Origin of the sequence: Veillonella sp. CHU594 (assembly GCF_003992265.1) — a bacterium.
GTDB lineage: Bacteria > Bacillota > Negativicutes > Veillonellales > Veillonellaceae > F0422.
Map to the genome: position 1 here is coordinate 57672 of NZ_RQVB01000005.1, position 90061 is coordinate 147732.

85 protein-coding genes and 1 riboswitch (1 of these 86 running past the window's edge) are annotated in these 90061 nt (G+C 38.6%); of the genes, 2 read left to right on the forward strand and 83 right to left on the reverse strand.

Translation table 11 applies throughout. The features are described 5' to 3' along the window. The 46 genes from radA to EO111_RS04565 all read right to left on the reverse strand — a co-directional run. On the reverse strand, positions 1–1366 hold the 5' portion of the coding sequence (gene radA / locus EO111_RS04340) for a DNA repair protein RadA (RefSeq protein ID WP_127010836.1). 11 nt of this gene lie to the left of the window's left edge; 1366 of the gene's 1377 nt are visible here — the first part of the coding sequence; the start codon lies at positions 1364–1366; the stop codon falls past the left edge of the window. 71 nt (positions 1367–1437) lie between these two features. Then, positions 1438–2064 (reverse strand): uracil phosphoribosyltransferase, encoded by a 627-nt coding sequence (gene upp / locus EO111_RS04345; protein ID WP_126941025.1) that lies wholly within the window; start codon positions 2062–2064, stop codon positions 1438–1440. 23 nt (positions 2065–2087) lie between these two features. Continuing rightward, entirely contained in the window at positions 2088–3323 is a 1236-nt protein-coding gene (gene glyA / locus EO111_RS04350) for a serine hydroxymethyltransferase (protein WP_127010837.1), read from the reverse strand. Positions 3324–3419: 96 nt separating this feature from the next. After that, the gene (locus EO111_RS04355) at positions 3420–5078 is read right to left on the reverse strand and encodes a ShlB/FhaC/HecB family hemolysin secretion/activation protein (protein WP_127010838.1); all 1659 of its coding nucleotides are present in this window, start codon (positions 5076–5078) and stop codon (positions 3420–3422) included. A gap of 17 nt (positions 5079–5095) precedes the next feature. Then, on the reverse strand, positions 5096–6646 hold the full coding sequence (locus EO111_RS04360; RefSeq protein ID WP_164725688.1) for an immunity protein YezG family protein: 1551 nt from the start codon (positions 6644–6646) through the stop codon (positions 5096–5098). 4 nt (positions 6647–6650) lie between these two features. Further along, positions 6651–7085, reverse strand: a complete 435-nt coding sequence (locus tag EO111_RS04365; protein WP_164723734.1) for a DNA/RNA non-specific endonuclease — start codon at positions 7083–7085, stop codon at positions 6651–6653. Positions 7086–7245: 160 nt separating this feature from the next. Then, positions 7246–7821, reverse strand: coding sequence for a hypothetical protein (locus EO111_RS04370; protein ID WP_164727606.1), 576 nt, complete (start codon positions 7819–7821; stop codon positions 7246–7248). A 6-nt stretch (positions 7822–7827) separates the two neighbouring features. Next, the gene (locus EO111_RS04375) at positions 7828–14928 is read right to left on the reverse strand and encodes a filamentous hemagglutinin N-terminal domain-containing protein (RefSeq protein ID WP_127010840.1); all 7101 of its coding nucleotides are present in this window, start codon (positions 14926–14928) and stop codon (positions 7828–7830) included. A gap of 126 nt (positions 14929–15054) precedes the next feature. Beyond that, positions 15055–16281: a type II secretion system protein GspD gene (locus tag EO111_RS04380; protein WP_126940739.1), complete on the reverse strand. Its 1227-nt coding sequence runs from the start codon at positions 16279–16281 to the stop codon at positions 15055–15057. 57 nt (positions 16282–16338) lie between these two features. Next, positions 16339–17079: a hypothetical protein gene (locus EO111_RS04385; RefSeq protein WP_164723957.1), complete on the reverse strand. Its 741-nt coding sequence runs from the start codon at positions 17077–17079 to the stop codon at positions 16339–16341. Positions 17080–17098: 19 nt separating this feature from the next. Continuing rightward, on the reverse strand, positions 17099–18079 hold the full coding sequence (galE, locus tag EO111_RS04390) for a UDP-glucose 4-epimerase GalE (RefSeq protein ID WP_127010842.1): 981 nt from the start codon (positions 18077–18079) through the stop codon (positions 17099–17101). 11 nt (positions 18080–18090) lie between these two features. Then, positions 18091–19542: a glucose-6-phosphate isomerase gene (locus EO111_RS04395; RefSeq protein WP_127010843.1), complete on the reverse strand. Its 1452-nt coding sequence runs from the start codon at positions 19540–19542 to the stop codon at positions 18091–18093. Between the two features lie 98 nt (positions 19543–19640). Next, positions 19641–20351 (reverse strand): viroplasmin family protein, encoded by a 711-nt coding sequence (locus EO111_RS04400; protein WP_127010844.1) that lies wholly within the window; start codon positions 20349–20351, stop codon positions 19641–19643. Between the two features lie 2 nt (positions 20352–20353). Continuing rightward, positions 20354–20842, reverse strand: a complete 489-nt coding sequence (gene ybaK, locus EO111_RS04405) for a Cys-tRNA(Pro) deacylase (RefSeq protein ID WP_127010845.1) — start codon at positions 20840–20842, stop codon at positions 20354–20356. A gap of 8 nt (positions 20843–20850) precedes the next feature. Then, the gene (locus tag EO111_RS04410) at positions 20851–21849 is read right to left on the reverse strand and encodes a nucleoid-associated protein (RefSeq protein ID WP_127010846.1); all 999 of its coding nucleotides are present in this window, start codon (positions 21847–21849) and stop codon (positions 20851–20853) included. A 50-nt stretch (positions 21850–21899) separates the two neighbouring features. Beyond that, a complete protein-coding gene (locus tag EO111_RS04415; RefSeq protein WP_127010847.1) occupies positions 21900–22817 on the reverse strand; it encodes an NAD-dependent epimerase/dehydratase family protein in 918 nt (305 codons plus the stop codon). Between the two features lie 91 nt (positions 22818–22908). After that, a complete protein-coding gene (locus EO111_RS04420; RefSeq protein WP_126940747.1) occupies positions 22909–23457 on the reverse strand; it encodes an NAD(P)H-dependent oxidoreductase in 549 nt (182 codons plus the stop codon). 43 nt (positions 23458–23500) lie between these two features. Further along, positions 23501–24430, reverse strand: a complete 930-nt coding sequence (locus EO111_RS04425; protein ID WP_127010848.1) for a ComEC/Rec2 family competence protein — start codon at positions 24428–24430, stop codon at positions 23501–23503. A 39-nt stretch (positions 24431–24469) separates the two neighbouring features. After that, a complete protein-coding gene (locus EO111_RS04430) occupies positions 24470–26062 on the reverse strand; it encodes an NAD(P)H-hydrate dehydratase (protein ID WP_127010849.1) in 1593 nt (530 codons plus the stop codon). A gap of 11 nt (positions 26063–26073) precedes the next feature. Then, the gene (gene acpS, locus EO111_RS04435; RefSeq protein ID WP_038145166.1) at positions 26074–26436 is read right to left on the reverse strand and encodes a holo-ACP synthase; all 363 of its coding nucleotides are present in this window, start codon (positions 26434–26436) and stop codon (positions 26074–26076) included. A 4-nt stretch (positions 26437–26440) separates the two neighbouring features. Further along, a complete protein-coding gene (rpe, locus tag EO111_RS04440) occupies positions 26441–27088 on the reverse strand; it encodes a ribulose-phosphate 3-epimerase (protein ID WP_127010850.1) in 648 nt (215 codons plus the stop codon). A gap of 1 nt (position 27089) precedes the next feature. Further along, entirely contained in the window at positions 27090–27950 is an 861-nt protein-coding gene (gene rsgA / locus EO111_RS04445; protein ID WP_126940751.1) for a ribosome small subunit-dependent GTPase A, read from the reverse strand. Positions 27951–27958: 8 nt separating this feature from the next. Continuing rightward, positions 27959–29863 (reverse strand): Stk1 family PASTA domain-containing Ser/Thr kinase, encoded by a 1905-nt coding sequence (gene pknB / locus EO111_RS04450; protein WP_127010851.1) that lies wholly within the window; start codon positions 29861–29863, stop codon positions 27959–27961. 11 nt (positions 29864–29874) lie between these two features. Further along, positions 29875–30573 carry a Stp1/IreP family PP2C-type Ser/Thr phosphatase gene (locus tag EO111_RS04455; RefSeq protein ID WP_062402425.1) on the reverse strand — a complete coding sequence of 233 codons (699 nt, stop codon included), beginning with the start codon at positions 30571–30573 and terminating at the stop codon, positions 29875–29877. After that, a complete protein-coding gene (rlmN, locus tag EO111_RS04460) occupies positions 30570–31619 on the reverse strand; it encodes a 23S rRNA (adenine(2503)-C(2))-methyltransferase RlmN (protein WP_127010852.1) in 1050 nt (349 codons plus the stop codon). Before rlmN ends, EO111_RS04455 begins: the two co-directional genes overlap by 4 nt. Beyond that, on the reverse strand, positions 31616–32974 hold the full coding sequence (gene rsmB / locus EO111_RS04465) for a 16S rRNA (cytosine(967)-C(5))-methyltransferase RsmB (RefSeq protein WP_127010853.1): 1359 nt from the start codon (positions 32972–32974) through the stop codon (positions 31616–31618). Before rsmB ends, rlmN begins: the two co-directional genes overlap by 4 nt. Further along, complete coding sequence (locus EO111_RS04470) at positions 32946–33716, reverse strand: DUF116 domain-containing protein (RefSeq protein ID WP_127010877.1); 771 nt, start codon at positions 33714–33716, stop codon at positions 32946–32948. The genes rsmB and EO111_RS04470 overlap by 29 nt, the downstream gene beginning before the upstream one ends. After that, on the reverse strand, positions 33709–34686 hold the full coding sequence (fmt, locus tag EO111_RS04475; RefSeq protein ID WP_127010854.1) for a methionyl-tRNA formyltransferase: 978 nt from the start codon (positions 34684–34686) through the stop codon (positions 33709–33711). The genes EO111_RS04470 and fmt overlap by 8 nt, the downstream gene beginning before the upstream one ends. After that, positions 34686–35162 (reverse strand): peptide deformylase, encoded by a 477-nt coding sequence (gene def, locus EO111_RS04480; RefSeq protein ID WP_009353453.1) that lies wholly within the window; start codon positions 35160–35162, stop codon positions 34686–34688. Before def ends, fmt begins: the two co-directional genes overlap by 1 nt. 8 nt (positions 35163–35170) lie before the next feature. Next, positions 35171–37351: a primosomal protein N' gene (priA, locus tag EO111_RS04485; protein WP_127010878.1), complete on the reverse strand. Its 2181-nt coding sequence runs from the start codon at positions 37349–37351 to the stop codon at positions 35171–35173. Between the two features lie 294 nt (positions 37352–37645). Then, positions 37646–38836, reverse strand: coding sequence for a methionine adenosyltransferase (metK, locus tag EO111_RS04490; RefSeq protein WP_126940757.1), 1191 nt, complete (start codon positions 38834–38836; stop codon positions 37646–37648). Positions 38837–38885: 49 nt separating this feature from the next. Next, a riboswitch (SAM riboswitch) is annotated at positions 38886–38987 on the reverse strand. A 57-nt stretch (positions 38988–39044) separates the two neighbouring features. Next, positions 39045–40226: a bifunctional phosphopantothenoylcysteine decarboxylase/phosphopantothenate--cysteine ligase CoaBC gene (gene coaBC, locus EO111_RS04495; protein WP_127010855.1), complete on the reverse strand. Its 1182-nt coding sequence runs from the start codon at positions 40224–40226 to the stop codon at positions 39045–39047. Positions 40227–40444: 218 nt separating this feature from the next. Beyond that, positions 40445–40891 (reverse strand): GNAT family N-acetyltransferase, encoded by a 447-nt coding sequence (locus EO111_RS04500; protein WP_009353257.1) that lies wholly within the window; start codon positions 40889–40891, stop codon positions 40445–40447. 167 nt (positions 40892–41058) lie between these two features. Then, positions 41059–41499, reverse strand: coding sequence for a hypothetical protein (locus tag EO111_RS04505; protein WP_009353256.1), 441 nt, complete (start codon positions 41497–41499; stop codon positions 41059–41061). 9 nt (positions 41500–41508) lie between these two features. Then, on the reverse strand, positions 41509–42000 hold the full coding sequence (gene coaD / locus EO111_RS04510) for a pantetheine-phosphate adenylyltransferase (protein ID WP_062402407.1): 492 nt from the start codon (positions 41998–42000) through the stop codon (positions 41509–41511). 15 nt (positions 42001–42015) lie between these two features. Then, the gene (gene rsmD, locus EO111_RS04515) at positions 42016–42561 is read right to left on the reverse strand and encodes a 16S rRNA (guanine(966)-N(2))-methyltransferase RsmD (protein ID WP_126940759.1); all 546 of its coding nucleotides are present in this window, start codon (positions 42559–42561) and stop codon (positions 42016–42018) included. Positions 42562–42646: 85 nt separating this feature from the next. Further along, on the reverse strand, positions 42647–43648 hold the full coding sequence (locus tag EO111_RS04520; RefSeq protein ID WP_062402402.1) for an NAD(P)H-dependent glycerol-3-phosphate dehydrogenase: 1002 nt from the start codon (positions 43646–43648) through the stop codon (positions 42647–42649). A 2-nt stretch (positions 43649–43650) separates the two neighbouring features. Then, positions 43651–44250: a glycerol-3-phosphate 1-O-acyltransferase PlsY gene (plsY, locus tag EO111_RS04525; RefSeq protein WP_370106658.1), complete on the reverse strand. Its 600-nt coding sequence runs from the start codon at positions 44248–44250 to the stop codon at positions 43651–43653. Next, a complete protein-coding gene (gene der, locus EO111_RS04530) occupies positions 44247–45581 on the reverse strand; it encodes a ribosome biogenesis GTPase Der (RefSeq protein WP_127010856.1) in 1335 nt (444 codons plus the stop codon). The genes plsY and der overlap by 4 nt, the downstream gene beginning before the upstream one ends. A gap of 137 nt (positions 45582–45718) precedes the next feature. Further along, entirely contained in the window at positions 45719–47626 is a 1908-nt protein-coding gene (locus EO111_RS04535) for a bifunctional 4-hydroxy-3-methylbut-2-enyl diphosphate reductase/30S ribosomal protein S1 (RefSeq protein WP_009353850.1), read from the reverse strand. Positions 47627–47635: 9 nt separating this feature from the next. Next, positions 47636–48241 carry a 1-acyl-sn-glycerol-3-phosphate acyltransferase gene (locus tag EO111_RS04540; protein WP_126940761.1) on the reverse strand — a complete coding sequence of 202 codons (606 nt, stop codon included), beginning with the start codon at positions 48239–48241 and terminating at the stop codon, positions 47636–47638. After that, complete coding sequence (gene cmk, locus EO111_RS04545; RefSeq protein WP_009353847.1) at positions 48234–48920, reverse strand: (d)CMP kinase; 687 nt, start codon at positions 48918–48920, stop codon at positions 48234–48236. The genes EO111_RS04540 and cmk overlap by 8 nt, the downstream gene beginning before the upstream one ends. 1 nt (position 48921) lies before the next feature. After that, the gene (locus EO111_RS04550; RefSeq protein WP_126940762.1) at positions 48922–50166 is read right to left on the reverse strand and encodes an NAD(P)/FAD-dependent oxidoreductase; all 1245 of its coding nucleotides are present in this window, start codon (positions 50164–50166) and stop codon (positions 48922–48924) included. Positions 50167–50174: 8 nt separating this feature from the next. Further along, positions 50175–50897 carry a pseudouridine synthase gene (locus EO111_RS04555; RefSeq protein ID WP_062402389.1) on the reverse strand — a complete coding sequence of 241 codons (723 nt, stop codon included), beginning with the start codon at positions 50895–50897 and terminating at the stop codon, positions 50175–50177. A gap of 1 nt (position 50898) precedes the next feature. Continuing rightward, on the reverse strand, positions 50899–51435 hold the full coding sequence (scpB, locus tag EO111_RS04560) for an SMC-Scp complex subunit ScpB (RefSeq protein WP_009353824.1): 537 nt from the start codon (positions 51433–51435) through the stop codon (positions 50899–50901). Beyond that, the gene (locus EO111_RS04565) at positions 51432–52163 is read right to left on the reverse strand and encodes a ScpA family protein (protein ID WP_126940763.1); all 732 of its coding nucleotides are present in this window, start codon (positions 52161–52163) and stop codon (positions 51432–51434) included. Before EO111_RS04565 ends, scpB begins: the two co-directional genes overlap by 4 nt. Positions 52164–52339: 176 nt before the next feature. Between EO111_RS04565 and EO111_RS04570 the strand changes: the two genes are divergently transcribed. Further along, positions 52340–54166, forward strand: a complete 1827-nt coding sequence (locus tag EO111_RS04570) for a phosphoethanolamine transferase (RefSeq protein ID WP_127010857.1) — start codon at positions 52340–52342, stop codon at positions 54164–54166. Between the two features lie 225 nt (positions 54167–54391). Here EO111_RS04570 and EO111_RS04575 read toward each other — a convergent pair whose 3' ends face one another. From EO111_RS04575 to recG, 30 genes are all read right to left on the reverse strand, one after another. After that, positions 54392–55999 (reverse strand): glycosyltransferase family 39 protein, encoded by a 1608-nt coding sequence (locus EO111_RS04575; protein WP_126940767.1) that lies wholly within the window; start codon positions 55997–55999, stop codon positions 54392–54394. Positions 56000–56024: 25 nt separating this feature from the next. Then, positions 56025–56360: a hypothetical protein gene (locus EO111_RS04580; RefSeq protein WP_126940768.1), complete on the reverse strand. Its 336-nt coding sequence runs from the start codon at positions 56358–56360 to the stop codon at positions 56025–56027. A gap of 8 nt (positions 56361–56368) precedes the next feature. Continuing rightward, positions 56369–57814 carry an Asp-tRNA(Asn)/Glu-tRNA(Gln) amidotransferase subunit GatB gene (gene gatB, locus EO111_RS04585; RefSeq protein WP_126940769.1) on the reverse strand — a complete coding sequence of 482 codons (1446 nt, stop codon included), beginning with the start codon at positions 57812–57814 and terminating at the stop codon, positions 56369–56371. Next, entirely contained in the window at positions 57811–59268 is a 1458-nt protein-coding gene (gene gatA / locus EO111_RS04590) for an Asp-tRNA(Asn)/Glu-tRNA(Gln) amidotransferase subunit GatA (RefSeq protein WP_126940770.1), read from the reverse strand. Before gatA ends, gatB begins: the two co-directional genes overlap by 4 nt. Before the next feature lie 10 nt (positions 59269–59278). Then, positions 59279–59563 (reverse strand): Asp-tRNA(Asn)/Glu-tRNA(Gln) amidotransferase subunit GatC, encoded by a 285-nt coding sequence (gatC, locus tag EO111_RS04595; RefSeq protein WP_126938694.1) that lies wholly within the window; start codon positions 59561–59563, stop codon positions 59279–59281. Between the two features lie 54 nt (positions 59564–59617). After that, positions 59618–60829, reverse strand: a complete 1212-nt coding sequence (locus tag EO111_RS04600) for an ABC transporter permease (protein ID WP_126940771.1) — start codon at positions 60827–60829, stop codon at positions 59618–59620. Then, positions 60822–61559, reverse strand: a complete 738-nt coding sequence (locus EO111_RS04605; RefSeq protein ID WP_062402368.1) for an ABC transporter ATP-binding protein — start codon at positions 61557–61559, stop codon at positions 60822–60824. The genes EO111_RS04600 and EO111_RS04605 overlap by 8 nt, the downstream gene beginning before the upstream one ends. Then, the gene (locus EO111_RS04610) at positions 61559–62626 is read right to left on the reverse strand and encodes an efflux RND transporter periplasmic adaptor subunit (protein ID WP_082717795.1); all 1068 of its coding nucleotides are present in this window, start codon (positions 62624–62626) and stop codon (positions 61559–61561) included. Before EO111_RS04610 ends, EO111_RS04605 begins: the two co-directional genes overlap by 1 nt. Positions 62627–62887: 261 nt before the next feature. Further along, on the reverse strand, positions 62888–63847 hold the full coding sequence (pfkA, locus tag EO111_RS04615; RefSeq protein WP_062402363.1) for a 6-phosphofructokinase: 960 nt from the start codon (positions 63845–63847) through the stop codon (positions 62888–62890). 1 nt (position 63848) lies between these two features. After that, a complete protein-coding gene (locus EO111_RS04620; protein ID WP_009353844.1) occupies positions 63849–64412 on the reverse strand; it encodes a shikimate kinase in 564 nt (187 codons plus the stop codon). Positions 64413–64498: 86 nt separating this feature from the next. Then, positions 64499–64882 (reverse strand): hypothetical protein, encoded by a 384-nt coding sequence (locus EO111_RS04625; RefSeq protein WP_127010858.1) that lies wholly within the window; start codon positions 64880–64882, stop codon positions 64499–64501. Positions 64883–64916: 34 nt separating this feature from the next. Further along, the gene (locus EO111_RS04630) at positions 64917–65468 is read right to left on the reverse strand and encodes a hypothetical protein (RefSeq protein WP_127010859.1); all 552 of its coding nucleotides are present in this window, start codon (positions 65466–65468) and stop codon (positions 64917–64919) included. Then, positions 65458–66291: a hypothetical protein gene (locus EO111_RS04635; protein ID WP_126940774.1), complete on the reverse strand. Its 834-nt coding sequence runs from the start codon at positions 66289–66291 to the stop codon at positions 65458–65460. Before EO111_RS04635 ends, EO111_RS04630 begins: the two co-directional genes overlap by 11 nt. Positions 66292–66302: 11 nt before the next feature. After that, positions 66303–66743, reverse strand: coding sequence for a hypothetical protein (locus EO111_RS04640; RefSeq protein WP_009353848.1), 441 nt, complete (start codon positions 66741–66743; stop codon positions 66303–66305). Between the two features lie 193 nt (positions 66744–66936). Then, positions 66937–67542: a hypothetical protein gene (locus EO111_RS04645; RefSeq protein WP_127010861.1), complete on the reverse strand. Its 606-nt coding sequence runs from the start codon at positions 67540–67542 to the stop codon at positions 66937–66939. A gap of 135 nt (positions 67543–67677) precedes the next feature. Continuing rightward, a complete protein-coding gene (locus tag EO111_RS04650) occupies positions 67678–68034 on the reverse strand; it encodes a hypothetical protein (RefSeq protein WP_038144948.1) in 357 nt (118 codons plus the stop codon). Beyond that, on the reverse strand, positions 68031–68495 hold the full coding sequence (locus EO111_RS04655; protein WP_009353823.1) for a hypothetical protein: 465 nt from the start codon (positions 68493–68495) through the stop codon (positions 68031–68033). Before EO111_RS04655 ends, EO111_RS04650 begins: the two co-directional genes overlap by 4 nt. Beyond that, a complete protein-coding gene (locus EO111_RS04660; RefSeq protein ID WP_009353836.1) occupies positions 68492–69106 on the reverse strand; it encodes a prepilin peptidase in 615 nt (204 codons plus the stop codon). Before EO111_RS04660 ends, EO111_RS04655 begins: the two co-directional genes overlap by 4 nt. A gap of 22 nt (positions 69107–69128) precedes the next feature. Then, a complete protein-coding gene (locus EO111_RS04665; RefSeq protein ID WP_009353863.1) occupies positions 69129–69506 on the reverse strand; it encodes a competence type IV pilus major pilin ComGC in 378 nt (125 codons plus the stop codon). Positions 69507–69514: 8 nt separating this feature from the next. Then, complete coding sequence (locus tag EO111_RS04670) at positions 69515–69955, reverse strand: type II secretion system F family protein (protein ID WP_127010863.1); 441 nt, start codon at positions 69953–69955, stop codon at positions 69515–69517. After that, positions 69922–70686, reverse strand: a complete 765-nt coding sequence (locus EO111_RS04675) for a type II secretion system F family protein (RefSeq protein ID WP_127010864.1) — start codon at positions 70684–70686, stop codon at positions 69922–69924. The genes EO111_RS04670 and EO111_RS04675 overlap by 34 nt, the downstream gene beginning before the upstream one ends. A gap of 12 nt (positions 70687–70698) precedes the next feature. Then, a complete protein-coding gene (locus EO111_RS04680; protein ID WP_127010865.1) occupies positions 70699–71691 on the reverse strand; it encodes a type IV pilus twitching motility protein PilT in 993 nt (330 codons plus the stop codon). Beyond that, the gene (locus EO111_RS04685) at positions 71688–72701 is read right to left on the reverse strand and encodes a GspE/PulE family protein (RefSeq protein ID WP_127010866.1); all 1014 of its coding nucleotides are present in this window, start codon (positions 72699–72701) and stop codon (positions 71688–71690) included. Before EO111_RS04685 ends, EO111_RS04680 begins: the two co-directional genes overlap by 4 nt. Positions 72702–73061: 360 nt before the next feature. Continuing rightward, positions 73062–74948 (reverse strand): acyltransferase family protein, encoded by a 1887-nt coding sequence (locus EO111_RS04690; RefSeq protein WP_082717794.1) that lies wholly within the window; start codon positions 74946–74948, stop codon positions 73062–73064. Positions 74949–75116: 168 nt separating this feature from the next. Further along, a complete protein-coding gene (locus tag EO111_RS04695; protein ID WP_009353839.1) occupies positions 75117–76385 on the reverse strand; it encodes a glycosyltransferase family 2 protein in 1269 nt (422 codons plus the stop codon). A 12-nt stretch (positions 76386–76397) separates the two neighbouring features. Beyond that, positions 76398–77069: a CDP-diacylglycerol--serine O-phosphatidyltransferase gene (gene pssA, locus EO111_RS04700; protein WP_062402329.1), complete on the reverse strand. Its 672-nt coding sequence runs from the start codon at positions 77067–77069 to the stop codon at positions 76398–76400. After that, complete coding sequence (locus EO111_RS04705; RefSeq protein ID WP_062402326.1) at positions 77062–77697, reverse strand: phosphatidylserine decarboxylase family protein; 636 nt, start codon at positions 77695–77697, stop codon at positions 77062–77064. Before EO111_RS04705 ends, pssA begins: the two co-directional genes overlap by 8 nt. 52 nt (positions 77698–77749) lie before the next feature. Next, a complete protein-coding gene (locus tag EO111_RS04710) occupies positions 77750–78475 on the reverse strand; it encodes a WecB/TagA/CpsF family glycosyltransferase (protein WP_127010880.1) in 726 nt (241 codons plus the stop codon). Positions 78476–78577: 102 nt separating this feature from the next. Further along, the gene (locus EO111_RS04715) at positions 78578–78766 is read right to left on the reverse strand and encodes a 4-oxalocrotonate tautomerase (protein ID WP_009353866.1); all 189 of its coding nucleotides are present in this window, start codon (positions 78764–78766) and stop codon (positions 78578–78580) included. A gap of 108 nt (positions 78767–78874) precedes the next feature. Further along, positions 78875–80911 (reverse strand): ATP-dependent DNA helicase RecG, encoded by a 2037-nt coding sequence (recG, locus tag EO111_RS04720; protein WP_127010867.1) that lies wholly within the window; start codon positions 80909–80911, stop codon positions 78875–78877. A 547-nt stretch (positions 80912–81458) separates the two neighbouring features. Here recG and rpmB point away from each other — a divergent pair. Continuing rightward, positions 81459–81647, forward strand: coding sequence for a 50S ribosomal protein L28 (gene rpmB, locus EO111_RS04725; RefSeq protein ID WP_038144954.1), 189 nt, complete (start codon positions 81459–81461; stop codon positions 81645–81647). 169 nt (positions 81648–81816) lie between these two features. Here the strand turns inward: rpmB and EO111_RS04730 are convergent, their stop codons facing one another. From EO111_RS04730 to EO111_RS04760, 7 genes are all read right to left on the reverse strand, one after another. Then, positions 81817–83043 (reverse strand): phosphopentomutase, encoded by a 1227-nt coding sequence (locus EO111_RS04730; protein WP_062402316.1) that lies wholly within the window; start codon positions 83041–83043, stop codon positions 81817–81819. 72 nt (positions 83044–83115) lie between these two features. Next, positions 83116–83640, reverse strand: a complete 525-nt coding sequence (locus EO111_RS04735; RefSeq protein ID WP_127010868.1) for an NUDIX domain-containing protein — start codon at positions 83638–83640, stop codon at positions 83116–83118. A 9-nt stretch (positions 83641–83649) separates the two neighbouring features. After that, entirely contained in the window at positions 83650–84345 is a 696-nt protein-coding gene (locus tag EO111_RS04740) for an SWIM zinc finger domain-containing protein (RefSeq protein ID WP_127010869.1), read from the reverse strand. A gap of 207 nt (positions 84346–84552) precedes the next feature. After that, a complete protein-coding gene (locus EO111_RS04745) occupies positions 84553–85323 on the reverse strand; it encodes a DUF6339 family protein (RefSeq protein ID WP_127010870.1) in 771 nt (256 codons plus the stop codon). After that, the gene (locus EO111_RS04750; protein ID WP_127010871.1) at positions 85316–86167 is read right to left on the reverse strand and encodes a hypothetical protein; all 852 of its coding nucleotides are present in this window, start codon (positions 86165–86167) and stop codon (positions 85316–85318) included. Before EO111_RS04750 ends, EO111_RS04745 begins: the two co-directional genes overlap by 8 nt. After that, complete coding sequence (locus tag EO111_RS04755) at positions 86151–88145, reverse strand: hypothetical protein (RefSeq protein WP_127010872.1); 1995 nt, start codon at positions 88143–88145, stop codon at positions 86151–86153. Before EO111_RS04755 ends, EO111_RS04750 begins: the two co-directional genes overlap by 17 nt. A gap of 35 nt (positions 88146–88180) precedes the next feature. After that, positions 88181–90010 carry a DUF262 domain-containing protein gene (locus EO111_RS04760; protein WP_127010873.1) on the reverse strand — a complete coding sequence of 610 codons (1830 nt, stop codon included), beginning with the start codon at positions 90008–90010 and terminating at the stop codon, positions 88181–88183. Positions 90011–90061: the final 51 nt, after the last annotated feature.

The following is a 90061-nucleotide window of genomic DNA, read 5'->3' on the forward strand; positions in this document are numbered from 1 at the left end:
TTTTCATCACTTCTTGAATACTAGTCACCCCTTGTATGGAGATACCTTCTTGTATTCCTTTCAACTGTTTTACATTACCAGCAGGAATCACAAATTGTTTAAATCCTAATTTCTTAGCTTCCGCAATTCGTTGTTCTATACGTGGAATACTACGAATATTACCTGTCAAGCCTACTTCGCCTAATATCACCATATCTGGAGGTACAGGCTTATTTTTTAAGTTAGAAATTATGGCTACTGCCATGGCTAGGTCACAAGCAGGTTCATTAATTTTTAAGCCCCCAATAATAGTAACATACACATCTTTGTTACCTAAGGTAAAGCCACAGCGTTTTTCTAATACTGCTAGGAGTAAAATCAGCTTATTTAAATCATATCCAATAGCGGTTCTCCGTGGCATACCAAAGGCAGTGGATACCACTAAACTCTGCACTTCTACCAAGATAGGTCGTACTCCTTCTAAGTATGCCATTATGGCAGAACCCGTCTCTTCTTCTGATCGCTCTGCTAATAGAGTAGCTGATGGGGTGAGGAGTTCACCTAACCCTTCTTCTTCCATGGTAAATAATCCTGATTCCGATGTAGATCCAAATCGATTTTTAATTCCTCGTAAAATACGAAATTGATAGGACCGTTCTCCTTCAAAATACAATACTACGTCTACCATATGCTCTAACATACGAGGTCCTGCGATAGTACCATCTTTGGTAACATGACCAATGATAATCACTGGAATGTCTTGATCTTTTGCAAAGCGTAACAATCTAGCTGTACATTCACGAACTTGACTGACACTTCCCGGTGCAGATTCTACAGAACCTACATACATAGTTTGGATAGAGTCAATAACAAGTAACATTGGTTGACTTCGTTTAGCTTCATTCAATATGGTATCTAAATTAGTTTCTGCTTGCACTAAGAGATTGGAAGAATTGATACCTAGTCGATGAGCTCTCAGCTTTAACTGCATATCTGATTCTTCTCCAGATGCATATAGGACTTTACCTGACTCTTCTGCAATACGACCAGACACTTGTAATAGTAAGGTAGACTTACCAATACCTGGGTCCCCACCTAGCAAGATTAACGCACCAGGTACAATACCCCCGCCAAGAACACGATCAATTTCTCCATATCCAGAAGTAATTCGGGCAATAGCACCTACCTCAATCTCTGTCAAAGCCTTGGGCTTGTTATCCTCATCTTCTACCGGTCGATAAGACGCTACATGCTTTGTTTTAACTTCCGGTTGCAGTTCTTCCTCCACCGCCGTATTCCAAGCACCACAAGCAGTACAACGACCAAACCATTTTGATGATTCATTTCCACACTCTGAGCAGAAAAAAACTGTTTTCTTTTTAGCCATATATACCCTTTCTTATAAAAATAATGCGCGTCACTGAAAAGAAACGCGCACTACTCTTCGGGCAACACCGTTTATTTCGTACCGAAAATACGATCTCCCGCATCACCAAGACCAGGTAAAATATATCCATGGTCATTTAATTTTTCATCTAATGCAGCTACATAGATGCGTACGTCAGGATGCGCTTTATTCACAACTTCTACACCTTCTGGGGCTGCTACTAGACACATTAATTGAATTTCTTTAGCACCTTTTTCTTTCAATAAAGAAATCGCTGCTGCTGCACTACCACCTGTAGCCAACATTGGGTCTGTCACGATAATTCGACGATCAGCCAAATCAGATGGTAATTTGCAATAGTACTCTACTGGTTGCAATGTTTTTGGATCACGATACATACCTACATGGCCTACTTTTGCCATTGGCATTAATTCCAACAAACCATTCACCATACCTAAACCAGCACGAAGGATAGGCACAATACCCAATTTTTTTCCTGCGATTTGTTTACCAATTGCTTTCACCAATGGGGTCTCTACTTCTACATCTTCTAATGGTAAATCACGTGTGATTTCGTAGCCCATTAACAAAGCGATTTCTTCTAATAATTGGCGGAAATCTTTTGTCCCCGTATCTACAGATCGAATCAACGTTACTTTATGTTGAATCAAAGGATGTGTCATTACATTTACGTTCATCTTACTTACTTCCTTTTTATTAATTAAGCATACATTGGATATTTTTCACAAAGTGCTGCTACACGTTGTCTAGCCTCTGCCAATACAGCAGTATCTTCTGTCTGTTTTAATACTAAAGAAATGATGCTTGCAATTTCTTTCATATCTTCTGCATGTAAACCTCTAGTTGTTAACGCTGGAGTGCCTAGGCGGATACCAGATGTAACAAATGGGCTTTCTGGATCAAATGGAATTGTATTTTTATTACATGTAATACCTACTTCATCTAGTACATGCTCAGCCACTTTACCAGTTAAGCCTACAGTACGTAGGTCTACTAATAATACATGCGTATCGGTACCACCAGATACGATAGTAAAACCTTCTTCTTGTAACGCATCAGCTAATGTTTGGGCATTCACAATGATTTGTTTTGCATATTCCTTAAATTCTGGTTGTAATGCTTCACCAAAAGCAACTGCTTTGGCAGCAATGACATGCATCAAAGGACCACCTTGAATACCAGGGAAGATAGATTTATCAATCGCTTTAGCATATTCTTCTTTGCACATAATCATACCACCACGTGGTCCACGCAATGTTTTATGTGTAGTGGTAGTTACAATATCAGCATATTCCACTGGATTTGGATGCAATCCTGCTGCCACTAAGCCAGCAAAGTGTGCCATATCCACCATGAAAATTGCGCCTACTTCATGGGCAATATCTGCCATGGTTTTGAAATCAATTTGACGGGAGTAAGCACTGCCACCACCGATAATCATTTTAGGCTTATGCTCTTGAGCAATTTTACGCATTTCCTCATAATCAATGCGACCTGTTTCTGCATCTACGCCATAAGGAATAATATTAAAATACTTACCAGATACATTCACTGGAGATCCATGTGTTAAATGTCCACCATGGGATAAATTCATCCCCATAATAGTGTCGCCTGGCTCTAATAAGGCAAAGTACACGCCAAAGTTTGCTTGAGAGCCAGAATGAGGTTGTACATTCACATGTTCTGCGCCGAATAGTTGTTTCGCTCTTTCAATAGCCAACTCTTCTACCATGTCGACATATTCACATCCACCGTAATAGCGTTTATGTGGATATCCTTCTGCGTATTTATTTGTCAATACGCTACCTTGTGCTTCCATCACAGCTTGAGACACAAAGTTTTCCGATGCAATCATTTCTAATTTATTGCGTTGACGACCCAACTCTAATTCAATCATTTCTTGAACTTTAGGGTCTTGCTGTTTTACATAGCTCATGGTAACCTCCTGTGAAAGAAACATATTAATCTATCCTTTATTATAGTAATAATCACAGCCTTTTGCAAGGTAAATTAGTGAATCACCTAACCGTGCTTAGAAGGCAGTACTCATCTGTATTCCTAGGACTCGATATGGCACTGTAAAACCGTTTGGCACTTGTAACGGGGTGGATAAGAATATATTATAGTTAGCACTTCCATAGTGTCCTTTCATACCAATCGCTCCGCCCCATAACGCTGTACCCAATATATCTTCCGTAGATTTTCCGTATACTTTACCATAATCTAAACCTACATACACTGTATGATTCTGATTTAATGATACATCTAAGGTGTTCCGTACATAGAACCCTCGTTCTGCGGCTAGATTTCTATCGCCGGTAAACCCACGCACCGTATACCATCCACCAATGGTAAAGAACTCACTACTGTAAAGATTACTATTCGTATACTGTCCTTTCGCTTCCATTGTATAGGTTGCTTTCCGGTTCCAAAGAGTCATTGTACGCTGATAGTTCACTTTCCCCGTATATATATGATATTGTGTAGTGGCTTCTCCTAAATGATCAGTAGGACCAGGGCTAGCCCACCAAGGAACACCCTTTTCATATTGCACTAACCAATCTAGACTTCCATTCTTGCTATATCGTTTTTGGTGTATTCCTATAGACCAAGACGTGGTATTTCTCCGTTGCACATCAATTTCACTACCATTGATAAAAGAATGCCTTGTCTTATGCGTAAGACCTTGCACTAATTCTGTAATCTGTTGACTATTCCTGTGCAATACGTGTTTCCATCGTAATTCACTGCTAGTAAAGTTACCGCTAGAAATAAAAGGTTTAATGGCATAGCCAACCCGTTGTTGATAGTCTGAATTAGAATGGCTAAGGGTAATGCTATCATTTCCAATAGGTAGTTGGTATGATACATAACTGGATTTACTTATATTGATGCTATCTGAGTGTCTAGATCTAGTTAAGCTATAGTACAAGGTATCACTACGGTCTAATGGTCTACCTACCGTGATGGACACATTCCCTTGAAAGCGTCCTGTTCCTTCATTACCGAAATTATCAAATCCTGTGGTGACCTCTACTTTAGACCTATTTTCTATCTGAAATACCACTATAGATGTACCTAACTTACTTCCCGGTTGTAACTGTACCGTAGCCTTCTGATGGGGCACTGTATTTAGATTATCTACCGTTTGTTCTATCTTCCTTATATTTAAGATATGCCCCTTATGAAAGGCTATTGCGTTTGTATAATTACCTGCCACGCCCTTAAATTGTATTTCTTCCACGGTTCCTACCAGCAAGGATAAGCGAAGTGTGCCACTTCCTATATTTTGAGGCTCCATATAGACCTTAGAGGTAACGTAACCTCTATCTAGTAATGCTGTATTAAGTTCCTGCAACAAGGTATTAATTGTTTCTACCCCATACGATTGATGTTCTTTCTTAGCCACCATGGTTTGCAGAAAACTAAACTCTGGTGGAACCTGTGAAAGTTCAATATGATGAATTAAAAATTCTGGTGCATAATTGGATAGTAGATTCACCTTTTCAGATACTTTCTCTTCTGTAATAACTGTGAAAGCTGGGGGTGTCTTTTGCTCTACATGAGATATAGAACGCTCCATCTGCTCTAGCAGTTTACCTTGCTCGTCTATAGTATTAGCATGAACACTATGAGAAAGCGCCCCTATACACAAACAAGCAAGGCCTGTAACTATTTTATGATTTGTCAATCCTAGACTCCTTCATATTAAAATTTGGCATACTCATTTTCTGGAACAATAGATGCTATCTTCTCTTCAGACAAGTTAGGACTCTTAATTCCTAATTTTTCATAAGACCAAAGGTCAAAGAGTTCATTGTCATAGGCTTGTTCTGCTAATACATCGTAACCAAAGTTAGTAGAAATATGTCGTTCTTCATCTATCATATAGGAGAACACCGTCCACGGTTCAAGATGACAAGCAATAAATGCATTTCGCATGTAATTCGACCACAGTGCTAGTTGTTCCATTGTAGCATCATAAGTCGCCTTAGAAACCACCTTATGGTCTATCATTTCCTCAAAAGTAAGGTATTCACCATCGACAATGATATACCCTAGTTGACGACATACCGTTCCATCATTCTCTACATATAGGTATATCCGCTGATATGTACCTGGCAAGATAGAATACAAAATATCGTAACTATTTTGAAGATATTGTGGAATCAAATCGTGAATATCTTCCCCTGTAAATTCTATAGCTGGATCTACACTAACCACTTCTTCTTCCTCCTCTTCAATAAACTGAGACATATCTATGTGCATAGTCCCTGTAATACATCCTTCATGGGGTGCTACTGCATGCGTAAGCAGTGGTTCCCCATCTGGGGAGAAATATCTTTTTTCCCAAGCTTCTACTAAAGCTAGCTCATCAGTAAAATTATCTTCTGTGACATTGTCATATACATAAGAGAGTTCACCGGTGGAAACGTCGAAAATGTAGTCAATAGATGTATACATTTTGCTGCAAATACGATGCAACTCATCAATTTCATCAATACTTCCTTTTAATGAGATAATTAACTCTTGATATGTACACATCTTATCATTAGATTGTATATTTCTAATTCGTGTCCAGTTATTATCTATAGTATTAATGTAAAGACTAAGTTTCCAATTTTCATGCAGCCTATCTAAATGAAAGTATAGTTTTTTAGTTTTACTAGGCAAATACCTATTGATATACATAATTTGTTTATAGAGCAAGTTCTCTAGCAAATCAGGTATTTTAAGAGTTTTTGTTCTACGCTGTAATATTCTTTTAGGTTGTAAACTGTACTTATCAATATACTTTTCTGCTTCTATTTCCTCCTCCCTTATAAATCCCTTTGTATTTCCTACCTCTACATATGACCATAAAATATACGGTGTATGTGGATATTCATAGTTACCATACAAATCTTCGCTATATGTATATCTAGAATCTCCATTTTTTCCAATCTCAATATTCAGTATATTAAGAGTGTGCACATTATCCTTATTCTTAAACTTATATACTTTGAGAAAATTATCCACTAACATATTAAAAAATGACCTATCTCCAATACGTTCAGAGGAAAAACAAAATAGCTCTCCCTCCATGATATATGTTCCATCCTCAAAAGTAATTATGTATCTTGGTGCTAAACTTGACCTCCAGCACTGTCCAAAAAAAACTAAACTTTCCCAATTATCTTGTAACAAAATATTTAATCTATCTTTTAGTAAGTCAGTCAACTTAATTGCTACTTCATCTTTCATTTCTTTTACAAACATATATTCATCCTCCATTAGGAAGAAACTGAATAACCTCAGGATTGTCATCTACTTTATATATAACATCAAATCCCGTTGGTCGCTTATTAACTTCTTCGTATTTAACATCAATTGTAACTTCTACTTTTTTACCTTCATTTAATCTTTTATACCAAACCCTTTCTAATTCTCTATATTCTACAGTGTTCACAATTTTATCCATCGCAACTAGATTATCTAACTCTCCTGATCCTCCAAAGATTTTAGCTATTAGATGCCCACCATGGTCACCTGGTAATCGGTCATCACCACCTGCTTTTAATTGATCCCCCTTATTTCTCACGCCATCTTCTAATCGCAATTCACCTTGGGCCGCTTTTATACGCCCCAATTCATCAGTTTGGTAATAATACCCTTTACTCTCATATATAATGTTTTCTTTTAATTGTCTAGCTCCCACTCCTGGTTTATATTGCTCACCATTCCGATAAATATCTGGACTATCAGCTAAGCTTGTTGTGTTTGTATTAGGACTTGCCGTTTCAGTAGTAGATTGTTTAAAGGATACTCATAGATTTCTGCATAACATCTAGGTTTTAACTATTATTTAGAAGTATTGTTTATTTCTCATTCCTCTTCATATATTCTTTAATTAAGGAATTGTTTAGTTCTCGGAGACCTTGTGCCACTTTTTTTCCATCTTTATAAGATAAATGAGATTTTTCTATAGAAGACAAAAATACTTCAATATCTGGTATTCTTTTATACAACATATAAAAAGTATTTATATCTTCATCATCCATTGAATGAAAACTTTTAGTAAAGGTAACATCATCATACATGTACTTATTTTTTAATCCCTCCAAGCTAGAATAAGATTTTCTTTCTTCTATGTCATGAATATAGTTTTTATCATACTCTATATTCAAAACTTTAATAATATGAATATCCAACCCCAATTTTGTCTTCGTATATCCTGATAATCCATAAGTATATAAGTTATCACCTTTTACAGTGTAACTATACACCTTATTTTCAATATTGATATCGTTAAAATAATCCCTAAATTCAAAAAAATAATTTATTTCATATCGAAAAAAGGTTTTTGTAGTCATATACCGGTGAATATTGATATATAGATAGAGTGGCCCTAGTATTCCGACAATTATTAAAAACCACATACATATTTTTCGCATTCTTCATCACCCAATAAACATAAGTTCATCAATTTTATATGCCACATCATAGGTTGTTTTATAGGCAAAAATTTTTTTCCTTTTTGACTGCTGTAAAATATATGCATCTTTCAAGAACCAATATTTAGATTCATCTATATCATGATCCCAATTATCTATAATGGTAATTTTTCCATAAACCAAATCTCCATCAATTTGATATGTCGCTATATAACTTGCTGTTCCATAGGCTAAAGCTTCATCGACTCCTTTCCTATAAAAAGAAATAGTCCCTTCATATGTTACTTGTTCTAAGTTATGCATATAAGAATTCGACATAGTCTTAGAAATTATTTCTTTATTCAGTCCATCGTTATTTGCAAGATATTGATGTACTTTAGAGTTCTCATTTAAAACATATAAAGGAAATCCTGGTAAAATCTCTTCAGATTTTTCTATAATATCTTGATTATTTTCTGGTTCCATAAATAACCCTAACAGTTCTGTCGCTTGTGGGAATATATTTGCTTTTTTATTCAAATGGTACATATTCCACAAGTCATTTTCTGCTTGGTTGATAGTCTTCTCACCATAAGGATTACCTTTACGTTCCATTTCTATATATTGCCCCTTAAAGGTATCAATAAAGTTTTCATATCTTTTCTGCCGTATAGCTTTTGCATGTTCATTTAATAATAAATTCCACTTAACCCCATAATGACTGATGCTTCCACCTAGCTCTCCCGTTCCTCCAGCAAGCTTATCTATGGCATATCCCAAAGCATATGCTAGCCATTGTGCTTTTGCTGGATCGCCATTAGATGCTTCTAATATAGCTGGTGCTAGGAGTTCAGATAGTCCGCCAGCTGCAGTGCCTACACGTATATTACCATTCACCATATTAGCACTTATATTGCCTACTATGGCATGTAATGCTACCTTTTCTGATGAACCTTCCTTCCAACCTGCCATATCAGAGATATGATGAATAGCTTCATTGGCATATTTGTTAAATAATTTAGTTAGTTCTTGTCGTTCTTGTATGTCTTGTTTGTTGAAAATAGTATCCAATGCTTGAAGGCTGTGATTAATATCTCTATTAATTTGACTCACATCCATCTTAAAGTTCTCTACATCAATCATTCCAGGTGCAATAGCAGATTTTGTCACACTGTAAGCTTCTTTTCTTTCACCAGGCATCATATTTGGTAATAGGCCTACTTGATTATGCAAGCTATTAACATACTTGAGGTGGCTTGTATAGTCATTATCTTGATTCAACTGTTGTAAGTATTTTATCTTAGCTGGAATGCTAAGATTTTTATCTGTGAGTATAGCATTTTTTCTATCTCTCATGTGTTGCAAAGACTTCCTGTATTGTACGTCAGATAGATATGATACTCCCTTAGACCCATAGGTATACTTCGCCCTATTCTCCATATCCTTCATAACTAGATATTTTGTTTTCAGTGTATTCGTATCTGTACGACTAGCTAAGAGAGCTCCTTCTAATGTAGTTGTGTTGCCTACGGATATGTTGAATCCTGTACTTCCTGCATAGAGTCCAGATTGGTGGATCACAGAGGTGTATTTGCTATCTATATCAGTCCGTTGTAAAGAACTTTGTAATGATTTGAATGCTCCCTTTTTAGATAGGCTAAGACTCATGCCACCAGATGTAGTATGGTCTGTATAATCATGTGTATCCTGTACAGAGTGAATCTCTAAGTTACCACCAATATTTGCTTGGATAGCCTCCCCTTTAAGAACACCATCTTTGATGTGTACATCCTGTTTTGTAGTTAGTGCAAGGGTATTCGTTGCACGTATCTTCGTAGGGTCATGGACTATATCTGTACCAGCTATATTTCCTTTACTGCCACTGGCATTGACAGATATATCGGAGAATCGGTGTTGTAATACATCATATGAAATACCTAGAGAGCCTTGTTTCTGCTTCATACTCTGTGTCATCTTAGAGGTCGTTTCTTTGCCTTTCACATAGATACTTTTTGACGAGTCTAAGGTAATGTCCTTGCCTTGTACATCGCTTCCTTCTATGCGGAGATCCTCCTTCTTAGTGGTAACACGAATATGTCCATCGGACACAACCGTCGATGCTTTTGCTATCTTGCTGTCTACATGAGTAGAGGCTTCGCTTCGTTCTGTGCCTAAAGATAGATTGAGGTGTAAACTCTTGGCTTGGTCTTTCAGTTTAGATTTTTCTAAAGATGTCTTGGCATCATCATAGGTTTTGTAGCCTAATAGAGCTTTTAATCGCTCGTCTTTCACCATATGTGCTCGTGTCAGTGTACCCACTGCATTGGTTGTGGTATCTACTAAGCGATTCGACAAAGAAAGAGTAAGCCCCGTTTTAGAAAATCTATGTGTTTCTTCTGTATGGGATGTGGTATAACCATTACGTATTGTCACACCAGATCCTTGAACCTGAATATCCCCTTTCGATGCTACATCACTGGCTTCTACTTGTGTAGATCCTGTAGCACCTAAGGTGACAGAACCAAAGCGACTTCCAATCACGCTGCCTTTAGCTACACTGCTCTTAGCATCGTAAGTATCTGTTTGTTTTTGTGTACCAATGGTAAGGCTAAGACCGCCATTACCAAAAATACCCGATTTACGTACTTCCTCACGATGAGTGGCACCAGATTCTTCCTGTGCTGATGTGATGGTCAAATTACCTGCACTCGTAACCGTAACATCTGCATCCCCCACTATATGGCTGGCTTTGACTAGTACGTCTTGTTTACCATCTACCTTAACAATACCACTTGAAATAGTAGAGCCCACTACCGTATCTGTACGTCTATGGTCATAGGTATCCCTTGTGGTAGATGATAAGAACCCTCTATCTTTTTGATGTATCTCAGATAGTGTTTCATGACGCTCAGTACCATGTGCAATAGATACTCGATCTGCTTGTACATCTACAAGGCCCGTTTTACTATGTATGGTACTTGCTTTCATGGATACATTGTTATCCATACGCACCTTCACACCGGTATCACCTTCAATGGTAGCTCCTAGATTCTGTTCTTCTATAACCATCTTACGGTTGAAATAGTCACTACCTCTAGCACCCACAGCTACATCTGACAAAGTTCTATCTGTTACATTCGTAAGGGTTAGAGAGTTCCCTGTAAGGTCCACTGTGTGTCCTATCATGCGAGAGCCTTGTAACGTGATCTCTCCTCCTTGCACTTGTACCGTATGTCCTTGTACGGTACTTCCTAGGTACTTAGTGGACTCTAGGGTCACTCCGCTACCTATATAACGATTTTGTAAGGTCCGGGCAGAGAGTTGTATATCTTTCCCTGCGAGATTCACTGTATTACTACCCTGTATAGTAGCGCCTACAGAGCGTATGGAATCCCCTTGGATATGGATACTACCTTCACTAGTGATACTAGCATTTCCATGCGCTGTATCTTGTTGATATCCAAATGAACTGTTAGTCATTATTTGCGTTTCATTACGGATATCCTTTCCTTCTATATGAACACCATCTTTACCATGTATACGACCCGAAGTATTTTCTAACATATCTGTTCGTATAGACACTAGATTGCCATTCATAGACCCACTGAGGTTTCGGACATGATTTCCTGTAATGGACAGAGAGTCCTTAGCTTGTATGCTGCCAGTATTATATAGTTTTTGGCTTGTTATTTTCACGTCTTTACCTAAGACGATACTACCATCTTTGCGCAAATCTCCCGCTTGTAACATGCTATTAGGTATCCCTGAAAGTAAAGACTGATCATGACCTGTATATTTCGTAAGGGTATGACCACTTTGACGGAGTTCTTCTTTCGCTATTTCTTGATCTTCATATCCATTGCGTAATCGATTGTACACTCGTTCTGGGTCTGCTTGTAATCTAGCGACCATATAGTCACTAGACAAAAATTGCTTTTTATCTGTATATAATGGGTTCTCTTCTATCTTGGCAACGGCAAGGGGCTCCCTCGTCATGTAGAGTTGTTTTGATGGTTCCAACACAGGGGTCACTAATTTAGAAACATCTGTAGGTGCCACCGCAGTTTCAACCTTTTTATCTCGTATGGCATAAGCTGTTCCATCTGCCTCAAGTGTTGTATTGGTAAATGCATTAGACTGGATGCTCGTAGTTCCATGACTGCCTAATACAGCAATACGTTCACTAGATGGACTACTTTCAGCATCAAAGCTCTCGTGATGTTCATAGGGAATATCTGTATGTCCATAGACCCACTTTTTACGTTTCCACCAGCGTTTTTTCTGTTTATACTTCCAGTAATGTCTATCTCGGCCTATATCATCGTAGTGAACCGTCCCTTGATATCCTGTGTTGGTAATGGAATCTGCCGTAACCTGTAAGCCATCCTTCGCCATAATCTGGCTATATGTATTTTGCACATCTTGCCCTGTAATGTGAATTGTACCATCGCTCAGTATTCTAGATGTGGCGGTTTCCTCTTCTATGGTTCCTGTATGAATCGTTCTATGGTATTTTCTATCTGCCTCATAATAGTTAGGCTGGTCTAGATGCGGTATGCCCTCATACTTATCTTCTTCTGAAATGGTCCACCCCGTCTTAAACACATCCTTATGGTTTTGTATTTTAGGGGCTGTGATAGTGAGATCACCTTTGACAATGACATCTGATGACCTATTTTCAAAGCTCTCTTTTCCCAATACATAGGCATTACCTTTTACATAGATGTCTGAACCAAAGTAAGAACCTTTGCTGTTGATATTCCGAATGTGGCGACCTTGCGCACGCAAATTACCTAACACATGCCACAACCCATCTGTATTCGTCACATCTTCTTTCATATCTATCTCTGCATCGTTTTTTGCAAAGAGAATGCCTTTCGTATTAGCAAAGGTATTCCCTTGTATCTGTAGGGTATCTTCTGCAATGATTGCCCCTATGTTTGTGTTTTCTAAATTGCCTACGCCTAAGTGCATCACACCATGACTGACCACATGGGACGCATCGTTCTGTAAGGTATCTCCCGTGATATGCACACTAGTACCAGCTTCTAATACAGAAGAATTGCTATTTCGGATATGATGCGCTGAGATATGTACATTCTGATTCGCCTTCATAATTCCCTTATCTTGTACAAGCTCATTTCCAGCAAATTGGAGAGTATCTTTACTTTCTACAAAACCCGCATTGTGCATAGTTTTGGCAGATATATGCATAGTCTCTGCTGCTATATTTCCTGTATTCTCTAAGGTATCTGTGTCAATACGAAGGTGATGGCCCCATAGTTCACTGCGGCGGTTACGTAGATGGTCAGTGATGAAAGTACTATCTATCTGCTGTCCCCCATAGCCCTTTCCTACGATGTCTATATAATCTTTCCCTTGCAGGGTCATATGAGTGCCATTGATCACACCAAATCCGTTGACGGTCATACCATTTGGGTTCACAATGACTACATCCGCTGGATTCCCTGCCACTTCTATATATCCCTTTAAAGTAGATGGGTTCGTAGAGGTAACTTCATTGATGATTGTCTTAGCACCATTCCCAGCTAAGAACATATTTTTATCAATGTAACCAGCTAACTGAGTTTTTGTGTATTTCGTAGCATTATTGAGAATAAGGCCTCGGTCTTTCACATTAAACTGTGTATATGCATTGTGAGAAACACCGTTTCCATCAACACCAGCAATGTGTAGGATATCTATGCCATTCCTCGTCGTATCTAAGATAGGTTGGCGATTCTTGGGACTATTCGTATCTACAACAATAGGTAACTCTTCTTGTGTATCCTCTACCACCACCTTGTTAGGTATATGAGGGATAGGTTGTATGGTCGGTGTATGTAAAGGGTTCTCTAAAGCTGGTTTTGAGCTATCTACAGGTATTTCAGGATTAGGTGTTTGCGATTCTATATGCAGTTTATCTTTAGATACTACTTGTATATGGTTTCGATCTACTTCTACCTGTTTCCCACGTACAGTGATATCCCCAGACTGAGAGCGTATGCCGCCTTGATACACAATAGAGTCTATACCTTGGATTGTTATATTCTCCGCACTGGAAATCACTCCCTGTCCACGAAGATTGGTCACATTCGCCTCAATCTGTTTTCCTTGTAGGTTCCCATCGTTGGTAAGTGTACCGCTTTGTATTGTCACTGTTTCATCACTCACAAGGGTGCCACGATTATGAAAGTCTTGGCTACGAATCACTACTTTTTTGGCACTGTGAATACTTGTAGGCTCTTGCTGTGAACCACCTTGTTCAATGGTGAGATTTCCCGCTGTATCAATATGTAGGTTCCCCGCTATGGCATCGATAGAGCCACTGATATTAACACCTAATCCAGATTCTGTACCGATTAAAGAAATGGTATTTCCATACATACCACCAAGAGCCCCTACATCTAAGGCAACACCTGTAGAGGTATTTCCACCAGATTCCTTAGCTGTTACAGTTCCATCCGCATAATTCACTATATTACGTCCTGTGATAGCTCGAATAGAATCTTGTGCCACCACATCTGCATTGATACGAATCGTCTTTGCCAGTAAATCGACCTTTGAAATAGGGGTATATGAGTTAGCTCCACTATGTTCCGTAGGTGCATTGATAGCCCCTGTTACATCAATCTTTCCTTTCTCAATGGTAAAGTTTTCTAACTGACCATCTACCATGTGTGGGACACCTGTAGTAAGCGTGGCTTTTGGGGTGTTAATAAAATGAACTCCTTTGATAGAAATCCCGTTGGGATTGGCAATGACCACATCCGCAGGCTGTCCTGCTACTTCAAAAGTTCCTGCTAACTGGGATGTAGAAGTCCCTACTACTTCATTGACAATAAGGTTGGCAGACTCTCGTAAGTTAGGGTTTGCATTTACAGGACCAATCTGAGTACTAACTGTAGGTGTAGTGGCATTGTTAAAAATAGCCCCCGTATCTGTAGAAAAGGACTCATACCGATTATGGGATACACCATGGGTCGGACTTGCAATCTGTATAATGGGAACAGCCTGACTATTGTCCACCATTACTTCGTGACTTATAATGCCCTGTGCTGCATAGGTTCCTAATTGCAAAGACAACGTAATCCATAACGTTAAGAGTTCTTTTCTTTCTTTTTTCATATCAATACCCCTATTATATAACGACCATATCCCAAAAACCTGATATGTTCTATGCTTTCATCATATCATACATAAAAGGATTTTTGGAATAGTGAATGCGTATATATGGTATTTTGCCTTTCTTATTTACTGAATTACCCTAGCGGTCACTAAAATATATAATTCTACTTCATCTTTTGTTTTACGACTATGTTGAAATAGTTTCCCAATCAAAGGAATATCTCCCAAAATAGGTACTTTTTGCCATTGTCGCACGGTACGTCGATCCATCAATCCACCAATGACCAATGTTTCTCCATCAGGTATGCGCACTCTTGTTTTCGCTTGCCTTGTGGTAATGCGATAAGCTTTCATTTCAGGGACCAAAGTAGGGTTACTCACTTCAGCTTCCACAATAGTATCAATGTGATTCCCCTGTAATACATAAGGTTTGCATAATAACCGAATACCCGCCTCTTCATAGCGAATACTGGTTCTCGTGACACCATTTTGAATAGATTCTACTGTCACCGGCACGCGTTCACCAATAAGTATGCTTGCTTCCTCTCCATTAAGAGCTACAATACTAGGTCTTGCAATCAATGCCATACGACTACTTCCTTCTTTAGCAGATACTGTAGGGTGCGCTAAAAACGAATACGATGTGCCCTTAGGAATATGACCGATATGAACATTTCCTTCCACACCTGATTCAGATTTTCCATGCATGGAAAGCCCTGAACTTTGTAATCCAGGAAATGACCATTGTATCCCTAGTTCTTTAGCATAGCCTTTTTCCATTGCCAATACCGCCACATCTAACTGTACTTGTTTTGGTGTAGCATGCCAAGATCGTAGTAATTTTTCTACTTCTAAAATTTCATGAACCGTTCCATAATAAATCACTTCATTCGTGCTTGGCATCACTTGTACATGTTCTTTAGGTACTACAGACAGAATCAGATTGCTCAATTCCTCAGGCGTTCCTATCTCCGCTACGATTCGACGCACATGTCGACGTTCTTTTTCTTCATGGCGCCCCTCTACAATGAAGGTACCACCTTCTTCATAGACTAAAAAACCTAACTGTGATCCCAACTTAGTAATGGCCTCTTGTCCTGAATTTTCTTGTACTTCTAAAGTAACCTTCCCCTCTAATGTATCTAATCCTACTACTGAAAGTTTCTCCGTCCTAGCTATGGTTTGCACCAATGTTCGTAAAGGCATATCTTTAGCCATAATATGTACTGCCTCTGCAGGGAAAATTCCTAAAACTATCATTATCACCGCATAGGCTATTCCCCAGCGATAGATAGCTTGATGGATATGGATTGCTACATTCCTTTTAAAATAATTTACTGTTTTAATCCACATATGTATCTCCTTCCTTTATGTTTCTACTTCTTACTCAACATATTTTTTACCCTTCCTTTATTCTATCCATTGAACAGAACTGTTTACTTGAACTTGTACCTTTGTATCACGAATCGTATGCACCTGTACCTCATCAACTACATCTCCTTCATACACAGTATGAGTATTTCCATTAATATCTAACACAGCTACAGGTACCTCTCCTTGTATAATGCCCAACAGTTGTACTTGCATCTCTTTTACATGTCCTACCTCATGTCTCGCATGCGTGTTTCTACCAATATCGTTGCTATAGGCATGTACAGCGTATCCTTCCATACTATTTTTATTACCTTTTCCTTTCCTGTTCATATTGTCCATGTTACTTCTATCTGCACTTAGTACCGCTGTTGGAGTAACTACAGACAATTCCTTTGAAAAAGTATCTAGTAAAGGATAGGGTCGTACTACATTCCGTATTGGAAAGACAAGTTTCCCCTTATCTGTCTCTCCTTCTAGAGATTCGCTCTTTTTTTCATGTTTCTTCCCCCTATATTTTTTCTCACCTTTTTCAGATGTATGAGTGACTGTTACTGAAGAATCTTCAAATTTCTCTTTTTTATTTTTTCCTAATGCATCATTTTCACGATGTGACTGTATAGGACTTTCTAATTGTTCAACCTCCGACCAAACAGACTCTCTCCAACCTAGATAGCAAATGAGGCACAATAAAACGGTCGCCCCGAAAACGAGACGACCGTGTGTACTTATATACTTCATTATGCAATTGTAGAGGTCTTGTGTAGATGATACTTTCATCATGCCCTCCTATATACGATTAATATCCTTTAGGATGTAATTGATGCCAATTCCAAGCATCACGAATCACTTCTTGTACTGTACTGTGAACTGGTTTCCAGCCTAATTTTGCATGAATCTTTTCTGAAGATGCAATTAATGTACCTGGATCCCCAGCACGACGTTCACCGTAATCAACACGGAAATCGACACCTGTTACTTCTTTAGTAGCCGCTACAATTTCATTTACACTAAAACCATTACCTGAACCTAAGTTAAATACGTCTGATTCTCCACCATTATACAGATATTCCATAGCTAGAATATGAGCAGAAGCTAAATCATTTACATGTACATAGTCACGTACACAAGTACCATCCGCAGTATCATAATCTGTACCAAATACAGTGATGGATTCACGCTTACCTAAAGCTGCATCAATAATAAGTGGGATTAGATGTGTTTCTGGTGCATGATCTTCACCAATTTCACCAGATGGATCGGCACCTGCTGCATTAAAGTAACGCAATGCTACAAATTTAAATCCATAAATTTTGCTATAGTCACGCAGCATATCTTCAATCATCAATTTTGTACGGCCATACACATTGGTAGGATTCCATTTCGCATCTTCCGTAATAGGTACAACTTCTGGTTCGCCATACACAGCAGCTGTAGAGGAGAATACTAATCGATTCACACCATGCTTACGAGCTGTTTCTACTAACCGGTAGGAACCTACCACATTATTTTCATAATAGATGGATGGATTTACCATGGATTCGCCCACTTGAGAGTGTGCTGCAAAGTGCATGATACCATCAATTTTATGCGTATCCAGAACCTCACCTAATTTAGAATCCACGATATCCATCTCATAAAACGGTACCCCAGCAGGAATCGACTCCTTGTGTCCTCGAGATAAATTATCTACAATCACCACTTGATGACCTGCTCCTAATAAGGCACGTACTGTATGGCTACCAATATACCCTGCGCCACCTGTCACTAAAATATTCATTCTTACTTCTCCTATGCTTTTGAAAGTTTAGGTCCTAACAATTTTTTATACACTTCTACGCCTGGTTGATTGAAAGCATCCACCCCTGCCAATTGTCCTTCAAAATAAATGGCCCAGCACATAGTAAACATCAATTCTCCTAAGTGGAAAGCATTCATAGTTGGAACTTGATAGGTTCCATTAAATCGTCCATCACTAGCTAATGACTCTGCATTGGATGCCAAAGCAGCACGATTGATAAATCCTAAGTCAAGACCGGCTAAAGCTTCTAGTTTACTGTATTGGTCATACATATGTGGCACTGTTAGATTCACATGCCAATTTTCTACATCTACAAAAGATACAACTTTATCATAGCGTCCTTCTTGATGTTCCTGTGTTTGGGCATGCATGTCTGTAGTACCTACCGCCACAATTGGAGTACGACCATAATGTCCAGACTTGTCATCTTTTTCTTTACCTAGGGATTCCGCTAATAACTGTACATACCATTCAGATAAGGATTTCAGACGATCTGCATAAGGCATAAAGACTTCAATATGACGGCCATATTGTTCGGAGCCAATATATTTTAACACTGCACTCAATAAAGCAGGGTTTTTCCAAACATCTTGTTCTTGTGCTGCTATATCTGCTGCTTTAGCCCCCTCTAAATAGGCATGAATATCAAAACCTAATAAAGCACCGATTACTAATCCCACTTCTGAGAACACAGAGAAACGACCACCAATGCCATCAGGTACAGCAAAAATGGAGTCTCCCCAACCTTCTGCAACGGCTAACTTATGAAGTAATGTTTCTTTTTCATCATCTCTAGGGTCTGTTACGACTAGCACTTCATAATCAATCATAGCTACTTCTAGGGCTTCTTTCACAATCATGAAGTTTGTCATTGGTTCAATAGTAGAACCAGATTTAGAAATTAGCACCAATAGCACTTTATACTCATTAGGTACATGAGCATGGTCTTCTAAAAATTGTTGCTCTTTCCATTCTCTTTGTAATTGCTTGATTAATTCTTGGGTACGTACAGGGTCAACATTATTACCACTGAAATACATACGTGGGCGGTAATTACGTTCTTCATCACTCATGGAGTTCCAAAACTCCCCACAATGTACGTCAAATAATACTTTTCCACCTAGGAAAGAACCACCAATACCAAAGCTAACTACAGTACTAACCTTCTTTTCTTTCAAAGCATCAAGGCGAGCCATCACTGTTGGGTTGTTAATATAGCCTTCCACTACATACGGCAATTGTGGAAAAAGTACTAATTCAGGCTCTCCATCTTTGGATAGATGGCCTTTTACAACACCATGATGACGAGTTTCTTCCGCTGCTACTAAGGCATCAGAAATCGCAGTGCCTAAGTTTGTTACATCTGCTTCCGTCACCCCACCAGGTAACATCATATTTGTATAATCATAAACAAAACCAGAGTCTAATTGAATCCGTTTCATAGTTTCCTCCTATGTACAGTATGATTGTAATCGTACTTTTATTGTACATCAAATCATAGAGAGATTAAAGGAATTTTATGAGAAATTTCCTACCAGTGTTATTTTAGTAGCGTTCCTTTCTTTGCTAATGCATCTGCACGGTCGTTATAGGCGATACCAGAGTGAGCTTTTACCTTATGAAAATCGATACGAAGTTGTTTGCTAGCTTCTTTCATTCGTTTCGCATAGTTAGTTGTTAATGGATTATTTGTTTTCCATCTACCTGTAGCCCACATTTCAATGCCCATATAATCATAATAGAGAGAGCATGATGTATACCCATGGTCTAGTGCATAATCCACTACATGAAGTGCTGCTAATAATTCCCCAGACACATTCCAATAGGCCACATGATTCGGTTCTGTACTCGAAAGAGAAAATTCTACTTCTTCTGCACCAAGAAGAATAACCCCTCCAGAGCCAACCACACCTTTTCGCTTATCAAAACTGCCGTCGATAAAAGCACGAATTTCACAAGGATCTGATTCTACGATTTGACTTATGTTATCTGTCTGTGTCTTAAGGTATTCACCTACGCTCATACGTTTAGACGCACTAGCAGATGTTTTCTTTGTACCAGTTCTAGTCGGTTTAATCCCTGCACTCTTAGGTAAATCGATAGAGCCCATATAGGCTTTTGCTTCTGCTTCTGTAGGGAATGACTTATACTGCGCACCAGGAAATCCTTTTACTTGCACTTCACAGTCAGACCATGTCACGTAGATTCCTGGATTGTGCCCTACTTGAACAGCATAATACTTCTTTGCCATACTTACCCCATTGTCAGTGGCGCTATCGTGCCACCTACTACATCTACTAATGCTTGTGGATTAACCTGTACTTGCATCCCTCTAAGTCCTGCACTGACATAGACCATAGGAATGGATGTAATGCTATCATCAAAATAGGTAGGAAATGCTTTTTTCATCCCTAATGGAGAGCAACCGCCACGTAAGTATCCTGTTAATGGTAATAAGTCTTTTACCGCAATCAATTCTACCGATTTATTTCCGCTCACTCGTGCGGCTTGTTTCATATCTAGTTCCCCTTCTACAGGAATACAGAATACTACATGACCTGTTACATTGCCTTTCCCAACCAATGTTTTAAACACTTGTTCAGGCGGAATATGCAAAGATTCAGCAACATGTATACCAGCTCCGCGTTCTTCAGACCATTCGTAGGTGAACACTTCATAGTCAATATGGTGAGTATCTAGTATGCGTAATGCATTTGTTTTTTTATGTCCTTTTTTACTCATAAGACCCCCTATTTGTTGGTAATCTTTGAAATATTTTTTAATTCAATACGTAAGGTACCATTTTCGTTTGTTGAAATTTCTATGAACTCGCGATCATTCATATATTCTACTGGAAATGAAAGTTCAATACCAGTATCTGTTTTAATTTTATGTTGCTTGCCCACTTTAGTAGCATAAGTCCGACTCACTGGCAATGGTTCAAGTAAATCTTCTTCTGCTAGCTCTTTCATAGCTGCTTCTCGCTGAATGGGGTTCGTACTAAACACTTGCTCAATAATATGTCGTGCTTCTAATGTGTCAGAAACTTCTGCATTCTTAGCTAGTAATTCTTTTGTTTTAGCCATAGCTGCCACACCATCTTGCTCATGAGCTTTAGAAATTCGATCTACCACTGTGCGTACTTTTTTCACTGTATCTTTAGAAGACGGATTCGTGGTAACCTGAAAGATTCGTTCTTCCAAGAAGTGCATTTTCTCTCCATCATATTCTCCTTTCGGCTCAAAGAGACGAATGGATAAATCAGAAAGTTTAATACTTGCAAAAGCATATAGTTTTTGTGTCACTGTTGGTAATACAACTCTATGCTCTACTAATTTTGTTGCTAATGAACCATCCTCTTCTGAATATAATTGATGAGTATATCCATCATGAGCTTTACAAAGAAGAACACAAAGGTAAGCTTGCTCTCCTTGTGCTTCACAGACAATCATATCTAGTACACAAGGGTCCATTGCTTGTGCCATATAGGTAAATAAAGTCTCACCTAGTTCTTTACCAAACTCTACAAGGCTTACTTCTTGATTCTCCAATTGTTTAATCTTTCGCCCCCATGGGGTTTGGTCCGAGATATAACCAGTTCTGGCTCCAGGATCTTGTAACGCTTTCATCACATGCATTTCAAGATAGCTCTGTATCTCTGGTTCAGTCATATCCATAGGATGATCTGAATAAGCCGACATAGACGATGTAAAGTCAAACACTTCTAGTACAGCTGCATTAATTTGCATAGTTCCTCCTCAATAACAAAGAGCTTTGCCTGCGCAAAGCTCTTATGATGTTATCTATTATCTTTCACATAGTGATAGGTATTTTCCAGTCCTTTTTGTAATGTCCATTTCGGCATATACCCTAAACATTGTTTTGCTTTTGCAGTACTCAATAAAGAATGTTTAATATCACCAATGCGCGGTTCTTCATAATGACGTTCTACCGTAGTGCCAGCAATGTGCTCTAATGTGTCGATTAATTCATTCACAGAAATTCCAGTTTCTGTACTCACATTGATAACCCCTGTTACATCATTATTCAATCCCAATATATTTGCTTCTACTACGTCATCTACATAGACAAAGTCACGTGTTTGTTCTCCATCGCCAAAAATTTTGATAGATTCACCATTCGCCACATGTTCGCAGAAAATACTAACAACTCCACCTTCACCGCCATTGCCTTGACGTGGTCCATATACATTAGAATAGCGATAGCAAATATAGGGTAATCCAAAAGATTCTTGGTAAATACGCAAATAGCCTTCCGTAGTTAATTTTGTCAATCCATAACAAGAACGAGGCACTCCTGCCAATTCCTCTGTCAAAGGTAATACCTCTAAATCACCATATACTGCAGCAGAGGATGGCATAAGGAATTTTTTTACACCCACTTTAACTGAGGCTTGTAATAAATTCAATAGTCCCATTAGATTGATATCACAATCTTCTGTTGGATGTACCATGGATTCTGCTACTACTGTTTGCGCTGCCTCATGAAATACATAGTCCGGTTGAAAGTCTTCAAACACATCATATATTCTTTCATCTCGTATATCTAGTTCTAAAAATTTAGCTTGTTCATTGACAAATGTCCGCAATCCGCTGCTTAAATTGTCAATGACAAGTACACGATGTCCCTCTTGAATCAACCTGTCTACTAGATGTGATCCAATGAAACCGGCACCGCCTGTTACAATTATATTCATGTTCCTTATTCCTGTATCAATGACTGTCTTTAGTAATATAAATTATACACCGTGTCTAGTATAGTGCAATAGTATGTATCCTATGGCGCACTTAAGCGTCTATATACTGAACTAATTGATCACAGTGTTCTTTTGCTTGTCTATGAATCACTTGTAGCTGTACATCTTCACCCGTATACAGCATATTGCCAGTGAAAACACCACCTCTAAAATTCATTTTACAGAACTTACAAGTAGCTTCACAGGTTTTAAATATTTCATCAATGGTAATGCCTTTATCACCTTGCAATGTATATTCATCATTACCACAAGCGGCGGTAAGACCAACAACCATATCCTTACCGGCTACTGCATAGGTATCTGCTCCATAGGCCCAACCATAAGCAAACACTTCTTCAAACCATCTCATAATCAGCGATGTTAAAGAGTACCAAAATAGAGGAGACTGTATCACAATCGTATCCGCCCACAGCAGCTTTTCACGTTCTGCTTCTACATTGATTTTGTAATCTCCGTAGAGCACTTCCAAACGATCAAACTCAGCCTTAGGATATTTTTCTTTAAGCAACGCGAGAATCTCTTTGTTTGCCACAGAATTTTCTTCGTGGGTATGACCTGTTACAATTAAAATGTTTTTCATTTCTATACCTCCCCTAATTTAGATACTTATATAGTACACTCTATTATCGTTCTCGTTGGATATCATAGTCTGTACCATTTGTCCGAATGGTAATAGTTCCCATCGTATCTGTACGATAGATATCTATATGTTCTTCCAATAAGCGTGCCATAGCTTTCTCACCAGGATGTCCATACGAATTATGTAAACCTGCAGAAATAACAGCTGCTTCTGGTCGAACAGAACGAATAAAATCTTTTTGACTGGAACCATTACTACCATGATGTCCCACTTTTAAGACTTTACTAGACATTTTTGTGTTTTGCTCTTTAATAAGGCGTGCTTCTTCTTCTTTTTCCGCATCACCAGTCATAAGCATAGAAAATTTACCAAATGTCAGCTTACCTACAATGGAGTTATTATTTTGATGAACTTCCCCTTTTTTGTCAGTCATCACGTCCCCTTTCCAAGGGGCATAGACCTCAAAATAAGCGCCATTTCCTAAGTCTAAAAGATCACCTTTATGAAGTGTTTCACGATGAATCTGTTTTGTCTCTATCATTTTTAAATAGGTTCTATAGGTACCACTATCGATATCGATGCCATTATCATAGACATGTTTAATCGGGATTGCTTTGGCAATAGCATAGAAACCGCCAATATGGTCCGCATGAGGATGTGTCAAAATGATATTTTCTAATTCTTTCACACCATATTTTTTTAATAAGGCGACCACCTGTGGTCTATGTTCAATATCGCCTGTATCAATCATGGAAAATCTATCACCAATTTGGAGTAAAATTGCATCTCCTTGTCCGATATCCAGTACATGGACCTTCATAGTACCAGTTGGTGCTTGCGTAGATTGACTGACCTCTGTCTTTGCAACATTTGCATTCGCCTGTGAAAGTTCTTTTCCACACCCTAGTAAACTAAGCAGTGATACTACCAATACACCTAGCAAGAGCAGATATTTATATATTGTTTTTTTCATTTTTAAGTACTTTTTAACCTATATATATTACAACAGTTATTACAGTGGTTGAATCTGATTGCAGCCCTCTATCGTTCGTAGTACACGACCAATTCGTTGTGCCACCTCTGTAGGCGTAAACCCTGGACCACAATCATCTAGTGCTAGATCTCCAGCACGACTATGGGCATAGATAGCAATATTTATAGCATCTATAGGGTTTTGTTCTTGATTTAACATAGAACCAATTATGCCAGCTAATACATCACCCATGCCACCAGTTCCCATATAGGGATTACCTCTCGTTGTTAGATATATTTTACCAAATGGAGTGGCAAGAATCGTTGGTTGTCCTTTTAGGACAACATATACACCGTGTTCTTTCGCAAATTCGTTAGCATATCCAATAGGATCTTTGTTAAGCTCTTCTATACTTTTCCCCGTAAGAACAGAAAATTCACCTAAATGCGGTGTCAGTACAATAATATAATCATCTTTTCCTAATTCATAGGCGCGATACTTCAATAGCAATAGTTCACTAGCAATAGCTATAAGCCCATCTGCATCAAGTACCATATGGCTACCTGTAACAGATTGTATCCATTGAAGTAAATGTTTCTTCTCACTATTGCTTCTGCCACCACCAGGGCCAATGACTACTGTGCTATTCCCATCTAGTTGTTCTACATCGCTACTATCACGAATCATCATTTCAGGGCGACTCAAGGAACGCAACGCATCTAACTCATTTATACCAGACAGAATAGTGACTTTTCCAGCTCCACTGCGTAAAGCTCCTTCAGCACTTAATATGGGTGCCCCATAAATCCCCGGCGAACCACCCACAATATAGACATGACCATTGGTCCCTTTATGAGCAATAGGTGAACGAGGCTCTACATACAAGGAATCTGCATTGTTCCAATAGATTTCGGGCCAATTATGATCAGACTTCCGCAATGCATGATGCGGAAAAGGATATCCGATACTGCCTATACTCATATGTCCTACACATTGTCTTCCCGGATAGAAAAGTATTCCTACTTTAGGGGCTAATAATGTAATCGTTTCATCTGCTTTAAATGAAGATATATCTGCACTACCTGTCAGACCATTAACCCCACTAGGAATATCGATGGCAATACATGTTCTAGTATCACTATAAGAACGCCATTCTTTACATTGTTCAAAAATAGATCGTATTCGTTTGGGTAGTTCACCATGAAATCCTGTGCCAAACACGCCATCTACCACAATACTTACATCCTGTAATATATGTGAGGGTATTAGATTTCCATTAGACTGCATCATCTCATCAGGCACAATCGTAATCGTATCTTCTAGAGTATGTACCACCTTCCATTGTTGTTGAAACAAAGGAGACCCTTCTTTTGGATTCCCACATACAATAACATAGGGAGTCACTTCAGGAACTTCTGTTAGCAAGCGTGCTGCCACTAAGGCATCACCACCGTTGTTGCCAATGCCACAAAGAAACATAACTCCCTTTGGCCCCTTTATTTCTTGTATGTATCTATGTACTACCTCAAAAACAGATCGTCCCGCTTGTTCCATTAAATGAGATACTGGAAGTCCTAAACTTTCAATATATTGATCTACTATGTTAACTTGCTTTGGTGTTAATAGTCGCATCGGTCTATCCTCTAATATACAATGACAGTACTCGTAGCATATTCATGACAATGGCTAATAGAAACTTGCAACGTTTCGTATCCTAAGGCTTTCATTTGTTGTCCAAAATAGCCTGTACAAGTAAGAACAGGGGCTCCCCATGCATCATGAGTAATTTCAATATTCTGCCAAGAGCCATGACGAAATCCTGTTCCTAAAGCTTTTACACAAGCTTCTTTCGCCGCAAAGATGCCCGCAAAGGATGCAGCTGCCTGTTTGTTACGTCCCCACGCGTAGTTTCGTTCGTATTCTGTAAATACTCGTTGTAAAAAGCTGTCCCGTTCAATCGCTTGTTCCATGCGATGAATTTCTATAATATCTGTGCCTACTCGAATCATATTATCCTCGTAATTTGGCAATCATATCTGCACGATCTGCTGCACCAAATACAGCAGAACCAGCTACTAATAGGGTAGCCCCTGCTTCACGCACTAATGGAGCTGTTTCCAAGTTAATACCACCATCTACTTCTACAACAGCTTTTATATTACCTACAGAGTCCAATAATTCTCGAGCTTGTTTTACTTTTTTCACTGCATTATGAATAAACGATTGCCCTCCAAAGCCTGGATTTACACTCATAATTAGAATTAAATCCAAATCTTCTGCAATATCTTCCAGTAAGGATACTGGCGTAGATGGATTTAAAGAAACTCCTGCTTTCATACCAGTTGCTTTGATGGCTTGAATCAAACGATGCGCATGTGGCACAGCTTCCCAATGAAAGGTGAAATACTCCACACCTATCTTGGCATACTCTTCTACATAATCGTCTGGATTTTCTACCATTAAATGTACATCAAAGGGCAACTTTGTATGTGGACGTAATGCTTTTACCACAGGAGCACCAAATGTTAGATTTGGCACAAAATGTCCATCCATCACATCAATATGTAATAAGTCAGCACCACCTTCTTCGATAGTACGAATATCTTCTCGCAAATTAGAAAAATCTGCCGATAACATAGATGGGGCAATTTGAATCATCTTATCGTCTCCTTTGATCTTCAAGTTCTGATTTAATCGTCAAATAGGATTGGTATCGTTGCTCACTAATCTGCCTATTAGCTAAGGCATCTTTCACAGAACAAATAGGTTCATGACTATGGGAACAAGGACTAAACTTGCATCCCCTATCATGGTCACCAAACTCAGGGAATGTATGCACTAACTCTTCTACAGTCATCCCTGTATGCTCTAGAGCTGAAAATCCTGGTGTATCCATGATAAAGGAACTTTCATCCAAGCTGTATAAAGAGGCATGGCGCGTCGTATGGCGACCACGTTTAATCTTATCGCTAACAGCCCCTGTTTGAAAGGCAAAATTCGGATCTACTGCATTTAGCAAACTACTTTTACCTACGCCAGAAGGGCCGGCAAAGGCACTGATTTTACCATGTAATACATGGCGTAACTCCTCAATCCCTTCACCAGTATATGTGGACGTGCAGAGTACAGTGTAACCGATATTTTCATAGATAGATTTCAGTTTCATCGTATCTTCTGTATGCAAATCATATTTATTAATCACTAGTACTGGAGGAATATGACTATGATGAATCATCACTAATAAACGATCCAATAATAGAGGATGAATATCTGGCTCTCTAGCTGCTACCACTACAATGACTTGGTCAATATTGGCAATGGCTGGTCTACGCAAAGAATTTCTTCGTGGTTCAATCGTATCAATCCAAGAATCTTCTGTAATTGTCACTGAATCACCTACTAAAAGGGAATATCGTTCTTTTTTTAATCGACCACGCACTTTACATTCATGCACATCTCCATTTGGAGTCTGCACATAAAAGTAGCCATTCATATTTTTAATTACAACACCTTGTTCCATAGTCTCTCCTATAAGGATTGTTCTTGCACTAATGCATTGTTTAAGTACACCTGTACGCGTACATTTCCAGATCCTGATACACTTTTCACAATACGATCTCCAGGCGCATTTGTACCATCATAGACAACACGACCGCCATCGTCATCAATAACCACTAGCTTGATATGCTGGGAGGCACGTCCATTTGGTACGGTTATATCTACTACACCTTTTGTAGTACCATTTTGTTTACTATTAGTAGTATCTTTTTTGGCATCTTTTGCTTGCCCTACTAGAGAAATACTTTCATCACGTTTTACGGAAGATCCTGGTGCTGGGCTTACTTCAGTTACAATTGCAGAATCCTCATTAGAGCCTGATATTTTACTAATGCTTAATCCTAAATTTCCCAATGCTTCTTTCGCTTCTTTAATTGTCATACCCACTACATTAGGTATCTCTACCATGGTAGATTTTGTTTCATTAATCGTAATATCTACGGTTGCATTTTTAGAGGCTTTACCGCCTGGCTGTAAGCCTTGACTAATAATAACTCCATCATCTTTACTAGTGTCACTTACATAGGATATCTTACCAATTGATAGGCCTAAGGCTTTCAACTTTTCTCTTGCCTGATCAAAACTCATCCCTTGTAGATCTGGTATTGTTATATCGCCAGCACCTTTACTAACCACCAAATGAACCATCCGTTGTTCTTTTACTGTTTCACCTGGCTCAGGACTCTGTGAAATAACCTGCCCTGCAGGTACATCAGAGTTAGTTACCTCTGAACTAGAGACTCGAAGATGTCGTTCTTCCAACAATCGTGTAGCCACACTTAATTGTTTGCCCACCACGTTTGGCACATCTACTGTGGAATTACTCCAAAAGTTACCAAAACTCAAGAAGGCCCATAAAAAGGCAAGCAAAAAGGCAAAAACAGCACCACCAATGACATATTTTTGTGGTAAGTTTCCAAGTTTTGCCAATATTCCTTCTTGTGAATCAGCCTCATCTTCCATAGTGTCTGTCTCCATAGGAGGTAATACTTGTGTAGCAAAGTCATGCTGTAATGGTCGTGTCGAAGTACTACCACGATAACCTAAAGACATCCGTAAAGCTTGAATCATCTCAGAAATAGAACCAAATCTCTTACCAGGTTCTTTTTCTAATGCTGTCAAAACAACTTGCTCTAACTGTGCTGGAATCTGTGGATTCTTAATACGTGGTGCCAATACTCGATCACGTACATGTTGTAAGGCTACACTAACTGGTGTCTCTCCTCTAAAAGGAACTTCTCCCGTTAATAATTCATAAAGCACAACCCCTAATGAATAAATATCTGTACTCACATTAATACTTTTTCCACTAGCTTGTTCTGGAGAAATATAATGAGCTGATCCCATTACTGAATTTGTATACATCATCGTAGCTGCTGTATTAATTGCACGAGCAATGCCAAAGTCAGTTACTTTGATACGGCCAGAATCTGTAATTAAAATATTATGCGGTTTTATATCACAATGTACTATGCCCATCATGTGTGCATGCTCCAAGCCCTCTGCAATAGCTACTACTATTTTTACAGCCTCTTGCACAGATACTTGATTACCATGATGTTGAATATACTCTTTCAATGTACATCCAGATACATATTCCATAATAATGTAATGAAAGCCTTGATCAAAGCCTACATCATACATACTAACAACATTGGGATGATTTAATTTACCAGCAGCTTGCGCTTCTCGCTTAAACCGAGCCACAAAATCTTGATCACTACCAAAATTTTGATGCAAAATTTTAATGGCCACAGGTCTTCCTAACAATGTATCTTTTCCAAGATATACGTCGGCCATGCCGCCAACACCTATTTTTTGCTGTACTTCATAGCGATGGTCAAAGACCAATCCTACTAATGTAAGTCTATCCATAAGTCACCTCTTTATATACGTCCTAGTACGATTGTCACATTATCTCGTGCTCCCGCATCATACACAAGGTGCACTAAATCTTCTAACGCTCTATTTTCATTTTGTTCTTCAGAAAGAACTTGTTCAATCTTGGATTCTTCAATATAACCAGATAAACCATCACTACAAAGTAAGATTCGGTCATTTTGAAATAATTCTATCATCCCTGTATCGACTTCTACCGATTCATAGACGCCAATCGCACGGGTTAACATATTCCGATTAGGATGATGAAGAACTTCTTCTTCTGTAATCGTTCCAGCTTCTACTAACTGTTGTACCATAGAATGATCTTTTGTCATGCGTTGTAAACCTTTTTCGCCATATATATATAAACGGCTATCTCCTACGTGAGCCCAATATAAAATATTATTTTGCACATAAGCCACAACAGCAGTAGTTCCCATACCTTCTAATTCCTTATAAGATTGGCTTTTTCTATACACCATATGATTCGCCTCTAGTATGGCATTTCGCAATACATGAGCAGATACTTCTTTAGACTTTTCTACTACATTTACAATAGCATCTACCACCATAGTACTAGCATATTCTCCACCAGTATATCCACCCATACCATCTGCTACAATTAACAGCGGTCCTTGTGCATAAAAGCGATCTTCGTTTCGCTGGCGAACTAGCCCAGTTTTACTAATTCCTAAACTAATCATACCCTTCCTTCTTTCAAAGATTGTTGATGTTGTATTTTTAATTGTCCACAAGCTGCTTGGATTTCATCTCCCATTTCCTTACGAATCGTTACAGACACACCATAGGATTCTACAATAGACTTAAACTCTTGCATTGCTTTCATAGACGGTTTATATAAATTAATATGTTCATTTCCATTGACAGGAATTAAGTTGACATTACAATGAGGAAATTGTTTTGCAATACTACCTAGTTCATGAGCTTCTTTTTCAGATGTATTCACATCTTTAATTAAAATATATTCAAAGGTTACACGGCGTTCTGTCCGTCGATAATATTCTGCCACAGCATCTAGCACATCTTGTAAAGCATACGTCGCCCCTATAGGCATAATTTCTTTTCGTTTTTCATCAGTAGTAGCATGCAATGATAATGCTAATGTGATAGGTAGTTCCAGTTCTGCAAAACGATAAATATTGGGTACTAAACCACATGTAGATACAGTCATTCGACGATAACCTATATTAAAGCTTTCTTTTTCATGAATAAATTGCAATGCTTCCATAGTGTAATCGAAGTTTTGTAATGGTTCTCCAGATCCCATGACAACAATGGAGTTGACTTCTTCTTTGATGATGCTTTCAAACAATAATAACTGCCCAACAATTTCAGCTACCGTCAGATTCCGGAATAGGCCTTCTGTAGTGGATGCACAAAAAATACATCCCATAGCACATCCCACTTGAGATGACAAACACACAGAATTCCCATAGTGCTGCTTCATCAGTACCGTTTCTACTTGATGCCCATCAGAAAATCTGAGCAATAATTTCTTCGTATTTCCATCAGAACTAGTAGATTCTCGCACCACCGTAGGAAGTGTAATTGTACAGTGTGTAGCAAGCCATTCACGCATTGCCTGTGGAAGCTGTAACATATCTTCCATAGAGAATACGTGACGTTGATAAATATAATCCATAATCTGTTTCGCTCTAAACTTTGGAAACCCTCCATCTGTCACAACTTTACTTAATGCTGGCAATGAAAGGCCAAGTAATTCTATCATGCTCTCTCCTTACGTAAACGGGCTATAAAAAATCCATCCATATCATATACATGCGGTAATAAAGTAACCATAGGACCTTCTGCTGCAAACGGCAACAAGGGAGCCACATCTTCTAAGACAAAATTAGGGTTTTCTCGTAAAAAGTTTTCTACAACCCTTTCATTTTCCAATGTATTTATAGTACACGTAGAATATACCAAATGTCCCCCTACTTTTACATAGGAACTAGCATTATGCAATATTTGTTGCTGTAACATTGGCAATTCTTGTAATTGGGATTCCTCTTTTCTCCAACGCATATCTAATTTCTTCTGTAAGATTCCTAGTCCTGAACATGGTGCATCTACTAGTACCGCATCAAAAGACTCTTTCCATTGTTCTTCTTTAACTGTAGCATCCCCTTGCTGTGGTTGCACATTAGATATTTTCATGCGTTTTGCATTTGCCTGCAACAATTCTACTTTATGTTCATGAATATCCGTAGCTACGATAGTTCCTGTATTATCCATAAGGGTTGCCATATGTAATGTTTTACCACCCGGCGCTGCACAGGTATCTAAAATATGCATATGTTGTTTAGGTTGTACTGCATAAGCCACAGCCATAGAGGCTTCGTCCATGAATGTCATCAATCCCTCTTGTACCCATTTTGCTTCCTGCAATTGTCCTTTGTGAGATTTGATGATAATTGCATCTGGAATCATATGACTAGGCTCTACCACCCAATTTGCCTGTGAAAGCTCTTCTAATAAATCATACCGACTAATTCGTAAAGTATTCACTCGCGCTGTCAATAATGGAGTTTCATTGAACCATTCACAGAGATCAATTGTTTCTTCTAGACCTCGTTGCTCTATCCATAAACGGACTAGCCATAAAGGTTGATTATAAATATAGGAAATTCTCTCCGCTTCCGAAGTGGCTAAAGCATCTACTCCAATATCTTCGCGCTGTCGATCTACATTACGAAGCACAGCATTGACAAAACGGTCTGTACCAGGTGCCACTTTTTTGGCAAGCTTTACACTTTCATTCACCGCAGCACTAGAGGGTACCTTATCCATATAGAGCAATTGATACACTCCGAGTCTAAGAATTTCTAGTACAAAAGGAGATAATTTTTTAACCGGTTTCTTGGTAAAGTGAACGATAACGGCATCCAAGTAGTTTTTGCGTCGCACCACACCATATACCAATTCTGTAAAGAATCTACGATCTAAATCCTCTAGTCTTTCTTGCATCATATACTGAGGCAATACAATATTGGCATACTTCTTATCTCGATGTATATCTACTAAGGCTTTCATAGCTAGGCGCCGAATGTTTTTATATTCTTTCTTTTGTTTCGTTTCCATAGAGTAACCTTTCTATGACAAGTCTAATGTCTTCTGTATTGACTCGCGTATTACAACAAGGACCACAAGGTCGTTCATTTAAGACACCAATCACAGGAATAGGAAATACATCTGCCATGCCACTGACTAAGTCTCTTTCACAGGCGATAGCCACAATCGCTTGAGGACGAATTTCCTTAATTTTTAAACGTGCTAATGTACCACCTGTGACTACCACAAAATGACATCCATAGGTATCTGCAATATCTAGCAAGGTTCCTACTTGGCATCCCCCACAGCGCTTACAATTATGTACATCTGTAGTCACTTTATGTACACAGCTAGATAATTGTATGCAATGCGGTGTAAGCAATAATAATCGTTCTGGTTCCACGCGATACACTTGGGTGCTCACGAGATGATTAATTAACGCAATCAAGGATTGACTCACTTCATCCTTTGTATACCCAAAACATCTAGCTAAGACCGTGACCAAAGGAAATAAAAGATATAACCCACGATTGGATAGTCGCAATAAAATCGGATGTTGTATAGGATATATTGTGACTAATGCCATGTATATCCACATGGACCACCCAATCAATATAGGTAGTAGTAGCGCACTCTCTACGATAGGCCCGACAACAGGTCCCCATTGGGATAAGCTAAGATGCATCATCCAGACTATCCAACCCCATACCATGGAAATCAATAGCATTGCCACAGCCGTCACTGTTAAATATAGACGATAAGATTTATTCATCGCCAAAGCAAGCTCCTACTGCTAACTGATGACCACGAGCAAAATCACCTGCATTCATTCGTTTTTTATTTTCAGGCTGCACTTCTGTGACACGTAAGACCCCGTGACCAGTGAAAATACTGAAAGACTCTTTATCTACATGCACTATTGTCCCCTCTTTAGGATAGCCACAAGCCCCTTGTAAATGTTCAGGAGCATACTTGGAGGTAGGGTCTACTTTCGCATGCCAAAACTTAATCCGTTTACCCTCTAAGAATGTATAACATCCAGGACTGGGATTGAAAGCTCTTATTTTCGCAGCTAATGTATGTGCTGGTTCTGTAAAGTTAAGATGTCCCATCTCTTTCGTAATTTTTCCTGTTTCAATAGCTTCTTCATGATTTTGAGGGACTCTTGTTAACGTACCTAATTGTAAAGCATCTACAGCTGGTACAATCATCTGTGCCCCTAATTTTGCCAAAGCTGTAAAGATTGTACCAGATGTATCCTCTTCTGTAACAGGAATGCGTTCCATGAGCAGAGTATCACCTGTATCTAATCCTTCGTCCATATGCATAATAGTCATACCAGTTTCTGACTCTTCATGAAGAATCGCATATTGAATAGGTGCTGCACCTCTAAATTTCGGTAATAAAGAAGCATGTAGATTAATACACCCCAAAGGAGGCTGATGAATAAGCCAAGGAGGCAAAATTTTTCCATAAGCAATGACTACCACAATATCAGGAGCCAAGGATTGTAATAGTTCTTCCGCTTCTTCATTGCGCAAGGATTTTGGTTGATACACAGGAATATCATGCTCTAATGCCAACTCTTTCGTCGGCGGCATTTGTAATTTATTACCTCGCCCTTTCGGCTTATCTGGTTGACAAAATACACCTATTACAGTGTGTGGACTATCGATTAAAGCCTGTAACGTTGGGACTGCTATATCTGGAGTACCCATAAATACTATACGTAATGGATTCATTATTGTTGTTCCTTTTTATGGATAAAAATCTCATTGGGATTCACTAACTTTTCCACAAATAAAATACCATTTAAATGGTCGATTTCATGCTGAAAAATACGAGCTAAAAAGCCTTCTGCCTTAATTTTTATCTTTTTATTATTTCGATTGATACCATGTACTTCAATTTTGTCATATCGCTCTACATCGCCGAATAGTTCTGGTACGCTCAAACAACCTTCTAAGCCTACTTGAGAACCTTCTTTTTTCACGATTTCTGGGTTGATGACTTCAATTAAACCATTTCCATCATCTAGTACAATAATTCGTTTGGATACGTTGACTTGTGGTGCCGCCAAGCCTACACCATCTGTTTTATACATAGTTTCAGCCATATCATCTAATAATTGACGAATCTTTTTATTTACGAACTCTACCGGTTCTGCTATTTGTTTTAACACAGGATGCCCTGTTTTCATGACTTCTAAAACTGCCATAGTCCCTCCTATACTGGATCCACATCTATATAGATATGGGGCAATGTAAATATATCTGAATGATACATGTGTGATTTTAAATTCGATAAATCAATACCACGAATCATAATACAAAGTCGATACATATCTCGTATCTTTGCGGCGCCATTTTCATAGGGCCCTAGTATATCAATGCGCTGACCTTCACAAGCCTGGCGCAAAGTGTTGGCTAATTCTGTCGCTCTTGTTCGTACTACTGAAAGCTTTTCATCTAATAAGGTAATTTGTATCATTTCACCAATTGGTGGATACAACAAAGCTTTACGAGCCTCTATTTCTTCCTCATAAAAGCTAACATAATCATGGTGCGTGCTGTGCTGAATAGCATAATGTTCAGGACTATAGGTTTGTACCACTACTTTTCCTGATTTATTACCACGACCAGCACGACCAGCTGCTTGCGTTAGCAAATTAAATGTTCTTTCAGAAGCCGTATACACAGGAATATGCAATACAGAATCAGCAGTAATAATTCCCACTGCGGTAACATTTGAAAAATCATGTCCTTTTGCCACCATTTGCGTGCCCAACAAAATATCATATTGACCAGCACCAAAGGCTTCTAAAATACGCTGAGATTCTCCTTTTTTAGAAGTTGTATCTTGATCTAGACGAGCAATTCTAGCTTGTGGAAAACGTTTTGCTAATTCTTCTTCTACTTTTTGCGTGCCTGTACCAAAAAATTTAATTTTATGGCTACCACAATGCGGACAAATTTGAGGCACTTTTTCATGATGATCACAGTAATGGCAACGCAAGTCCTTCCCCGCTTGATGATACACCATAGATATATCACAGTGAGGACAATGGATAGGTTTACCACAGTCACGACACATGACAAATGTACTATGACCTCGACGATTCAGCAAAAGAATGATTTGCTCACGTTTCTGTAGTGTTTCTTGGATTAAAGTATCTAACGCCATAGAAAATACAGAGTAATTCCCATAGAACATTTCTTCTTTCATATCCACAACAGTCACCTTAGGCATAGGTTGATGAAAAATACGATGCTCTAAAGATAGTAACTCATAGATACCTTGGCTCGCTAAATAATAAGCCTGTACGGACGGTGTAGCAGACCCAAAAATAATAGGACATTCATGACTTTCACTACGCCATCTAGCCACCATGCGTGCATCATATCGAGTCATATCTTGTTGTTTGTAGGATGGGTCATGTTCCTCATCAACTACAATAAGCCCAATGTCTTCTGTTGGAGCAAACACTGCTGAACGAGCACCTATGATAATATGGCTATCTTTCCGACGTAAACGCTCCCAATTGTTATAGCGTTCCGCTTTTGTTAACTGGCTGTGAAAAACGACCACTTCTTGACCAAACTTCTCTACAAATCGTCGCACTATTTGCGTAGTTAAGGCAATTTCTGGAACTAGAATAATAGCAATCTTATCTTGTTGAATCGTCTCTTGTGCAGCTTTTAGATATACTTGTGTTTTTCCACTACCTGTCACACCATGGAGTAAAAACGCTTTACTTTTCTGGTTAGCAATACACTCCTGAATAGGTTCGTATACAGCCTGCTGCGACTCAGTTAAAGGAATGTCTATACTATCCACAACTTCCTCATACCGTGTTTTCGTCATTTCATACCGCCAATCTATGTCGATATGAGAACATTCTTTTACTTGCTTAATGACAGGCAAACTAAATCCTGCCAATCGTAAGGCACTTACTGAGATTGCTCCATGTTCTAATAAGTATTCCGCCAACAAACGTTGCTTTTGTTTCCTCACTCCAAATAGTTCTACATGAAAGGAATCCTTAGGCACAAGCCATTCAATTTTAGGTCTGTCATAAGATTTTAATTTACTTTTATCGACAGTAAATAAGCTTAATGCTTCTGCAAGGGTACATAGATAATACTCGCTAAGCTTACGAGCTGTTCTCAGCATTTCCGTTGAAAACCAAGGTGTTGGATCTAATACAGCTAATATGGGTTTTATCACAAATGATGGATTTTCTATGTCACAATAACCTATAAGGATTCCCTCTTCTTTAGAGGCTCCTAAGGGAACTGCTACGCGAGTTCCAATAGGTACATTCCCTAATGAATCAGGGATTTCATAGGTTAAAGGTTTATTCAATTGTTTCGCAGGACGATTAATAATAATTTCACCTAAACGCATCATAACCTCCTGACTAAACACTCTTCATTATACCACGTTTGTACCTTCGATTCATACTATTTCATACCCTACTTCTACACATTTGCATATGATGAAATTTCTTTTAGGAGTAAGATGATAGGACAAAATCACTTGGTAGTATAATTACATCTTCTTATAAGATGTAAACCCATGACAACCTAGACTCTTATAATTTATATACATGACAACTGGGGTAACAAAAATAGAGGACAAAGACATACGTCTTTATCCTCTATATATGTATCATTCAAAAGCGAAGGGCAAATTAATCTATTATAAGCCTGCTTCTTTACGAAGTACTTCTGCTTTATCTGTGCGTTCCCATGGAAGGTCTACATCTGTACGACCAAAGTGTCCATATGCAGCAGTTTTTTTATAATGTGGTTTCAACAAGTCTAACATTTCAATGATACCTGCTGGACGAAGATCAAAATGTTTACTTACTAATGCAGAGATTTTTTCTTCTTCGATTTTTGCAGTACCAAATGTTTCCACCATGATAGATACAGGTTTCGCTACACCAATTGCGTAAGCTACTTGTACTTCACATTTATCAGCAAGACCAGCTGCTACGATATTTTTAGCTACATAACGAGCTGCATATGCTGCGGAACGGTCAACTTTTGTAGGATCTTTACCGGAGAAAGCTCCACCGCCATGACGAGCCATACCGCCATAAGTATCTACAATAATTTTACGACCTGTCAAACCAGCATCGCCTTGTGGACCACCGATTACGAAACGACCAGTTGGATTGATAAAATATTTAGTATTTTCATCGATGAATCCTTCTGGAAGTACTGGATCGATAACATATTTTTTAATATCTGCTTGGATTTGTTCCAATGTTACTTCTGGACCATGTTGTGTAGAAATAACGATAGTTTCAATACGTTTTGGTTTACCATCAACATATTCTACAGTTACTTGTGTTTTACCATCTGGACGAAGGTAATCCAAAGTATTATCTTTACGAACTTTTGTTAATTGATGAGATAAACGGTGCGCCAAACTGATAGGCATAGGCATTAATTCTTCTGTTTCATTGGATGCAAAACCAAACATCATACCTTGGTCACCAGCACCGATTTTATCAAAGGCATCACTACCACCTTCACGAGATTCTAATGCTTCATCAACACCCATCGCAATGTCTGCAGATTGTTCGTCAATCGCTACGTTAACGCCACAAGTATCAGCATCAAAACCGAATTTTGCACGAGTATAGCCGATTTCACGAATTGTATCGCGAACAATGTGAGGAATATCTACATATGTATTGGTAGTAATTTCGCCTACTACATGAACTTGGCCTGTTGTTACTAATGTTTCACAGGCAACGTGCGCTGTTGGATCTTTTTCTAAAATAGCATCCAATACAGCATCTGAAATTTGGTCAGCAATTTTGTCTGGATGACCTTCTGTTACAGATTCAGAAGTGAAAAATACATGTTTTTCTGCCATGAATAAACCTCCAATAAAAAAATTCCTCATCCCAAGATGAGGAATTATATCCCCATCTTCCGATCAAATATCGTTGGATTTAGCACCTCTTCCATCAGGAATGGTTGCTGTAGCTTCACAGGGCCTTTCCCTCCACTACTCTTGATGAGACTTGTATCATACATATAATACTTAGTTTAAAATCACTAACATGTATTATAGCATAGATTTATAGGTCTGCCAAGGCTTGAATGATGCGTTCTGCCACATCAAGTTTCGACATATTAGGTAAACTTACAATTTGATCTCCAGGATAAATAAATGTCACTTCGTTTGTATCTACATCAAATCCTGCATTTAATTTACTCACATCATTAGCCACTAACATGTCCAAATTCTTTTTGCGCACTTTTTCTTTTCCATAGGTAATAACATCTTGTGTTTCCGCCGCAAAACCAATTAATTTTTGTTGCTGTTTACGCTCTCCTAAGCTTGCTAATATATCTGGATTTTTTACTAGCTCTAATGTCATAGTTTCTTGTTTTTTTATTTTATTGTCCGCTACTTCAGCTACACGATAGTCCGCCACAGCCGCAGCCATAATCACCGCATCTGCAGAGTCATAGTGACTATCTATAGCCTCTTTCATCTCTGTAGCAGAACAAACTATAATACGCTCTACACCAATTGGCACAGCAAGATCTGTGGGAGCAGATACCAAGATTGTCTTAGCTCCTGCCTGGGCCGCTTTTAGAGCCACTGCATAACCCATCTTCCCACTGGAACGATTCGTAATATATCGAACTGGATCAATTGCTTCTTGTGTGCCACCAGCGCTGACGATAACAGTTTTACCTTGCAGTAGTTCTGTTTTCCCTAAATGAAAGTCCACCCAGTCCATAATTTTTTGCGGATCTGGCAAACGCCCTTTTCCTTCTACCCCACATGCTAGGAGTCCACTGTCAGGTTCTAGCACATGAACACCTCTACCACGCAAGATAGTTAAATTTTCTTGCACAGTTGGATGGGTATACATGTTACTATTCATAGCTGGACATACAAATACAGGGGCCGTAGTCGCCAATAATTGGGTAGATAACATATCATCTGCAATACCATTGGACATCTTAGCAATCATATTAGCCGTTGCAGGTGCTATCACATAAGCATCTGCCCAAGTTGCATAGGCAATATGCTCTACATTCCAATTCTGTACATTTTCAAACATTTCCACAGCCACTTTGTGTTTACTAATTTCACCAAACACAAGGGGACTCACAAATTTAGTGGCATTTCTCGTCATTACCACTTTTACTTCTGCTCCCGCTTTATATAAACGGCTTACTAAATCCACTGCTTTGTAGGTTGCTATTCCTGCTGTTACACCTACTACAATATGCTTACCCTTCAAAGGTCTCACCTTCCTATAGAACTAATGCAATTAATAGACTTTCTATACTCACCCTATTATACAGTATCTGGATAAGTAATACATCAATATTTTTATCCATAAAGACTCAAAACATCTTTATCCACGAAAAAAGCTGTATACAAATTAAAAGGAGCATAATTTGTTACAGCTTTTTACATATTTATATGATGAATATAAAATCCATCAATGATTGACCTCTACAGAGGTAATGATAAATGAACTACTGTCTTTACCGGCTTCTTGGTACCATCTAATTTTTTAAATCCTAAGCTTGTATATAATTCTTTTGCATTTTCCATACTTGGCAAGCTATCTAGTAGCAATGTTTTATATCCAAATTCACGAGCATCTTCTACTACCATTTTAGCCATATTTGTACCTAAAGAACTGTGCCTAAATGCTGGACGAACATACAACCGTTTCATGGCCGCTGTTTTACTATCTACATAACGCAACGCAACACAGCCTGCTGGTTTGTTATCGATAAAGGCAATATATAAGGCTTCACCTTCACCTTTATATTTTTCTTCCAGTCCATGAAACTCTCTTAAATTAGCAGATACTCCTAATGATCGTACATACTCTACAAACAAATCTTTTACTTCATCAATATAATCGTGGCCATTACGAATTTCAAAATTCATAGTATACCTCCTCATAGTATTACATGAAACTGATATTGTTAGTATTCGACGAAATTATAAAAACTCCTTTTATTTTTTTAATTTTGTATGACTAGCAAATATAAAAATCTCTAATTTTAATAAAAAGCACCTTTTAAGAGTACCTCTCAAAAAGTGCTTAATTAATGTTATTTGTGCAATGTTTGACGATTTTCTTGCAATGCTTCTAATGTACGCTCTAAATTAGATTCTACATATTTGAATACATCACTAGCATATTGAATAGAACTATTTTTGAGTTCTTCCGAAGATTTATTAGCCTCTGCAATAATATGATTAGCATGTTCTTGTGCTTGTTTTACCAATTCACTTTCTTCTGTTAATTTTTGAATGTATTCTTTCGCTTGTTCAATTAATGCATCCGCTTGTTTTTGACCTTCCGCTACAATACGATCACGCTCTGCTACAATACGACGAGATTCTTCTAATTCAAGGGGCAAAGATTCTGTTAATGCATCTACAATACGCATAATTTCTTCTTCTTCAATTAATTTTTTATTTGTCATAATCATATTGTTACTAGTAACAATTAAATTTTCCAACTCTTCTAATAATTTTTCTGTTCTCATGATGTCCTCCTATTTATCTTGTTTTCTATGAAATTTATCTTCCAATGCTTGTTTCACAACTGTAGGTACTAAGCCATCTAACTTACCACCATACCTAGCCAATTCCCGTATACCTGTAGAGCTTACAAAGGCATATTTATTATTGGTCATAATAAAAACAGTTTCAATCTCATCATCCAAATATTTTGAAAACAAAGCACGTTGAAATTCATATTCAAAGTCACTTAAAGCTCGAAGTCCACGGATGATGATATGACTATCTCGTGATTTCACATACTCATTCAACAAACCGCTTCCAAAATCAACTTCAATGTTAGAAATATGTGATACAGATTGACGAATTAACTCTGCCCTCTCATCCAAAGTGAATAAATACTTCTTATTTGGATTTTCTAAAATTACTACTATTAACTTATCCACTAATTTACTAGCGCGCTCAAATATATCTATATGTCCATTTGTAACAGGATCAAAACTACCTGGACAAACTCCAATTCTCACAGTATAAGCCCCTTTCTATGGTTCTCGACAAAGAATGTCAACGCGAGTATACCCAAAGGATAAAGCTTTCACAACCACCCACTTAGGCAATAATTCTAGAGTTTCATTCTTATGGCGTTCTATAATTAAAAAGCCATCTTCGGTAAGTAATTGTAACTCGTCCACTAAGTCCAAAGTTTTTTGAACATACCCTTTTTCATAAGGGGGATCTGAAAATATTAACTGAAACTGCTTTCCTTGTAACCGTGTAAGTGCTGATTCCATAGTACATTTCATAATTTCTAATTGATCATCTACTTTACAGTGTCGGCTATTACTTTGGATATAATCAACAGTGCGTGTATCTACTGCGATGGCATGACTAGCACCTCGACTTAAGGACTCTATGGCTAATGCGCCAGTACCCGAAAACAAATCTAGCACCTGAGCTTCAAAAAATCCTCTTCGACTTTGTATAACATTACAAATACTCTCACGCACTCGATCTTGTGTAGGTCTTGTATCCATACCCTTCGGAGCCTGTATAGTATGCCCTTTGGCTGTTCCTGAAATAATTCTCATATAATTTACTACCTATACTTGTATATTCTACATGATTTTACTATGGGGTACAATAGATTTTTTATAAAATCTTCCTCATAATCTATTACTTATTACAAACTTCTTGTTTTACATCTCGCATCATTAACTGCATCAACACCTCAGCAGGAGAAACTTGATGATATAATACCTCATACAAAGCATTAGTAATAGGCATATCAATCCCTTTTACTTTAGCTATGTCATATATAATACGTACTGCAAAAAAACCTTCTACCACCATTTGGGATCGATTAATGATATCCTCCATAGTTTCTCCATTTGCCAACTTTTGTCCAGCTCGCCGATTCCGACTATGGGGACTCATACAAGTAGCGATTAAATCTCCCATTCCTGAAAGCCCTGCATAGGTTTCTGATTTTGCTCCCATGGCAACACCAAACTTTGTCATTTCATGAAGACCACGAGTTAATAAGGCTGCTAACAAATTATCTCCTAATTGCATGCCATGTGCAATTCCCGCTGCTAAAGCAATAATATTTTTTGTGGCTCCTCCTAGTTCTACGCCGATTACATCTGTATTCCCATACACTCGAAAACTAGGACCTCCCAAAGCACGTTGCAAACTACATATAGCATCTTCATTTTGACTTGCTACAACTGTGGCAGCCGGCAAACCACGGCCTACTTCTTCTGCATGATTAGGCCCAGATAAAATAGCCGTTGCTTTCACTAAGCCCTGTACCTCTTCTTCAATAACCTGAGATAATCGCTTTTCACTATCTTTTTCCAATCCTTTAGAGCAACCTACTATAATCATAGAAGGTCCTAGATAGGGCTTTAATTCTTGTAGAGTACGCCTCACATAAGTTGATGGAGTAACCATCAATACCACTTCTGCATCTTGTAAAGCTTTGCTATAAGAATGTTGAAACTCTAAAGTAAGTGGTAAAACTACATCTGGCAAATAAGGGTTAATACGATATTCACGCAAATAATTTGCTTTTTCTTCCGTGCGACAATACATCGTCACTTGATGCCCCGCCTCTAGCCCTTTTAGAGCTAATGCAGTGCCCCAGCTACCTGATCCAATGACTGCAATTTTCATAATTACTTATCCTTTGTAATACGTTTAACAGCTAATTCTTTTCCTTGCAAAAGACGTACAATATTTTCTCTATGACGGAATACGACAAATAATGCCGCTATAGCGCCAAAGATGATGTATGGTAAAGGTTCAGATAAACAATACATCACAATAGGCACAAGAGTAGCTGCTACGATAGATCCTAAGGACACATAGGAAGTAAACTTGACAATAATGCCCCATACAGCAAAGCAAATTATAGCCGCTATAGGAGATAATGCAATGAGTACCCCCAATCCTGTCGCAACCCCTCTACCGCCAGAAAAGCCAAGAAAAATAGACCAATTATGACCAATCATAGCACATAAGCCACCTACAATCATCCATTCTGGATTCGGCGAAAATAAGAGAACTCCTATGGCACCCTTTCCAGCATCCCCTAGGAAAACAGGCAAAGCAGCTTTCATCCCTAGTACACGATACGTATTGGTAGCACCAATATTTTTACTACCATATTGACGTACATCTGTATGAAAACATAGCTTTCCAATAATTAAACCTGTAGGAATAGAACCTATTACGTATGCAAGTAAAACTAATACAACAATTTCCACCGTTATCATTCTTCATCAGATCCCTTCTTACCACGAAGTACTAAGCGAATTGGAGTTCCCTCAAATCCAAAGGATTCTCGAAGTCGATTTTCTAAGAAACGCATATAGGAAAAATGAATCAATTCAGGTTCATTCACAAATAATATAAATGTTGGCGGTTTTACACTAGCCTGTGTCATATAATAAATTTTAGGAATACGTCCACCACGAGATGGCACTGGATTAACTGTTTGTGCATCCGATAACAATTGATTCAACACACTTGTAGAAATACGCATATGTTGTTGCTCAGATACATATTTAATTAATTCTGCTAAGCGATGAACACGTTGTTTCGTTAAAGCTGAAGCAAACAAGATCGGAGCATAACGCAAAAATCCCATTTCATCATATATATCTTCTGTGAATCGCAATGTAGTTTTATCGTCTTTTTCAATCAGATCCCATTTATTGACAACGATGACTAAACCTTTTCCAGATTCATGAGCATAGCCAACAATTTTTTTATCTTGTTCAGTCACTCCATCTGTAGCATCTAATACTAAAACAACAATATCAGAGCGATCAATAGCACGGAGAGAACGAACAATACTATATCTTTCTACAGGTGCATCAATACGAGATTTACGTCGCATACCTGCTGTATCGATTAATACAAAATCCTGTCCATCATGACTCCAATGGGTGTCGATAGAATCACGTGTTGTACCAGCCACATCACTAACAATAACACGTTCTTGACCTAATAAGGCATTTGTTAGAGATGATTTACCCACATTAGGACGCCCAATCAAGGCTACATGGATTGTATCTTCATCTTCCTCACCAGCACTTTGTGGAGGAAAATGTTTCACTACATCATCAAGTAAATCACCTAAATTCATCAAATTTTTAGCAGAAATACCAATTGGGTCACCAATACCTAAATTATAGAACTCATAAATATTAGCCTCTTGATTTACACTATCGATTTTGTTAACTACTAAAATCACAGGCTTACCACTAGCACGCAACAAGTTGGCCACTTCTTCATCAGCAATGGTAATCCCTTGCTTACCATCTACAACAAAGAGAATCACATCAGCTTCTTCAATCGCTAGTTGTGCCTGAAAACGCATCATTTTAGGAATTTCATGACTTTCTGCAGTAATAAACTCAATCCCACCAGTGTCAATCATAGTAAATTCACGTTGTAGCCATTCTGCATCAAAATAAATTCTATCACGTGTAACACCTGGAATATCTTCTACGATCGAAATTCGTTTATTAACAATGGCATTAAATAATGTAGACTTTCCTACATTCGGTCTTCCTACGACCGCAACTAATGGTTTTGACATGCTTTCACCTCATATTTCAACTTCCTCAAAGGAAGAGTAAGAACACATAGTTTATCAACTTATATTGTATCACATAAACGAAAGCAAAAAAAGAACAGTAAGTCCATTGGACCTACTGTTCTTCTATTATCTAGAAATTATTCAGCTTCTTCTTCAGTTGCTACTGGTTCCATTAACTCAGTTAATTTTAAACCTAATTTCTTTTCATCTTTGTTGAAAGAAATTACTTCTACTTCTACTTCTTGACCGCGGCTCAAGTAGTCTTCTACTTTTGCATTACGTTGTTTAGTCACTTGAGAGATGTGAAGTAAACCTTGGATATCATCGTTGATAGCAACAAATGCACCGTATTGTACTGTGCGAACTACTTTACCAGTTACTACATCACCTACATGGATAGTTTCTTCTGCAACGTCCCATGGGCTTTTGGATAATGCTTTTAAAGATAAAGAGATTTTGCTGTTTTCTTCATCAAAGGATTGTAATTTAACATCGATTTCTTGACCTACCGCTAACACGTCTTCAACGCGTTTAATTTTTTGCCAAGAAATGTCGGAAATGTGAAGTAAACCTTCGATTCCTCCGATATCAACAAATGCGCCATAAGGCATGATTTTACGAACAGTACCTTTGTAAGTACCGCCAACTTCTACATTTGCTAACGCTTCTTTTAATTTAGCTTGGCGTTCCACTTCAAGTACTTCACGACGAGAAAGAACTAAACGGTTTTTCTTTTCTTCAACTTCAAGTACTTTAGCTTCGAATTCTGTACCTACTAAGTTATCAAGGGATTTCACGAAGTGAATGTCACCTTGGGAAAGTGGAATAAAACCACGTAAAGACTTAACAGTTACGACTAAACCTGCAGGAATTGCATCCACACCTTTACAGATGATTGGTTCATCTTTTTCTTGTGCTTCAATAACATATTGCCAATCTTCATCTTTAGCCAAACGAGTGATAGAAAGATAAATTGGGCTATCTTCTTTGATGTGGTTAAGGATAACAGCTTTGATTTTATCGCCTTCCTTTAATACATCTTTAGCAGAAGCTGGTGTAGGGTATGCCATTTCTTTTCTCTCTAGTTGTGCTTCTGTTTTGTAGCCAAAGGATACATATGCACGTTCGTCATCGATTTGTACAACTTCCCCTTCAATCACATTACCTTTCTTAAATTCTTCTGCTTGCGCTTCTGATGCTGCAAATAATTCTGCAAAATTTTCCATCGTCTGAATGACCTCCTTAATTATCCAGTCTGGTGTCGATGCACCAGCCGTGACTCCTACTGTTGTGACGTCTTTCAACCACGTCATTTGTATTTCAGTAGCAGTTTCGATGTGGTATGTAGTACACCCTACATCACGACATACTTCTGCTAATCTAGTCGTGTTGCCGGAGTTCTTCCCACCTACCACGATCATAAGATCCACTTCTTTCGCCAAAGCTACAGCAGAATTTTGACGTTCCTCAGTAGCCTGACAAATTGTCTTGAAGATCTTTTGATCATTAGATTTTTGTTCTAATATTTTTATTATACTTTGAAACTTAAATTGTGAAAAGGTAGTTTGTACTACAACTCCAATTTTTTCCACGAATTGAATATTTCTAGCATCCTCTTCTGTTTCTACTATAATACCTTTATTACCTGCCCATAGATTAATACTCTTTACTTCTGGATGTTTCTTTTCACCCAAGATAATGAGCGTAAGCCCTTCATCAACAACTGACTTCGCATCTCTTTGTGCTTTTTGCACATGAGGACAGGTGGCATCTATAACTGGTAAACCTCTTGTTTCTGCCTCTTCATATACTTCTGGACCAACCCCATGGGAGCGAATGATAATAGTACCTTCTTCTACATCACTCAATTCATTAATGGCATAGACACCATTATCTTCTAACCGACCTACTACTTGAGGGTTATGAATAATTGGTCCCAATGTATAACTCAAATCTTGTGAGTCTGCTGCTTTTTCTGCCATAGTAACAGCACGCTTTACGCCGTAGCAAAACCCACAATTTTCTGCTAATCGTATTGTAAACATAGCATTCCCCTATTTATACTTACCTGCTTTATATTCATCAATCATAGTTTGGATAGCTGTTTTTACCACATCATTCACGTCTGCAATAGCCTCTACAGTTGCTTTTGCTTTTGCTACTACAATCGGTTTTCCAATAATAACAGCTACTTCTCCACGAATCATTTTATCGCTTCCTACAATGGCTATCGGTACTACTGGCACCCCTGTACGCAACGCCATCGAAGCTACGCCATCGTGAAAGCGCCCTAAAGAATCACCCTTTTGTCGTGTCCCTTCTGGAAAAATACCAAGCATTAAATTATCCTTCAATAAATTCATAGCATGACGAATAGCTAATTTATCGACTCCACCTCGTCGCACCGGAAAGGCTCCTAGCCAAGTACAAACTAATTTAGAAATTGGATTTCTAAATAGCTCTTCTTTTGCCATGAAGTTCACATGACGTGGTAATGCAAAGCCACATAAAGGAGGGTCATTATTACTCTTATGGTTTGGAGAAATGATGACCGGCCCTTCTTTAGGTACATTTTCTTTCCCATATACCTTTGTGCCATACCACCATCCATAAACGATGGTAAACGCAGATCTCCATAAGCATTCAGAAAATTTATCCATGATGCCCTCCTAGTTCCGCTTTACGAATTAAGTCAACAAGAGTTTGAACAGTTTCTTCTATACTAAGATGATCCGTTTCTACAACCACTGCATCATCTACGCATACAAGAGGAGATTCCTTTCGATTCATATCCATGGCATCTCGCTCTGCTACAGTACGACATACTTCTTCCAAAGAGATATTCTCGGAATCTTTCAACTCCAACCAACGTCGATGCCCACGAGTCTCCACAGATGCTGTTAGATAGACTTTTAATTCCGCATTAGGTAACACAACGGAACCAATATCCCTACCATCAAGAATCACACCGCCCGCTGATGCCATGTGACGTTGCATTTCTACCAACTTAGTGCGCACTGCTTTTTGTGCAGCCACTTGAGACACGTGACTTGTCACATATTGCGTACGGATATCTTGGGATACATCTGTTCCATTTACCCATACAGATAAACCCGTTTCTTCTACACGTAGTTCTAATTGAATCTTAGACAAAGCAGCTTCTACTGCATCTACATCATCAATAGATATACCCGCATTCAGTAGTGCCCAGGTAATGCCACGATACATAGCTCCTGTATCAATATATAAATACCCTAATTTCTTGGCTACTACTTTAGAAATACTACTTTTACCTGCACCAGCAGGACCATCAATGGCTACGGAAATTCGTCGATTCATATTAGACTCCTCCTTCTGCTGCATGAGTAGCAGCTACGTAGGCTGTAGAAAACGCAACTTGCAGATTATATCCCCCTGTGAATGCATCCACATCCAAGACTTCTCCTGCCATATATAAGCCATGCACCAATTTAGACTGCATCGTTTTGGGATCTACTTCTTTTACAGAAATGCCACCAGCTGTCACAATAGCCTCTGCTATAGGGCGAGGTTTATGTACGGTGAGTCGCATATGTTGAATCGTATCTACCAGTCGCAAGCGCTCCTCTTTGGTAATATCGTGAATCGCCTTGGTTCCTTCTAATTCTGCTAATTGACATATAACTGGAATTAACTTGGATGGCAATAAACCTTTCAATACGTTCACTAATTGCTTATTTTGAGACTCACTGAAATCACGTTGTACCCGCTTATCTAAAACCTCTTTAGTTAATGCTGGTTTTAGATTAATTTCAATAGTAATGGGATCTACCTTTTTCTTCAATAATTTGGTCACTGTATGAGAAGCTGATAAAATAATCGGTCCTGTGACCCCAAAATGGGCAAATAGCATTTCTCCAAATTGTTTTGTCTGCACTTTATTTTTCGCAATAATAGAGACTTCTACATTTTTAAGGCTCAGCCCCATTAAATCTTTCACCCAATGTTCTTTTGTTTCTAAAGGAATTAAAGATGGTCTCAATTCCACGATAGAATGTCCCACAGAAGAGGCTAATTCATAGCCATCTCCAGTGGAGCCAGTCAATGGATAGGACATCCCACCTGTTGCGATGATAGCTGCATCGCACTCATAGGTTCCTTTATCTGTAATCACACCTGTAATAGCGCCATCTCGTACGATTAAATCCTTAACACTTTCTTCTAAATGAAGTTGTCCACCTAATTTACGATACGTGTCTATAAAAGCATTGCGCACATCCGTTGCTTTATCAGACTCTGGAAACACACGGCCACCGCGCTCAACCTTAGTAGGGACACCCCAACTATTGAGCAAATGAATCATATCTTCATTTGTCCATTGTTGGTACGCACTATATAGAAATTTACCATTTCCAGGCGTTTGCTTAATAAAATCTTCTATAGGAGCTGCATTGGTCACATTACAACGCCCTTTTCCTGTAATCCCCATTTTAAGGCCCACCATCTTCATTTTTTCAATGATACGCACAGAGGCACCTAATTGTGCAGCTCGGACGCCAGACATAAGACCTGCAGCGCCACCACCGATGACAATAATTTTTTTCATATGTATCCTTATTTTATCGCTTGTAATTGTTTCACTTCTTCACGAGTTAATTTACGAAAAGCCCCACGTTTCAACCCTTTCAAATTCAATCCCGCATAATTGATGCGTTTCAAATTATGAATAGAGTACCCAAAGTGTTCAAACATACGGCGTACTTGACGATTACGCCCTTCATGGATGGTAATTTCTACAGTGGTAAGACCTGTTTTTCCATTAAATCCGTAGTCTGTAATTTCGCAAGGCGCCGTCATACCATCTTCTAGTTTGATACCTACTGCTAACTGTTCTAAATGTTCATCAAGCACACGATCTTTTACTTTTACTTCGTAGGTTTTCGTCACACCTTTTGATGGATGGGCTAAATTTTGCGCCATAGTTCCATCATTCGTCAATAGTAATAATCCTTCTGTATGGTAGTCTAATCGGCCTACAGGATAAATACGAACTTTTACAGAGTTAATATAATCCATAACAGTTTTGCGTCCTTCAGGATCTGTAATGGATGTAATCACCCCTTTTGGCTTGTTAAAAATATAATATTCCAATGCCTCTGGCTCCAATAGTTGTCCATCCACTTTAACGCGGTCCCGTGTAGGATTTACCTTTGCACCCAGTTCTTTTACATATTTACCATTCACAAGTACTTTGCCAGAAGTAATCAATTCTTCTGCTTTTCGTCGTGATGCCACACCACAACGGGCAATATATTTTTGCAAACGTTCTAGTTCCATATTAATCTCCTTCTATATCTATGGATAACCCCGCTGAAAGAGGCATAGACTGTTGCAATTCTTCAATAGAATTGGCACCTACAGTCCTTAAAAAGTTATCCGATGTTCCGTAAATCACAGGACGTCCGATAGTTTCCTTTCGTCCTAACTCTACAATCATGTCACGGGCCAATAATTGTTTTAATACTTTTTCACAGTTCACACCACGAAATTCTTCTACTTCACCTTTTGTGATAGGCTGTTTGAAAGCAATTACAGCCAACGTTTCCATAGCCGCTCCAGATAGTTTTTCATCTCTATGGCGAATTTTAGTAACAAATTCACTGCATTCTTGGGCGCTCACTAGTTCTATGCCCGATGCACTTTTACGAATCCTAATTCCTCGCCGTTCCTGTACTAACCTTTCTTCGTAACCTTTGATAGCTTTTTCAACTTCTGGTGCATAGACTTCAAAAATATCTGCTAATGTATCTATCGTTAAAGGGGTAGCTGCTGCAAATAATACAGCCTCTAACTGCTGAAATTCAATGCTATTCACAGCGCATCTCCTTCTTCTATACCTTCTACAATCACGTTATATATATCGTGATTGCCCACTATAATTCGCAATAGTTGACGTTTCATTAACTCTAATAACGCCAAAAATGTAACCACACTTTCTTCCTTCGTCTGTACCGAAGCAAATAAATTTACACAAGGCACTTGTTGATTCCTCGTCGCTAATAATACATCTTCAATCCCTTGTTCCAATGTATATTCTTCACGTTCCATCATAACTTTGGGAGCTTCTATCTCAGGTCGATCATATCGTTCCTGCACTTTCTGAAAGCATGCCACTAATGCATCCCACTCTACAGTACAAACAAGATCTAATCCCACTTGGCTAAGCTCTTCCGGTCTATTAAATACATAGGCCCCATCGGATACACGTTCTTCAAGAAGACCCGTCAATTCTTTGATGCGTTTAAACTCCACCAATCGATTCACCAATTCGTCTCGTGGATCTTCTGTATCACTTTCATCCTTATGATTTATCTTAGGCAATAAAAGGCGTGACTTAATCTGCAACAACGTAGCTGCCATCACTAAAAACTCACTACTATAGGCAATATCAAATTGATTCCAAGTTTTGAGTATATCCATATATTGTGAGGTGATATGCACAATGGGAATATCGTATATATCAATCTGATTCTTTTCAATCAAATGCAACAAAAGATCCAAAGGGCCTTCAAAAATATCCAGTTTAAAATCGTAGGTATTCATGAAAACTCCTTTCTACCAAAAATAAAGGTATGGCTTTCACCACACCTTGTATGAAAAAATTGCATTTCCTATTAGAAACAGTTAGAATAATACATAGACATACCAACGTATGTATCTAATAAGTATTATAAATGAAATGGGCGAAAATTGCTACACCCAGAAAGAGAGGCGACACTATGCATCGTCAAAGATGGAAACAGTTGGGACTGTATACCATCGTGTCCACTATCATCGCAGTGGCACTATTTTACATCTACGAACCAATTACTTTAGGGTTTGACATAGAAGATATCCTTACCTTATTCGTTCCTACTATTGTAGGCTTAACAGTCTTACAATCGATCATTCGTAGTTCCTTTACAAAGGGATATATCATTGGTCATGGCATCGTAGGTATCAGTTGGGCATTAACATTCCCGCTCTTATTTCACTGGTCTTATGAAAAGCCTTTTTACTTCTACGAATTCGCCAATGATTTTTTATTTGGTCTAGTCTTATTCTGTGGTCTTAGTGTCACCCACTATTGGCTACTACAATGGGGAAAGGCAAAACGTATTTGGTCTGCTCTATACAGCATCCTTGACGTAGCATTTCTCCTTATCCCAGTTGGTCAAATCGGGTACTATCTATCCACTTGGCATTGTATTACTCCTGCCACTATGATGGCATTGTACCAAACCAACCCCGAGGAAGCCTTAGGCTTTGTGAAAAACATCATCGGTGTTGGTGGTATTGGTGGTGCTGTTGTTGGCATCGCTATCATACTTGGTCTTTTATACTTTGCCAATATGAAAGCTCAAACGAACGATGAGCCTACTGTGTTCTATTCCTCTTTCTTTCAGCGGTATCAAAATGATATAAAGTGGATTCTATCCATCGCTCTCATCGTGTATGGTGGATATTATCTTTTCCCTCGTACAGATATTGTCAGCAATTGGCTAGAAGTTCGAGCCTATATGAAAGAGTTGCAATCTTATAATGATAAGCATGTGAGTGTATTTAACAATTTACACTTAAGCACTACGGAAACAGCGGCACAAAAAACTCCAGGTACTGTCATCTTAGTCATTGGAGAATCTTCTTCTAGAGATTACATGAAAATGTATACTCCTGACTTCCCTTACGATGATACACCATGGCAAGGTTCCCTGTATCAAAATCCAAACTTTAATGTTTTTAAACACGCTTACTCTTCCTATGTGCAGACTGTACCAACCTTGGAAAGAGCCCTAACAGAGCGCAATCAATATGACGACAAACCATTCTTTGATGCTACTACCATTATCGATGTGGCGAAAAAAGCTGGGTATCACACCTCTTGGCTGTCTAACCAAGGTGTGTATGGCGAATATGATACGGCTATCTCCCTCATTGCTAAGGCTAGTGATACCCCTCGATGGGCTCACGAATCCTATGCTTTCTCCGATCAATATGATGGCGCTTTGTTACCACTGTTAAAAGACGTACCAAAGAACCAAAATAATTTTATTGTCATCCATATTATGGGTAGTCATATCTACTACAACGATAGATATCCTCACGAGTTCAGCAAATGGAAACAAGGTCCAAACCCTGAAGGTATTGAAGCCTATGCAAATAGCCAACTCTACACTGATTGGCTGTTACAAGAAATTTACACCTATGCTAAGGATAACTTAAACTTACAAGCCATGGTATACTTCTCTGACCATGGAGAAAATATTAAAACATCTCACAATCCAGATATCTTCAATTTTGGAATGACACGGATACCAATGTGGGTTTACTTATCTCCTACATATCGTAATGCGTATCCAGAAACAGCAATTACCCTACGCAATCATGAGCAACAATATTTCACCAATGACTTATTGTATGATATGCTCGTAGGCATCATACATGCTCCATCTGGTAACTACGATGTAACACGAGATTTCTCCAATAAAGCCTATCGCTTTAATGTCAATAACTTAACTACAATGTTAGGTACACAACCATTGTCCTTAGATCCTGAGGCGAAATAAACTACTACAAGCACAAAACAGGCGCCAGCTATTGCGTTGGTGCCTGTTTCATATCTATTTTTTGTATATAAACATAAGCCTTTTAGAATCGCTTTCTCTGTCCTCCTTCATTTATTATCGAGTCATACAATATTCCTTGAATGTAGGTCTCATGCCGCCTGTCCTATAGTAACAGAAACTTATTGGGGATACTCCCTAGGAGCATCCCCAATACTATAATTACCATTATTTCGCTTTGTAAAAGACTCCTAGAGAATTTCTTTCTACAGGTTGAACCTGGTCATATAAATTTGTTTCTTTAAAATACGTTGCGTATTTATTTGGCACATAAATCAAAGCACGTGATAGTTTCTCTGTATCTTTTGCCAAGTCAGTAGGTTTCACCATAGGCATGATATTTTTCACATTTTCCCAAACACTTTCATGTTCTTTGTAATGTATAAAGGAAGTAGTTCGTCCCAAATAATAGGATAAAGACGTACGATAATTACCATATTGATACACCTCTAATGGCGTAGTGCCTTCCAATGTCATCACTTCATTGGCTAATACTTTTCCAGATTGGTCTTCCATAACTGGCACTAAGTTAGGAACTAATGCTAAATAAAAAATGATCGCACTCGTTGCCATACTGTACACTAAGACAGACCCTGTTCGTTTACTAGCGGCATAAATAAACGTCAACACAGTCACTGCCAAACTAATCCAAAGATACGCACTATGTGACAAAGACACACTCAATCCCACTATGACTAATCCTAGTAAAAATGGAAATCCACCCAGTGCATATAGGGTAAACACCCTCCATGTCATCTTACGTTCTTTGTATCCTTCTATACCAGCATGAATGCCCATGCCTGCCCATAATGCCAAAGGAATCAGCATAATAAATGTATAGGTAACATATTTAGTGGCCATACACGTGTAGAACAGAACGGTTCCTACAAACCAAAAAATCGACCAATACCAAATATAGGCGTGTTTCTGTTCATTGATACCACGAACTACAAAGCTAGTCCATGGCATCATGCATACTGGCAACAAGGCAAAATATAAATACCACCAATTATGTTCGGGATGCTCTGGTACCGTCGCTCTCGTCACATTATGTAGCCCTAAAAATCCTTGGATAAAAGCATCACCATGAACATAGTACATATATCCATACCACGGTGCTACAACTAGGATAAAAGCAAGAATACCTTTCCAAGAAAAGACATATTTGAACCAATCCATACGACGATTCAAGGCCACATATAGAATTAAAATAATCCCTGGTAGCACGATCCCTACAGGGCCTTTGGTAAGCACCGCTAACCCAGCAAACATATACGCATAGACCATATGGCGATGACTTTCACCAGTGATACCACGATATAAATAGTAAAAAATACCCATAGAAAAGAGAAATAAATATCCATCCGTCACGACAGCATGACCAATGTACCAAAATTCTAACGCCGTTCCTAGGGCAATGGCACTCCACATAGCAATCCGTTCTACTTGATATATACTGAAAGCCATCCGATACATCGCTAATACTGTACAAGTAGAAACGACAATGGATGGCAATCGAGCAGCTAAATCAGAGATACCAAACAAAGAGTAGGACAGTATAAGCCCCCAATATGCCATAATTGGTTTATCATACCAATACATGTCATAAATCATAGGAGACAAAAACTCTCCATGTTTCATCATGGTCACGGCAGACAAAGCGTAGTTTGATTCCACTGTATCCGTCACAGGCAGCGCCCATGCCATAAACAGATAGAACAAAAACGTTCCTATCCCTAGCCATGCAAACCGCTTCCATGAAAATGTTTGTTCCATAGTAATACAACCTCTGTATTTACATTTAAAAAAATAACTTTCCCAACAAGCGCATTACTAGCCAAGCTAAAATAATCACAAAGGCACCAGCAATGATAAATTTAGCTAGTGCAAATAACACTATAATAAGCATCACGACGCCTACTGCTATGCCTAGTTTCCACTTCCAACTAAGAGCATTCCACAAAAATATCTTCATATTAGGAATGGTTTGAAATTGGTCTTGTTCCTGTTGAGAAGATTGATGATGAGGAGCATCGTATGCTCGCCCCTCTTCATCAATAGTTGTTCCGTCAAAATCACGTAATTCTTCTTCTGAAAGAACGCGCGTTCCTTCATCATACTTTTGTTCTTGACTCATAGTCACTCCTATAGAGCTTGTAAATGTTTTTCCAACAATTCATTCACTACGCCAGGATTGGCTTTACCTTTAGAGGCACGCATCACTTGGCCCACCAAGAATCCGATAGCTTTACCTTTACCAGATTTGAAATCTTCCACAGATTTTGGATTATCTGCAATGACTTGTTTTACAATTTCTTCAATAGCTCCTGTATCGGTAATTTGAACTAAGCCTTCTTCTTCTACAATTTTGTCTGGATTTTTACCAGTTTCAAACATTTTGACAATCACTTGTTTTGCAATTTTACCAGAAATCGTGCCTTTTTCAATTAGGCTAATCATATCAGCCAATTGTTTTGGTTGTACTTTGCTATCCGCATAAGAAATACCAGCATCGTTCACAAGTTTTGCCAAATCACCGATGATCCAGTTAGATGCCGTTTTTGCATCTGCTCCAGCCTCTACGACCGCATCGAAATAGTCCGCTGTACCGCGTTGGCTCGTCAATGTACGCGCATCTTCACTAGACAATCCATAGGATTCCATGAAGCGTTGTTGTTTCGCTTCTGGCAATTCTGGTAAGGATTGACGAATTTCTTCTACATAGTTAGGGTCTACCACAATAGGTACCAAATCTGGTTCTGGGAAGAAACGGTAGTCATTTTCCTTCTCTTTCTTACGCATGGAAAGAGTGATACCTTTACTATCGTCCCAAGTACGAGTTTCTTGAACAATCGTTTCTCCATCTTCCAATGCTTCTGCTTGACGAAGTGCTTCGTATTCAATGCCTTTTTGGATACCTGTTAAAGAGTTCATATTCTTGATTTCAGTTTTTGTGCCTAATTTAGTTTCCCCTACTGGTCGAATAGAAATGTTCGCATCACAACGCAAACTACCTTCTTCCATACGTCCGTCAGATACGCCTAAATATTGTACAATAGCACGAATTTTATCCACATATTGGCGCGCTTCTTCACCAGAACGAAGATCAGGTTCTGATACGATTTCTAACAATGGTACACCTGTACGATTGTAGTCTACATTGGAGCTATCAGAGCTAGAAATAGTAGCACCACTATGCACTAATTTACCAGCATCTTCTTCCATATGGATACGGTTGATACGAATGCGACGAGTTTCACCATTCACCTCTACATCAAGATGACCGTTTACGCAAATAGGCAAGTCAAATTGAGAAGTTTGCCAGTTTTTAGGCAAATCTGGGTAATAATAGTTTTTGCGGTCAAATTTATTGAATAGTACGATTTCACAGTTTAATGCTAAACCGACTTTGATAGCATATTCCAACACTTTTTGGTTAAATACAGGCATTGTTCCTGGTAAACCTAAGCAAGTTGGACATACATGTGTATTATGGTCGCCCCCGAAGGCCGTTGTACAGGAGCAGAAAATTTTTGAATTTGTTTTCAGTTCAGTATGAACTTCAAGGCCTACGACTGTTTCATATTTCATAGTTTCAATTCTCCCATAGTTGGCAATTTTGTAAATTCAGGACATTCTTGTTCAAAACTATAGGCTGCTTGCAACAATGTACTTTCACCCATAGCAGGCGCCAATAATTGCATACCGATTGGCATACCATTAGAACCAAATCCAGCAGGAATACTGATACCTGGGATACCTGCCAAGTTAACTGGCACTGTACATACATCCTCTAAATACATAGTCAATGGATCGTTGATTTTTTCACCAAATTTAAAAGCTGTATTCGGAGCGGTTGGTGTTAATAATACATCACATTCTTGGAATGCTGCATCAAACTCATTTTTAATCAAACGACGAGCTTTTAGAGCTTTTAAATAGTATGCATCATAATAACCAGAACTCAATACATAGGTACCTAACAAGATACGGCGTTGTACTTCTTCACCAAAGCCTGCCGTACGAGTTTTAGTGGACATTTCCACTAAATTATCTGCTGGCACGCGAAGGCCGTAGCTAACTCCATCATAACGAGCTAGGTTAGAACTAGCTTCTGCTAAAGCGATGATATAGTACGCAGACAAGGCATATTTTGTAGTTGGCAAGGAAATATCTACAATAGTGGCCCCCATATTGCGATACGTTTCAATAGCTTTTTCCAGAGCTGCACGCACTTCTGGATGTAAACCTTCACCAAAATATTCTTTAGGCACACCGATGCGCAAGCCTTTTACATCTTTCACAAGAGCTTTTGTATAATCGACACGATCTCCTGGGATGGATGTAGAATCATGGAAATCATGGCCTGTAATAGCATTCAACACGATGGCTGCATCACGTACATCTCTTGTCACAGGGCCAATTTGGTCCAACGAAGATGCATAAGCAATTAATCCATAGCGAGATACATTGCCATAGGTTGGTTTCAAACCAACCACGCCACAGTAGGATGCTGGTTGACGAATGGATCCACCTGTATCGGAGCCTAATGCCCAGATTGCGCTACCACTGGCAACCGCCGCTGCACTACCACCGGAAGATCCGCCTGGAACATAATCTGGATTCCATGGGTTTGTCGTTTTGCCTAAAGCAGAATTCTCTGTGGAACTACCCATAGCAAACTCGTCCATGTTTAATTTACCCAAAATAACAGCATCTTGAGCTTGTAATTTTTCGATAACCGTTGCATTGTACGGAGGCACAAAGTTTTCCAACATATGGGATCCACATGTAGTGGCCACACCTTTTGTACAAATATTATCTTTAATCGCCCCAGGAATCCCTGCTAATGGCGAAATAGTTTCTCCCTTGGCGATTTTTGCATCTACAGCCTCTGCTTGTGCTAACGCCGCTTCATGAGAGTCAGACAAGTACGCATGTACTGTTGGCTCTACATTATCTTTATGTGCCAATACAGCTTTTGTAAGCTCTAGGGCAGAAATTTCTTTATTTACTAATTTTTGATGTAATTCAAAAAGAGTCATGTATCTTCTCCTAGTTCTGTACAACACGAGGTACTCTGAAATACCCATTCTCTTCTTCAGGTGCATTTTGTAATGCCGCTTCACGTGGCAATGATGGTTTCATCTCATCTGGACGATACACATTTTGTAATGGCACCGCATGAGCCATTGGCTCTACATCTGTTAAATCTAATTCTTCTAATTCCTCCACATAGGTAAGGATATTACTGAGGGCTTTTTCAGCAGCCTCTAAATCTTTAATTTCTAATCGGGATAATAAGGCAATATTCTTAATTTCCTCTTGACTAATTTTCATAGACACACATCCTTTCAATTTATATATTATAACATACTTTCATGATGAAAGTACCTATTCATAATGTAAGGCATCAATAGGATTTAACTTAGCTGCTTTTCTAGCCGGATATAAACCAAATACAAGACCTATCGTCATAGAGAATCCAAAGGATAATAAAATAGGTCCTGTGGTCACTACAGTTTTTAACTTAGCTACTGTAGCAATCAGCTGTGACGCACCAATCCCCACTAAAATACCGATGGCACCACCTACGAGAGAGATGACGATGGCTTCAATTAAAAACTGTGTAATAATCGTACGATACGTAGCACCTAAGGCTTTACGAACACCAATTTCTCGAGTACGTTCCGTAACAGACACAAGCATGATATTCATAATGCCAATGCCACCAACTAATAAAGAAATCGCTGCCACAGCACCTAGGAATAAGGTCATGGTAGCTGTATTTTCTTCTACCGCCTTCATAATGGACGCCATATTGTTCACATTAAAATCATCGAGATCAGGATTTTTAATGCCATGACGGACACGCAAGATATTTTCTATATCTGCTTGCACCCGTTCTAAGTCTTCGCCTTCTTTTGCTTGAATGTAGATCATACGCAAATAATCAACACCCATCACACGTTCCATCATAGTTGTATACGGTACTACAATAACATCATCTTGATCATTCCCCATAGTACCAGAACCCTTTTCATCAAGGACACCTACTACTTTAAAAGAATTTTTATGAATCCGAATATCCTTACCAATGGGATCTTCATTACCAAACAAGTTTTTTGCCACTGTGGCACCTATGACTGCCACCCGTTCACGGCGTTCAATTTGACTATCTGTAATAAAACGACCTGATTTCATAGTCCAATTGTTTACATACTGAAAGTCAGCGTTAGCACCATTCACAGTTGTGGTCCAATTCTTGCTCATGTACACAGTTAAATACGAATTAGCTGCTACTGGTGAAGCTGCTTGCACGCTATCCATCTTCGAAATAGCTTCATAGTCGCCCATTTTTAACGTTTTATTAGCACCAGATACCGGGCGTACCCCTGGTGTTCTAGGAGCCCCTGGATAAACCATTAATAGATTACTACCCAAACTGGAAATAGATTCTGTGATTTGTTGACGAACCCCATATCCAATGGATACAAGTGCAATCACCGCAGCTACACCAATGATGATACCTAGCATCGTCAATAATGATCGCATCTTATTGGCTATTAGAGATGACCAAGCCATTAAGAAACCTTCCTTATACATGGCTTTCACCTCCTACCTGCAATCCTTTCATATGGGGATTTATTCTATCTTCTACAATAAGACCATCTTTTAAAACCACATTGCGACCTGCATATTCAGCAATATCTGGCTCATGGGTGACTAAAATGATGGTACGCCCTTCTCGATATAATTCTGTGAAGATATGCATCACATCTAAACTTGCTTTTGAATCAAGGTTACCTGTAGGTTCATCCGCCATAATAATCGCTGGGTCATTTGCCAATGCCCTCGCAATAGCAACACGTTGTCGTTGTCCCCCTGATAATTCTGCTGGCATATGATCCAACCGAGTACCGAGCCCCAAATCTATCAATAACTGACTAGCCCTAGCTTTACGTTCTGCTTTAGACACTCCTGCATAGACCATCGGTAATGCTACATTATCTAGAGCCGTTAATTTAGGCAATAAATTAAAACTTTGGAACACGAACCCAATTCGTTTATTTCGTACATAGGCCAATTCATCGTCCCCCAGATGGGCTACTTCTTCTCCATCTAATCGATAGGAACCACTGGTAGGTCTGTCAAGACATCCTAAGATATTCATAAACGTAGACTTCCCAGATCCTGAAGGTCCCATGATAGAGGTAAACTCCCCTTCATAAATGGACAAATCAATACCATGTAATACTGGTACCGTTAACTTTCCATTCACATAGGTTTTCGTAATCCCCTCCAAGGTAATGACTGCTTTTTTTGGAGTTTCCATTAGAATGGCCCCCTCTGTTGTTGTTTTTTTGTCGTGCTTACATCACCACTGATAATGATTTCATCACCTTCTTCTACTCCAGAAATAATTTCAATTGTAGAATCACCAGTCATACCAGTTTTTACACTGGTTCTAAGAGGTTTACCATTTTTGATGACATACACAAATTCTCCCACTTTATCAGAACGAACAGCAGCCAATGGAACTACCAATACATTTTGTCGTTCTTCTCCATGAATCGTAGCACGTGCGGTCATACTAGGAAAGAAATGGCTTACATCACCAGCAGGAATTGCTACGCGCACTGTATAATACACTACGGATGAACTGGTCGTTCCCATACTACCTTTTGTACCTAAAGAAATACTTTTAACAGTACCCGTGAAAGTCTTACCAGGATGTGCATCGACCGTGAAATCTACTTTGGCACCTTCTTTTACATTTCCAATATCTGTTTCGTCAACTGTTAAATAAATTTCTAAATCAGACAAATCAGCGATAGTGGCAATGATCATTTGTGTAGAAATACCAGTGGCGATAGTTTGACCTGCTTTCAAAGGTTCTCCAATAATGGTCCCATCCATAGGAGCTGTAATAGTACTATCTGTTAAGTTTGCTGCTACTTGATCATAACTAGCTTTTGCTTTTTCATAGGCTGCTAAGGCATTATCATAGGTTTGCTGTGAAATGGCACCTTGTGACACTAACGTACGGTATCGATCCAAATCTGTGGCTGTTTGGTTGAGTGTGGCCCTTGCATTATCTACAGAAGCCTGTAATTGACGAGAATCAATAGTAGCGATGACCTGACCTGCTGTTACATGCTGATTGGCTTTCACCAAAACAGATTCTAATTTGCCAGGAATATTGGTAGATACATCTACATAGCGAACAGGATTAATCGTTCCCGTTGCATTAATAGTAGATGAAATACTACCTTTTCCTACTTTTCCCGTTGTATAGGTAGGTGCCTCTTTTGTTTGGCTACTACTATACCATTGCCATCCACCAATAGCTACCACTAAGATAGCCACAATGGCAATCCATAATTTTTTATTTTTCCACATAAAATATCTCCTTTTGTCCATCGATTACATATAGAATGCCACCAAAATGGTGTTTCCTTACTCTAATAGGCCCCAACTCCAACATATAGTATAGACTTTCATCTCCTTAAACTGGTTTACGCCTGCTGATAGCTTCCTTTTATAAGTAGCCCTTTACTATAGTATAAAACAAAACATACCATAGATAGAGGATAAAAAGAAAAGAAAACTAAAGTTAGTTTTCTTTATCTTATACAATACAATAGCAAAACAACTATGAAATTATTGTCCTAATACTCGTATTAATTGGTATAAAGAAGTATCTAAAGGATACTCACATATTACAGCTTCCTCATAGGCTATCGCATCAATATGATTGCAATGAACCCCTATTAGATGATGTGTATGTCCCTCTAACAAGGCACGTACTCCTGCCTCTCCTAAGCGAGCAGCCATTAATGCATCATAAGCAGACGGTGATCCACCACGTTGTAAATAACCTAACACTGTCACAGAGGGTGCATAGGATGTATGTGCTTTAATATATTGAGCCACTTCAAAAGCACTATAGGCTCCTTCCGCAACGATAATAATACTATTCTTTTTACCATTACGAGTAGTATTTTCTAATGATTCTTTTACCTCTTCTAATGTCATTGGCACCTCTGGTGTCAGTACCACCTCAGCACCGCATGCGACGCCAGCGTACACAGCAATATGACCTGCATGTCGTCCCATCACTTCTACAATAGCTACACGATCATGAGCTGTAGAGGTATCACGAATTTTGCTCACCCCATCAATGATGGTATTAAGAGCTGTATCAAAGCCGATTGTATAATCGGTACCATTCATATCTTTATCAATAGTGCCTGGAATTGTCACCGTAGGTAATCCTAGGTCAGACAACACCTTAGCACCACACATAGAACCATCTCCACCAACAACGACTAATCCGTCAATACCATGACGACGTAAATTATCATAGCCTCTTTGTTGATGTTCAGGTTCTTTAAATTCAAGACAACGGGAAGATTTTAAAATCGTCCCTCCCTTGTTCACAATATTCCCTACACTACGCCGAGTCAAAGAAATAAAGTCTTCTTCTAAAACGCCCAAAAAGCCTCGTTGTATTCCTACTACATCGAGGCCTTCATATATTGCACTTCTTGTGATAGAACGAATGACTGCATTCATTCCTGGTGCATCTCCACCACTTGTTAAAATAGCTATACGTTTCATATTATTCACCTTGGTGTACTTTTCGCCGTTTAAAATATATGCCTTTAGACTTTATGGATCCGTCAATACTCGTCACCAATTCATCCGTATGACTGTATGTAGTATCTAACACATGGTCACATTTGCGATATAAGGGTTTCCACCGTCGCATCATCCATGCTACATACCCAGATACATCATCATAATTCATGGTCGGTCGCTTACCAATCCACCGATTGACACGATTTACAATCCGATAATGTGAAGCACGTATACCTACAATAAAAGAGTATTTTTGCATATATCGTAATGTACGCATGTCAATAGGGAAGTTTCCACCTACAGAAATCACCGCTTCATGATACATGGCCACCTTTTTAATTACTTCAAATTCTGCACGACGAAATGCCTTTTCACCTATTGTCTTAAAAATATCAGCAATAGGCATATTATATCGTTTTTCTAATATTCGATCCGTGTCAACAAACTGCCAGCCTTTGGCATCCGCTAAATTTCGACCTAAGTGACTTTTTCCGCTCCCCATAGAACCAATGAGGATAATGTTTCTCTTGATAGTCGTTTTCATGTTTTATAATATCTCATTCTTCCATCTAGTAGTAAATTTTAACTTTATTTTACTATACTCGACTATACTTTGACAAACCATTAGGACTAATTTTTGGTATTTTCATAAATCTTACATTGTAAAGTAGTCACACTTTGTGAGTGAATAATTTTCTTTATCCTAAAACGCAAGGTAGGATGTACCTTTTGCATCCCTACCAACCACTGCACCATATCTATGGTAGACCCTTGTACTACCACATCTAGAGCTCCCTCTTCTTTATGTGTACTGACCATGATTAGGGGGCTATCTTCCATGGAGGACAGCACCAAATGATACAAGCCTTCTAGGTCTAACATAGTATCATCTAATTGTTTGACAAACTGATAACTTTCACTATTTAAAAATGTTGTTTCTGCCTCCTGTAAAAGTATCTCTTCATCAACCTCTGCAGAGATTCGTTTCGTTTCTCCTTGAAAGTACACCATCATACTAATACCCATAACCACTACACAACAGTACACACTAACGACTAGAAGTAGACTTCTTTTGGGGATTGGTAAGGCTTTCCATAGTGGCTGTAATACGACTACGATATAGTGCAGTTCCGGATTCTTTTTCCACCACTTCATCATAATGACGGTGACCTCCTAATCGACTCAACACTGAACTAAACTGATGCAATTCAGTTTCACTGCTTCCTCTAGCTTCCACATACCATTGGTTCATGGTCGACCACTCAACCAATTGAATATGATATGTATTCGATGCATCTAATACATATATACATTCCTTCAACGTCCCCTGTGGCAATGGTTCTTCTTTTGTTTTCTCATGAACCATAGAATCATACACACTATGAGCCTCCTTAGCATCAATATGGTGCGATATTGCCTCTTTCTGTTTCTCTACAATGTCTTGATACTGTATATATGCTTTTGTGCCTATCGCCACAGAACCCACTAATATAATGATCACTAGAGCTAATAGGGCCCACCATATATTTTTATACCGAATATACCAACACACCCACTGTATATCCGGTTCTATAAAATTAAGATTTTCTTTATTTTCCATCGGCAAGTAACCTAATCGCTAAACCAAATGCCATTTCATGATTTATATTCTGTGGATTATAATCTTCTCCTTTGTCTACTATATGAAGGGGTACCTGATCAATTGTTCCATAGGTTTCTAAAATAGACTCAAAAGCTTTAGATCTTGTTTCATCAAAACCAACTACAATAGCTCCCTTAGGATAGGGCACTTGAAATTGTTTGCTATCTTCATAGACCGTTTTACAGGCTTCCAATACTTCATTCACATCTAATGATACTAAGGTATGCGCCGTACAGAATTTATCATTCCATAAAGATACTTGCACCTTATCTTCCTCTGGGGTGATACAAAGCATAGACGATTCTCGACCACGGCTGAACGCAAGAGGTGCTGGCCAGTAATCGATAACACGAAGATCTCCTCCGCCTTGTTGAATCCCTTGCGCCACCTGTTTCACTTGTTTTCGTTCTAAGGCTACGATGAGCATACACATTAGCTCCTCCGTTGTACCTGGTCTAGAGGCAAAATCGATAGCATTAGGGAAATCTTCATTCTGAAAGATTCGTTTTCCCTCACGGTGGGCAAATAAGTACTGATCTATTTTATGCATCATCGGTGTTTCCATGTATACTGATTGAAGTGGCGATTCAAAAACACAACCAATAGATATACCAACTTCTCCATAATAGTCAAAAAACTCTTTCACATCAGTTCCCTTATTACTGTGTCGTTTTTGAACGATTACATCTTCTAGCACAATAGTACCTTCAATTTTGTAGGCTTTTATCCCAACAATTTCATCATGTCCAATGGCAATACCCATCACTCGTTTACTTTTCACTACAAACCTCCTTACTCTCTGACCCATTCTATTTGTATCGTCTCTAGTATGTCATTTTTATATATGGTCTTAATGTATACATCTTTTTTTATATTCGTTTCTGTTTCTACATCAGTACATAAGAGCCGTAAACAATAAAGTTGCTCTTCTTGTTCTTTATATAAAATAGCCTCAATCCGTTCCGTATCCGTTTCTTCTAGTACATATTTCGGTGAACCACTACCAGTTATTTCCTTTTGATGAGCTAAAAAGAATTTTTTATTTGTACCTAATACTATGCCTCGCTCTATGCCATATTGACATCGAACAAAACGATATTCATCCATCATGCTTTGATACGTAATCTGCATCGTATGTAGCCAAGCCACCCAAGTACCAATGGTCATCATCGCTATTAGTAATATCATGTATGATACAAAGCCATTTTTCTTTTGCCCTTTCCAGCGCAACATAATAGTTAACCTCGCATACATTACCTAATATAAGTGCTCTACAAGCATCTATTTCTAACTAACTGTTTTTTTGTATATATTTTACGGCTTCTGACATAATTCATAACCCTATAGATAGATTATGCATATTAACATGTATGCTTAGTATTTCTGCTCATATGCGTATTTCTATCTATTATGACAAAGTACCAACTTACTTTGCTATATGTTGTAATCTCTGAAGATAGGTGGCATACGGCAGAATGCCTGTCTGTACATGATATCGGTTCTGTCCACCTTCCATAAGTTGAATATGATCTCGCCGCCAATAGGGACGTACCTCTGAATACCAATGTAAGTCAACAAGACCATCTGATCGTTCCTGAAAAAATGTAGACCCTTGCGGAAATACATGTATTTTTCCAATCTTGGGACTAATTTCATTTTCTGTAATATCCTGCAATTGTCCATCAGATAATATGGTCACAAAGGCATCTTGATAGACGCGTATCCTCCAGTTTGATGGAGATACTAGCCATGACCCATCTTTACTAACTATCGGTCTTTTCTCACTATAGCGAAGGCGATTCATAATCTGTATACGACTAAACCTAGCATCTAACAGCAACTCATGACGATGATGCAACATATGTATCCACTTCACACTATGTGATGTGATTAAGAAAAAACCTGTTACGAAGGTCATTAATAACAGACTTCCTAATACTGCTTCCACCAGTAAAAATCCTGCTGTTCCCTGTTTACCCTTGGGTATCCAACAAAAAGTCCTCGTCTTTTTCAAGCGTAATACCATACCCATGCATTTTACCTCGCCATTGCACATCACAATTTTTTATATACTTATCTCGAAATCATAACAATTCGTTTTTTAATCTATATCAGATAACTGCACTATATTTTCAGTTTGCCTCTTTCGTCATCTTGATGATGTATCTCATTGGCTAGAAGGCAATAAATAAGTAGTGAACCGATGTATTTCTTCACCATGACGATAGGCTATTACCATTAATATACGTACTCCTTCTTGATTTATTTCTGTCTTACGCTGAAAAGTAGTTGTTCCCACAGTTGGTGGTTCACCAGACTCCGGAATCTGTCCATGTGCCCAACTAGCCTTCCCCTCTTCCATATACAAAATCATAGCTTGTAATATTCTATCTTCTTCCATCATTTTTCCATATTGTTGGATACTGCTCATCATGAGTACGAATAAAGTTGAACATAATAGACTCATTACAAACAACGAAGCTAATACATCCATATAGAGAAATCCTTCCTCTTTTAGTTTCAAAATTTTGATTCCTCCCAACGTATACGCCCTGATTGACGGGCAAAAATGAATGTACGTTTATAGCGAATTAGATCATCTACTAATGTAACAGTAAATACTTTCCCAACTCCTTTATGAGCTATAAATCGAATACTGGGGTAAGTTCCAGTAAATTCGATATGCATAGATTCTGGTAAATTACGGTACACTAAAGAGTTATTTGTATTAATATATCCATATCGCATACGCTCTAGGACAACACGATTGGCACCATTATTATTCTGTAAGTTTCCATACAAAGTAGCAAGTTGCATACGTTTCACATGGGCAAATAAGATACGACCTTCTCGATCAAATACATGATACTCTCGTTGCTCTTCATTATGTAATAATAAAACCATGCCTATAACAAGAGAAAAAATAGTCATATATAGTACAACTTCCACTAATAAGGACCCTTCTATATTCTCTTGGCTTTTCACCAAAGCCACCTCCCTACAGGGCATATGAATAGTAATATGGTTGCCATACTGAAAGAAGGGCCAAAGGGAATATAGGTATGATTCGGAGATGTAACACGCCACACACAACTGTACAAGATGCCAATGACAGAGGAAAGTCCGCATAATGCCAAACATTCCACTGATGTGAGCCAACAACTAATGGCAATCAACCATTTGATATCACCTAATCCCACACCACCACGACTAAACCACCGCAATGACCACCACAATCCGCCCATACAGAGGGCATTGACTACTATCATCAATACATCACCATTACCTATCCATTGGTAAACAAATCCACATATACAAATTAGAATAGCTCCCTCATCGGGAAGAATGTAATATAGCTTATCGATGGTTGATCCCCAAAAGAGCGTTACCTCCAGCATATAAAGAAGTGCCAGTTCATAGATATTCGTAATGTATCCAACTTGATAGGTATAGCAAAGCCCTACTGTCCCTATGACATGAGCAAAAATGGACATAAGGCACCACATACTATGTGTTTTCATATAGGTCCAAGAAACAATGAGATAGAGGCTTGCAACTCCTGTGATACCAGCAATACCTCCTAATACATACTCCATATTTCCCTCTTCCTTTAACTAATTAATTAGCAGCATCAGGTGCAGTGACAGCAATATGTTTACCTTTACCGCCTTCATTTTGTACACTGGTGACTGTATATTCTCCACCCTTAGGAGTTTTCACATGTTCTGTTAAATAGCCTTCTTTGTACAATGTCTCTACCGTAGGTACTGTATCGGTAGATTGTTCCATCATATACAACTGTGCTGCATTAGAAATCGTTGTAACATCTGATTTAATTTTCGCTTCCTTCGCCTTGTTTGAAGCATTTAAAAACTGTGGCATTGCCAAGGATGCTAAAATAGCAATGACTGCTACCACAACCATTAATTCCACTAAGGTAAATCCATCTTGTTGCTTCCGTTGTCGTAAAGACAAACGTTGTCGTACTGCTTCCATAATTCCTCCTATTGAATGGCTGAAATTGAATTAAACATCGGTAACATTACCGCTACCACAAGTAAAGCGATTATACTGCCCATAATGCTAAGCATAATAGGTTCTAATAATTGTTCTCCTCGTTTCACAGTCCGGTCCAAAATCCCCTTATAATACGCATGCCCTTGGTCTAACATACTTTCTAGGTCACCCGTTTCTTCTCCGATGTGAAGCAAATCCCATAAAAAAGAAGTTCCTAATTGCACCTTTTCTAATGAATCCGTAAATCCATGCCCTTGGGAAATACGAGTTTTCACCTCTTTTTGTAGCGCACTTGCCCAGCGGTTGCCCCACAGCGATTCTGTCATATCCAACAGTTGTAACAAAGGTATACCGCTTTTTAAAAGTAGCTTCCAAATCTGACACATGCGTACCATCACGCCATAAGCCATTCCCTTTGTGCCATACATAGCCAAACCTTACGATGCACACTGAATTTCACAGATTCTCGTTCGTACGATTTCCAGAAAACCATACCGAATACTAGCAAGGTAATCAGGAGATACACCCCTTTTTGTTGTAACCATGTACCTCCTGCAAAAAGAGCTGCTGTAAGCGGTGGCAATTCAATTTGCATGCTCTCAAAAACTGATTTAAATTGCGGTAAAATAAAACCCACTGCAACGCCTACAAATACTATCATAAGTACCACCAAAAATGATGGGTATGTAATGGCTGATACTAATTGTTGGCGTAATCGATGCTCTTCTTCGTACATACTTTGAATCATGCCTAACGATTCAACTAGGGTTCCTGATGCTTCCCCCGCCTGCAGTATAGTGGTGACAATGATAGGGCACTGATACTTGGATAAACTCTTTGATAGTGCCATACCACGTCCTACATCTTCACGAATATCTCCATAAGGAATAGTGGCCCCTTTTGTATTGACCATCATATCCAAGGCTTTTCGTAAAGAAATACCTGCGCCCAACAACATATGTAATCGATAGGCAAAGTGAATCATATGAGCTGCTTTCCATTGCTGTTTTCTTGACTTCACAACAACACATTCCAAATGAATCGGTGTTATCGATTGATAGGCTAGCTTTGCCTGCACTTCCTCTTCAGAGTCGCCCCATACTTTGCCTGACACTATTTTTTTATCCGTCGTAAATCCTTCATACGTATACCAACTCATAGATATTCTCCACTAATTTACCTGTAATACAGACTCTAACACTGGCGATGAACCATAGATTGACCTTAACTCGGCAACTGCCATTTCCAGTGTTTTCATGGGCCTTTGCGTTTCTTGTATGGATACGATTTGTGGCTCCTTTCGTTGCCGTATCAAGTTAGCCACTGCAGGGGTATTAATTAAAATATCTCGTACCGGTATAAATCTATCGTCGATAACAACCAGTCGTTGACAGATGACGGCTCGTAATATCTGTGAAAGTTGTGTCCGCACTTCCTCTTGTTGGTGTGCTGGAAACATGGAAATCATCCGATTAATGGACATAGTAGCACGTTGCGTGTGCAAGGTAGCAAATACGAGATGCCCCGTTTCCGCCGCATGTAGTGCCGCTTCCAATGTTTCCTTATCCCGTACCTCACCGATTAAAATCACATCTGGATCTTCTCGCAATGCATCTCGAATACCATCTGCCATATGATGAAAGTGTGTATGCAATTCCCGTTGATGTATTAAGGACTGTTGATGGTCCAATACATATTCTATGGGGTCTTCTAGTGTAATAATATGGCGACGCATACTTTCATTGATGTGCATTAAACAAGAGGTAAGAGTGTAAGATTTTCCTGAACCAGTAGCACCAGCGATAATAACTAAACCTTCTTTGAAAGAAGATATACGGCGCAATAAATTGCCCTCTTCCGATGTATCTAGCCCTGTTTTAGGGGGATATAAAATACGTAAGGTACCGCCCCAACCAGAACGCCAACGGAATAGATGAACCCGAATGCGTAAGCCTTCAAAGGTCATGGCTCCATCATAGGACATCATAGTATCCGATATGGTATGTACTTGGTCGGTTAGAAACGTTAGCATGTCTTCATCAGATAAGTGGTACTCTGTAGGTACTACGTCCATGCCCAAGCGCCAAAAGACCGTACCACTTTGTACATGAATATCTGTAGCTCCTCGCTTGATAGCTTCGTGTAATACTTGTGACCAAATCATAGTACTACCCCCACACGAAGTACCTCTTCTTCCGTAGTCAAACCTTCCTCGATGGCTCGCCGAGCTGACTCTTCCAAAGAACAAAGCAGATAGGAATCTAGCTGTTGCCAATGGCAATCATGGTTCGGAATGGCTAGTAACTCATACAATCCACAACGACCATGATACGCTCCATCTACTAGCCTTCGTACCAATCGTTGCGAGATAACACCGGTCAAGGTGGCACGTACAAGATAGTCTTCTACACCCATATCCACCAATCGTTCCACCACACCTAGGGCATGGTTCGTATGAATTGTGGAGAGCACACGATGCCCCGTAAGTGCAGCCTGTACCGCTAGCTGCGCCGTTTCTTGGTCACGAATTTCACCAACTACTATGGTATCTGGGTCATGCCGTAAAATAGCACGTAATCCCTTACTGAAAGTCATACCAATCTGTGGCTGTACACCAATTTGAACAGCTTTTTCTACGATACGTTCCACTGGATGCTCCAAGGTGATGATTTGCTCCTCTTCTCCATTAAGTTCTTGTAATAATGCATACAAGGTAGAACTTTTACCAGACCCTGTAGGCCCACACACAAGCAGTAATCCATGTGGGCGTGCCAATAACCTGCGCACCTCTGCACTGATATGAGCAGGCATCCCTAATTCTTCTAAGGATTTTATTTGTTCATCATGCCAAAAGAGTCGGCATACAAGACTTTCACCATACACAGACGGCAAGGAAGACATACGTATCGTTCCTGAGTGATTTCCATGAGTCCACACATACCGCCCATCTTGAGGTAATCTTTTTTCACTAATATCTAAAGACCCTAACACTTTCAAACGATTCATCAGCTGCTCACCTTCTGGCATGGGAATCCGAGCTATCTCTTGCAAACGACCATCCAAACGAAATCGTACTTGCACCTCTTTTTCTAAGGTATCAAAATGCATATCACTGGCTCCACTTTCATAGGCACGCTGAAAGAAATGATCCAGCTCAATCTCCACATGGTACATAATTTCACCTCCTTTACTTGCGTACTTAGGATTTCTCTATGCACCCTCTAAAGCCCTAGAAAACACTCCTACCAGTCAACGTTGACTAGTAGTGCTATTTTAGGGGATATTAATCAAATACTCTTGTCATTGACAATTGGTTTAGACTAAGTTAATATGTATACATATAGAAAAAGTAGCCATACTTTTGCGAGAGCCGTATCGAGAGATATGGCTCTTATTTTTTTACTTTTTGAAAATATTGAGAGTCGACTATCAATGGTAAACCAAAAGGGCTGTAACAAAATGTAAATCTACATTTCGTTACAACCCTTATATATTGGCATGCCTAGCTAATCCCTCTTATCGTAAGATAAGTGCTTAGCGCTTTTTCTGTTTTTTATTTGTTTCTGCTTGTTGGAGCAATACTTTTTTTACTTCATCATGGATAAATTTAGAGTATTCTTTCACTCCTGTATCATTCGGATGGATACCGTCATCTCCAAGCCAGTCACGATGTTTTGCTGCTAGGCTAGCCCAGTCGATGATATGCACATTCGGATGTTCTTTGGCAAGCTTAGTTAAGTATGTATTATTGGCTTCAATCCATTGGATGCCTGGCGCATAATTGTTGACCCAGAAAATCTGACGATTGGACCCTAAATACTGCACCAATGCTTTTGTTTCATCTTCATAATAGCCTGTAATGGGACCATTCGTACCAAGGCCAATAAGGACCGCATTGCCTAATTGTTGCTTAGCATCCATTTGCTTTGCAATCCCTAAACCTGCTCCTACATAGCGAGATACTTTGGCATCAATTTGTATACCTGCAAAGTCCTTTCGTAATGCATGCGCGGAACCAAGCATGACGGAATCACCAATGGCTGCCATATGCACCATATCTTGTGGATCACTGACAGTAGACAAATCGATTACCTTCGCATTTTCTGCAGCTTGGGATTCTGCATTCTTCGCCAATCGCACTTGCAATTCAGTCACGTCTTGTTGCTTCTCTTCTGATGCTGTAGCAAATGCATAGATACCTAGGACAATACAAATAGCCCCTACGATAGAAACAACTTTCACATAGTAGGAACGAACGACATCCACAATGGCACGGACACTATGTTGACGGACACACCAATTCGTCACCGCTTCAGACCAAAGTGTAAGGCCTATGATGGCCGAGACTAAAACGATATAGTAGGCTATGGGTGATGCAAAATATTCCATGAAACCCATATGTTCAAAGAGATAAATCATTGGATATTGCCATAAAAATAATCCATAACTATGTTTACCAAACCATGCAAGGAGTGGCACATCAACCAGTTTTCCAAGTGGCGTGTTAGGACGTTCTACTAACCACACCATGAAACCAAATAGACAAGTAAATGCTACCATGCCATAGGTGTAAAGAGAAGGGCTTTGCCCATCTAAATAGATGTACCCTAGCACTGTTACAATGATACCTACCAGTAGAAGTACACTGCTGATGACATTTCCTTTCATAGTGCCCAAAGGATATAGTTTTTGTTCACTCCGGTGCAATCCCAAAAAGGCGCCCAATAGCAACGCGAATAGCCGTGTGTCTGTGCCGTAATAAAAACGAGATACGTCCATGCCCTCTGTATATAGTAGAGGCATAATGACAGAGGAACCTAATGCTAACACCAACATCCATACTAGACCGATGGTATAACTCCATTGTCTTTTCAGTGCTGTATAGATCCAAAATAGAATTGGCCAAATGACAATATATTGAATTTCTACCCCTAAGAACCACATATGGGTGAATGGCGATGTGTTTACTAAACGGGTAAAATAGTCCGCATTTTGTGCAATTTGCCACCAGTTATTATACCCCAGCAAAATGGAAATCACTTCTGGACGTATGCCCGCTAATTTTTCAGGTAATAGCAAATGCCATAGCCCTAATATGACCGTCACCATCAACACTAAGGGGATAAGAATCCGCTCTGCTCTACGCTGAAAAAATTTGGAAATGCTGTAATTTCCCACCTTCCATTGTTGATTTGTGGTAAAAGCTAATAAATATCCCGATAAGACAAAGAAAAGGGAAACCCCCATGAACCCGCCACTGGCTGCATGGGGAAATAAATGAAAGATCGTGACCCCTAGAATGGCTAACCCTTTTAGCCCGTCAAGGCCTTTCACAAACTGACCTGGTTTGACTCCTATAATACGTTTTTTCTGTCTTGAACCGAGCCCTTGATGCGGTTCTTCTAACTCTGGTGGCATCATTCGTCTTCCCTTCCATTATGAATAATATATACTACATTATTTGATACGTAATATACATTATAGCATAGAGAATGGGCACTGCGTAGAGTAAATTTTAAGAATAGTAAGCACTTTCTTATTAGAAAAAAAAGCAACAGAATTTTCACATCCTGTTGCTCTTATCATAGTTTATTCTTTTGTTTTTCGACTGGTATCGCCCATACGGGTTAGTTTCACTTCCCCTAGTTCTACCCCACGAGTATGTTGTGTATGAGACCATACTTTATCGTGGCGATTCAAATATCCTAAGAAGGTAACGGGTACCCAAGAATAGATGAATAGCGGATACAATAGATAATAGATCCAAACTTTTGGTGGCACTTTAATTTGTGCTAACACAATGAGTGGAAATAAATATTGTCCAATACCAATAATCTGCCATACTTGTACTGGTAAAATTTGGTAAATAATATTCGTATACAACGGTACAATACCATTGATATAGGTCATAATAATATAAAAGGCGGACAGTAACAAGAAATAGGGCTGTGTAATCTGCACAATCCCATCTAGAATCGTCCATTTTCCTTTCTTAATACCTTGCACAAAAAGTTTCGGAATATACCGTTCTCCTGTGTCAAAATGCCCTTGAGCCCAACGTTTCCGCTGATTCCAAGACTGCATAAAGGTCAATGGTTTTTCATCATAGACGATAGCATTATGCGCCCATGTTGTTTTCACGCCATGGATTAACAGTTTCAAGGAAAATTCCATATCTTCCGTCAAGCTATTACATGACCAACCATAGTCGCGGATAATATCTGTACGAATACACATACCTGTACCACCCAAGGCTGTGGAAAGTCCCAAGTTATATTTAGCCAAGTGCCACATATGATTGACCATCCAAAAGGCAATGGCAAAGGTACCCGCTACCCATGTATCGGTTGGATTCTTCGCATTCAAGTACCCTTGAATCACTGGCTCCCCTTTTTCCAAATGACGATTCATTTCATAGAGGAAATGAGGATGCACTAGATTATCCGCATCAAAAATTACGAATGCATCATACTTGCGTTCCATGGCGAATACTTTGTCAAACATCCAGCCCATGGCATATCCTTTACCCACTTCTTCTGTGTTAAAACGTTCATACACTTCAGCACCAGCTTCACGGGCAATCTTAGCAGTGTCATCTTTACAATTATCTGCCACCACAAAGATATCATATAAGTGGCGAGGATAATCTAAGACTTGTAGATTATTCACCAATTGACCTATCACGGCACTTTCATTATGGGCACAGACAATAATAGCAAAGGAATGTTTCGGCGGACATTCTGTTTTATCACTTTTATGCCACATGCCACAGACCATCAACACAAAGTAATACAAGGTATAAAATACGATAATTACCTGTATGGGAATCATAATTAGGTCAAACCAAACGTAATTCATTCTAGTTCCTTCCTATTTACGAATGTTGTTGATGATAGTATTACTAATACCATATACAGCATATAATACAAAAATCAAAACCGGCCAGGAGCGATAGTCCATCAATAAACAAAACACACCACAACCTACAGTAATACCTACGGCAATCGGTTGTACTGGATCGCTACCTTTCCCTTTGAAATCTGGATGATGCACATTGCTGACCATCAAGTAACCTACGACGATCATAGCCAACATCAATGCCACATCAGGAATACGAACACCACTTAACACATAGGTAGCTGCCATACAACCTGCTGCAGGAATCGGTAACCCTTGGAAGTAACCGTGTACTTCTTCCGTCATAATATTAAATCGTGCCAATCTGAAAGCCCCTAACACAGAGAATACCAACAATGGCACATAGCCTAACCAACCATAGTGATCCAAGCTCATCATATACAGCATAAAAGCTGGAGATACGCCAAAGCCAACTACATCGGCTAAAGAGTCTAATTCACGGCCAAAATCTCCAGAAACACCCAAAGCACGAGCAATCCGTCCATCTAAGCCATCGGCTAATAAGGATAAAAGCACACATATGGCTGCCCCAGTAAAATTACCTGTAGCAGATAAACTAATGCCGATCACACCGAAGGCTAAATTTGCTGCTGTGCAAAGATTGGGAAATATAGACTTATTCATCTTTCACCCTCCCAATAATCGTTTCTCCACCAACTACATGTTGCCCTTTTGTGACGCAAATCTCTACGTCTAATGGAACAAATAGCTCTGTGCAAGAACCGAATTTAATCATACCATACAAGGTACCTTGCTCCAAGGTATCTCCTACATCTGTCCAAGACACGATACGTCTAGCCAACAAGCCCGCAATCTGTGTCACCACAATTTCCATCTTGTCATTTTTAATGCTAATTGTATGACGTTCATTTTCATATCCTACTGAATCTTTATAGGCAGGTAAGAAACGACCTTCTGTATATTGTCGAAACGTAATTTCACCTGCCATTGGAGCCCGATTCACATGGACATCAAAAACAGATAAAAAAATCGTTACTTTTTTACATTGTTGATGTAAATATGTGTCCTCAAACACTTCTACTACTTCCATCACTTTCCCATCCGCAGGTGATACTAACACCATTGGATCATGAGGAATACGGCGATTAGGATTTCTGAAAAAATAAGTAAAGAATAATGCCAGTACAAATGGTATAATTCCTAACCACCATGATAGAAAGTAGCCTACCAGTGCTGTCACAACAAGACAAGCACCGATTAAAGGGTATCCTTCTTTAACAATCAAACCCATATTAAACCTCTCTTAACTAGTGATAGCTCCAACAAGATACAACTATACTGTATCAACGTTTATGGCGCCATACAGTCCACATAAATTTAGGCAATGCTAACATACGAATGATACGTTTCGGTTGCAATGCCAATCGATATAACCACTCTAAGCGGTTTTCTTGCATCCATACAGGAGCTCGTTTCAACATGCCCGCTAATACATCGAAAGAACCACCCACTCCCATGGCGACTACACCATCTAAATGGGCTAATTTTTCTTGAATCCAAAACTCTTGTTTCGGCACCCCAAAGGCAACAAACACTAATTGAGCCCCACTACGTTGAATCTCATCAAGAATGTCTACTTCTTCCTCCGCTGTGAAATATCCAGAATGATATCCCACTACCGGCAATTCTCCAAGTTCTGCTGTCATATTTTCTAAGGCTTTTTTGACAACTCCCTCAGCTCCACCTAAGCAGTATATCTTTATATTATGTGCTTTAGCTGCCTTCAATAACTGTTGCAATAGGTCACAACCTGTCACTCGTTCTGGAAAACGCTGTCCCTGTTGCTCAGCTGCCCATAAAGCACCTGCTCCATCCGGTACAACGAGATCCGCTTGTTGCAGAACCTCTAACAATCTTTGATCATCCTGTGCCATCATAATCATTTCTGCATTGGCCGTTGCCACCATATGTAATTTTGGCTGTCCCACTAATGAAAGCACTCTACCTACGGCTTCCGTCATCGTTACCGCATCAATTGGGACGGATAGCACATGTATTTGATTCTGCACCATTCACCTCATCTACTCTAGTATGTAAACAAGAAGGACAGGACATATGAAAGAGACTACACCCTATCATAGACCTATCCTTCTGGTAGGTAATTTTCCTAATTATTTCTTTTCGCAGCGCATAACGCCAGCTTCCATATAGTTATCAGCTTTCATGTCCACGAAAATTACTTTTACTGCTTCTGCCGGTACTTTTACAGTTTCTACAGTTGCTTTTGTAATCGCTTCGCCAAGAGCTTTCTTTTGTTCAAAAGTACGACCTTCAACAAGTTCTACATGAATAATAGGCATGAGTCTTTCCTCCCTCACCACTAGATATCTATAGCACCATGCTACAGATAAAATCTCACCTTATTGTATCATAGATGACCCTTACTAAACAACATGTAGTAGGTAAGATTAATTATATAAAATACGCATATACTGTGGTCCAAAACGTGCTTCCATTTGGTGACGCAAAGTCGATTGTACTTCATCAAATCCGTGGGATTGTAAATACATTTTAGCATCTTCTCTAGCTTCCACAAGAATAGGTATATCTTTGATAATGTTCGCAACTTTCAAATCTGGCAGACCTGACTGAGCCAAGCCAAATAATTCCCCTGTACCACGGATGAGCAAGTCTTGTTCTGCTAGTTCAAATCCGTCTTGCGTTTGTTCCATCAGTGAAAGTCGAGTTTTGCTATCAGGGTTTTTACTATCACTAATCAGAATACAATAGGCCTGTGCCGATCCACGACCTACACGACCACGCAATTGATGCAACTGGGATAAACCAAAACGTTCTGCATTATGGATACACATAATCGTCGCATTCGGCACATTTACGCCTACTTCAATCACCGTAGTCGATACTAACAAATGAATCTCTCGACGATAGAACGCATCCATAATTTCTTCTTTTTCCTTTGGACGCATGCGACCATGCACCAAACCTACACGATAGTGTGGCTCAAAATATTCTTTATATTCATAATAAATTTGTTCTGCTGCTTGTAAATCCATTTTTTCAGACTCTTCTACTAATGGACACACTGCATAGACCTGACGGCCCGCTTGCATTTCTTTTTCAAAAAAATGCAACAATCGCTCTTTATAGGACGAATCCACAGCGTAGGTCTTCACAGGCTTACGACCTGGAGGCATTTCCTTAATCAAAGAAAGTTCTAAATCTCCATAAATAGATAAGGTCATAGTCCGTGGTATAGGGGTTGCCGTCATAATTAGCACATGAGGGTGGTCTCCTTTTCGCTGCAATTTTGCCCGTTGTTCCACACCAAATCTATGTTGTTCATCCACTACAATTAACCCTAATTGATGGAATACCACCTTATCTTGAATCAACGCATGGGTGCCCACCAAGACATCGATGTCTCCTCGTTCTAAGGCTTCATAGAGATCTTGCTTTTTTTTCGTTGAACCAGTCAACAATGCCATTCGTATCGGAGCATCTTGAAAGAGTTCCTGAAAGCTTTCAAAATGTTGTGTGGCTAAAATTTCCGTCGGCGCCATAATCGCCCCTTGAAATCCATTTTCTACTGCTTTAGCTAACGCCAAAGCAGCTACTACCGTTTTACCAGAGCCTACATCACCTTGTACTAACCGCTGCATGGCTTGGGGCTGCTCCATATCCTTAGCAATCTCCCCAAAGGCTTTCTCTTGGTCCCCTGTTAACGTAAATGGCAATCCTCGGCGTATGCGATTCACTAAGGAACCATTCTCAGTCATAGGGAATCCCCCCTGGTCCTGTTCATGGGCACGAAGAAGCAATACCCCCATTTGCATAATCCATAGTTCTTCATAGGCTAATTGTGCACGTGCCTCTTGGTAGCGTTCCCACGATGTAGGAAAATGCATTTCTCGAAAGGCATCATAACGGCTCATGGTAAACTTGTCTCCCATCACATCTTGAGGGACCACGTCTTCTAAAGTGCCATTATGGTCAAACCAATTTTTAATGGCTACGCGAATCCCCCACTGTTTCATACCTTCCGTCAAACCGTAGACCGGTACAATACCACGGTCTATGACTTGTCCTTCTTCTATCATTTCCACTTGTGGTGTATTCATTTGGTACGCACCATAAGTATGTTCTATCTTCCCATAGGCATATATTTGTTGACCTAGTTTATAAAAGTTTTTCTTATAGGCTTGGTTAAAAAATGTCAAGTTTAATTGACGTATTCCATCAGATAGAGTAACCGTTAAAATATGCATACGTGGTCTTGGGCGTTTTTCACTGACCCTTACTACCTGCCCTGTCACACCTATCATCTCTCCTATAGGAGCTTCACAGATCGTATACACTTGCCGTCTATCTTCAAAAGTACGTGGAAAATAATGCAACAAACCTGTTACCGTATAGATTCCTAATTTATTCAATTGTTTCACTCGTTGCGGTCCCACACTCTTTATAGATTGCAATTGTTCGTTCATATTCTATCTGTACTCTTTCCTTTTTTCTAAAAGTACCCTCTACTCTATCCACTCTGAAAGCATGCTACATGACTAATTTGTATTAGTTGCTTAATACATAAGAATCGCCATACTGTAAACACTCGCTAATACTCTGTCATAATCAGCCTTACTGTACCTACGTATGGTATGCATCTATATGTGTATCTATCCTATGACACACTATCATACGTAACTGCTACTTGATGCTTTATATTATACCATAGAGAGACAATACAATATGAACTCTACCTAAAAATAGGCGCAAAAAAAGAAGGGCACTTTGTAAAAGAGTTACGTGAGTTAGGTTATATAACAAAGTGTCCTTCTATGATTAAATTATACATCTTGTTTAAATTAAACACAAGTCATATTTTAATAAAATTTGACAGTGTTTACTATTTTAGTATATAGTTAATAAGCTAGTATAATCTTATCTAAAAGGAAGAAACGCACTTGCATTGCTATGCCCTTTTATGATAAAATACATATGTTATATTAGTAGTAAACACTTTGGAGGTGGAAACAAATGGCAAACCTTTGCGAAGTATGTGGTAAATCCACTACTACGGGTATGAATGTTTCTCATTCCCATATCCGTTCCAAACGAACTTGGAAACCAAACATCCAAAGAGTACGAGCAATTGTAGACGGCGAAACTAAACGAGTTAACGTTTGCACACGCTGCCTTCGTTCTGATAAAATTACACGCGCGTAAGATTTTGAAGGTACATGTACTCAAAAAAGAGGCTATCAGTCAGGAAGAAATTTCTTCAGTACTGATAGCCTCTTTTGCTATGTTTAGCTTTATTATTTTACTCTATTCTTACACCGATAAAACACAGGGCTCAGTATAAGCCTAACTGTATAAAAAGTAAGCCTCTCCTTTATTTTGCTAATAATTGTAAAAAACTTTCCCCCGCAAATGATTCTTTAACCCCAAAGTTTTCCAATATAGTTTGTCCAATATCTGCAAAGCTACGTCTATCCCCTAGATCAATGGGCCCTGTGAAAGATGGTGAGTACGCCAAGATTGGCACTAGCTCTCGTGTATGGTCTGTCCCCTTCCAAGTCGGATCATTACCATGGTCTGCCGTAATCAGTAGCAAATCACTTTCCGTTAATAGTTCTAGCAATCCCCCTAGTTGATAGTCAAACATTTCTAGCTCACGACCATAACCCTGTACATCACGACGATGCCCATACAAGCTATCGAACTCTACTAGATTGACCATCATATAGCCATAAGTAAATCTACCTTCTAACGTAGTATCTGATGTATCTTGTATACTATGTGTACCATCTGCAGTATGCCCCAACAAGGCAGCTACTAGGTTCATGCCATGAGAATTAGATTTTGTTGGAAAGGATTGATCCAAACCGATATGAGCGTATATATCTCCAATCTTTCCTACTCCGATAGTCGGCACTTTCGCATCTTGTAAGGCTTGTAACACGAAACGTCCTTCTGGCAATCGACTATAATCATGACGATTTGAGGTGCGCACAAAATGACCTGGCTCCCCTACAAAGGGACGAGCAATGATGCGCCCTACATAGTAATCCCCAATACATACTCGTTCCCGTGTAATTTGGCACATCTTGTATAGGTCCTCTAAAGGAATGATACTTTCATGAGCGGCGATTTGAAATACCGAATCGGCAGACGTATACACAATGGGGTTCCCCGTTCTCATATGCTCTTCCCCTAGGCGCTCAATGATTTCCGTCCCCGATGCCGCTTCATTGCCTAGGAATCCATAGCCAGTTTCTTTCGTGAAAGTATCCATTAACTCCTGAGGAAATCCATCATAAAAGGTTGGGAAAGGAACTTTCACAGGATGACCCATCATTTCCCAATGACCACTGGTCGTATCTTTCCCTGTACTTTGTTCATGCATGCGACCAAAGGCACCCACCACTGTATCTTGTTGCGGTGTAATATCCGCAATCCTACCGATACCCAATTTTCGTAAATTCGGAATCTGTAAAGGCCCTACCGCCTCTTCAATATGGCCCAAGGTATTAGCACCCGTATCTCCAAAACGTTCTGCATCTGGATTGTGACCAATTCCTACACTATCTGTGACAATCGTAATAATTCGTTTAAACATAGAGACCTCCTCTTTGTTAAACACTCGTAAACAATCTATGCCTAGGAAGTTAGACTCCTAGGCATTCTTTCGTTATTTCAAATACGGCATAGCTAATAACAACGTGGATAAAGATTTACTATCTTTGATTTTCTCTTCCTTAATGCGTTGTAGCAATTCGTCGAACGTATATCGCTCAACTTCCACATATTCATCTTCATCCCAATGGATTTCCCCTTTGGAAAGTCCTTTTGCCACATACAAATGAATGACTTCATTACAAAAACCAGGAGATGTTGCAATAGTTCCAAGACTAATCCATTCCGAAGCTACAATACCTGTTTCTTCTTCTAGCTCACGTTTAGCACATACCAAAGGATCTTCACCAGCATCTAATTTACCCGCAGGAATTTCCAATAAATAATCGTTCAATGCATAGCGGAACTGTTTTTCCATAATAATGCGATTGTCTTCATCAATGGCTACCACTGCACTTGCCCCTGGATGATGTACCACCTCACGCCAAGCTTCCTTGCCATTGACCTCTGCTACATCATAAGTTACCTTAATCAATTTACCATCGAATTTCATTTCCGATGAAAGTTTACGTTCTTGCATGGGTCCTCCTTAATCTTCATATATAATAAGTCCCTCATAGGAATCTTCTGTTAATCTAATGATTTCTTTCTGTCTACGGCTAACATTCATATTCCAAGCTACCGTTTTATCAATCGCTGCAAAGTATTCCTGTTTAGGGTAATTCTCGTCAAAGTTGACTGCCCAATCAGCCACTAAGTCCTGCAACTGTAGTAATACAGCATATTCATGTTTGCAATGGCCCTCACAATAGCAATTACATACAATCGTTTTGATTTCCTCATCTTCATAGATAAAAGTAACCTCATAGTACTCAGAACCTTGTACAATGGCATACCCCTCTCCCTTATCGATAGAGAGATAAACCACACGATCTTCTTCATAATAACCTTCTCCACGCTCTGCTCGAATAGAAGATATAGGGAAACCATCTAAATTGAATAATGAAAACGGAACCATATCACTATTACTTACACAAGGACCATCAGACAAAGGCGATAGAAACCAAAGGCGCATTTTATCCTTTTCAATACTGTTACGTTGAAAAGTCACCCATAAGTGTTCTATAGGAGAAAATTCACCATATAAGGATGTATCAACTTTTGCTACCACCCGTTCATATTTAGAAGGACGTATCTTGCAAAAATAGTCCACATCCCGTACTGTTCCAATTTTGTCTTGCATCGGACCCGTTACATAGACAAAGTCTCCCTCCCATACATCCATATTTTCACAAATGAAAGTACCTATTTCTCTGGAATTGCTAAATTCAACCTCTGCTAGATATATCTCTGGACGTGGAAAAATTATATTATCACTTTTGCCTATAATAGTAGGATGAGGAGTGTGAATTACGTCTTGATCTGACTTAGTATGATGTTGGGTGGAGTGTTTTGTTCAAGGTGTTTCCATAAGAAGTCCTTTCTCATCTAACTAGTACGGATAGTTTTCAAGAACAATCTCTTTAATTTCTTCACGAGATAATGTATCTAAAATACGAATACCGCCTATTTTATTAAGCAGAGCCGTAGCTTTTGCATATACATCACGGTTATTAGTAACGCCTTTTTCCTCTACCAGTTCACGTATCGCTTCCAAAACACCTAAAGCAATACTTTTTGTGGAAACAATATTACTTGATAATAATACTACCGCATTACCACGATACTGTTTACTCACTAAAAAATCTAATAAATGAAATGGATTACTGTGCTTCTCATCAATAAAATAATAAGCTAACCACCAATAACTTGCCAAATTATGAATGGCTAATGACCGTTTTGATCCATTAGTAAAATATGTTCTGGACTTTAGATTCTTAACTTCCTTTTCTACATCGTCATTTTTAACAAATGCATTATAACATCCAATGGAATACTCCACATAGTCTGTATGTGCTAATGCAACCCAAATCTTTTCTAATTCCGCCTGTGTTCTAGTTAGTATATGCAGGCTATTCCAAATAGCTCTCATATTATATTTAACAATTTCTGCATCATATTCTGCACTCTCTAATTTAAGTGGAATATATTCATACTCTATATCTGTTTCTACAACATTATTGTTACTACATACAGATTTAGTTAATTCTTCAGCTTTTCCTAATTTGTATAATGGATAATAACGCATTTGAAAGTTCTGTTTGAAATCTTCTAAAGCACTATCTTTCAAATATGTAAGCTTTTTAACTCTAGTTTCACTCATCTTTATACCCTGTATTAAATTCATTTTTAATCACATCATCAAATGGTTGCTGCAATAATTTTTGAGCAACAACAAACAATGAATTATTGCCCAAATCTATATTCTCACGTTCTAAAATATCACATATTGATGAAACCCATTGTAAGTCACTGCTTACTGTTTCATTCCTTATCTCTCCCAAAGCCTCTATCAAAGCTGGCATGATAATAGCCGATATGAATAGTGACTTATTATCTCTTTCATTTCCACACGTATTATATATATCAAACATATCTTTGGGTAATATAACCTCTATTTTATCACCCGTTAATTCCAAACCCATATATGGTTCATTATGCTTTGAAACAGTAAAGATACTGTCTTGTCCTAATGCTGTATTGTATACTTCAAATTCAAAAGTTTGAGTTGGCAAAAAAGCTACTATATCACCTTTATATAGCATATCTACTACGTAAGTATCATCGTAATATAAAGAATTAAATGTTTCGTTTCTATAGTTTTTTACAGTTGTATTAGCAAGAATTAAGCAGTTTACAAATAGCTTTTTGGGTAATACATCATTTTTTATACTTATATTGAGAAATGGGTTCTCTGCAGAAGTAGTAATTAACTTTCTATAACTACTTGCTTCTCCTTCTAAATGTATGGCATACACAAGTTCTTTATTTTCCAATAATCCTTGCAACTGCTTATTATGTACTACAAACATGCAACGTATAGATACAAGATCAGAGCCTTCTATATGTGCTTCCAAATTATTAACTTCAAAACTTGTATTATCAATATAATCATCTAACTCTGGGGTAAGCACTGGATAAGGAAATAAATCAGCATTTAACTTCATAGATTACGCCTTTCATTTTTACTCTACCTTTTGTATTCACCTTAAAGTCTACTTGAATACGGTCATTTTTTTGAATATCACTAACAACAATTTTTCGTTTATCTTTAAGTATTTGATGTGTTGAGGATGTGCTGACTTCTATATCTGTTTTATATGAAGAACCATTTTCTCCTACAATCTGCCATTCAAAGGCTAATTTATTCTTAGGAATACTGGATAGTGCAATAAAACGATACTCTCCATTTCTTGAATTTAATTCCATTAGTTTTAACTTAAGGAACTTAGGGCTATCAATTTCTCGATATGTGTGTCCAATGACTTTTTCTCCTCCAGGTTCTTCCCCTTTATCTCCTGGCTCATTACCCGCACCGTAGGTTGCATCTTCCTTTGCTCCTCCTGGAGCACCTGTTTTACTACTTCCACCACCACTAGTATTTCCCTGACCAACTTCCATTTCACTAGCTAACTCATCTATTATTTTTTCATCACTATCACCATCAACCCTCGTAGATTTTGAGCTAATATGGCTGTTTTTAACCGATTTTACTCTGCGATTAATACCGCCTTCTCGGCCTTGTTCATTCTCATCTTCTTTTCCCACAACTGGCAATAAATCATTTAATCCAAAAGCATTGATACTTTCATCAGATTGAGCTCCAAAAAACTCCTCCACAGAAGATTTATACCACTTTCTTAAATCGGTAAAAAATTCATCTGTTAGAACACGTTCTGAATCACTAGCTCTATCTAAACTCCATTTATCATGGTTAGCATTCTCTAATTTACGCAAAAATTCATTCAGTTTATTCCCCGTTGCCATAAAGACACCTGTAAAAGGAATAGTTCCACTAATTCTATTTTGCTCAAAAATCTTCATGCCACTTCGACGAGTTTGTAATATACATCGAGTTGCATCTTCATCATCTTTATACAGAACTAGCTGCCCGTCATCACTAGCATCAATAAATGCATACTTTTCTATCCACGTTTTTGGTAGTTGGATGCTAATATGGTTTTCTGGTTGTAACGTATTATAGTAAGAGTAGCTTTTGAAAAATTGTTGCTTATATTTTCCTTTTAATTCAAATTGACCTACTCTCTTAGATTCATAAATGGAATTAAATAGCTCTCCTAATGTATCTCTTTTAATTATATACTTTCCAATTCCTACTTCTAAAAGTCCCTTATATAAAGATACTAAGAAGTTATTTAATACAGCTAGAACTATTTGTTCTTCCCAAAATTCAATATTTTTTAAACCTAAAATATATAAATCCGTTCCATGTTCGGTTCGTTGGTCAATAAATTCACACTCAGAATAATGTGCATTCTCTAATAAACCTCTAGATTGTGTGATAAACTCTTTTCCATAATCATTCACATGGTTATCAACGGTATCATCCGCGTAGGATACAAAGTTAATAGCACCTGCAAACTTTTCTGTAGGATCCATATCTCCTTTTTCTGTAGCTAAACTATTATATAAAACCATCCGCAACTTCGATGCTGCGAAAGGAGCTGCCTTACCAATTCCTTTACTACCACTTGCTGAGGTATCTGCTTTTTCTGAATAACCACTGCCTTCAATAAGAGAATCAAAGTTAGCCTGTCTTAAACCGATAGTATTATAATCACTAATTTTTAATACCTTCATATATGGTTCTTGAAATACAGCTTTAAACGCTTTCAAATACTTATGTGTATCACTAGCATTTTTTTCATGCCAAAAGTTAATTGCTTTCGGAAGTACTCGTTCTAATAAGTCAGTTTTTCCGATAATCTTATTAGTTTCTTCATCTGAAATGCTAAAAACGACACGTACAGGATTAGGATTTTCTGGATCATGTGCATCCATAGAATTTTGTATTACTTCCCTTGCCAAAGACATAGGAATATCATCTAAAAATGCCTCAATACCAGCTTCATTTGCTCCTCGTGGCATTAAGCCATAGCCACCAGGAAAATTCCATTTATTCATATATTTTACTCCAAACACTCTACCTACATTATCTGTTATTTCTCATTGCTATTACTTAAAATCTCTACTAATAAATCTGTTAATAGCTGACTTCTTTTTTCTATCTGTGCCTTACTCCAAATATCAATTGTATTAACCCGTTCTACATTGAAATACTGATTTTGTAATTCTACTCGTGCTTCCTCTTTCTTTATCGGTGTAGAAAGTTTTTCTACTATGCCTTTTGTAATTAAAAATTCTGACGCTCGATAATGTTCTATCTTATCTGAAAACTGTTTATTCGTGGCTGAAATATTGTACTTTTTAGTAAGCAAGGTTAAATTTCCTAAACGATTCAAATACTCATCAAAGTCATCGGTATTTTTGAACCCATAATCTTCTATATCCGATTCTAAAGGCATAATATGTTCAACTTCGATTTTCTTCAATGTTTTAATATTTTCATTCTGATTGAAGTATAGCTCGATAAACTTTAAGATTCTTCCTCCCTTATCAGGCTTTCTCTTGTTGCGTCCAGCTAAATTTTTTGTCGGTAAAATAGCTTTTAAAGTGGTAATATATTTTTTAGTCATCATTTGCAACTCAGATTCAAAAACAGCTACCTTTTCTTCAATTGTATCCTTAACTAATATTTTTTCCATTAAAGCTGGTAGGTCTTTTTCTATATTATTAGAATGTGTAAAAGAAAAAATGACTGATGCTACATATTTTACTAGCACATCTAATACTCTTTGTTTCTGCTCTATGGATGCATTATAAAAAGGGATTAGTAAAGCATGACTTTGCTTTGTTTTTAGTAAGTTAAAAATAATATACATGTTAGAGCTATCATTAATAAAACTATTTTTGATAGCCGAACCCTCGATACTACTATAAATTTTACTAACTTCATTTAATTGCTTTGCCAACGATAAAATCTCGTTACTTTCCATTGTACCTTTTTCTTTAAAATATTTAAAAATATTTTTTCCTGTTACCTTCTTACCAAGAGTACCAAGTAAAAAGTGTTTCACAAAGGTTGTCGTATCTACTTTCTTTTCACTTTCTTTTAAATGATCACAAAACTGTTTCCAATTTAGAATAAAGTAATCTATATCACTTTTGTCATATTTTTTTAAGTTTCGCAAAAGATGATTCTTTAATAAATCAATGGGCTCAAGCATCAGTCCACGATTATTTAGCACTTCAAATAATTGGTACGCTCGATCAACATCGGGGGCTTTAGTTACAATTAGATATACCTTTACTTCCAAATATTCTTTTAAGTAGAATAGCTTATTCATATCATCTGCTATGATAGTATCTATTTGCTCATCTATTGCTTGATAGACCTTATTGATATTAGACTCCTCATCAAGATCTTTACCACTATAATTTGCCTCAGTATTTCTAATGATCGATTGGTAGACATTTTTATTTGCAGATTCTTCTTCATGTTTGATTCTAAAATCATCAAACTGTGAGTATGTATTTAGAACTCTAAAGTATTCGCTAAACTTAGATGACTGTAGCATCCACCGTTCGTCTCTTGTTACAGTGTATAGATTATTGAACTTCTCATACAATACACAAAAAATCAATGTCAATGTCGTTAATCGTTGCTGACCATCAATAACTTCAAATTGAGAGGCAAGATTCATATCTTGTTCATCATTAATAAACACTATATTACCTAGTAAATATCCTGGTAGTTTGTTAAGATCGATTGTAAAATTATCAGTGTCTTCCCTAAAGTCATTAAACAGTATATCAATTTCATTCTTTGCCCAAACAAATCCTCTTTGAAAGTCAGGTATAATAAATTGATCTTTGTTATCTAATAAGTCTTTGACTCGTTTTAATTCAGAAGTAATTTGATGTGCCATATGCTATCTCCTAACAAGTATTCTATATATTCTATTAGATCATATCTATAA

What these genes read in the sequence shown, in the direction of transcription:
- upp (WP_126941025.1), bottom strand. Translation starts at nt 2,064, where the DNA reads ATGAACGTAAATGTAATGACACATCCTTTGATTCAACATAAAGTAACG.
- glyA (WP_127010837.1), bottom strand. Translation starts at nt 3,323, where the DNA reads ATGAGCTATGTAAAACAGCAAGACCCTAAAGTTCAAGAAATGATTGAA.
- EO111_RS04360 (WP_164725688.1), bottom strand. Translation starts at nt 6,646, where the DNA reads ATGTTTGTAAAAGAAATGAAAGATGAAGTAGCAATTAAGTTGACTGAC.
- EO111_RS04370 (WP_164727606.1), bottom strand. Translation starts at nt 7,821, where the DNA reads ATGCGAAAAATATGTATGTGGTTTTTAATAATTGTCGGAATACTAGGG.
- EO111_RS04375 (WP_127010840.1), bottom strand. Translation starts at nt 14,928, where the DNA reads ATGAAAAAAGAAAGAAAAGAACTCTTAACGTTATGGATTACGTTGTCT.
- EO111_RS04380 (WP_126940739.1), bottom strand. Translation starts at nt 16,281, where the DNA reads ATGTGGATTAAAACAGTAAATTATTTTAAAAGGAATGTAGCAATCCAT.
- EO111_RS04385 (WP_164723957.1), bottom strand. Translation starts at nt 17,079, where the DNA reads ATGAAAGTATCATCTACACAAGACCTCTACAATTGCATAATGAAGTAT.
- galE (WP_127010842.1), bottom strand. Translation starts at nt 18,079, where the DNA reads ATGAATATTTTAGTGACAGGTGGCGCAGGGTATATTGGTAGCCATACA.
- EO111_RS04395 (WP_127010843.1), bottom strand. Translation starts at nt 19,542, where the DNA reads ATGAAACGGATTCAATTAGACTCTGGTTTTGTTTATGATTATACAAAT.
- EO111_RS04400 (WP_127010844.1), bottom strand. Translation starts at nt 20,351, where the DNA reads ATGGCAAAGAAGTATTATGCTGTTCAAGTAGGGCACAATCCAGGAATC.
- ybaK (WP_127010845.1), bottom strand. Translation starts at nt 20,842, where the DNA reads ATGAGTAAAAAAGGACATAAAAAAACAAATGCATTACGCATACTAGAT.
- EO111_RS04410 (WP_127010846.1), bottom strand. Translation starts at nt 21,849, where the DNA reads ATGCAAATTAATGCAGCTGTACTAGAAGTGTTTGACTTTACATCGTCT.
- EO111_RS04415 (WP_127010847.1), bottom strand. Translation starts at nt 22,817, where the DNA reads ATGAATATAATTGTAACAGGCGGTGCCGGTTTCATTGGATCACATCTA.
- EO111_RS04420 (WP_126940747.1), bottom strand. Translation starts at nt 23,457, where the DNA reads ATGAAAAACATTTTAATTGTAACAGGTCATACCCACGAAGAAAATTCT.
- EO111_RS04425 (WP_127010848.1), bottom strand. Translation starts at nt 24,430, where the DNA reads ATGAAAAAAACAATATATAAATATCTGCTCTTGCTAGGTGTATTGGTA.
- EO111_RS04430 (WP_127010849.1), bottom strand. Translation starts at nt 26,062, where the DNA reads ATGCGACTATTAACACCAAAGCAAGTTAACATAGTAGATCAATATATT.
- rpe (WP_127010850.1), bottom strand. Translation starts at nt 27,088, where the DNA reads ATGATTCAAATTGCCCCATCTATGTTATCGGCAGATTTTTCTAATTTG.
- rsgA (WP_126940751.1), bottom strand. Translation starts at nt 27,950, where the DNA reads ATGGAACAAGGTGTTGTAATTAAAAATATGAATGGCTACTTTTATGTG.
- pknB (WP_127010851.1), bottom strand. Translation starts at nt 29,863, where the DNA reads ATGGATAGACTTACATTAGTAGGATTGGTCTTTGACCATCGCTATGAA.
- EO111_RS04455 (WP_062402425.1), bottom strand. Translation starts at nt 30,573, where the DNA reads ATGATTAGTTTAGGAATTAGTAAAACTGGGCTAGTTCGCCAGCGAAAC.
- rlmN (WP_127010852.1), bottom strand. Translation starts at nt 31,619, where the DNA reads ATGATAGAATTACTTGGCCTTTCATTGCCAGCATTAAGTAAAGTTGTG.
- rsmB (WP_127010853.1), bottom strand. Translation starts at nt 32,974, where the DNA reads ATGGAAACGAAACAAAAGAAAGAATATAAAAACATTCGGCGCCTAGCT.
- EO111_RS04470 (WP_127010877.1), bottom strand. Translation starts at nt 33,716, where the DNA reads ATGAATAAATCTTATCGTCTATATTTAACAGTGACGGCTGTGGCAATG.
- fmt (WP_127010854.1), bottom strand. Translation starts at nt 34,686, where the DNA reads ATGAATCCATTACGTATAGTATTTATGGGTACTCCAGATATAGCAGTC.
- def (WP_009353453.1), bottom strand. Translation starts at nt 35,162, where the DNA reads ATGGCAGTTTTAGAAGTCATGAAAACAGGGCATCCTGTGTTAAAACAA.
- priA (WP_127010878.1), bottom strand. Translation starts at nt 37,351, where the DNA reads ATGCGTTTAGGTGAAATTATTATTAATCGTCCTGCGAAACAATTGAAT.
- metK (WP_126940757.1), bottom strand. Translation starts at nt 38,836, where the DNA reads ATGGCAGAAAAACATGTATTTTTCACTTCTGAATCTGTAACAGAAGGT.
- EO111_RS04500 (WP_009353257.1), bottom strand. Translation starts at nt 40,891, where the DNA reads ATGAATTTTGAAATTCGTAATGGCCACGATTATATTGATGAAGTAAAA.
- EO111_RS04505 (WP_009353256.1), bottom strand. Translation starts at nt 41,499, where the DNA reads ATGAGAACAGAAAAATTATTAGAAGAGTTGGAAAATTTAATTGTTACT.
- rsmD (WP_126940759.1), bottom strand. Translation starts at nt 42,561, where the DNA reads ATGAGAATTATTTCAGGAACAGCCAAAGGGCATACTATACAGGCTCCG.
- EO111_RS04520 (WP_062402402.1), bottom strand. Translation starts at nt 43,648, where the DNA reads ATGAAAATTGCAGTCATTGGATCAGGTAGCTGGGGCACTGCATTAGCT.
- plsY (WP_370106658.1), bottom strand. Translation starts at nt 44,250, where the DNA reads ATGATAACGGTGGAAATTGTTGTATTAGTTTTACTTGCATACGTAATA.
- der (WP_127010856.1), bottom strand. Translation starts at nt 45,581, where the DNA reads ATGTCAAAACCATTAGTTGCGGTCGTAGGAAGACCGAATGTAGGAAAG.
- EO111_RS04535 (WP_009353850.1), bottom strand. Translation starts at nt 47,626, where the DNA reads ATGTTTACAATACGATTAGCAGAAAATTGTGGGTTTTGCTACGGCGTA.
- EO111_RS04540 (WP_126940761.1), bottom strand. Translation starts at nt 48,241, where the DNA reads ATGGATAAATTTTCTGAATGCTTATGGAGATCTGCGTTTACCATCGTT.
- cmk (WP_009353847.1), bottom strand. Translation starts at nt 48,920, where the DNA reads ATGAATCGACGAATTTCCGTAGCCATTGATGGTCCTGCTGGTGCAGGT.
- EO111_RS04550 (WP_126940762.1), bottom strand. Translation starts at nt 50,166, where the DNA reads ATGAAAAAAATTATTGTCATCGGTGGTGGCGCTGCAGGTCTTATGTCT.
- EO111_RS04555 (WP_062402389.1), bottom strand. Translation starts at nt 50,897, where the DNA reads ATGGAACTAGAACGTTTGCAAAAATATATTGCCCGTTGTGGTGTGGCA.
- EO111_RS04565 (WP_126940763.1), bottom strand. Translation starts at nt 52,163, where the DNA reads ATGAATACCTACGATTTTAAACTGGATATTTTTGAAGGCCCTTTGGAT.
- EO111_RS04570 (WP_127010857.1), top strand. Translation starts at nt 52,340, where the DNA reads ATGCATCGTCAAAGATGGAAACAGTTGGGACTGTATACCATCGTGTCC.
- EO111_RS04575 (WP_126940767.1), bottom strand. Translation starts at nt 55,999, where the DNA reads ATGGAACAAACATTTTCATGGAAGCGGTTTGCATGGCTAGGGATAGGA.
- EO111_RS04580 (WP_126940768.1), bottom strand. Translation starts at nt 56,360, where the DNA reads ATGAGTCAAGAACAAAAGTATGATGAAGGAACGCGCGTTCTTTCAGAA.
- gatB (WP_126940769.1), bottom strand. Translation starts at nt 57,814, where the DNA reads ATGAAATATGAAACAGTCGTAGGCCTTGAAGTTCATACTGAACTGAAA.
- gatA (WP_126940770.1), bottom strand. Translation starts at nt 59,268, where the DNA reads ATGACTCTTTTTGAATTACATCAAAAATTAGTAAATAAAGAAATTTCT.
- gatC (WP_126938694.1), bottom strand. Translation starts at nt 59,563, where the DNA reads ATGAAAATTAGTCAAGAGGAAATTAAGAATATTGCCTTATTATCCCGA.
- EO111_RS04600 (WP_126940771.1), bottom strand. Translation starts at nt 60,829, where the DNA reads ATGTATAAGGAAGGTTTCTTAATGGCTTGGTCATCTCTAATAGCCAAT.
- EO111_RS04605 (WP_062402368.1), bottom strand. Translation starts at nt 61,559, where the DNA reads ATGGAAACTCCAAAAAAAGCAGTCATTACCTTGGAGGGGATTACGAAA.
- EO111_RS04610 (WP_082717795.1), bottom strand. Translation starts at nt 62,626, where the DNA reads ATGTGGAAAAATAAAAAATTATGGATTGCCATTGTGGCTATCTTAGTG.
- pfkA (WP_062402363.1), bottom strand. Translation starts at nt 63,847, where the DNA reads ATGAAACGTATAGCTATTTTAACAAGTGGTGGAGATGCACCAGGAATG.
- EO111_RS04620 (WP_009353844.1), bottom strand. Translation starts at nt 64,412, where the DNA reads ATGAAAACGACTATCAAGAGAAACATTATCCTCATTGGTTCTATGGGG.
- EO111_RS04625 (WP_127010858.1), bottom strand. Translation starts at nt 64,882, where the DNA reads ATGATGGTGTACTTTCAAGGAGAAACGAAACGAATCTCTGCAGAGGTT.
- EO111_RS04630 (WP_127010859.1), bottom strand. Translation starts at nt 65,468, where the DNA reads ATGGAAAATAAAGAAAATCTTAATTTTATAGAACCGGATATACAGTGG.
- EO111_RS04640 (WP_009353848.1), bottom strand. Translation starts at nt 66,743, where the DNA reads ATGTTGCGCTGGAAAGGGCAAAAGAAAAATGGCTTTGTATCATACATG.
- EO111_RS04645 (WP_127010861.1), bottom strand. Translation starts at nt 67,542, where the DNA reads ATGGGTATGGTATTACGCTTGAAAAAGACGAGGACTTTTTGTTGGATA.
- EO111_RS04660 (WP_009353836.1), bottom strand. Translation starts at nt 69,106, where the DNA reads ATGGAGTATGTATTAGGAGGTATTGCTGGTATCACAGGAGTTGCAAGC.
- EO111_RS04665 (WP_009353863.1), bottom strand. Translation starts at nt 69,506, where the DNA reads ATGGAAGCAGTACGACAACGTTTGTCTTTACGACAACGGAAGCAACAA.
- EO111_RS04670 (WP_127010863.1), bottom strand. Translation starts at nt 69,955, where the DNA reads ATGTATGGCACAAAGGGAATGGCTTATGGCGTGATGGTACGCATGTGT.
- EO111_RS04675 (WP_127010864.1), bottom strand. Translation starts at nt 70,686, where the DNA reads ATGAGTTGGTATACGTATGAAGGATTTACGACGGATAAAAAAATAGTG.
- EO111_RS04680 (WP_127010865.1), bottom strand. Translation starts at nt 71,691, where the DNA reads ATGATTTGGTCACAAGTATTACACGAAGCTATCAAGCGAGGAGCTACA.
- EO111_RS04685 (WP_127010866.1), bottom strand. Translation starts at nt 72,701, where the DNA reads ATGTACCATGTGGAGATTGAGCTGGATCATTTCTTTCAGCGTGCCTAT.
- EO111_RS04690 (WP_082717794.1), bottom strand. Translation starts at nt 74,948, where the DNA reads ATGATGCCACCAGAGTTAGAAGAACCGCATCAAGGGCTCGGTTCAAGA.
- EO111_RS04695 (WP_009353839.1), bottom strand. Translation starts at nt 76,385, where the DNA reads ATGAATTACGTTTGGTTTGACCTAATTATGATTCCCATACAGGTAATT.
- pssA (WP_062402329.1), bottom strand. Translation starts at nt 77,069, where the DNA reads ATGAATAAGTCTATATTTCCCAATCTTTGCACAGCAGCAAATTTAGCC.
- EO111_RS04705 (WP_062402326.1), bottom strand. Translation starts at nt 77,697, where the DNA reads ATGGGTTTGATTGTTAAAGAAGGATACCCTTTAATCGGTGCTTGTCTT.
- EO111_RS04715 (WP_009353866.1), bottom strand. Translation starts at nt 78,766, where the DNA reads ATGCCTATTATTCATGTAGAACTTGTTGAAGGTCGTACTTTTGAACAA.
- recG (WP_127010867.1), bottom strand. Translation starts at nt 80,911, where the DNA reads ATGAACGAACAATTGCAATCTATAAAGAGTGTGGGACCGCAACGAGTG.
- rpmB (WP_038144954.1), top strand. Translation starts at nt 81,459, where the DNA reads ATGGCAAACCTTTGCGAAGTATGTGGTAAATCCACTACTACGGGTATG.
- EO111_RS04730 (WP_062402316.1), bottom strand. Translation starts at nt 83,043, where the DNA reads ATGTTTAAACGAATTATTACGATTGTCACAGATAGTGTAGGAATTGGT.
- EO111_RS04735 (WP_127010868.1), bottom strand. Translation starts at nt 83,640, where the DNA reads ATGCAAGAACGTAAACTTTCATCGGAAATGAAATTCGATGGTAAATTG.
- EO111_RS04740 (WP_127010869.1), bottom strand. Translation starts at nt 84,345, where the DNA reads ATGGATGTATGGGAGGGAGACTTTGTCTATGTAACGGGTCCGATGCAA.
- EO111_RS04745 (WP_127010870.1), bottom strand. Translation starts at nt 85,323, where the DNA reads ATGAGTGAAACTAGAGTTAAAAAGCTTACATATTTGAAAGATAGTGCT.
- EO111_RS04750 (WP_127010871.1), bottom strand. Translation starts at nt 86,167, where the DNA reads ATGAAGTTAAATGCTGATTTATTTCCTTATCCAGTGCTTACCCCAGAG.
- EO111_RS04755 (WP_127010872.1), bottom strand. Translation starts at nt 88,145, where the DNA reads ATGAATAAATGGAATTTTCCTGGTGGCTATGGCTTAATGCCACGAGGA.
- EO111_RS04760 (WP_127010873.1), bottom strand. Translation starts at nt 90,010, where the DNA reads ATGGCACATCAAATTACTTCTGAATTAAAACGAGTCAAAGACTTATTA.